The sequence below is a fragment of the Micromonospora sp. URMC 103 genome (assembly GCF_051386435.1).
In the GTDB taxonomy this organism is placed as follows: Bacteria; Actinomycetota; Actinomycetes; order Mycobacteriales; family Micromonosporaceae; genus Micromonospora.
The window spans coordinates 401,491-516,833 of sequence record NZ_JBPQTR010000005.1 but is presented as its reverse complement, the minus strand read 5'-3'; the positions used below and the strand labels follow the sequence as shown (position 1 = coordinate 516,833).

Annotated in this window: 91 protein-coding genes and 1 pseudogene (2 of these 92 only partly in view); 40 read left to right on the top strand and 52 right to left on the bottom strand. The window is 71.4% G+C overall.

The window, feature by feature from the left end; genetic code table 11:
* The 3 genes from ACSNOA_RS15540 to ACSNOA_RS15530 all read left to right on the top strand — a co-directional run.
* Nucleotides 1-258, top strand: partial view of a TMEM175 family protein gene (locus ACSNOA_RS15540; protein ID WP_436659031.1) — the final stretch only. 357 nt of this gene lie to the left of the window's left edge; 258 of the gene's 615 nt are visible here — the last part of the coding sequence; the start codon falls outside the window, past its left edge; it ends in the stop codon at nt 256-258.
* Nucleotides 259-347: 89 nt separating this feature from the next.
* Nucleotides 348-1,103, top strand: coding sequence for an SDR family oxidoreductase (locus tag ACSNOA_RS15535; RefSeq protein ID WP_436659029.1), 756 nt, complete (start codon nt 348-350; stop codon nt 1,101-1,103).
* 8 nt (nt 1,104-1,111) lie between these two features.
* Nucleotides 1,112-1,348: a hypothetical protein gene (locus tag ACSNOA_RS15530; RefSeq protein WP_436659028.1), complete on the top strand. Its 237-nt coding sequence runs from the start codon at nt 1,112-1,114 to the stop codon at nt 1,346-1,348.
* 259 nt (nt 1,349-1,607) lie between these two features.
* Here ACSNOA_RS15530 and ACSNOA_RS15525 read toward each other — a convergent pair whose 3' ends face one another.
* Both ACSNOA_RS15525 and aceE read right to left on the bottom strand, forming a co-directional pair.
* On the bottom strand, nt 1,608-3,338 hold the full coding sequence (locus ACSNOA_RS15525; RefSeq protein ID WP_436659026.1) for an L-aspartate oxidase: 1,731 nt from the start codon (nt 3,336-3,338) through the stop codon (nt 1,608-1,610).
* A gap of 188 nt (nt 3,339-3,526) precedes the next feature.
* Nucleotides 3,527-6,220, bottom strand: coding sequence for a pyruvate dehydrogenase (acetyl-transferring), homodimeric type (gene aceE, locus ACSNOA_RS15520; RefSeq protein WP_436659025.1), 2,694 nt, complete (start codon nt 6,218-6,220; stop codon nt 3,527-3,529).
* Between the two features lie 102 nt (nt 6,221-6,322).
* Here aceE and ACSNOA_RS15515 point away from each other — a divergent pair, with 102 nt between their 5' ends.
* The 4 genes and pseudogenes from ACSNOA_RS15515 (at nt 6,323) to ACSNOA_RS15500 (ending at nt 9,339) form a co-directional block, all read left to right on the top strand.
* Nucleotides 6,323-8,137 (top strand): glycoside hydrolase family 15 protein, encoded by a 1,815-nt coding sequence (locus ACSNOA_RS15515; protein WP_436659023.1) that lies wholly within the window; start codon nt 6,323-6,325, stop codon nt 8,135-8,137.
* A gap of 21 nt (nt 8,138-8,158) precedes the next feature.
* Entirely contained in the window at nt 8,159-8,467 is a 309-nt protein-coding gene (gene bamE, locus ACSNOA_RS15510) for an outer membrane protein assembly factor BamE domain-containing protein (protein WP_436662310.1), read from the top strand.
* Nucleotides 8,439-8,903, top strand: a pseudogene (locus ACSNOA_RS15505) (VOC family protein); the annotation flags it as partial. The gene bamE and the pseudogene ACSNOA_RS15505, both read left to right, overlap by 29 nt.
* A 115-nt stretch (nt 8,904-9,018) precedes the next feature.
* Nucleotides 9,019-9,339: a VOC family protein gene (locus ACSNOA_RS15500; RefSeq protein ID WP_436662308.1), complete on the top strand. Its 321-nt coding sequence runs from the start codon at nt 9,019-9,021 to the stop codon at nt 9,337-9,339.
* 26 nt (nt 9,340-9,365) lie between these two features.
* On the opposite strand, the gene ACSNOA_RS15495 is transcribed toward ACSNOA_RS15500, so the two are convergent.
* The 3 genes from ACSNOA_RS15495 to ACSNOA_RS15485 form a co-directional block, all read right to left on the bottom strand.
* Nucleotides 9,366-9,890 carry a GNAT family N-acetyltransferase gene (locus ACSNOA_RS15495; RefSeq protein WP_436659021.1) on the bottom strand — a complete coding sequence of 175 codons (525 nt, stop codon included), beginning with the start codon at nt 9,888-9,890 and terminating at the stop codon, nt 9,366-9,368.
* Nucleotides 9,891-10,174: 284 nt separating this feature from the next.
* Nucleotides 10,175-11,149, bottom strand: coding sequence for a serine hydrolase domain-containing protein (locus ACSNOA_RS15490; RefSeq protein ID WP_436662306.1), 975 nt, complete (start codon nt 11,147-11,149; stop codon nt 10,175-10,177).
* Nucleotides 11,149-11,571, bottom strand: coding sequence for a MarR family winged helix-turn-helix transcriptional regulator (locus ACSNOA_RS15485; protein ID WP_436659019.1), 423 nt, complete (start codon nt 11,569-11,571; stop codon nt 11,149-11,151). The genes ACSNOA_RS15490 and ACSNOA_RS15485 overlap by 1 nt, the downstream gene beginning before the upstream one ends.
* Before the next feature lie 149 nt (nt 11,572-11,720).
* On the opposite strand from ACSNOA_RS15485, the gene eno reads away from it, so the two are divergent.
* Together eno and ACSNOA_RS15475 are read left to right on the top strand one after the other, a co-directional pair.
* The gene (gene eno / locus ACSNOA_RS15480; protein ID WP_436659018.1) at nt 11,721-13,028 is read left to right on the top strand and encodes a phosphopyruvate hydratase; all 1,308 of its coding nucleotides are present in this window, start codon (nt 11,721-11,723) and stop codon (nt 13,026-13,028) included.
* An 82-nt stretch (nt 13,029-13,110) separates the two neighbouring features.
* The gene (locus tag ACSNOA_RS15475; RefSeq protein WP_436659016.1) at nt 13,111-14,925 is read left to right on the top strand and encodes a hypothetical protein; all 1,815 of its coding nucleotides are present in this window, start codon (nt 13,111-13,113) and stop codon (nt 14,923-14,925) included.
* A 59-nt stretch (nt 14,926-14,984) separates the two neighbouring features.
* Here the strand turns inward: ACSNOA_RS15475 and ACSNOA_RS15470 are convergent, their stop codons facing one another.
* The 4 genes from ACSNOA_RS15470 to ACSNOA_RS15455 form a co-directional block, all read right to left on the bottom strand.
* Nucleotides 14,985-15,968, bottom strand: coding sequence for a phosphatase PAP2 family protein (locus ACSNOA_RS15470; protein WP_436659014.1), 984 nt, complete (start codon nt 15,966-15,968; stop codon nt 14,985-14,987).
* A 116-nt stretch (nt 15,969-16,084) separates the two neighbouring features.
* Nucleotides 16,085-16,705, bottom strand: a complete 621-nt coding sequence (locus tag ACSNOA_RS15465) for a TetR/AcrR family transcriptional regulator (protein WP_436659013.1) — start codon at nt 16,703-16,705, stop codon at nt 16,085-16,087.
* 91 nt (nt 16,706-16,796) lie between these two features.
* Entirely contained in the window at nt 16,797-17,792 is a 996-nt protein-coding gene (locus ACSNOA_RS15460; RefSeq protein WP_436659012.1) for a quinone oxidoreductase family protein, read from the bottom strand.
* A 126-nt stretch (nt 17,793-17,918) separates the two neighbouring features.
* Complete coding sequence (locus tag ACSNOA_RS15455; protein WP_436659011.1) at nt 17,919-18,191, bottom strand: hypothetical protein; 273 nt, start codon at nt 18,189-18,191, stop codon at nt 17,919-17,921.
* Nucleotides 18,192-18,458: 267 nt separating this feature from the next.
* On the opposite strand from ACSNOA_RS15455, the gene ACSNOA_RS15450 reads away from it, so the two are divergent.
* The 5 genes from ACSNOA_RS15450 (at nt 18,459) to ACSNOA_RS15430 (ending at nt 22,694) form a co-directional block, all read left to right on the top strand.
* Entirely contained in the window at nt 18,459-19,349 is an 891-nt protein-coding gene (locus tag ACSNOA_RS15450) for a helix-turn-helix domain-containing protein (RefSeq protein WP_436659009.1), read from the top strand.
* The gene (locus ACSNOA_RS15445; RefSeq protein WP_436659007.1) at nt 19,342-19,536 is read left to right on the top strand and encodes a DUF397 domain-containing protein; all 195 of its coding nucleotides are present in this window, start codon (nt 19,342-19,344) and stop codon (nt 19,534-19,536) included. Before ACSNOA_RS15450 ends, ACSNOA_RS15445 begins: the two co-directional genes overlap by 8 nt.
* A gap of 188 nt (nt 19,537-19,724) precedes the next feature.
* Nucleotides 19,725-19,955: a hypothetical protein gene (locus ACSNOA_RS15440; RefSeq protein WP_436659005.1), complete on the top strand. Its 231-nt coding sequence runs from the start codon at nt 19,725-19,727 to the stop codon at nt 19,953-19,955.
* Between the two features lie 104 nt (nt 19,956-20,059).
* The gene (locus tag ACSNOA_RS15435; protein ID WP_436659003.1) at nt 20,060-20,254 is read left to right on the top strand and encodes a DUF4926 domain-containing protein; all 195 of its coding nucleotides are present in this window, start codon (nt 20,060-20,062) and stop codon (nt 20,252-20,254) included.
* A 523-nt stretch (nt 20,255-20,777) separates the two neighbouring features.
* The gene (locus ACSNOA_RS15430) at nt 20,778-22,694 is read left to right on the top strand and encodes a Xaa-Pro dipeptidyl-peptidase (RefSeq protein WP_436659002.1); all 1,917 of its coding nucleotides are present in this window, start codon (nt 20,778-20,780) and stop codon (nt 22,692-22,694) included.
* Between the two features lie 105 nt (nt 22,695-22,799).
* Here the strand turns inward: ACSNOA_RS15430 and ACSNOA_RS15425 are convergent, their stop codons facing one another.
* Both ACSNOA_RS15425 and ACSNOA_RS15420 read right to left on the bottom strand, forming a co-directional pair.
* On the bottom strand, nt 22,800-23,369 hold the full coding sequence (locus ACSNOA_RS15425; RefSeq protein WP_436659001.1) for a dihydrofolate reductase family protein: 570 nt from the start codon (nt 23,367-23,369) through the stop codon (nt 22,800-22,802).
* 186 nt (nt 23,370-23,555) lie between these two features.
* Entirely contained in the window at nt 23,556-24,578 is a 1,023-nt protein-coding gene (locus ACSNOA_RS15420) for a serine hydrolase (RefSeq protein ID WP_436658999.1), read from the bottom strand.
* Nucleotides 24,579-24,923: 345 nt separating this feature from the next.
* Between ACSNOA_RS15420 and ACSNOA_RS15415 the strand changes: the two genes are divergently transcribed.
* The 4 genes from ACSNOA_RS15415 (at nt 24,924) to ACSNOA_RS15400 (ending at nt 30,134) form a co-directional block, all read left to right on the top strand.
* On the top strand, nt 24,924-27,257 hold the full coding sequence (locus tag ACSNOA_RS15415) for a tetratricopeptide repeat protein (protein ID WP_436658997.1): 2,334 nt from the start codon (nt 24,924-24,926) through the stop codon (nt 27,255-27,257).
* Between the two features lie 212 nt (nt 27,258-27,469).
* On the top strand, nt 27,470-28,366 hold the full coding sequence (locus ACSNOA_RS15410) for an alpha/beta hydrolase (protein WP_436658996.1): 897 nt from the start codon (nt 27,470-27,472) through the stop codon (nt 28,364-28,366).
* A gap of 62 nt (nt 28,367-28,428) precedes the next feature.
* A complete protein-coding gene (locus tag ACSNOA_RS15405) occupies nt 28,429-29,664 on the top strand; it encodes a serine hydrolase domain-containing protein (protein ID WP_436658994.1) in 1,236 nt (411 codons plus the stop codon).
* A gap of 104 nt (nt 29,665-29,768) precedes the next feature.
* A complete protein-coding gene (locus tag ACSNOA_RS15400) occupies nt 29,769-30,134 on the top strand; it encodes an antibiotic biosynthesis monooxygenase family protein (RefSeq protein ID WP_436658992.1) in 366 nt (121 codons plus the stop codon).
* Here the strand turns inward: ACSNOA_RS15400 and ACSNOA_RS15395 are convergent.
* Nucleotides 30,120-31,154, bottom strand: a complete 1,035-nt coding sequence (locus ACSNOA_RS15395; RefSeq protein WP_436658991.1) for a PucR family transcriptional regulator — start codon at nt 31,152-31,154, stop codon at nt 30,120-30,122. The two genes, ACSNOA_RS15400 and ACSNOA_RS15395, sit on opposite strands and share 15 nt — an antisense overlap.
* A gap of 128 nt (nt 31,155-31,282) precedes the next feature.
* Between ACSNOA_RS15395 and ACSNOA_RS15390 the strand changes: the two genes are divergently transcribed.
* From ACSNOA_RS15390 to ACSNOA_RS15370, 5 genes are all read left to right on the top strand, one after another.
* Nucleotides 31,283-31,723, top strand: coding sequence for a MarR family winged helix-turn-helix transcriptional regulator (locus ACSNOA_RS15390; RefSeq protein ID WP_436658989.1), 441 nt, complete (start codon nt 31,283-31,285; stop codon nt 31,721-31,723).
* Nucleotides 31,724-31,869: 146 nt separating this feature from the next.
* Nucleotides 31,870-32,253 carry a hypothetical protein gene (locus ACSNOA_RS15385; protein WP_436658988.1) on the top strand — a complete coding sequence of 128 codons (384 nt, stop codon included), beginning with the start codon at nt 31,870-31,872 and terminating at the stop codon, nt 32,251-32,253.
* Nucleotides 32,254-32,554: 301 nt separating this feature from the next.
* Nucleotides 32,555-34,249 carry a hypothetical protein gene (locus ACSNOA_RS15380; RefSeq protein WP_436658986.1) on the top strand — a complete coding sequence of 565 codons (1,695 nt, stop codon included), beginning with the start codon at nt 32,555-32,557 and terminating at the stop codon, nt 34,247-34,249.
* A gap of 234 nt (nt 34,250-34,483) precedes the next feature.
* Nucleotides 34,484-36,400: a glycerophosphodiester phosphodiesterase family protein gene (locus ACSNOA_RS15375; protein WP_436658984.1), complete on the top strand. Its 1,917-nt coding sequence runs from the start codon at nt 34,484-34,486 to the stop codon at nt 36,398-36,400.
* A gap of 597 nt (nt 36,401-36,997) precedes the next feature.
* Nucleotides 36,998-37,300 (top strand): DUF4193 domain-containing protein, encoded by a 303-nt coding sequence (locus ACSNOA_RS15370; protein ID WP_436658982.1) that lies wholly within the window; start codon nt 36,998-37,000, stop codon nt 37,298-37,300.
* An 8-nt stretch (nt 37,301-37,308) separates the two neighbouring features.
* Here ACSNOA_RS15370 and ACSNOA_RS15365 read toward each other — a convergent pair whose 3' ends face one another.
* On the bottom strand, nt 37,309-37,527 hold the full coding sequence (locus ACSNOA_RS15365) for a hypothetical protein (protein WP_436658981.1): 219 nt from the start codon (nt 37,525-37,527) through the stop codon (nt 37,309-37,311).
* Nucleotides 37,528-37,865: 338 nt separating this feature from the next.
* Between ACSNOA_RS15365 and ACSNOA_RS15360 the strand changes: the two genes are divergently transcribed.
* From ACSNOA_RS15360 to ACSNOA_RS15350, 3 genes are all read left to right on the top strand, one after another.
* Nucleotides 37,866-39,296 carry a DEAD/DEAH box helicase gene (locus ACSNOA_RS15360; RefSeq protein WP_436658979.1) on the top strand — a complete coding sequence of 477 codons (1,431 nt, stop codon included), beginning with the start codon at nt 37,866-37,868 and terminating at the stop codon, nt 39,294-39,296.
* Between the two features lie 181 nt (nt 39,297-39,477).
* Nucleotides 39,478-39,681, top strand: a complete 204-nt coding sequence (locus ACSNOA_RS15355; RefSeq protein WP_073838002.1) for a cold-shock protein — start codon at nt 39,478-39,480, stop codon at nt 39,679-39,681.
* A gap of 170 nt (nt 39,682-39,851) precedes the next feature.
* Nucleotides 39,852-40,544, top strand: coding sequence for a class I SAM-dependent methyltransferase (locus tag ACSNOA_RS15350; protein WP_436662305.1), 693 nt, complete (start codon nt 39,852-39,854; stop codon nt 40,542-40,544).
* Nucleotides 40,545-40,642: 98 nt separating this feature from the next.
* Here ACSNOA_RS15350 and ACSNOA_RS15345 read toward each other — a convergent pair whose 3' ends face one another.
* Genes ACSNOA_RS15345 through ACSNOA_RS15335 form a run of 3 tightly spaced genes read right to left on the bottom strand, consistent with a single transcriptional unit; the run spans nt 40,643 to nt 43,125 of the window.
* Nucleotides 40,643-41,254, bottom strand: coding sequence for a hypothetical protein (locus ACSNOA_RS15345; RefSeq protein WP_436658977.1), 612 nt, complete (start codon nt 41,252-41,254; stop codon nt 40,643-40,645).
* Nucleotides 41,255-41,311: 57 nt separating this feature from the next.
* Entirely contained in the window at nt 41,312-41,968 is a 657-nt protein-coding gene (locus tag ACSNOA_RS15340; RefSeq protein WP_436658975.1) for a response regulator transcription factor, read from the bottom strand.
* Entirely contained in the window at nt 41,965-43,125 is a 1,161-nt protein-coding gene (locus tag ACSNOA_RS15335) for a sensor histidine kinase (protein ID WP_436658973.1), read from the bottom strand. Before ACSNOA_RS15335 ends, ACSNOA_RS15340 begins: the two co-directional genes overlap by 4 nt.
* Nucleotides 43,126-43,281: 156 nt before the next feature.
* Between ACSNOA_RS15335 and ACSNOA_RS15330 the strand changes: the two genes are divergently transcribed.
* Together ACSNOA_RS15330 and ACSNOA_RS15325 are read left to right on the top strand one after the other, a co-directional pair.
* Nucleotides 43,282-44,565: a Clp protease N-terminal domain-containing protein gene (locus ACSNOA_RS15330; RefSeq protein ID WP_436658971.1), complete on the top strand. Its 1,284-nt coding sequence runs from the start codon at nt 43,282-43,284 to the stop codon at nt 44,563-44,565.
* Nucleotides 44,566-44,580: 15 nt separating this feature from the next.
* Nucleotides 44,581-45,039 (top strand): hypothetical protein, encoded by a 459-nt coding sequence (locus ACSNOA_RS15325; RefSeq protein ID WP_436658970.1) that lies wholly within the window; start codon nt 44,581-44,583, stop codon nt 45,037-45,039.
* A gap of 426 nt (nt 45,040-45,465) precedes the next feature.
* Here ACSNOA_RS15325 and ACSNOA_RS15320 read toward each other — a convergent pair whose 3' ends face one another.
* The 9 genes from ACSNOA_RS15320 to ACSNOA_RS15280 form a co-directional block, all read right to left on the bottom strand.
* Entirely contained in the window at nt 45,466-51,468 is a 6,003-nt protein-coding gene (locus ACSNOA_RS15320; protein WP_436658968.1) for a ThuA domain-containing protein, read from the bottom strand.
* 91 nt (nt 51,469-51,559) lie between these two features.
* The gene (locus tag ACSNOA_RS15315; RefSeq protein WP_436658966.1) at nt 51,560-52,411 is read right to left on the bottom strand and encodes a sugar phosphate isomerase/epimerase family protein; all 852 of its coding nucleotides are present in this window, start codon (nt 52,409-52,411) and stop codon (nt 51,560-51,562) included.
* Nucleotides 52,408-53,583 carry a substrate-binding domain-containing protein gene (locus ACSNOA_RS15310; protein WP_436658964.1) on the bottom strand — a complete coding sequence of 392 codons (1,176 nt, stop codon included), beginning with the start codon at nt 53,581-53,583 and terminating at the stop codon, nt 52,408-52,410. The genes ACSNOA_RS15315 and ACSNOA_RS15310 overlap by 4 nt, the downstream gene beginning before the upstream one ends.
* Nucleotides 53,584-53,615: 32 nt before the next feature.
* The gene (locus ACSNOA_RS15305) at nt 53,616-54,617 is read right to left on the bottom strand and encodes an ABC transporter permease (protein ID WP_436658962.1); all 1,002 of its coding nucleotides are present in this window, start codon (nt 54,615-54,617) and stop codon (nt 53,616-53,618) included.
* Nucleotides 54,614-55,639, bottom strand: a complete 1,026-nt coding sequence (locus ACSNOA_RS15300) for an ABC transporter permease (protein ID WP_436658960.1) — start codon at nt 55,637-55,639, stop codon at nt 54,614-54,616. The genes ACSNOA_RS15305 and ACSNOA_RS15300 overlap by 4 nt, the downstream gene beginning before the upstream one ends.
* Nucleotides 55,636-57,168 carry a sugar ABC transporter ATP-binding protein gene (locus ACSNOA_RS15295; RefSeq protein ID WP_436658958.1) on the bottom strand — a complete coding sequence of 511 codons (1,533 nt, stop codon included), beginning with the start codon at nt 57,166-57,168 and terminating at the stop codon, nt 55,636-55,638. Before ACSNOA_RS15295 ends, ACSNOA_RS15300 begins: the two co-directional genes overlap by 4 nt.
* Nucleotides 57,169-57,467: 299 nt before the next feature.
* On the bottom strand, nt 57,468-59,207 hold the full coding sequence (locus tag ACSNOA_RS15290) for an amidohydrolase (protein WP_436658956.1): 1,740 nt from the start codon (nt 59,205-59,207) through the stop codon (nt 57,468-57,470).
* A 180-nt stretch (nt 59,208-59,387) separates the two neighbouring features.
* Nucleotides 59,388-62,231 carry a M48 family metalloprotease gene (locus tag ACSNOA_RS15285; protein WP_436658955.1) on the bottom strand — a complete coding sequence of 948 codons (2,844 nt, stop codon included), beginning with the start codon at nt 62,229-62,231 and terminating at the stop codon, nt 59,388-59,390.
* Nucleotides 62,232-62,238: 7 nt separating this feature from the next.
* A complete protein-coding gene (locus tag ACSNOA_RS15280) occupies nt 62,239-62,925 on the bottom strand; it encodes a hypothetical protein (protein WP_436658954.1) in 687 nt (228 codons plus the stop codon).
* 276 nt (nt 62,926-63,201) lie between these two features.
* Here ACSNOA_RS15280 and ACSNOA_RS15275 point away from each other — a divergent pair, with 276 nt between their 5' ends.
* From ACSNOA_RS15275 to ACSNOA_RS15265, 3 genes are all read left to right on the top strand, one after another.
* Nucleotides 63,202-66,648 carry a ThuA domain-containing protein gene (locus ACSNOA_RS15275; RefSeq protein ID WP_436658952.1) on the top strand — a complete coding sequence of 1,149 codons (3,447 nt, stop codon included), beginning with the start codon at nt 63,202-63,204 and terminating at the stop codon, nt 66,646-66,648.
* Nucleotides 66,649-66,737: 89 nt separating this feature from the next.
* Complete coding sequence (locus tag ACSNOA_RS15270) at nt 66,738-67,907, top strand: sugar phosphate isomerase/epimerase family protein (RefSeq protein WP_436658950.1); 1,170 nt, start codon at nt 66,738-66,740, stop codon at nt 67,905-67,907.
* A 378-nt stretch (nt 67,908-68,285) separates the two neighbouring features.
* The gene (locus ACSNOA_RS15265) at nt 68,286-69,044 is read left to right on the top strand and encodes a hypothetical protein (protein WP_436658948.1); all 759 of its coding nucleotides are present in this window, start codon (nt 68,286-68,288) and stop codon (nt 69,042-69,044) included.
* Nucleotides 69,045-69,124: 80 nt separating this feature from the next.
* Here ACSNOA_RS15265 and ACSNOA_RS15260 read toward each other — a convergent pair whose 3' ends face one another.
* The gene (locus tag ACSNOA_RS15260; protein ID WP_436658946.1) at nt 69,125-70,024 is read right to left on the bottom strand and encodes an alpha/beta hydrolase; all 900 of its coding nucleotides are present in this window, start codon (nt 70,022-70,024) and stop codon (nt 69,125-69,127) included.
* Between the two features lie 83 nt (nt 70,025-70,107).
* Between ACSNOA_RS15260 and ACSNOA_RS15255 the strand changes: the two genes are divergently transcribed.
* A complete protein-coding gene (locus ACSNOA_RS15255; protein ID WP_436658945.1) occupies nt 70,108-70,863 on the top strand; it encodes a PIG-L deacetylase family protein in 756 nt (251 codons plus the stop codon).
* 665 nt (nt 70,864-71,528) lie between these two features.
* Here the strand turns inward: ACSNOA_RS15255 and ACSNOA_RS15250 are convergent.
* The 3 genes from ACSNOA_RS15250 to ACSNOA_RS15240 form a co-directional block, all read right to left on the bottom strand.
* Nucleotides 71,529-72,971 carry a glycoside hydrolase family 28 protein gene (locus tag ACSNOA_RS15250; protein ID WP_436658944.1) on the bottom strand — a complete coding sequence of 481 codons (1,443 nt, stop codon included), beginning with the start codon at nt 72,969-72,971 and terminating at the stop codon, nt 71,529-71,531.
* 75 nt (nt 72,972-73,046) lie between these two features.
* Nucleotides 73,047-74,717 carry a glycosyl hydrolase family 79 C-terminal domain-containing protein gene (locus ACSNOA_RS15245; protein ID WP_436658942.1) on the bottom strand — a complete coding sequence of 557 codons (1,671 nt, stop codon included), beginning with the start codon at nt 74,715-74,717 and terminating at the stop codon, nt 73,047-73,049.
* Between the two features lie 62 nt (nt 74,718-74,779).
* The gene (locus ACSNOA_RS15240) at nt 74,780-76,480 is read right to left on the bottom strand and encodes a glycosyl hydrolase family 28-related protein (protein ID WP_436658940.1); all 1,701 of its coding nucleotides are present in this window, start codon (nt 76,478-76,480) and stop codon (nt 74,780-74,782) included.
* Between the two features lie 365 nt (nt 76,481-76,845).
* Here ACSNOA_RS15240 and ACSNOA_RS15235 point away from each other — a divergent pair, with 365 nt between their 5' ends.
* The 3 genes from ACSNOA_RS15235 to ACSNOA_RS15225 all read left to right on the top strand — a co-directional run bounded on the left by ACSNOA_RS15235 (nt 76,846) and on the right by ACSNOA_RS15225 (nt 83,849).
* Entirely contained in the window at nt 76,846-80,595 is a 3,750-nt protein-coding gene (locus ACSNOA_RS15235) for a glycoside hydrolase family 2 TIM barrel-domain containing protein (protein ID WP_436658938.1), read from the top strand.
* A 26-nt stretch (nt 80,596-80,621) separates the two neighbouring features.
* Complete coding sequence (locus tag ACSNOA_RS15230) at nt 80,622-82,262, top strand: hypothetical protein (RefSeq protein WP_436658936.1); 1,641 nt, start codon at nt 80,622-80,624, stop codon at nt 82,260-82,262.
* A gap of 159 nt (nt 82,263-82,421) precedes the next feature.
* A complete protein-coding gene (locus tag ACSNOA_RS15225; RefSeq protein ID WP_436658934.1) occupies nt 82,422-83,849 on the top strand; it encodes a glycoside hydrolase family 28 protein in 1,428 nt (475 codons plus the stop codon).
* A gap of 64 nt (nt 83,850-83,913) precedes the next feature.
* Here the strand turns inward: ACSNOA_RS15225 and ACSNOA_RS15220 are convergent, their stop codons facing one another.
* The 7 genes from ACSNOA_RS15220 to ACSNOA_RS15190 all read right to left on the bottom strand — a co-directional run bounded on the left by ACSNOA_RS15220 (nt 83,914) and on the right by ACSNOA_RS15190 (nt 92,134).
* Entirely contained in the window at nt 83,914-85,404 is a 1,491-nt protein-coding gene (locus ACSNOA_RS15220) for a mannitol dehydrogenase family protein (RefSeq protein ID WP_436658932.1), read from the bottom strand.
* On the bottom strand, nt 85,380-86,900 hold the full coding sequence (locus ACSNOA_RS15215; RefSeq protein ID WP_436658931.1) for a UxaA family hydrolase: 1,521 nt from the start codon (nt 86,898-86,900) through the stop codon (nt 85,380-85,382). Before ACSNOA_RS15215 ends, ACSNOA_RS15220 begins: the two co-directional genes overlap by 25 nt.
* 24 nt (nt 86,901-86,924) lie before the next feature.
* Nucleotides 86,925-87,803: an ABC transporter permease gene (locus ACSNOA_RS15210; RefSeq protein ID WP_436658929.1), complete on the bottom strand. Its 879-nt coding sequence runs from the start codon at nt 87,801-87,803 to the stop codon at nt 86,925-86,927.
* Nucleotides 87,803-88,732, bottom strand: coding sequence for an ABC transporter permease (locus ACSNOA_RS15205; protein ID WP_436658927.1), 930 nt, complete (start codon nt 88,730-88,732; stop codon nt 87,803-87,805). The genes ACSNOA_RS15210 and ACSNOA_RS15205 overlap by 1 nt, the downstream gene beginning before the upstream one ends.
* The gene (locus ACSNOA_RS15200; RefSeq protein ID WP_436658925.1) at nt 88,729-89,868 is read right to left on the bottom strand and encodes an ABC transporter ATP-binding protein; all 1,140 of its coding nucleotides are present in this window, start codon (nt 89,866-89,868) and stop codon (nt 88,729-88,731) included. Before ACSNOA_RS15200 ends, ACSNOA_RS15205 begins: the two co-directional genes overlap by 4 nt.
* Nucleotides 89,865-91,082 (bottom strand): extracellular solute-binding protein, encoded by a 1,218-nt coding sequence (locus tag ACSNOA_RS15195; protein WP_436658924.1) that lies wholly within the window; start codon nt 91,080-91,082, stop codon nt 89,865-89,867. The genes ACSNOA_RS15200 and ACSNOA_RS15195 overlap by 4 nt, the downstream gene beginning before the upstream one ends.
* 68 nt (nt 91,083-91,150) lie before the next feature.
* Nucleotides 91,151-92,134 (bottom strand): LacI family DNA-binding transcriptional regulator, encoded by a 984-nt coding sequence (locus tag ACSNOA_RS15190; RefSeq protein ID WP_436658922.1) that lies wholly within the window; start codon nt 92,132-92,134, stop codon nt 91,151-91,153.
* A 186-nt stretch (nt 92,135-92,320) separates the two neighbouring features.
* Here ACSNOA_RS15190 and uxaC point away from each other — a divergent pair, with 186 nt between their 5' ends.
* Together uxaC and ACSNOA_RS15180 are read left to right on the top strand one after the other, a co-directional pair.
* Nucleotides 92,321-93,742, top strand: a complete 1,422-nt coding sequence (gene uxaC / locus ACSNOA_RS15185; protein ID WP_436658921.1) for a glucuronate isomerase — start codon at nt 92,321-92,323, stop codon at nt 93,740-93,742.
* Between the two features lie 68 nt (nt 93,743-93,810).
* Nucleotides 93,811-94,407: a hypothetical protein gene (locus ACSNOA_RS15180; RefSeq protein ID WP_436658919.1), complete on the top strand. Its 597-nt coding sequence runs from the start codon at nt 93,811-93,813 to the stop codon at nt 94,405-94,407.
* Between the two features lie 438 nt (nt 94,408-94,845).
* Here the strand turns inward: ACSNOA_RS15180 and ACSNOA_RS15175 are convergent, their stop codons facing one another.
* From ACSNOA_RS15175 to ACSNOA_RS15145, 7 genes are all read right to left on the bottom strand, one after another.
* Complete coding sequence (locus tag ACSNOA_RS15175; protein ID WP_436658917.1) at nt 94,846-97,806, bottom strand: FAD-binding and (Fe-S)-binding domain-containing protein; 2,961 nt, start codon at nt 97,804-97,806, stop codon at nt 94,846-94,848.
* 106 nt (nt 97,807-97,912) lie between these two features.
* A complete protein-coding gene (locus ACSNOA_RS15170) occupies nt 97,913-98,977 on the bottom strand; it encodes an ABC transporter substrate-binding protein (protein ID WP_436658916.1) in 1,065 nt (354 codons plus the stop codon).
* Nucleotides 98,978-99,032: 55 nt separating this feature from the next.
* Nucleotides 99,033-99,890, bottom strand: coding sequence for an ABC transporter permease (locus ACSNOA_RS15165; RefSeq protein WP_436658915.1), 858 nt, complete (start codon nt 99,888-99,890; stop codon nt 99,033-99,035).
* The gene (locus tag ACSNOA_RS15160; RefSeq protein WP_436658913.1) at nt 99,887-100,654 is read right to left on the bottom strand and encodes an ABC transporter ATP-binding protein; all 768 of its coding nucleotides are present in this window, start codon (nt 100,652-100,654) and stop codon (nt 99,887-99,889) included. The genes ACSNOA_RS15165 and ACSNOA_RS15160 overlap by 4 nt, the downstream gene beginning before the upstream one ends.
* A complete protein-coding gene (locus ACSNOA_RS15155) occupies nt 100,651-101,586 on the bottom strand; it encodes a DUF6282 family protein (protein ID WP_436658911.1) in 936 nt (311 codons plus the stop codon). Before ACSNOA_RS15155 ends, ACSNOA_RS15160 begins: the two co-directional genes overlap by 4 nt.
* A gap of 83 nt (nt 101,587-101,669) precedes the next feature.
* Nucleotides 101,670-102,392 carry a GntR family transcriptional regulator gene (locus tag ACSNOA_RS15150; RefSeq protein WP_436658909.1) on the bottom strand — a complete coding sequence of 241 codons (723 nt, stop codon included), beginning with the start codon at nt 102,390-102,392 and terminating at the stop codon, nt 101,670-101,672.
* A 47-nt stretch (nt 102,393-102,439) separates the two neighbouring features.
* Complete coding sequence (locus ACSNOA_RS15145; RefSeq protein WP_436658907.1) at nt 102,440-103,459, bottom strand: amidohydrolase family protein; 1,020 nt, start codon at nt 103,457-103,459, stop codon at nt 102,440-102,442.
* Between the two features lie 236 nt (nt 103,460-103,695).
* Here ACSNOA_RS15145 and ACSNOA_RS15140 point away from each other — a divergent pair, with 236 nt between their 5' ends.
* Nucleotides 103,696-104,352, top strand: a complete 657-nt coding sequence (locus ACSNOA_RS15140) for a GntR family transcriptional regulator (protein ID WP_436658906.1) — start codon at nt 103,696-103,698, stop codon at nt 104,350-104,352.
* Nucleotides 104,353-104,398: 46 nt separating this feature from the next.
* On the opposite strand, the gene ACSNOA_RS15135 is transcribed toward ACSNOA_RS15140, so the two are convergent.
* From ACSNOA_RS15135 to ACSNOA_RS15125, 3 genes are read right to left on the bottom strand one after another with little or no spacing between them, the layout of a single operon-like run.
* The gene (locus ACSNOA_RS15135) at nt 104,399-105,211 is read right to left on the bottom strand and encodes a DUF1932 domain-containing protein (protein WP_436658904.1); all 813 of its coding nucleotides are present in this window, start codon (nt 105,209-105,211) and stop codon (nt 104,399-104,401) included.
* A gap of 47 nt (nt 105,212-105,258) precedes the next feature.
* Nucleotides 105,259-106,335, bottom strand: coding sequence for a 4-oxalomesaconate tautomerase (locus tag ACSNOA_RS15130; protein WP_436658902.1), 1,077 nt, complete (start codon nt 106,333-106,335; stop codon nt 105,259-105,261).
* Nucleotides 106,332-107,036 carry a 4-carboxy-4-hydroxy-2-oxoadipate aldolase/oxaloacetate decarboxylase gene (locus tag ACSNOA_RS15125; protein WP_436658900.1) on the bottom strand — a complete coding sequence of 235 codons (705 nt, stop codon included), beginning with the start codon at nt 107,034-107,036 and terminating at the stop codon, nt 106,332-106,334. Before ACSNOA_RS15125 ends, ACSNOA_RS15130 begins: the two co-directional genes overlap by 4 nt.
* Before the next feature lie 623 nt (nt 107,037-107,659).
* On the opposite strand from ACSNOA_RS15125, the gene ACSNOA_RS15120 reads away from it, so the two are divergent.
* On the top strand, nt 107,660-109,648 hold the full coding sequence (locus tag ACSNOA_RS15120) for a hypothetical protein (RefSeq protein WP_436658898.1): 1,989 nt from the start codon (nt 107,660-107,662) through the stop codon (nt 109,646-109,648).
* A 190-nt stretch (nt 109,649-109,838) separates the two neighbouring features.
* Here the strand turns inward: ACSNOA_RS15120 and ACSNOA_RS15115 are convergent, their stop codons facing one another.
* Together ACSNOA_RS15115 and ACSNOA_RS15110 are read right to left on the bottom strand one after the other, a co-directional pair.
* Nucleotides 109,839-110,786: a DUF389 domain-containing protein gene (locus tag ACSNOA_RS15115; protein ID WP_436658896.1), complete on the bottom strand. Its 948-nt coding sequence runs from the start codon at nt 110,784-110,786 to the stop codon at nt 109,839-109,841.
* Nucleotides 110,787-110,878: 92 nt separating this feature from the next.
* Nucleotides 110,879-111,013, bottom strand: a complete 135-nt coding sequence (locus tag ACSNOA_RS15110; RefSeq protein WP_436658895.1) for a hypothetical protein — start codon at nt 111,011-111,013, stop codon at nt 110,879-110,881.
* A 256-nt stretch (nt 111,014-111,269) separates the two neighbouring features.
* Between ACSNOA_RS15110 and ACSNOA_RS15105 the strand changes: the two genes are divergently transcribed.
* Entirely contained in the window at nt 111,270-112,514 is a 1,245-nt protein-coding gene (locus ACSNOA_RS15105) for a low temperature requirement protein A (protein WP_436658893.1), read from the top strand.
* On the opposite strand, the gene ACSNOA_RS15100 is transcribed toward ACSNOA_RS15105, so the two are convergent.
* From ACSNOA_RS15100 to ACSNOA_RS15085, 4 genes are all read right to left on the bottom strand, one after another.
* Nucleotides 112,465-113,211 (bottom strand): SDR family NAD(P)-dependent oxidoreductase, encoded by a 747-nt coding sequence (locus ACSNOA_RS15100; RefSeq protein WP_436658891.1) that lies wholly within the window; start codon nt 113,209-113,211, stop codon nt 112,465-112,467. The two genes, ACSNOA_RS15105 and ACSNOA_RS15100, sit on opposite strands and share 50 nt — an antisense overlap.
* A gap of 292 nt (nt 113,212-113,503) precedes the next feature.
* Nucleotides 113,504-114,910, bottom strand: coding sequence for an NAD(P)(+) transhydrogenase (Re/Si-specific) subunit beta (locus tag ACSNOA_RS15095; protein ID WP_436658889.1), 1,407 nt, complete (start codon nt 114,908-114,910; stop codon nt 113,504-113,506).
* Complete coding sequence (locus tag ACSNOA_RS15090; RefSeq protein ID WP_436658887.1) at nt 114,903-115,229, bottom strand: NAD(P) transhydrogenase subunit alpha; 327 nt, start codon at nt 115,227-115,229, stop codon at nt 114,903-114,905. The genes ACSNOA_RS15095 and ACSNOA_RS15090 overlap by 8 nt, the downstream gene beginning before the upstream one ends.
* Nucleotides 115,230-115,231: 2 nt before the next feature.
* Nucleotides 115,232-115,343: the 3' end of a Re/Si-specific NAD(P)(+) transhydrogenase subunit alpha gene (locus tag ACSNOA_RS15085; protein ID WP_436658885.1), read on the bottom strand. Its footprint extends 1,064 nt past the window's final position; the window shows 112 of its 1,176 coding nt (coding positions 1,065-1,176); its start codon lies beyond the right edge, outside the window; it ends in the stop codon at nt 115,232-115,234.

Here is a 115,343-nt window from a genome sequence, read left to right as displayed (position 1 = left end):
TACCTCGTGCTCCAGTCGGTGATCATCCGGCAGGAGGGGCCGGAGTCGTCGCTGGGCCGGGCCGTCGGCAGGGACCTCAAGGGCAAGATGTCCGTGACCTTCGACGTCGTCGGGGTGCTCAGCGCCCTGACGATCGACCGGAGCGGGCGGGTCGGGGTGTGGATCGCCCTGGCGTGCTTCGTCCTCATCGTGATCACGTGGGTCGTGCCCGATCGCCGCATCGCCCGGGCGGTCCGCGAGTACGGGACTGCGGCCTGACGGGCCCGGGGTGTCACAGGTCGGGGTGCTTGCCGGTCGTAACGACAGCCGGACGGCAACCGCTGCCCCGGCCAGGAGAAAGGTCAGTCATGAAAATCGTTGTGATCGGCGGGACCGGCCTCATCGGGTCGAAGCTCGTGAGGAAGCTCGGCGAGCAGGGCCACGAGGCGGTGCCGGCGTCGCCGAACACCGGCGTCGACACCCTCACCGGCGAGGGCCTGGCCGAGGTGCTGGTCGGGGCGGACGTGGTGGTCGACGTCTCGAACTCTCCCTCCTGGGAGGACGACGCCGTCATGGAGTTCTTCGGGACCTCCACGCGCAACCTGCTCGCGGCGGAGGCCGAGGCGGGCGTGGGTCACCACGTGGCGCTGTCGATCGTGGGGACCGAGCGGCTGCCCGAGAACGGCTACTTCCGGGCGAAGATCGCGCAGGAGGGGCTGATCGAGGCGTCGTCGATCCCGTTCTCGCTCGTACACGCGACGCAGTTCTTCGAATTCGTCAAGGGCATCGCCGACTCCGCCGCGGACGGTGACACCGTCCGGATCGCACCGGTGCTCTTCCAGCCCATCGCGGGCGACGAGGTGGCCCAGGCCCTCGCTCGGGTGGCCACGGGGGCGCCGCTCAACGGGCGTGTCGAGGTCGCTGGGCCGGAGCGGCTCCGGATGGACGACTTCTTCCGCAGCGCACTCACCGCCCTGGGCGACCCGCGCGAGGTGGTCACCGACCCGCACGCGCACTACTTCGGGTCCGAGTTGTGCCAGCGGAGCCTGGTGCCGGACGACGGGGCGGTCCTCGGCAAGGTCGGGTACGCCGACTGGCTGCGCGCGACCGGATCCGGCAGGTAGGGGAGACGATGGCCGCTCCGCTGGGCGACGACGCACTGCACAGGCTCGAGACCGAGGTCGAGGCGGAACTCGCCATGGCCGCGTCGAGCCGCCCCGAGGAGGCCGCCGAGGTACCGGTGGCCGAGTGGCTCTTCGATCCGGCCGACGCCCCGCGCGAGGCCGTCGAGATGCGCAGTCTTCTGGGCGCCGTCGAGGCGCTGGAAGGCGATCCCCGTTTCACCCACCCGACGGATGGGCTCGCCTGAGCCACACTCGGCGGTCCCTGCACCGGCACCCCTCAGCGCGCGGCCGCGGCCCGATGCTGAGGGGTGCACCCCTTGACCGTCCGGTCAGGACGGTCCGATCCGGCGCCGAAAGCAGCGTGTCGGTCAGCCGGGACAGCTCCATCAGCCGGGTCAGGTCGGCGTTGGAACGGCCAGCCGGGACAGATGCTAGCTGGTGATCTTCGCGGCCGGGTTCATCGGCGGCGCACCCGCCGTCGCCTGGTTCGCCGCCGACCGGCGGCTATTCGACGAGCTTTCCGACGGTCGACACGTCCTCCATCAGCTCGGCGATCTCGGCGGGGACCGGCGGGATCTCCTCGCGGACGATGCCCGCGGTCGGCGACCAGACGAGGTTGACCTGGAGGGCGGGATCGAGGTCCGGGTAGTCGCTGCGGTTGTGGCAGCCGCGGGTCTCGCGCCGCTCCAGCGCGGCCTCCATGGTGGCCCGCGCCGCGAGCGCCGACGCCTTGAGGTCGAAGGCGTGCGCGAGGTCCTGGTAACCGGCGATGTCGGGGTGGATGCCCGTGTCGCCCATGCGGCCCTCGATGGCGTCCAGCTCGGCCAGCCCGGTGCGCAGCCCCTGCTCGTCGCGGACCACGCCGGCGTACTCGGTCATCGTGTCGCGGATCGCGCGCTGCAAGGCGCGCACGTTCTCGCGGCCGTCCGCGGCGAGCAGCCCGTCGACCTCGGCACGGGCCTCGGCGACCGCGTCCGGCGAGCGCCGCTGGGCGTCCAGCCCGGCGGCGTACTCCGCGGCGGCAGCGCCGACGAGGCGGCCGTAGACGAGTAGCTCGATGAGCGAGTTGCCGCCCAGGCGATTGGCGCCGTGCAGACCGCTGGCGGCCTCGCCGATCGCGTACAGGCCGGCGACGTCGGTGCCGTGGTCCTCGGGGCGGACCCAGACCCCGCCCATGGAGTAGTGCGCCGTCGGCGCGATCTCGATCGGGCTGCTCGTGATGTCGCGCATCTGCAGCTCGAGCATCATCTGGTAGACGCGCGGGAGCCGGTTCATGATGGTCTCGCGCGGCAGGTGCGACACGTCGAGCCAGACACCGCCCTTGGGCGTCCCCCGGCCCTCCTTGATCTCGGTGTACGCGGCGAGCGCTACCCGGTCGCGGGTCGACAGCTCCATCCGCTCGGGGTCGTAGCGCTCCATGAAGCGCTCCCCCAGCGCGTTGCGGAGAATGCCGCCCTCGCCGCGCGCGGCCTCGGAGACGAGGGTTCCGGCCGCGTTCTCGGGTTCGAGGATGCCGGACGGGTGGAACTGGACCAGTTCGGGGTCGCGCAGGCGGGCGCCGGCGAGGACCGCGAGGCGGAAGGAGTCGCCGGTGTTCTCGTCGCGCCGGGAGGACGTCCGTCGCCAGATCCGGGTGTGCCCGCCCGCGGCGAGGATCACCGCGTCGGCGTGCACGAGGTAGCGGGTGCCGTCGTTGAGGTCGAAGCCGTACGCGCCGAACACGGTGTTGTCGCGGACGAGGATCCGGGTGACGTAGACGGTGTCGAGGACGGGGATGGCGAGTTCGGTGGCGCGCCGGACGAGGGTGCGTTGGATCTCCAGGCCGGTGTAGTCGCCCGCGAACGCGGTCCGGCGGTACTTGTGGGCGCCGAAGAACCGCTGCGAGATGCGGCCGTCCGCCTCGCGCGCGAACGACATCCCGTAGCGTTCGAGGTCGTGGATGCCGCGGGCGGCGCCCTGGGTCACGATCTGCACGGTGTGCGGGTTGGCGAGCAGGTAGCTCTCCTTGATGGTGTCCGCGGCATGCTGCTGCCAACTGTCGTCGGCGTCCATCGTGCCGAGCGCCGCGTTGATCCCGCCCGCCGCCAGCGACGTGTGGGCGTCCTGCCGGGGCCGCTTGCCGACCACGAGGACGTCGACGCCCCGCTCGGCGAGTTCGATGGCCGCCCGTAGACCGGACCCGCCGGTGCCGATCACGAGTACCGAGGTCGACAGGCGCCGTTCAAAGTTGCTCATGGTGCTTCCGTTCTGCGGTGAGGTGCGGCCGCCCCCCTGTGCGGTCAGGGGGGCGGCCCGGTGAGGTCACGACCACTGCGGACTGCCCGCCGTGTCGTGACCTCCTCGCGCCCGCGCCAGGGGTTTCGCGGGCTCACCAGCTCGACCGGAGCGCGCCTTCATTCGTGACAACGCTGCCGGTCGGCTGCTCAGTGGTCGTCGGCGATCCCGTAGCGCCGGCGGGCCTCGCGTACCGTCTCTGGTTTGACCTCGCCGCGGCGGGCCAGGGCGGCGAGCGCCGCGACCACGACCGACTGCGGGTCGACCCCGAAGTGGCGGCGGACGGCCTCCCGGGTGTCGGAGAGACCGAAGCCGTCCGTGCCGATCGAGTGCCAGTCCTGCGGCACCCACTGGCTGATCTGGTCCGGGACCGCGCGCATCCAGTCGCTGACGGCGAGCACCGGGCCGGGGGCGCCGTCGAGGGCCCGGGTGACGTACGGGACGCGGTCCTCGCCCCGCAGGTGCGCGGCGTCGCACGCCAGCGCGTCGCGGCGCAGTTCGCTCCAGGAGGTGGCGGACCACACGTCGGCCGCCACGCCCCAGTCGCCGGCGAGGAGCCGCTGCGCCTCCAGGGCCCAGTGGATGGCGGTGCCGGAGGCGAGGAGTTGCAGCCGCGGCGCGTCCGTCGGCAGCTCCCGGGTGTCGGCCTCGCGGAACCGGTAGAGGCCCCGGCGGATGCCCTCCTCGACGTCGGTGCCCGGCGGCATGGGCGGCTGGACCTTCGGCTCGTTGTAGACCGTCAGGTAGTAGAAGACGTTCTCGGCGTCCGGCCCGTACATCCGCCGCAGGCCGTCCCGGACGATCACGGCGATCTCGTAGGCGAAGGCCGGGTCGTACGCGATCGCCGCGGGGTTGGTGGAGGCGATCAGGTGGGAGTGACCGTCGGCGTGTTGCAGGCCCTCGCCCGTCATGGTCGTGCGACCGGCGGTGGCGCCGATGAGGAACCCGCGGCCGAGTTGGTCGGCGAGGGCCCACATCTGGTCGGCCGTCCGCTGCCAGCCGAACATGGCGTAGAAGATGTAGAACGGGATCATCGGTTCGCCGTGGGTGGCGTACGAGGTGGCGGCCGCCGTGAAGTCGGCCATCGACCCGGCCTCGGTGATGCCCTCGTGGAGGATCTGGCCGTTGGTGGCTTCCTTGTAGAACAGGAGCGTGTCGCGGTCGACGGGATCGTAGGTCTGGCCGTGCGGCGAGTAGATCCCCGCGGTGGGGAACAGCGACTCCATGCCGAAGGTGCGCGCCTCGTCGGGGACGATGGGCACCCACCGCCTGCCGGTCGTCGGGTCCCGCATGAGGTCCTTGACCAGGCGGACGAAGGCCGTCGTCGTCGCGATCTCCTGGTTGCCGGACCCCTTGGCGACGGCCTCGAAGGGCTTGCCGGGCGGTTCGGGCAGCACCACGGGGTGGACCCGGCGCGCCGGGGCGGGACCGCCCAGCGCGGCCCGGCGCTCGTGCAGGTAGCGGACCTCGGGCGAGTCGGGGCCCGGGTGGGCGTACGGCATCAGCTCGTCGGTCAGGTGGCTGTCCGGGATCGGGAGGTCGAGCAGGTCGCGCAGCGCGCGGAACTCGGCGCCGGTGAGCTTCTTCATCTGGTGGTTGGCGTTGCGTGAGGCGAAGGCGGGACCGAGCGTGTGGCCCTTGACCGTCTGGGCGAGGATCACGGTCGGCGCGCCCCGGTGCTCGACGGCGGCGCGGTAGGCGGCGTGGACCTTGCGCGGCTCGTGGCCCGCACGTGAGGAGTGGAAGCACTCGGCGATCTGCGCGTCGGTCAGCACCTTCGCCATCTCGACGAGCGCCGGGTCGGCGGCGAAGAAGTGGTCGCGGATGTAGCTGACGTCTCGCGCCGCGTACGTCTGGAACTGCCCGTCGGGCACCTCGCGTAGCCGCCGCACGAGCGCGCCGGTGGTGTCGAGCGCGAACAGGTCGTCCCAGGCCGTGCCCCACAGGGCCTTCACGACGTTCCAGCCCGCCGCGTGGAACTGGGCCTCCAGCTCCTGGACGATCTTGAGGTTGGAACGCACCGGCCCGTCGAGCCGCTGCAGGTTGCAGTTGATGACGAAGGTGAGGTTGTCGAGGTGTTCACGGCCGGCGAGGGCGAGCGCGGCGGTCGACTCGGGCTCGTCCATCTCGCCGTCGCCGAGGAACGCCCACACCCGGGAGCCGGAGGTGTCCTTGATGCCGCGGTGCTGCAGGTAGCGGTTGAACCGCGCCTGGTAGATGGCCGACAGCGGGCCCAGGCCCATCGACACGGTGGGGAACTCCCACAGCCAGGGCAGCCGCCGCGGATGCGGGTAGGAGGGCAGGCCGTCGCCGCGGGCCTCCTGCCGGAACCGGTCGAGGTGGGCCTCGGTGAGCCGTCCGTCGAGGAAGGCACGGGCGTAGATGCCCGGGGAGGCGTGGCCCTGGATGTAGAGCTGGTCGCCGGAACCGTCGGCGTCCTTACCGCGGAAGAAGTGCTGGAAGCCGATCTCGTACAGCCAGGCGGCGGAGGCGAACGTGGCGATGTGGCCGCCGAGGCCGTAGCGGCTGCCGCGGGTCACCATGGCGGCGGCGTTCCAGCGGTTCCAGGCGGTGATGCGCCGCTCCATCTCCTCGTCCCCGGGGAACTCCGGCTCCGCGGCGGTGGGGATGGTGTTGAGGTAGTCGGTCTCCAGCAGCTTCGGCAGCTCCAGGCCGGAGCGCTCGGCGTGTTCGAGCGTGCGGCGCAGGAGGTACGAGGCACGCCGCGGCCCGGCCGCCGCGGTGACGGCGTCGAGGGAGGCGGCCCACTCGGCGGTCTCCTCGGGGTCGCGGTCGGCGATCTGGTCGAGTGGGCTCGGCTGCTTTCGCCCGATGTCGGTCATGATGGCCGCCTTCCGACGGTTCTGGACTTTCCACCAGCACGACCAGATGACCCACGGATTCGTGACGCGGTGTCACGTCGTTCCGCTCGGGTAGTTCGTGACATGGGGCACGGACGGATCGCGGAGCACGGTTTCCTGGCCGACGGCCGCAGCGCGGCGCTGGTCGACCGCGACGGCTCGGTGAACTGGTGGTGCCCGGCGCGGTTCGACTCTCCGTCGGTGTTCGCCCGCCTACTCGACGACGACGCCGGGCACTGGTCGATCCGCCCCGAGGGCGAGTTCCGCACCGAACGTGCCTATCTGACCGACACGCTCGTCCTGCGTACCGTTTTCACCACCGCGACCGGCAGCGTGGCCGTGACCGACGCGCTGGCCCTCGAACCGGGGGCACGCGGCCACGATGTCGGCCTGCACTCGCCGAGGGTGCTGGCCCGGCTGGTGCGGGGGCTCTCCGGCGAGGTGCCGCTGCGGTTGCACTACCGGCCACGGTTCGAGTACGGCCGGATGGTCCCCCAGATCATGCGGCAGGACGACACGCTGGTCGCCAGTGCCGCGTCCGCCCGGCTGGACCTGCGCGCGCCCATCCCCCTGGCCACCGAGGTCGGGGAGGCGTTCGGGTCGTTCACCGTGCGGGCCGGCGAGACGCGGGGCTTCACCCTGGCGTACGCCCCGGCGTACGACGCCGGCCCGCCGGCCGTGCTCGACGCCGAGCAGGCCGTCGACAACGCCGCGGCGGGTTGGCGCTCCTGGATGGGTCTGCACGAGTACCACGGCCTCTACCCCGAGCAGGTACGACGCAGCGCGCTGGTGGTGCAGGGCATGACGTACCGGCCCAGCGGCGCCGTGGTGGCCGCTCCCACGATGGCGCTGCCAGAGGAGTTGGGTGGTGTTCGCAACTACGACTACCGGTACGCGTGGGTGCGCGACTTCAGCTTCACCCTCGAGGCGCTCTGGCGCGTGACGTGCTCCGACGAACTCGACCTGCACGTCGGGTGGTTGAGCCGGTCGATGGGCCTGAACCAGGGCATCGTGCCGATCATGTACGGGGTGGAGGGGGAACGGGACCTCACCGAGCACCACCTCGAGCACCTGGCCGGCTACGCCGACAGCCGTCCCGTGCTGGTGGGCAACGACGCCTGGCGACAGCGGCAGAACGACGTGCACGGCGAGCCGCTCAGCGCCGCCTGGCTGATGCGGGGGTTCCTCGACCCGATGCCGCCGGACATCCACCAGTTGCTCACCGGGATGACCGAGCGGGCTGCCCGGGACTGGCACCTGCCGGACGCCGGGATGTGGGAGGTACGCGGCGCCGAACGCCACTACGTGTCGTCGAAGGTGCAGTGCTGGACGGCGTTGGACCGGGCCGTACGCTTCGGGTCCCGACTGGGGTCCGACGCGGACGTCGCCCGGTGGGCGGCGGCGCGCGACGAGGTGCGCCGGGCTGTGCTGACCCGGGGCTGGAGCGACCGGCTGATGGCCTACACCGCGGCCTTCGACACCGACGAACTGGACGCGTCGGTGCTGCTGATGCCGCTGGTCGGCTTCCTTCCCGCCGACGACCCGAGGATGCGCTCGACCATCCGTACGATCGAGGACCGGTTGTCCCACAACGGCCTGCTGCGCCGCTGGGACGGCGACCCCGCCGGCTTCCTGATCTGCTCCTTCTGGCTGGTGAGCTGCCTGGCGCTCGCCGGCGAGCGGGAGCGGGCCGGGCAGCTCTTCGAGGGTCTCGCCGCCCGGGTCAACGACCTGGGCCTGTTCGCCGAGCAGATCGACCCGTACAGCGGGGAGGCCCTGGGCAACTTTCCCCAGGCGTTCTCGCACGTCGGCCTCATCAACGCCGCCGGAGACCTCACCGACCTGGACGCGGGGCGCCGCGCCGTCCCACCGGCGCCGGAGCGGCGCTTTCCCGGTTAGGACGCCTCGTCCGGGCAGTACATCGACGCCGGTCTTGCGGTAACGTCGAAGGCCGTGGCCGTCGTGGAACTGGGGATGACCCGCAGGCAGGTCCGACGCCTCCTCGGCAACCCGAACCAGTTGATGAACGACCGGCGGTACCGGCGCCTGTATTCCCGCAGCGGTCTGGTGCTCGGCGGGTGGCGACGCGGCCGATCGGAGGCATGGTTGTACGTCGACGTGCCGCAGGCGGGGCGGCTGACCTTCGTCCACTTCGACCGGGGACGGGTCGCCAAGGTGTTCACTCAGCGGTCGGCGGAGGGTGACAGCGGTGACCGCGAACGGGCGTGACCGGACGACGAGGACGTCTGGCAGGCCCGTCCGGTGTGCGGGCCGCCGCGATACTCGGCTGCGGCTGACACCGCTCGGTCCTAGGCTCCCGGTCGAGACGGCGCTCCGCGCTCGGGCGGCGGGCCGGCGGATCGGGGATGGGCAGAGCCATGACGTGTCAGCTGTTCGCGGTGAGCTTCGACGCGACCCAGCCTCTGGGTCTCGCACGATTCTGGTCCGGGCTCCTGGGCTGGGGATCGCCGAGGACCCGCACGACGGTGTCGTGCTGCTGCCCCACGACGACACCGGGTTCCGCCTGCGCTTCCTTCCCACGCAGCGGCCGAAGGTCGACCAGAACCGGATCCACTTCGACCTGACGAGCGAGTCCCTGGAGCACCAGCGGCAGACCGTGGCCAGGGCCCTGGAACTCGGCGGACGTCACATCGACGTGGGCCAACGCCCGGACGAGGGTCACATGGTGCTCGCCGACCCCGACGGCAACGAGTTCTGCGTCGTCGAGGCCGGCAACAACTTCCTCGCCGACTGCGGGTTCCTGGGCGCGCTGTCCTGCGATGGTTCACAGGAGGTCGGATACTTCTGGAGCGAGGCGCTCGCGTGGCCGCTGGTGTGGGACCAGGACCAGGAGACCGCCATCCGCTCGCCCCACGGCGGCCCCAAGATCGCGTGGGGGGGGTCCGCCGCTGATGCCCGGGAGGGGCAGGCAACGGCTGCACTTCGACGTCGCTCCCCCTGCCCACGGCGATCAGCAGGCCGAGGTCGACCGCCTGCTCTCCCTCGGGGCGACCCGGATCGACATGGGCCCGGGCGACGCCGACCGGGTGGTGCTGGCCGACCCGGACGGCAACGAGTTCTGTGTGCTGACGCCGAGGTAGCGGCTGCCGACCCCGGACGCGGCGCGTCACGACGACAGGCGCGCCGCGTACACGACAACCGGATCCCCGGTCTGTGAGGTGGCCTTCCGCTCGAAGCGGAGACCGATCTTCTCAGCGACCCGCTGCGACGGCGTGTTGTCCGGATGGATGATCGCGATCACGCGCTTGACTCCCAACAGGTCGCGCGCGTGGTCGCGGCAGGCGGCCGCGGCCTCCGTGGCGTATCCGTTGCCCTGCAGATCGGCCCGGACGTGGTAACCGACCTCGACGTCGACGACCCCGTCGACCTCCTGGGGCGTCAGACCGCAGTCCCCGACGAACTCGCCGGTGTCGCGCAACCTGATGATCCACAGGCCGAAACCCTCCTGCCGGTACAGGCCCTGGTTCCACCTGATCCAGCTCATCGCCTCGCCGCGATCCTTCGTACGCGGGTAGTAGCGCATGACGTCCGGGTCGCCCAGAACCGCGGCCATGTCGTCCAGGTCGTCGACGGTCATCTCGGCGAAGGTCAGCCGCTCGGTGTCCGCGGGCGGACGGCGACGCGGATCCACAACGCCTCCTCGGTCCCGTGACAGGCCCAGTCGGCCGTCGCGTTACACAACGTACGTCACCTCGGCTGGCACCGCCGGCCACGGCCCGAGTCGCCGCGCTTGTCGGCTGGTCCGCGTGATCTTCCTGCCAGGTACACGTACACCGTCCGATCCGGACAGGGTGCCTCGACGCGGATCGGCTCGTCCCCGTGATGCCTCACCGTCATAAATATGCCTCTGAGGCATCACGCTCGTTCGGGATCACGCCCGAGCCGCGCGGCCCGCGCCGACCGGCACGGCGTCCGTCATTCCGTCGTGGGCAGGATGACCCGCTCCAGCACCGTGAGCGGAGTCCGCCACTGGTCGGGGTCGTCGTAGTTGCCGGCGGTGACAGCCACGGTGAGGTCCAGGTCGGGCAGGACGAACAGGCGCTGACCGCCGTTGCCCATCCCGGCCACCAGCCGATGGCCCTCGATGGATTCGATGTACCACTGGTAGCCGTACCGGGCGCCCCAGCCGGTCTTCAGGCGAGGCTGGAGCGTCGCACGGACCCAGTCAGCGGGAACGATCCGCTGACCGTTCCAGGCGCCCTCGCCGAGCACCAGCTCGCCGAGCCTGGCCAGGTCGCGAGGCGCGAGTCGCAGCCCGGACGCGGCGGATGGCACCCCGTCCGCGCCGGTCATCCACTCGAAGCGGCCGATGCCCAGCGGCGCGAACAGGACGTCCTGCCCGTACTGCGGCAGCGACTGCCCGGTGCCGTCGGCGATCAGTCGGCCGAGCAGAGCCGTGGCACCGCCGCAGTAGGCCCATCGGGTGCCGGGCGGATCGAGGATCGGCCGCTCCAGGATGTACCGGTACCGGTCCGGCGCCATCTCCATCGCGATCTCGGCGTTGGCGGGACTGTTGTACGGGAGATCTTCGCGCCATTCCACCCCCAGCGACATCGTCAGCGCGTGCTCGACGGTGAGCCGGGCACGCTGGGGGTCGGTCGCCAGGTCGGGATACTGCGGAAACTGCCGCAGCAGCGGCTCCGCAGGCGGCGGGACCAGCCCGTCACCGAGGGCGATGCCGTACAGGAGCGCGGTCACACTCTTGGTGACTGATCGGATGTCGTGCAGCGTCTCGGGCCCGAACTCGACGACGCCCAGCGAGTCGCCCCAGGCAAAGTCCTCGCCGGCCCCGTAGTACTCCAGCAGGCTCTGGCCACCGCGAACCGCTGCGACGGCATGCAGGCCGTCGACCTGGCCAGCTCGGAGCAGTTCGTCCAGACGGTCGCGCACTAGCACGTGGCGAGCCTCTCCAGCAGGGCGGTGCTCCGGGCCAGCAACGTCCGCTCCTCATCCGTGAGCTCGGCCTCGATGGCCTGCGCGAGCCAACCGGCCCTGCGGCCGCGCTCCGCTTCGAGCGCGGCCCGGCCCGCGTCCGACAGCTCGACCAGCGACTTGCGGCGGTCCGTGGGGTGCGCCCGGCGGGTGACCAGGTTCTGTTCCAGGAGCAGTCCCACGGCCCGGGCCATCGACTGGGGACGTACGCGCTGATCGGCGGCGAGGTCGCTGGTGGTCATGGCGCCGTCGCGGTCGAGGGCACCGAGCACGGCGACCTGGCCCAGCGGGATGCGGTCCGCGTGTTTGACGCGTCGGGTGAGCTTGCCCATGGCGGTGCGCAGGTCGGCGGCGATGGCGGCGGCTTCGGGGGTGGGCATAGGACACTCTACCCCATTGGGCAGCAAAACTGTGCACCTGACCTGCACAGCAAGACTGAGCAGCATTGCTGTAGGGTTTGCCGCTGTCGGGCTCAGCGCCAGCGTTGTCGCAGCCGGGGCCCCGGCCACGACAACGGGGAGGAACTCCCATGCCCGCAAAGGCAGTCGGAACAGTCGACACTGCCATCGAGACCGTCGCCGCCCGCCGGATCATCGACAGCCGGGGCAACCCCACGGTCGAGGTCGACGTCGTCCTGACGGACGGATCCCTGGGGCGCGCGGCTGTCCCCTCCGGCGCCTCCACCGGTGCCCGCGAGGCCGTGGAACTGCGCGACGGGGACCCCGCGCGCTGGCACGGCAAGGGCGTCGACCGTGCGGTCGCCCACGTCAACGGGGAGATCGCGGCGTCCGTGCGTGGTCGGGACGCGGCGGACCAGGCGGGTCTCGACGCCGCGCTGGTCACCCTCGACGGCACCGCCACGAAGTCCCGGCTCGGCGCCAACGCGATCCTCGGCGTCTCCCTCGCCGCCGCCAAGGCCGCCGCGGCGGCCCACCGCCAGCCCCTCTACTGCTACCTCGGCGGCGCCGACGCCCACCTCCTGCCGCTGCCGATGATGAACATCGTCAACGGCGGCGCCCACGCCGACAATCCGCTGGATTTCCAGGAGTTCATGATCGCGCCCGTGGGCGCGGACACCTTCGCCGACGCCGTCCGCATGGGCAGCGAGGTCTTCCACACGCTGCGCCGCGACCTGCTGGCCGCCGGGCACTCCACGGGCGTCGGCGACGAGGGTGGCTTCGCGCCCGCCCTGCGTACGGCTGAGGAGGCGCTCGACTTCGTGATGAACGCCATCGAGCGCACCGGCTACCGCCCCGGCACGGACATCGGCCTGGTCATGGACCCGGCGTCGTCGGAGTTCTTCCGCGACGGGATGTACGACTACGCGGGCGAGGGTGTGCGCCGCACCCCCTCCGAGCACGCCGACTACCTGGTCAAGCTCATCGACGCCTACCCGGTCGTCTCCATCGAGGACCCGATGGCGGAGAACGACCTGGACGGCTGGCGCGAGCTGACCACCCGCGTCGGCGACCGCTGTCAGCTCACCGGCGACGACGTGTTCTGCACCAACGAGACCTTGCTGCGCGAAGGCATCCGCACCGGCGTCGGCAACTCTGTCCTGGTCAAGGTCAATCAGATCGGAACCCTGACCGAGGCGCTGGCCGCGGTGGCAACGGCCCATCAGGCGGGCTGGACGGTTGTCATGTCGCACCGGTCGGGCGAGACGGAGGACACCACCATCGCGGATCTGGCGGTGGCAACCGGCTGCGGTCAGATCAAGACCGGCTCGCTGTCCCGCTCCGACCGCACGGCGAAGTACAACCAACTGATCCGGATCGAGGAGGAGTTGGGCGACTCGGCGCGTTTCGCGGGCGGTTCCGGACTGCGTCGGGCGTGAACGGCAGGTACAGGTAGCGACCACGCGGGCCCCCCATCACGACCGGGGGGCCCGCTCGCGCCGCATCGTCGATGATGGGTGGATGACGTCGGTGGGCGGCCAGCGTACGAGGAATGCGGACGGTCTGTCGCACTGTCCCGCCGAGCGGCGACTCATCGAGTCCGTGGCCCGCGGCGAGGTGCTCGATCTGGCCGGGGACGGCCCGGTCGGCGCACAGGCGATGCGCTCCTGGGGCGATGACCGGACGATCGCGGCGTCGGTCATCCGTGACCTCGTCCGCGCCCGACTGGTCGACGACCCCGACCCGCACGGCCTTCGGCTGCGCGGAGCCCGGATCGCCGGCCGGCTCGACCTGGAGAACATCACCAGTGACCTGGCGCTGGAGTTGCACGACTGCTTCCTGCCCGACGGCGTGAATCTCCGCAACGCCCAGCTGTTGACGCTGGCCGTGACCGGATGCCGGATCGAGCAGGCGCCGGGTTCGGCGGACGCGCCACTCGACGCTGCACGCTTCGCCGCGCGGGTGTTCTCGCTCCAGCGGAGCACGGTCACGGCCAATGCCGCCGCCGGCGCCGTACGCCTCGCGGCCTCCCGCGTCGGCACACTGGACTGCCGGGGTGCGCGGTTGGAGAGCTCAAGTGGGCCGGCGCTGGACGCCGACGGCCTCCAGGCCGAGCAGAGCGTGTTCCTGCACGACGGATTCACCGCCACCAGCACCAGCGCGCGAGGCACCGTCCGGCTGCTCGGTGCCCGCATCGGGGGGCAGCTCAACTGCGGCGGGGCACGACTGGCGAACACGGCCGGACCGGCGCTCAACGGTGACAATCTCCAGGTCAGCCAAGGCGTGCTCCTGTGGAGGGGGTTCACCGCCACCAGCGCGGGCGAGCAGGGCACGATCCGGCTGCTCAACGCCCACGTCGGCTCCCTGGACTGCGGCGGCGCGCGCCTCACGAACACCGTCGGCCCGGCTTTCGAGGCCGACGGCTCCACCGTCGACGGGGACGCGGCCCTGAACGACGGGTTCACCGCCACGAGCGCCAGCGAGCTGGGCACGGTGGGGTTGGCCGGCGCCCGCATCGCCGGACTCCTGGCGTGTGACGGGGCGCGGCTGGAGAACGTCACCGGCCCCGCCCTCGACGTCAACGGCGTCCAGGTCGCCCAGGACGTGCTCCTCGACGACGGGTTCACCGCCACCAGCGCCGGCGACCAGGTGGTGCTCGTGTTGGCCGGAGCGAGGATAGGAGGGACGCTTCGTCTGGACACCGGTTCGGTCACCCGGGCGGCGCCGGGCGAGGCATCGCTCGTCGAGTTGCAGGGGCTCACCTACAGCGGGCTGCCCCGGCCCGCGTCGCTGCCACGCTGGCTGGCCCTGCTGGGTGAGCACACCCCCCGGTACAGCGCCCAGCCGTACCAGCACCTCGCGGGCGCCTACCGCGCCGCCGGCCACGACCGCGACGCCCGCACCGTCCTCATGGCCCAACGTCGTGACCAGATCCGGCGCGCCGGGTTGACCGCCTCCGAACGCCTCTGGGGTCGGCTCACCGGCATCACCCTGGGCTACGGCTACCAACCCTGGCGGGCCCTGCTCCTGCTCCTCGTCACGCTCGGGGCGGCGGTCGCGCTGAGCGTCACGGGCGGCCACCACGGCGGCCTCGCCCAGAAGCCGGCGACCGGTGGCACCGTCGCCGCCACCGGCTGCGCCACGATCGACCAGATCGGGGTCGGCCTCGACCTCGGCACCCCACTGATCAGGACGGGCGCTGGCGACCGCTGCCAACCCACCGACACGAGCGTCGGCCAGACCCTCACGATCGCCGGCTGGATCCTGCAACTGCTCGCCTGGACCTTCGCCACTCTCTTCATCGCGGGCTTCACGAGCGCGGTCCGCAGGACCTGAGCGCCGCCGAGACCGTAGGGCGGGGCTGGGCGCCGCGTGCCAGGTGCCCGAAGCGCTGCCTACCCGAGGTGCTGTCGGTGCTCGTGCTCACCGGCGACGACTTTCTGGTCGTCGGATCCCGCGGTTCGCTCATTCACCAGCACGCCCGCAACCAGGTCCCCGCTCCCCTGCCAGGGAGCGAAACGCCGCGCGGGGGTCGCCGAGCGACGGGCGCGCCATCCGTCCACGCCCCGGATCAGCAACCGCCGTCGCATCTCACCATCGGCGGCGGTGACGGCGGCCAGCGCCGCCGCCGGGTTGGTCGCCCCGGCATCGGACCGTGCCGCGACGGGCGGGCGGAGAAGCGCCGCCCGGGGTCGGCGGGCCAGCAGCACGATCGAGCCGAGCAGGGCCAGGGCGGCCACGGCGTCGAGCCAGTAGTGGTTGCCCGTGACCACCACGACGGTGAGGGTGAGCACCGGGTGCAGCAGCCAGAGCCAGCGCCACCGGGTGCGGCCCGCCGCGATGAGGACGATGGCGACCACCGTGGCCCAGCCGACGTGCAGCGAGGGCATCGCGGCGTACTGGTTGGAGAGGGTGTCGGTGGCGGGGTCGCCGTAGGCTCTCGGTCCCACCATCTGTCCGGTGTCCAGCACGCCGGTCGCGGACAGCAGCCGCGGTGGCGCCATGGGCAGGAGCGCCTGAATGGCGAACCCCACCCCGGACAGCGCCGCGAGGAGCGTGCGCCCCCACCGGTACAGGTCGGGACGGAAGAGGTACGTGAACAGCAGCAGCGCCCCGGTGGCCGGGAAGTGGACCGAGGCGTAGTACGTGTTCGCGAGCCGGACCAGGCCGTGGTGCGACAGGACGCTCTGCTGCAGCGACGCCTCGTCGGGCAGCCCCAACGCGCGTTCGACGGACCAGACGTGGGTGGCGCTGGCGTACGCCGTGGACAGGTCCCCCACCGTGAGCAGCCGCCCGGCCTTGTACGCGAGGAACAGCGCGGCGACGATCAGCAGTTCCCGGATGGGGTGGGGTCGGGTCCTGCGGTGGTCGGCGCCCACGGCGTTCCTTTCGGTGACAGGGTCGGGCAGGGTGGTGCGGCCGTCGGGTGCGGCGGCGAACCTGGACAGGGCCGTCCCGGGCCGGGGCGCTCCGCGGCGCCGCGGCGGGGACCGGCCTACGTCTCGGGCGCGGCGCGGCCGAGGGGAAGGCCCTCCCGCAGCTGGGCGATGCTTCTCCGGACGAGGTCGGGGAGGCTGGCGTCGGTGGCGCCGTCGGCCCAGAACGTGAGGACCGCCCGCATCGTGGCTCCGGGGACGGCGGCCAGCAGGTGCGGGGCGAGGTCACGGTCGAGGTCGGCGCCGGTCCGCTCGGCGATGACCTCGGCGAGGAGCCGTTCGACGCGGGCGAACGCCGTCAGTTGCCGTGCCAGCATCTCCGGGTTCTCGGCGGAGACGCGGACCAGGGCGGCGATGTCGGTTTCCCGCTCGCCGAGCACCTTCATGATCGCGCCGGGCAGGACGTGGGCGAGGGAGTCCCACACCGGCTCGCCGGCGGGCCGGGCGCGCAGCGCGTCCACGAGCCCGCTCGCGCGCTGCACGATCCCGTCGAGGACCGCCTCTTCCCGGCTCGCGAAGTAGTTGCGGAAGGTGCGGGGTGAGACGTCCACCGTCGCGGCGACCGACTCGGCGGTCACGGCGTCGATCCCGCGTTCGACCATGAGTGACCACGCCGCGTGGCTCAACGCCGCGCGGGTCGCCCGCTTCTTGCGCTCGCGCAGGCCAACGTCCGAGGTCACGGCACAACTATCCGCGCGGCCTTCCCACCCGGCAAAATTTCCATGTCGGAAAAGTCGTGGAATGAGTCACACGATCCAGCCACGGCGATGTTCAGGCAGTCGCCACCCGGACCACGGTCTTGCCGGCGCCCGGGGACGTCTGGTTGGCGACCATCCGCGGCACGTCCTCGAAGTCGTACACCCTGCCCACCGGCGTCGTGATCGCGCCACGGGCCGCCAGGTCGGCGAGGCGCTCCCAGACGGCGGCCTCGGCCTGCGGGTCGTCCTGCGGAATCGAGAGCACGCCGACCGCAGTCTGGTTGCGCAGCATCAGGTCCATGGAGTTCAGCGCCACGGGAGCGCCGGCGGCCAGCCCGATGAGGGCGATGCGGCCGTTGCGGGCCAGGCTGTTCATGGCCGTGGCCGCCGTCTCGCCGCCGACCGGGTCGTAGATGACGTCCACGCCCCGCCCGTTCGTGATCTCGACGACCCGGGCGGGAAGATCATCGGTGCGGTAGTTGATGCCGTGATCCGCGCCGTAGCGAGCACAGAACTCCAACTTCTCCGCACTGCCCGCCACGGCGATCACCGTCGCGCCGAGCGCCTTGCCCAGCTGGATGGCGGTCGCCCCGCTGCTGCCGGCCGCGCCCAGGATCAGCAGCGTCTGCCCGGCCTCCACCGGGGCGCGCTCGACGAGGCCCGCGTACGCCGTGCGGAACCCGATGGGGAAGCCGCCGGCCTGCTCGTCGGTCATGTCCGCCGGGATGCGGATGGTGGACACCTCCCCCAGGTACGCGTACTCGGCGTACCCGCCCCAGCCCTCCAGGAAGGCGGTGATGCCCGTGACCTGGTCGCCCACCGCGAACCGGGAGCCCGGCGGCACGGCCACCACCTCCCCCGCGGCCTCCTCCCCCAGGCCGAACGGAGGCTCGCCGAGCAGCGGGAACTGCCCCGCCGTCATCATGGCGTCCGGGTATCCGGCGCCGGCGGTCCGCACCTTGACGAGCACCTGGCCCGGGGCCGGGTCGGGCCAGGTGATCTCTTGCAGCTCGATGGCGGTCTCGGGGGCCCCGAAACGCGCCACGCGCCACGCACGACCAGAGACCATCGCGCCCTTCCTCGATCGCTCGTCGCCGGCCGGGGCGCCGCTGCGACGGACACGCCGATTCTTCCGGCCGGGCAGGGCGACCGCCGTGACTCCGGTCGAACGTCCACCAACGGGTACGGCCCCGGGTCACCGGCGCAGGCGACGCGCGCACTCCCCGTCGTGGTCGGCGCGGAGCAGGCAGCGCCGGCCGCCAGGCAGCAGCAGGTCGCAGAAGACGCGATGGCGCAGGAACTGCTGGTCCTCCTCGGAGACGGTCATCTCCCCCGGGTCCATCATCGGCAGGACCGTCATCCACCGGCCGACCACGCGGGCCAGGCGCTGTGCGGACGGCAGGTCCGCGGCGACCACCGGCAGGTGGATGACGTACCGCTCACCTGTGTGGGCTGCTGGCTGACCCATCCGGTGACCGCCTCTCCTCGTCCGTTGGATGGGGTGGCGCCGGCCGCTCTCCCCGCGCGACCGGCCCCACCCCGCCGTGCCACCGCAGCCTTCTTTCAGCGGTACGGCGGCACAGCTCCTGGTGCTCAGCTTGGGACAGCGAACAGGCTGAATGCAACATTCCACCGCGGATTTTCGCCGTTGTGTATTGACTTTCTTTACTGCAACCTGTACGAGTTGCAGAGCGACGTCAGCCAATGTTGCAGGACGGAACCAGGGAGTGCGCGAATGGCCGAGGACATCGGGTCGACAGTGCCGCGCCGGCAGCTCGGCCGACTGCTGCGCCAGTACCGCACCGAGGCCGGCGTCACCCTCGACGCCGCCGCCGAAGCCCTCGAATACAGCCGCCAGAAGATCTGGCGCATCGAGTGCGGTCTGGGCGCCGTCCGGGTGCTCGACGTCAAGGCGATGTGCGAACTGTACGGCGTCTCGGACGAGATGACCGACGCCATGAAGGGCCTGGCCGCCGAGACGAAATCCAAGGGCTGGTGGCACGCGTACGGGGACGCCGTCCCGAGCTGGTTCGAGCTGTACGTGGGCCTGGAGTCCGCCGCCGCTCACTTGCGACGGTACGACGAGTCCCTGATTCCAGGCCTGTTTCAGACCCGGCAATACGCGCAGGCCATCTATCGGCTCGATCGCCCGCAGGCTGGCGAGGAGGATCGGGAGCGAGCGGTCGAAGTGCGGCTGCAGCGGCAGGCTCTGCTGACGCGTCGGCTCCCGGAGGCCCCACGGGTGGTGCAGGTGCTGTCCGAGGTTGTTCTCAGACGCACCGTCGGCGGCGCGGGGGCGATGCAGGCCCAGCTCGACCACCTCATCAGGCTGTCCGACCTGCCGAACGTCACCATCAAAGTGCTTCCGTTGGCTGCGGGCCCGCAGCCCGGCGCGGTGGCCGGATCGTTCGTGATTTTGGACTTCCCGCCGACCAAGGGCGGCCGCGCAGCGCCCGAACCCTCGATCGTGTACAGCGAGTCGCTAACGGGCGCGCTCTACCTCGACAAGGCCGACGAACTGACGGCGTATGAGCGCGTCTGGAAGGGACTGGATGCGCTCGCCCTGAGCGAGGCAGAATCGAGCGACATGATCAAGAGGATCCTCGGGGAGACGCGGCATGACTGACCTGACCGGCGCCGTCTGGCGCAAGAGCTCCCGCAGCGGCGGCAACGGCGGAGACTGTGTCGAAGTCGCCAACAACCTTCCTGGCATCGTGGCCGTCCGCGACTCAAAGGACCCAGAAGGCCCCGTCCTGAAATTCGATCCCGCCACCTGGCGTCGGTTCGTCACGCACACCTGGTACGACTCGTAGGATCCCCACAACCGCCAATGGCCGTCGACGGACGCTGTCGGCGAGTAGGGTCCGCTGACGCCAGCGGGCGATGGTCCACCCGATGGATGACTACGCAGGCGGGGATCATCCATCAGCGCCACGATCCGAGCTCGAGAATCGATCGCTGATCCAACCTATGAGGACTACTCGACCTTGGAGGCTAGGCCATGGGAATGATGGTGGCCGCCCGGCGGATCGGAAGCGCAGCAGACGCGGTGCGGTACGAGTTCGGTTTCGAGGACCGGTTCGACAGGGTCTTGTCGATCAATCCAACGACTCTCGAGGCGCAGGTCGAAGACGGCGATTTCAACACCGCCGCTAGCGCAATCGCGGCGAAGATCGTCAACGCTTGGCGATCGAGCGGCGGGTTCCCCATGAGAATCGTGTTCGCCAGTTGAGCGAGCGGTGGTGATATCTCCCGCTCCGCCGAACAGGTCGGCAGGATCGAGGCGTCTGCGCCTCGCGTAGTGACCGTTTGATGCTCTCCCAAGATGGATGACAGGTGGAGTTGTACGACGTGCTTGAGCTCAGGGAAGACATCCCGAGCGAACGACTGCCTGCCGGTGCAGCGGGAACCGTCGTGCACATCTTCAGTGGCCCCTCTGCGGCGTACGAGGTCGAGTTCGCCGATGACGATGGCCGTACCGTCACAATCGTCACGCTCCGGGCGGACCAGGTGCGCCACCACGAGGAATAGACCATCGCGACACCCACACCAGCCACTTACCAGGCGCTTCGGCCAGCGAAACTCGCTGAAGCCCGTTGCCTGGGGTGGTGCGGCTGAGTTGGCGACCCCGTCAGCCGAGGGTGAGGCCTCCACGGTGAAGTCGGATAGGCCGCGCGACGTGCGGACCTCGTGGCCGCGGTCACGCAACGCCGAGGCCACCTTGTCGCGGATGCGGCTGGAAGTCGGACCGGGCGTTCCTCACAGAATGGTCTCTGCGCCTGCCGTCCCTTGTAGATCGTCGACTTCAGGCCGGCGACTCGTACTCATATCAAGGTGGTCGCCTGGCCGGAGGGCATCGATGGAGGTCTTGCAGGAGCCTTCGTATACAACATACGCTCCCCAGAGTCGCCAACTCGAGGAGCTGGGCACCTTGGTTCGTCACCGGCTTCGGGTTCTTCGGCGCTGGCTGCCCCGCCGGAAAGCCGCCTGCTTCAGCGACGGTCGGTGGCCCCGGCACGTCACGCCCATGCCCTACTCACCCAAGGAGCTGATCATGCAGAACCACCTGGATCGACAGCGACGATCACGACCACGAAGCTGGCTGCCCGGCGCCGCGGCGCTCGCGCTCGTGGCCTCCCTCGGGTTCGCCGGCCCGGCCGCCGCCGCCGAGGAGCAGCCGACCGGGCAGCGTCCGGTGTTCGAGAACGGCCGGGCCCAGCCGGTGTACGCCGGTGAAGAAATCATCACCCAGAACGTCTGGGTCGAGGTCGACGGCATGGACACCGACCGGGACGGCGCCAACGACCGCATCCGGGTGCAGATCCGGCGGCCGGCGTCGACCGACAAGGGCGTCCAACTGCCGATCATCATGCAGGCGAGCCCCTACTGGGGCACCGGCGGGGAGTTCCTGAACAACGAGGTCCACGTCCCGCTCTACGCCCCGGAGCGGCCGGGCTACGCGCCGCCGCCAGATCCCGGCCCGTTCCCGTACTTCCCGCTGCCGGACAAGCCGTACGACGGCACCGAGCCGCCGCACCAGACGATCAACGGCGGGACGTACCAGAACGAGTTCCTGCAACGCGGCTTCATCTTCGCCCACGCGCAGATGCTCGGCACGGGCAGCTCGACCGGGTGCACCACCGGGGGCGGTCCCGAGGAGCACGAGTCGCTCAAGGCGGTCATCGACTGGTTCAACGGCCGGGCCGACGCCTACGACATCGACGGCAAGCCGGTCGAGGCCAACTGGACCACCGGTCTGGTCGGGATGATCGGCACCTCCTACGACGGCACGCTGCCGATCGGGGTGGCCACGACCGGTGTGAAGGAGCTGCGGGCGATCGTGCCCATCTCGGCGATCTCCAGCTACTACGACTACCGCCGGATGAATGGCACGCCGATCTCGACCAACACCAACCTCGGGGGCGACCAGAACTCCAACCACAACTCCAACATCTCGCGGAAGTACCCCGAGGTGTGTGACTACACCAAGGAAGAGGTCCGGCGGGGTCAGGACCGGCTCACCGGTGAGTACAACGACTGGTGGCACGAGCGCAACTACCTGCCGAACGTCGGCAAGATCGCCGGCGGCGTCCTGGTGCAGCACGGCCTGAACGACCAGAACGTGAAGCTTCGGAACGCCGCCCAGCTCATCGACGCGCTCGAGGAGAACGGCATCCCCCACAAGGTGTGGCTGCACCAGGGCGGCCACGGGGACCGGGCGCTCTCGAACAACCGGGCAGCCTGGCTGGACCTGCTCAACCGCTGGTGGACGTACTGGCTGCACGGGGTGGACAACGACGTGCTGGACGAGCCCGCAGCGGTGGTCGAGCGCGAGGACGGCACCTGGACGCCGTACGACAGCTGGCCGGCGCCCGGCTCCGCCGCCACACCTCTCTTCCTGGGAGCGAGTGGCGACAACACCACCGGCACGCTCACGCTGACCCGCAACGCCAAGGACCGGCCGGTCACCGAGACCTTCGTGGACGACATGAGGATCGACGCGACGTCCTTCGCCCGCGCGGAACAGTCGCCGAACCGCCTCGCCTACCGCACCGCGCCGCTCACCAAGCCCGTGCACCTCAGCGGGACGGTGCACCTGTCGACCCGGATGTCGATCGACGCCCGGGCCGCGATCGTGAGCGCGATGCTGGTCGAGTACCCGAAGTCGGGTGAGCCAAAGATTATCGCGCGGGGCTGGTCGGACCCACTGAAGCGGTTCGGCTTGGATCGCAGCTTCGGCATCCAGCCGGGAGCCCCGTTCAGTCACGACTTCGACCTGCAGCCGCACGACTACGTGTTCGACGAAGGTAGCCAGATCGGGCTCGTCGTGTACTCCAGCGACCGGGTCTTCACCCTCCGGCCGCCGCCCGGCACGGAGCTGAGCCTGTACACGCACCACAGCCACACCAGAGTCGACCTCCCGATCGTCGGGGGCGCGTCCGCACTCGCGTCCGCCCTCGGCCGCGAGTAGGAGCACCCGGCCGCGAGTAGGACCACCTGGCCGCGAGTAGGACCAGTTGCTTCGGCCCGGTCCCTGGAAGGGGACCGGGCCTGCTCGCTGCCACCGGCTCGCGGCCTACTTCGGCACGTAGATGTGGACGACGATCCCGGAGTCGAACCGTTCCACGTCGGCCAGCTTCAGGTGAGTGGTGTCGAAGCCGGCGCCCTCGAACAGGTGCTTGCCGGCGCCGACGATGACCGGGAAGTACCAGAAGTGGAACTCGTCGACCAGACCGTGCTGCACGAGCGTGCGATCCAGCTCGCCGGTGCCCCACTTCAGGATGGTCTCGCCCGGCTGCTCCTTCAGCTTCGCGACCTCCTCGGCCACGTCGCCCTCGATGAGGGTCGCGTTCCACGTGGTCTCGGTGAGGGTCCGCGACGCCACGTACTTGGGCATGCTGTTCATCCGGTCGGCCTCCGGGTCGCCGGCCCGGGCCGACCATGCCGGCGCGAACCCCTCGTACGTCACCCGTCCCAGCAGCAGGGCGTCCGCCGAGTTCATCAGCTTCCCGGCGTAGCCGGCGTGGCTCTCGTCCCAGTACGGGTGGCCCCAGTGCTGCGGCTCCGCCCGGGACGCCGTGGAGGGGCGGGTGTCGTCGATGATCCCGTCCAGCGACACGAACGTCGACTCGATGAGCTTTCGCATCGTTACTCCCTTCAATCGTGCTGGCGCAGCGGCCTCGTACCGCCTGCCCGATGGTCACAACCTGCCGAGCGTCCTCACGACTTGCGAGGTCCGCCCGTCCCGCGGGCCCGCGCCCCTTGCGCACGGGCCCGCACGGAACTGGAGCCGCCGACCCCCGTTTCGTGCCCCGCCGGCGGCCGGTCGGTGTCAGCCGCCGTTGGTCGGCCGGTACACGCGCGGTCGGTGGACACGTGCCGCGGCGCCGGTCACCCCACTCACCGCCGACAGGAACGCCGGGCCCATGGCCGCCCGGGCCTGCACGGCCGGATGGGTGGCGCCGAAGTTGTCGGGGTCGGCCTGGCCGGCGGCGAACAGGGCGTACGTCAGCACCGGGGCGCCGGCCGGGTTGAAGATGATCCCGGCCTCGTGCCGCGCGTCGGCGAACCATCCCGCCTTGGTCGCGACCCGGGCCCGGTCGGTCGACGACATGGTGCGGCGGATTCCGTCGTTGAACGCGATCGGAGCGCGCAGCAGGTTGATCAGGAAGGTGGTCGAGGCGGGTGCGAGCAGGGCGCCGCCGGCCAGCGCCCGCAGCAGGTCGTGGGTCTCCCGGGGGGTGCTGGTGCCGAGGAAGAAGCGGTTCGGGTTGGCGACCGGCTCGACCTGGGTGTTCGGGAAGCCCTTGTCGACCAGGATCTGGTTGATCTCGGCCGCCGGGCAGACCAGCCCGCAGAGGCGGACGGCCGTGTCGTCCGAGATGGTCAGCAGCGCGGCGAGCGCGTGCCCCAGCGTCACCGAGCTGGGGTAGGCGTTGTCGAGGCTGAAGATCCCGTCACCGCCGGGCACCACGATCGCCGCGGTCACGTCCAGCCGCTGATCCAGGGTGAGCAGGCCCCGGTCGACCTTGTCCAGCACGGCGGTGGCCACCGCGATCTTGTTCACGCTGTACGCCTCGACCACCGTGTCGGCGTTCTCCGCCACCGCGACCTGCGGTGCACCGCCGGAGCCGGCCACGCTGGCGTACGAGTACCAGCTTCCGCCGGCCGTCGTCCGCTCCCGCCGGTACGCCACGGCCACCCTGTCCCGAGGCGATCCCACCGGCTCGTCCGGATCGTCCGGAGGCCCGGCATGCGGTGCCGCGGTGGCGGGACCGGCCATCCCGAGCACCGCACCCGCCGCCGTCACCGTGCCGATGCCCAGCACGGTCCTGCGATTCGCCCTGCTCGCCACGTCGCAACTCTCCCGTCGAAGGATCGGTCCACGGATCGCGTCCGCGGCGGCACTTCGCCTGCCAGACGAATTCGCGGACCAGGGGTTGGCAGTACGGTGCCGTCGATCGGCCGGCCGGACAAGAGGTCTGAACGAGGCCGAACGAACTCGAACACCTGCGTCGTCTCGGAGTCGGATGGGCCGTTCTTCGGCGGCGCCGCGCCGCCGTGTCCCGTTTGAGCGGTCACGTCGACCGCGGGCGAAGGGCTACCATCGTTCGACGCGGTGCCTGATCGCGCCGGCACGTGCCTCGAGGCCGGGCACGCGGACCGAAGCTCGCCTGGGCGACGAGTGGGGGGTTGGACCGTGACCGTGCCGCGGCCTGAGCAGGCGCGTACGCCAGCCGAGTTCGTGGCGAGTCTTCGGGCGCTCAAGGAGTGGTCGGGACTCTCCTACCGGGTCATCGAACGGCGGGCCCGCGAAGCCGGGGACCACCTGCCCGCCAGCACCGTGGCCACCATGCTCGGCCGGAAGTCGCTCCCGAGGCTGGACCTGCTGTCGGCGTTGGTCAGAGCCTGCGGCACCGACCCGGAGGACGTACGGAGGTGGATCGAGGCCCGCCGGCGGTTGGCTCAGCAACACGAGGCGACGCCGGCCGCCGGGGCGGGGCCCGGGTCGGGCGGCACGGCGCATCTGCCCGCTCCTCGTCAACTTCCGTTGGACGTGCCGACCTTCGTCGGCCGCAGGTCGGACCTCGCGGAGTTGGTCGGGGTGCTCGCTGCGCCCGGCCCCGATCGCCCAGGCCCGGTCGTCGTCCTGCACGGCATCCCGGGCGTCGGCAAGTCCGCGTTGGCGGTCCGGGTGGCCCATCTGACGCGGCGTGCCTTTCCGGACGGTCAGCTCTACGTCAACCTGCGCGGGGCGACTCCGGCGGTCACACCGGTGACGCCCGTCGAGGCGCTGAGTCGGTTCCTGCGTGCACTGGGCCTGGATCCCGCGGTCATGCCACACGAGTTGGAGGAACGTGCGGCGCTGTACCGCTCGATGGTGGCCGACCGGCGGATGCTGATCCTGCTCGACGACGCGGCCTCCGAGGCGCAGTTGCGCCCGCTGTTGCCCGGCGGCCACGGGATCGCGACAGTGGTCACCAGCCGGAGTCGACTGGCCGGTCTGGAGGGTGCCGTACACCGCAACGTCGGGCCCCTGGATCGCCGGGACGTGCACTCGATGTTCAGGGCCACCATCGGCGAAGAGCGCACGAACGCCGATCCCGCTGCCGTCGGCCGGCTCGCCGAGCTCTGTGGTCACCTGCCGCTGGGGCTGCACGTGGCCGCGTCCCGGCTCAAGACACGGCCCACCTGGCGCGTGGCCGATCTCGTGGACCGACTGTCGGACGAGCGGCGCCGGCTCGGCGAGCTGAGGGCCGGGGACGTGGCGGTGCAGAGCAGCATCGGCGTGAGCATCGCGGCGTTGGCCAACAGCGACGAGCCGATCGACCGGTCGGCGGCGGAAGCATTTGCGCTGTTCGGGGCGCTGCCCGTGGCCGAGATCGATCCCGGGCTGAGCAGCGTCCTGCTCGACACGTCCCGGGCTGAGGCAGATCGCGTCGCGGAGCGGCTGGGCGACGCGCACCTGCTGGAGACGATGGCCCCGGGTCACTACCGCATGCACGACCTGGTCCGGCTCGTGGCGCGGGAGCACGCCGAACGGACGGCGCCGGCAAGAATGGCCGCGGCGCTGACCCGGGTGCTCGGCTACTACCTGGCGACTGTCCGCCACGCCAGCCGCCTGGCGTACCCACACCGCGTCCCCTACCCGACACCGGACCCGCCGCCGAGCGGCAACGCCGAGCACGAGCCGTTGCGCGATCCGGGACAGGCCCGGCGATGGCTGGAGGAGAACCGCAGCAACATCCTGCTCGTCGCCGGTCACGCGCTCGACGGCTCCGACGAGCACGCCCGGCTGGGCCTTGGACTCGCCCTCGCGCTGCACTGGTCCCTGGTTCACGCCTTCTACCCGTACGACGCGATCCGGCTCGCCGAGCGGGCGGTCCGCGTGGCGGAGCGGCTCGGGGACGAGGCGGCCGCCGGGTACGCCCACGGAATGCTGGGCTGTCATCTGAGCACCGTTGAACGACTGGACGAGGCGCACCGAGCCCTCACGGCGGAACTCGCCATCTTCGAGCGGCTCGGCGACCGGTTCGCGCAACAGCGCGCGCTCGGCAATCTCGGAAGGCTCGAGACCATGCGCGGCCGGCCCGCGGCAGCCGTGCCGATGCTCGAACGGCAGCGTTACCTCGCCCGTAGCATCGGCGCCGAGATCGGCGAGATCTTCGCCGCCAACCAGCTCGGCCTGGCGTACGTTCGGCTGGGCCGCCACGCCGAGGCGGCCGAACTGCTGGGCGTGGCCCTGGAGTGGGCTGAGCGGCGTGGGGACGGCTACCATGCCGCCCACTCCCTCCAGTGGCTCGCAAAGGTCCACGTCGAACTGGGCGAGCTGGATGAGGCCGCGATGGCACTGGAACGCTCGATCGAGCACGCCCGCCGGGTCGGCAACTCGAACGACATGGCGCTGCTGCTGACCGAGCTGGCTGCGGTCTGGCGTCTGATGGGCGCTCCAGACCGGGCGGCGGACTGCGTCCGGGCCGCCCTCGCGCTCACCGCCACGAACAACGATGCCGGCGTGCTCTCGAAGCCGTAGCAGTTGCCCGCCCCTGCCCACGGGGGCTCCGAGTTCCGCTCGACCCGTGCGGAACCGCCGCACCTCCTTCCAGAGCCGCAGCCTGTAGGACGCCCGCCGTCGCCGTTGCGGTACTGGGCCGGGCTGGTAGGCGACGGTCGGTGCGTGATTTCAGCATGATGCCCGACGGGTGGCGGATGATGTCAGGGGCGACGCCCGGGACGATGGTCGTCATGGATCCTGAGCTGGAAGCATTCATTCCGTTGTTTCCCCGGGCGGATCTGACCGACCCGGTCGCCAACCGTAAGAGTCTGGCCGAGTTGGCCGCCGGGGTCCCGGCGCCCGACATCGTGGACATGAAAATCGAGGACCGCACGGTGCCCGCTGCCGTCGAGGTGCGGGTGCGGATCTATCGCCCCCACCAGGCGCAGGGCACCATCGTCTGGCTGCACGGCGGCGGATGGGTCATGGGCGACCTGGACACCGAGCACCCATGGGCGACCCGGCTCGCGGACGGCTCCGGCGCGGTGGTGATCTCGGTGGCCTACCGCCTGGCTCCCGAACATCGGTTCCCGGCCGCCCTTGACGACGCCTACGCCGTGCTGACCTGGACGGCCGAGCACGCGGCCGACCTTGAGATCGATCCGGAACGGATCGCGGTCGGCGGACACAGTTCCGGCGCAGGGCTCGCGGCCGCGGTGGCGCTGCGGGCGCGCGACCAGCAGGGGCCGCCGATCTGTTTCCAGCTGCTCAACCAGCCCAGCCTCGATGACCGGCAGGAGACGTGGTCGGCGCGCCACTTCACCGATACGCCCTGGCTGACTCGAGACAAGCTCGCCGCCGCGTGGCGGCACTACCTGGGCTCCGCGCCTGCCACGCCGTACGCCGCCCCCGCCCGGGCCGCCGATCTGTCCGGCCTGCCACCCGCCTACATCGCCACGGCGGAGTTCGATCCGAACCGCGACGAGTGCATCGGCTACGCGCTTCGCCTGCTGCAGGCGGGCGTCTCCGTCGAGCTGCACCAATGGCCCGGCACCTTTCACGGATCGCAGGCGATCCTCTCCGCCGAGGTGTCACAACGGCAGATCGCCGAACTCGGCGCGGCGCTGCGCCGCGCGCTGGCCGACTGAGGCCGGCACTCCGCGCACGGAAGGTCTTCGTCGCGCCTATCGATGATGGAAGGACCGATGTCGTGAAGATTCGACTGGTGGCAGGGGTGGGTGTCGCCGTACTGAGTATCAGTGCGGGCATGGCGATCGCACGTCCCGCATCCAACGCGCCCGCAGCCGTGCTGGCTGCCCACACATCGCCGTCGACCAGCCTCGACCCTACGGCGCTGAGAAAAGCACTTGACGATGTCCACCGCGCGGGGATGCCGGGCGTCTACGCCGAGGTACGCGACGCCAGCCAGGTATGGCGCGGTGCCTCCGGCGTCGCCGACATCCAGACCGGCCGTCCCGTGAGGCCCGACCTGCGGCAGCGCGTCGGCAGCATCACCAAGACCTTCACCGCCGCCGCGATCCTTCAGCAGGTCGAGAAGGGCCGAATCGAGCTCGATGCGCCGATCGGCCGCTACCTGCCGCGGTTGGTGCCGGGAGAGCGCGGCAGGAAGATCACGGTTCGGATGCTGCTCAACCACACCAGCGGCATTCCCGAGTATCTCCCCTACGCGTTTCCGTCGCTCAAGGAGTGGCCATCGCTGCGGGACATGTCGCCGGAGAGCCTGGACGACAACCGGTTCAGGCAGTTCCGCACGACTGAGCTGATCGAGATGGGACTGGCAGCCCCCGCCGCCGGCGAGCCGGGTGCCACCCCGGGCGTGTACTCCAACACCAACTACCTGCTCCTCGGCGAGCTCCTGGAGCGGGTAACCGGCACCACGGCGGAGAATTACATCACCCGGAACGTCATCGATCGTGCCGGGCTCCGGCACACCGAGTTCCCGGCCGGGCCACGTATCAACGGGCCGCACTCGCGGATGTACGAGGCGCTGTTCGGCCTGATCGACCCACCGCGCGACTACAGCGTCTACAACATGTCCTGGGTGATGACCGGGGCGGGCCTGGTCTCGACGATGGAAGATCTCAACCGCTTCTACGACAGGCTGCTCGGCGGCAAGATCGTCAGCCGGTCGTCGCTGGCACAGATGCAGCGCACGGTTTCGGTCATCAGCCACGAAGGGCAGCAGATCGAGTACGGCCTCGGTCTGCACAAGCTCACGGTTCCCGGATGCGGCACCTTCTGGGGCCACGACGGCACGGCCTGGGGAGCGATGACGACGTCCTGGACCCGCGCCGACGGCAAGCGGCAGACATCCATCGCGTTGAACCTCACCCGGTGGAACAAGGCCGACTCGTCGGGGAACCCGCAACCCCACCCCATCGACGACGCGCTGGCGGCTCTCCACCGGCAAGCGATGTGCGGGTAACAAAGACGCACGGGCATCGGTGGGAGGAATGACCATACCGACCTTGTTCAGGCAAGGTCGGTATGGGAGTGCCTGAAGCAAGGCCATCACGGAAAGGGCCAGGCGTGATCGCACGGACATGGCGAGGATGGGCCTCGCCAGCAGCAGCGGACGAGTACCAGCGCCACTACGAGACCGAGGTAGCGGCGCATCTCCAGCAGGTTCCGGGCTTCCGCGGCGCCCGCCTGCTACGACGCAACGACGGCGACGAGGTGGCGTTCACCTCAATCACGTTTTTCAGCAGCATGGACGATGTTCGCGCATTCGCCGGCGACGATCCCGAACAGGCCGTGATCGAGGAGAATGCCCGGCGCGCTCTCAGTCGGTGGGACGAGCGCGTCACCCACCACCACGTCGCCGCCGATCTCGCACCAGGACCAGCTGCGATCCCCAGGTCGTGCCGGGGCGGATCTTCCTCAGTCGTCGAGTAGTCGCCATGCGGTGAGGGCGAGCCTTGCCCGTATCAGTCCAGTGGGCTCGGCGAGGTCGATGCCCAGGGCTTTTCCGAGCTGTTCGAGTCGGCGGGAGACGCTGCTGTGGTGGAGGTGGAGAAGGTCCGCGGCCCGGCGCTGTGAGCCGGTGGCGCAGTACACCTCCAACGTGTCCAGATTCGCTGGGTCATCGGCCACACGAGCGATCGCGGCCACGTCGGCGTTGTGTCGCGCGACGTCGTGGGGTACCTGTGCGAGCAGCGCCAACGCTCCCAGGTCGCTGTAGTGGACGATCGGCTTGCGTGAGGTGGTGAAGCGGAGCGCCGTGCGGGCTTCCCCCCAGGAACGGTCGGGGCTCCCCGCGGCGCCCATGCCTGCGCGTACACCTGCCGGAAACCGAGCCGGGTCCACGGTGGTGGCCAGGATGACGCCGACGTCGGCGAGCGACGCCGCCTTCGCCGGACGGGCCGGGCAGACCACGGCGGCGACTCGGTCGAGGGAGAGCTGCGAGCGTACGGCGATGACGCGGACCGGCAGGTCGGTGGCGAAACCCAGGAGCCGTAGCGCCCGGTTCCTTGCCGCGTCATCGCTGTCGGAGCTGATCGCGAGTTCTACGAGGGCGGGGTCGGCCATGGTGGTGCGGGCCGGGCCGTATCTCTCGACCACCGCCGCTGCGGCGATGGCGAGCCGGTCCAGCAACAGTTCGTCGAGCGGGCCGGGCGTGGCGAGACGCTCCAGCCACACCGTGCCGATTTCTTCGTCATCGAGGGTGATCGGCGCCGTTGTGGACGCGGGCGGCGGCGGAACGCTCGCTTCTCTGCCCTCGGGCGACATGCGGGTCACCCGCCCCGTGCCGTGAAGCCGAATCCCGGCCACGCACTCGGCGAGGCTCGCCGAGGCTCGGGCGAGCGCGGGGAGATCCACCCGTCGGCGCATCAACGTGTCATAGAACATGACGACGCGGATCGCACCTTCGGCGTGTGCATCCAGGTGCGACAGCCGCAGGGCCAGTGCCTCCATGACAGGAGGATAGGTCGCCGATCGGGCGTCACGTAGGCCCGCGCCGGGCGCCGCTTCCGATGTCGACCGACCAAGCCGCGCATCCAAAGTGGTTGTATGGCCGAACCATCAGGTTGTAACGTCGAACCATGGTCGACGGCGATGACGTAGGTACGGCGCAGGACGCCCTTATGCGGTTCATCCGCAACTTCGGCCTCCACCAGCCCGATCGCACCCCGTGCGGGCAGCCGCTGCCCGTCTCGGAGGCGCATGCCTTGGCAGAAATCGCTCGGGACGGCCACCTGCGGCAGGCCGAACTGACCCGGCGCCTACGGCTCGAGAAGAGCACGATCAGCCGCCTGGTCACCAACCTCGAACGACGCGGCTGGATAACCCGCCAGGCCGCCAGCGAGGACGGACGAGGAGTCCTGCTCCAACTCACAGAAGCCGGAGTCACCGCCGCGGCACGACAAGCCGAGGCGCGCCGAACGAAATTCACCACTCTCCTGGCCCGTATACCTGACGAACAGCGCGCGTCCGTCGTACATGCGCTGCAGACCCTGGCGGAGGCCGCCGATGAGAAGCTCTGACCGTTCCCGCAGCCGCCGCTACGCCCTCGCCGTGAGCGTCGCCCTGGCGACACTGAGCGGCGCCTGCCGACGGCAACCGCGAACCGACGACGTCCGCAACGAGGCCCGATCGGCAGGCGCAAGTCGCCGAGCGGGGCGAATCGGTCATGCCCTTCGACCTCGACCGCACCACCCACCACTTCACGAAGACCGACAGCGGGGGCGTTCAGACCGTCGTCGCCGACGATCCCCGGGACGTCAACCAGGTGGCCCTCATCCGACACCACCTGCAGCAGGAGGTCGAACGGTTCCGCCGGGGCGACTTCACCGACCCCGCCGCCATTCACGGCAACGGCATGCCCGGGCTCGCCGTGTTACGCGACAGCGCCGGCAAGATCGAGATCGGATACGAGACGACGGCTGACGGCGCGCGCATCACCTACGCCAGCAGTGCCGTCGAGATCGTCTCGGCCCTGCACGCCTGGTTCGACGCACAGGTGCGGGATCACGGCACGCACGCCACTCACGGTGCACCCCCGTCGGCAAAGTGACCCTGCGCCCATCGGCGCCACTTGCGCCGTTACCGAGATCCAGGCGCCAGCAGCCGTCGACCGTGGCTTTCCGCGGCGCCGGACGGCGACCTGATGTATCCGGCGGTTGGTGGAGATGTCCAGGTCCGCTGGCGACCTTGTAGCATCCGGCGGACGACGGGCGGCACCGGAGCGCGGCTCTGATACGTACGACTCGGCGGGCGACCCTGCCGGGTCGGGTGGCCGCGGCGCGCCGGCCCGGCCGGGGCCGAAGTGAGAGAGGAACCTGCTCAGCGTGTTCCAGGAACCGGATCGGACCCGGATGGTTGGCAGAAACGACATCGGCGGGCAGGGCGCCACCGGCCCGGCGCCGGGCGCCGACCCGGCGGCGTCGGACGCGGAGTTGGCCAAGGCGGTACGGCAGGTCGCCGTGCTGCGCACCGGGTTCTACGTCGTCGTGCTGCTGATCGCGCTCGGCGGCCAGGTGTCCGGGGCGATGGAGCGGCTCGGCATGCCCTGGTACGTGGCCCTTCCCGCCGTCGGTGCGCTGGAGCTGGGTGGCGTCGTGGTGCTGGCGAACGCCGACGTACGCCGTCGACTGGGCGAACCGGCGCTCCTGTCCCGCGTGCTGTCGGCGGGCATCGCGGCCGCCGCCGTCGCCTTCAACTGGCTGGCGCACGGCAACCACCTCGAAGGCGGCTTCTACGCCGGCATGTCTCTGCTCGGTTATCTGGTGTGGCTCATGAGCACCGAGAACCAGCGGCGGGACCGGTTGCGCGCCCGGCGGCAGTTGCCGCCCACGACGCCGGCGTACGAACCGGTCGGGCACTGGCTGCGGCACCCGTGGCTCACTCGCCGTGCCCGCTCCCTGGCCAAGGGCGAGCCCGGTCTCGGGCTCTACGGCTCGCTCGACGCGGCCCGCGCGCAGATCCGGGCCGAGCGCCGACAGGCGGCGCTCACCAAGGTGTTGCACCGCAAGATCCGCAGAGCGCTCGACGGCACGACCGCGGACATCGCCGTGGCGGTGTACGACCTCGACGAGATCGCCCGGAGGCTGGCCGCGCAGGCGGACTACGACGGGCTCACCGCGCTGATCGCCGCCGACCTCGCACCTGCGCGCGTGCTGGCCGGGAACCTGCCGGCGGGCGGCCGCGGCCGGCGGTGGCGTCGGTCCGGTCGACCGGATCCCGTGGCACTGGCCTCGGCCGCGCGGCTGCTCGCCGACACCCCGGAGCGGCTGCTCGCTGACGCTCCCGAGCCGCCCACGGTCACCGCCCCCGCGCCCCAGGCAGCCGCCGCGGCAGACGCGCCCGCGGTAGCCCCCGCGGCCGACGCGGCCTCCGGCGGCTCGGAGCGGCCAGGGTCGGCCGGGGACGACGTACGGCAGGCCGACACCACCGAGCGGACGGGAGACGGTCCGGAGCGTCCGGGGCCGGAAGGGTCCCGTTCGGCCACGCCGGAACGCACCAGCCGCCAGTCGGAACGCTCGGCAAGCGCCGACCCGGCCACCCCGGCCACGGATCAACCCGACCCGAGCCGCGCCTCCGGCTGGGCAGCGCTGCACGCGGAACTCGCCCCGCTCCTGCCCGCAGCCGCACCGCGCCGGACAGCGCGCACCACATCGGACCGGTCGGCCAACAGCCGGGCGGAGGCGATGTCGGCGAAGGAGGCACCCGGCTCCCCCGCGGAGCCGGCCGACACCGCACCGCCTGCGACGACCCGCGCCACGGCACCGGCGCCGCGAGCGGCGACGGGACGGGCACGCGTGTCCCGAGTTGCCGATCCCACGCGAGAGCTGCCACTTGTGGTCGGGCGGGACCTGCCGGACCTGGTCGATGCCGCTGCTAGCCGTGTCACACCGCCGGCCGCGGTCGCCGACGCCACCGAGGAGTCCGCCGAGCAACGATCGGCGTCGCGCCCTCGGCAGCGCCGGCGGGACGACGCGGACGGACGGCCGAGCTCGGAGACCACCCGGCGGCGGTCGAACACGCAGTCGGCCGAAGCCGGTCGGCCCTGACCAGAAGAGCCCGACGAGGACCTGCTCTTCGAAGAAGGCCTCGACGGCATCCTCCTGGCAGCGGCACGGACGGCCGCGTCGAGCAGCTGATGCCGCGCGGCCGGCTCGGTCCGGGCGCCGCAGAAGCCGCGCCGTCCTATCGGTCCGCTCCGCGCCGTCCCGTACAGACAGCGTTCCGGCGCCGGCCACGCCTGGTTGATCGCGTGGTCGGCTCCGCTTCGTACGGTCCCGGCCATGACTGTCCTTTCCCCATCCTCGCTACCCGGCCGCGCCACGACGGGGCTCGTCGCCACGCGGGCCCGGGCGGCCGCCGTCGTGGCCGCGCTCGCCGTCACCGGTGCCGCCGCCGCGGTGGCCGTCGCGACCTCGTCGCCGGCCGCCGCCAAGCCGGGTGACGTCGTCGTCTCGGAGAGCTTCTCCTCCGGGTCGCTGCCCGCGGGCTGGAACGCGGTCGACGGCACCTGGAAGGTCCAGAACGGGCGGCTGTACGGGACGTCGGCCAGCTCCAGCGCGAACAACAAGATCACTTTCGGGCGGCACCTCAACGACTTCCGGTTCGAGGCGACCATGCGGTTCGAGTCGGTGTCCGCGGCGACCCGCTGGGCCTCGCTCGGTGTCGACGTGCCGGCCGACGGCGCCACCCCCTGGTGGATCGCCACCATGCGCAGCGGCACCACCGCGGCGAACGGTCTCGAGTTCGCCCAGCGCACCACCGGAAACGCGTGGGTCGTGACGAACACCGCCGCGGCGCCGTACGCCGCGGGCACGGGCCGGGACATCCGCGTCGCCGTCGAAGTGCACGGCAGCCAGGCCCGCTGGATCTTCGACGGACGCGAGATGATGCGTACGACCAGCCTCCAGCGTTCCGCCAACGGCGTCCAGGCGCTCTTCGTCAACGGCGCCACCATCTCCTACGACGACGTCGTCGTCACCGAGCTGCCGCCGAACGGCTACATCCGCCCCTCGGGGAGCCCGCTCACCGTGATCGCGCACCGCGGCGCGTCCGCCGCCGCGCCGGAGAACACCCTGGTGGCGCAGGAGATCGCCCGCAGGGGCGGCGCCGACTGGATCGAGAACGACGTCCAGCCGAGCAAGGACGGCATCCCGTTCGTGTTGCACGACAGCACCGTCGACCGGACCACCGACGGGACCGGCGCCGTCCGGAACCTGACCGCCGCGCAGATCAAGGCACTCGATGCCGGCTCGTGGTTCGCCCCGCAGTACGTCGGCGAGCGGGTGCCGACGCTGGCCGAGCAGCTCGCCGACCTGCGGACCCGGGGCGGCAAGTTGCTGCTGGAGATCAAGGGCAGGCACACCAGGGACGAGGTCGCCCGGATCATCCAGGTGATCCGGGACGAGCAGATGATGGGCCGCGTCTTCGTCCAGAGCTTCGAGGTCGACGCGCTCCGCTACACCTACGAGCTCGCCCCCGAGCTGCCGCTCGGCCTGCTCCGCAGCAGCCTCGACGCCGATCCGGTGGCGATCTCCCGGGACCTGCACCTCACCGCGTACAACCCGGACGGCAACGCCCTGCTGGCCAAGCCGGAGATCGTCGCCCCGCTGCACGCGGCCGGTGTCGCGGTGATGGCGTGGACGATGGACTCGGCCAGCCTCTGGCAGCGGCTGGAACGGATCGGCACCGACGGGGTCATCACCAACCGCCCCTCCGAGCTGGTCGGCTGGAACTCCGCGTTCACGCAGCGACCGACCGCCGAGCCGACGGTGGCGATCACGTCGCCGGTCGACGGCGCACGGCTCGACCGTGCCCAGTCCCCCGTCGTCGCGGTCGCCGCGACCGACGCGGACACCGTCACCGTCACGCTCGACGGCGAGAAGGTCGAGACCGGGCACGCGCTCGACCTGCGCGCGCTGGCCGCGGGCACGCACACCGTCCGCGCCGACGTGACCGGTCCCGAGGGCACCGCCACCGCCACCAGCACCTTCACGCTGACGGCGAGCCAGGCCGGGCTCGGCTACCTGGTCCTCACCTCCGGCGCCCGCCAGTCCGCGATCAACACCATGACGGTCAAGCTGGCACACGCCGACTACGCCCAGCTCGCCACGTACGTGGACCAGCAGGCCGGCAAGCTGGTGCCGGCCCGGGCCGCCGGCCTCATCGCCACCGACGCCCGGGCCCTCGTCACGGAGTAGCCCGCCGCACCGCGCGTCCCCGCCGTCGCCCGCGACGGCGGGGACTTTCGTTTCCCGCGAAAGACCTCGATGTGCCGCCGCCATATGTCGGCGCCCTCCGAGGACATCTCACGCACGTGTTACGGCTCCCGAGCCGATGCGATCCCCCGGGAACTGCTAGCGTTGCTGCTCACCCGTGGCTGCCGCTGGTGGTACTTCCCCCTCCAAGAAAGCCCCACCAATCCAGGGAGATACCGATGCCGGAGCCCGAGCCCGTCGACGAGGCCCACACCGAGGACGCGGACACGCCACCCACGGCCGAGACCGAGACGGACGAGCCTGCCGTCTACGCAAATCGTGCTGCCCGACGGGGGAAGGGCAAGGCCGCCTCGCCTCAGCCGTACGCAAAGGGTCAGCGCCTCGGCGGTCGGGGCTCGGTGCAGAGCCCGCGTCAGTGGGGTAACCGCCGAAGCGGTTGATCCGTTGGTGGAGCGCCGCCTTGGCTGTGGCGGCCGTCGCGCCCGTTGGCGAGCTACCCTTCCACCGCTCGCTTGAGCGCATGACAGGGGCCGCGGTCCACCGCCGGGGCACCGGTGCAGAGTCGGAGAGGCCATCACGATGAGCAAGCCCATCGATTACGACGCACCGCGCCGACCCGCAGTCGACGTGGAAGACGACAGCCTTGAGGAGCTCAAGGCCCGCAGCGCGGCGCCGCAGTCGGCAACAGTCGACGTCGACGAGGCCGAGGCTGCCGAGAATTTCGAGCTGCCCGGCGCGGACCTGTCCGGCGAGGAACTGACCGTGGCGGTCGTGCCGATGCAGCCGGACGAGTTTCGATGCGCGCGCTGCTACCTGGTGCACCACCGCAGCCAGCTCGCCGCGCAGCTCGACGGCCGGGAGATCTGCCGGGAGTGCTCCTGACCTCCGGGTCAGGCCCCCATTTCCCGCCACCCCGAACGACCACCCAGCCACGCGCCGGCGAGGATCTCCGCGGACGCCCGACTCGGACAGGGGTGCAGCTTCGACCGACCCGAGATGCCGCCGGTCTGCGCCTCCACCTCCCATCGCTGGCCGTCGGTGCGGATGTAGACGTCGCGGCGCCCCCGCGGGCTCCGGTCCCCGTTCCACCAGTGACGCTCGATTCTCACCTGCTGACCCTATAGCACCAGCCGGAAAGACGAACAATATTGATCTTGGGGAGACGGTCGGCGTGATCCGGAAACCCACGAATGGTGGACGAAAGGGGGGATCCGGCCGGGCCGGCACCGAACGTCGGTTCTGCGACGTCTCCGGATTCGTCTCGCTCGGCCCCCAGGGACCCTGACCCAGAAGAGCCAATCGTGTACGGCCTGGAAGGGGTGCGGGTAGACTGATCAACCAGTCCGTCGGTTTCCGGCCGCGGCCTGCGTCTGTTGTCGACCACCACGCGCCGCGACCGCCCGGTCAGCGCCGTGCAGGGCGACCCCTTCCACGTTCGGAGACACCCATGGCGGCACGCCGCCCCCACAAGACACCCCTTGTCACACCCACCTCCTTCGCCGATCTTGGCGTGCCCGGCCGCCTGGTCGCCGCGCTCGAGCAGGCGGGCATCAGCACACCGTTCCCGATCCAGGCGGCGACGCTCCCGGATTCACTCGCCGGACGCGACGTGCTCGGTCGCGGCAGGACGGGATCCGGCAAGACCTACGCCTTCGCGCTGCCGGTCCTCGCCCGGCTCTCGGCCGCCGCGTCTCCGCGGCTGCCCGGCCGCCCGCGCTCGCTCATCCTGGCGCCCACTCGCGAGCTGGCGACCCAGATCGAAGCGACGGTCGCACCGCTGGCCACCGCGCTGTCGCTGCGGACCCTCACGATCTTCGGTGGGGTGGGCGTGCGACCACAGGTCGACGCCCTGCGCGCCGGGGTCGACATCCTCATCGCCTGCCCCGGCCGGCTCGCCGACCACGTCTCGAACGGCCACGCGAGCCTCGACGCCGTCGAGGTCACCGTGCTCGACGAGGCGGACCACATGGCCGACCTGGGCTTTCTGCCGGTCGTACGGCGACTTCTCGACAAGACACCGCCCCGCTCCCAGCGGCTGCTGTTCTCGGCGACGCTCGATGCGGGCGTCGACGTCCTCGTGCGGCGGTATCTCTCCAACCCCGTCACCCACAGCGTCGACTCGGCGACGTCCCCGGTCGCCGCGATGACCCACCACGTGCTGCGGGTGCGTCACGACGACCGGCTCCCCGTCCTGGTCGACCTGACGGCCGCGCCGGGACGGACGCTCGTGTTCACCCGCACGAAGCGGGGCGCCAAGAAACTGACCAGTCAACTGGTCGCTTCGGGGGTGCCCGCCGTGGAGCTGCACGGCAACCTGGCGCAGAACGCCCGTACCCGCAATCTGGCGGCGTTCTCTGCCGGCGACGCCCGCACGCTCGTCGCGACCGACATCGCGGCGCGCGGTATCCACGTCGATGATGTGACTCTCGTGATCCACGCCGACCCGCCCGCGGAGCACAAGGCATACCTGCACCGTTCGGGACGGACCGCGCGTGCCGGAGCGAGCGGCACCGTGGTCACCCTGATGACCGACGACCAGGTGGCCGACGTACGCGACCTCACGCGGCAGGCCGGCATCAAACCGACGGTCACCCGGCTCGGGCCCGGTGACTCGCTGCTCAGCGAACTCGCCCCCGGCGAGCGCCGCTTCGTGACGCCTCCCGTGGCGACGACGCCGCCGCCACGTCACGGACGGGGCCACAGCGCCACGCGCGGCACGAGTGCGCGCACCGCGACGAGCGGATCGACCGCCAGCGCCACGCGCGGGCGAGGGTCGGAAAGCCGTCGGACGAGTGCGGCGGAGACCACGTCCACGCCACGGGGCGCGGCGGCGTTTTCCGCCGGCACGCGGGTCGGCAGTCGGCGCGGTCGGCGCTGACAGCGAAGACACCGCTAGGCGACGTGCTAGCCTCAGCGGGTTGCAACCTTTGGTTCGCCGCATACTTTGCCAGCGCCTGGTGGGTATTTCATCCACCAGGCGCTTTTTGTTCTGCCGGTTCTTCCCGACCAGCAGTGTCAGCAACCGAAGGCTCTACGCATCCGCTACTCAAGGAGAAGACATGGCATTCGGCACAGTCAAGTGGTTCAACGCGGACAAGGGCTTCGGCTTCATCGCGCAGGATGGTGGGGGCGCTGACGTCTTCGCCCATTTCTCGGCCATCTCGTCGAGCGGGTTCCGCAGCCTGGAGGAGAACCAGCGGGTCGAGTTCGACGTCGAGCAGGGCCAGAAGGGCCTTCAGGCTGCCAACATCCGTCTGGTCTGACGTTGGCTCCGCCAAGCCGTGGCGACGAGGCACTGGCCGTCGCCACGGCGGTGGGTGAGACCACGGATCGGCGAATGCCGGCCGGTTCGGACACCGCAGTTCTTCCCGGCCTCGCACCGCTGGTGTTGCACGCGCTGTCCGCCCCCGAGAGCGCGGCCGGGACGGACAGCATGGACCGGCTCCGGGTGGCACCGGTCCCGCTGGTGCCGGAGGTGCGACTGCTCATGGCCGAGGACGCGATCGTCCTCTGGGCACGCCTCGAAGCCGAGGCTGGGCACGCCCTCCCGCCGCCGTTCTGGGCGTCGGCCTGGACCGGCGGGCAGGGTCTCGCGCGTTACATCCTCGATCACCCGGGCACCGTGGCCGGTCGCCACGTCCTCGACGTCGCATCCGGTTCCGGGCTGGTCGCGATCGCCGCGGCGATCGCCGGCGCCGCTACGGTCACCGCCAACGACATCGACCCGTACTCGATCGCGGCAATCGACGCCAACGCTCACGTCAACGGCGTCGAGGTGACCCTGTCGTCGAGTGACCTGCTCGACGGCGACGTCGACGGCGTGGACGTGGTGTTGGCCGGTGACGCGCTCTACCACCCGGCTGTGGCGGCCCGGATGCTGCCGTTCCTCACCCGCGCCGTGGCGAGGGGCGCTCGGGTGCTTGTCGGCGATCCGGATCGGGGCCACCTGGCCCACGACTGGCTGGAGCGGCTCGCGACGTACGAGGTGCCGGCGAGCGGCGCTCCGGAGGACGCGCAGCTTCACCTGACGAGCGTGCTCGCGCCACGACGCGACACCGTGGACGACCGGCGGGGCCGCGCCACACGGGTGCGGAGTGAATCCCACCATTGCCGCACCCGCGAGTAAGCCGGAGGCTGGTGCCGGCGTCGGCGGTGCCGGTCATTCATCGTCGGCCGGCGTCGGCCACGCCACGGTCAGTTCGACGTGGCCGACGCGGGCGGGTGTCAGGCGTCGGGCCTGCCGCCGACCGGCGTCGCGGACGGTACGCGGCCGGCGTCGGACGGCACGGAACCTCCCGACCGGCCCCACAACCCCAACTCACGTGCACCGAGGTAGAGGAACGGCAGCAACAGCACGATGTCGGCGATGTGCGCGATCGACACCTCACGGGTGATCCGGCTCAACGGGAAGGCGATCGCACCCAGGCAGAGCAGTACGCCGACCGGCAGCGGCGCGGTGCGGGTCCAGCAGAGCACGACGCCCAGCGCGAACAGCGTGAGCGGGAACAGCGGACCGGCGATCCAGAAGAGGGTCGTGGCGAAGGGGTACTCGTTGAGCAGCTCGATCGTCCGGGCATGTGAGACGTCGAAGAGGCCCTCGTGGATGCTCTGTACGCCGAACGCCACCCCGCCGACGACCGCGAAGACCGTCACGGGCAGTGCGACGGCCACGTACCGCGGGGCCGTGGCGCGTAGCCGGTCGTACAGCCCGATCAGACCGACCAGCCAGCAGAAGCAGGAGAGCGCGACGAGCGTACCGGCGGTCACGCCCTGCGAGTCGGGCCCCCAGAAGAAGGAGGCGAGCAGGTTCAGGGTTGATCCCAGGATGAGAAACATGGACCAGACGCTATGGACGACGGACCGGCGCTGGATCCACTCCGCGTGGGCGGCGCACTACCGCGGGCGTCGTATCCCGGCCAGCCCGCCGCGGTAGGCGAAGACCACGAGTTGGGCCCGGTCCCGGGCACCGAGCTTGGCCATCGCCCGGTTGGCATGGGTCTTCGCGGTGGCGGTGCTCATGCCGAGCCGTACCCCGATCTCCGCGTTGGAGAGCCCGTCCGCGACCAGCGTCACCACCTCGCGCTCGCGCGCGGTCAACGTGTGCAGGCCGGGCACCTCCGGCCCCCTGGCGTACGCCGCGATCAGGCGACGGGTCACCTCCGGCGCCAACAACGCGTCTCCGGCAGCGACCACCCGGACCGCCCGGCGCAGCTCGTCCGGTTCCAGGTTCTTGAGCAGGAAACCGCTCGCGCCGGCATGCAGCGCCGCGTAGACGTACTCGTCGAGTTCGAAGGTAGTCAGCACGACCACCCGTACCCCGGGCAGCCGGTCGTCGGCGAGGATCCGCCGGGTCGCGGTCAACCCGTCGGCGCCGGGCATCCGGATGTCCATCAGCACGACGTCGGGCCGGTGCGCGCGGGTCAGCCCGATCGCCTCGTCCCCGTCGGCGGCCTCGGCGACGACCTCGATGTCCGGTGCCCGCTCCAGCAGCACCCGGAAACCGGCCCGGACCAGCGTCTGGTCGTCGGCCAGCAGTACCCGGATCGTCATCCTGGCAGCCACCCCCGCACCTGGAAGCCTCCGCCCTCGGCCGGGCCCGCCCGGAGCCAACCGCCCAGGCCGGTCGCCCGTTCTGCCATGCCCCGCAGGCCGTTGCCCGGCGGTCCGCTGGCGCCGCGCCCGTCGTCCTGGATGGTCAGCGTCAGTCCGTCCGGACGGTAGCCGAGCCGTACCTCGATCCGGCGGGCGTCGGCGTGCCGCACCGCGTTCGCCACCGCTTCCTGGACGATCCGGTACGCCGTCGCCTCCACGGCCCGGGGCATGGGCCGGGGCTCGCCGTCGTGGAGCAGCACGGCACCGGTCCCGGCGGCCAGTGCGGGGAGCCGATCGAGCGCGGGTGCCGGCGGCGCAGGGCTGGGTTCGTCCGTCGGGTCGCGGAGACTGCCCAGCCTCCCGTCGAGGCCGGTTGGTCGGTCCCGGCCTCCCGGCTCCCGGTCGCGGCGGCCGTCTCGGAGCACGCCGACGGCGGCGCGTAGCTCCACCATCGCCTCCCGGCTCGCCTGCCGTACCACGTCGAGCGCGGCGCGTGCCTGGCCCGGGTCGTCCTCCAGCACCTCCGCGGCGACGCCGGCCTGCACACCGACCACCGCCAGGGTGTGCGCCGTGACGTCGTGCAACTCCCGGGCGATCCGGATCCGCTCCTCGACGACCCGCTGCTCCGCCACGCGGTCCCGCTCGGCGGCCATCAACGTCAGCCGGATCCGCCGGCCTCGGACCGCCTCGCCGAGCAGCAGCGCCGCCCCGAACACCACCGTCGAGCTGTCCAGGGTCGCGTCCAGCGGCTCCACACCCTCCACCATCATCCGCCCGTGCAGGTCCAGCAGCATGAAGACGCCCGCCACGACCAGACCGGACCGACGCCGGGACGCGACCGCCACCGAGTACATCGCCACCCAGAGCGGCGCGGCGGGGGCGCCGCCGGGATACCGGGACATGTGGTACGCCAGGAACAGGGCGCCCACCGTGGCCAGCGTCGCGGCCGGCCAGCGTCGTCGGGTCAGCAGGGCCAGCGCCATCGCCAGCCCGAGGCCGTACGCCCAGGCGTCCGGCGCGCGGTCGGCGGGCTCCACCGCCGCCATCCCGATCCGGTACACCGTCACCGCGCCGGCAACCGCCACGATGCCGGCCTCGGTCATCCATCGCCGCACAGTGCAACAGTACGTATCCGACCGGCCGCTCACATACCACGAATGCGGTAGCCGGTGGCCGCAGCAACGGCCGTCTCGCCTGCTCAGCGACCTGCGCTCGCGGTGCGACGCGGTAGCGCCCCGCGCGACCGGCCGCGATCGGCTACGGTCAGCCGAATGCAGATCATGCGGAACAGGGTTGTTCGCCTGGGGGCACGGTCTGATGCTCACGGTCGGCAGGAGACGCCGATGTGGCCACATGAGACGGAGCCGTTCGTCGCACTCGGCGCGCCGCCCATGATGCTGCTTCAAATGGCGTACGAGGCGGCGGTGCGCCGCCGCGCCGACAGCGTCGGCACCCTCGACGTGCTGGCCCACCTGGCGACCGGCGACAAGCCGAGACCGCAGTGGCTGTTCGCGGATTCGCGGGCCGGGCTCGCGCGCATGGTCGCCGAGCCGCACCGGATGCCGACGAGACGAGCGGCCGGAGAACTCAGGCCCGGGCCAGGCACCGATCTCGACTCCGAGGTGCAGGCCGTTGCGCGTGAGGTCGAGTGGCGGGCACGCCGCATGGCGGGACGCCCGATGATGCTCCGACAATCAGACGTGGAGCACTGGGAGGCACGGCCCCGCTGGAGCGCTGGCGTTCAGGCAATGCTCGCCGGGACGCTGACGGCCGCTCGCGAGCACGCTGTACCGTTCGCCGACCGGAACCACCTGTTACTCGGCATGCTGCGCCTGCCGGACTGCGACGGAACCCGCTACGCCTTCCCCTACGAACACGCGCGGATGGCTGCACTGGAGCGCCTGAGCCGGGAACCGGATCTGCGGCGGCCCGCCGCGCCCCATCCCACCCTCGACCTCGCAACGATGGAGGCGAACCAGGCGTCCCTGCCCAATCGCCTCGCGAAGTGGCTCTTCACACCGTTCTTCCGGCTTGCCCGTGTCGGCCCGCTGCTCGGGGACATCCGAGGGGAGGCGAGACGGCAGGCGGTTCGCTCGGGCCACAATCTGATCGATCCGGCGCACGTCCTGCTCGCGATGCTCACGGCCGATGCCACGTTGGAGGCGACCGGAACGCGGATGCCTGCCGAGCACACGCGCCACAACCGGGGCGGGGCCATCCTGCGAGCCCACCGTGTCGATGCCAGTCGGCTGCGCGAGGTGATCGCGTCCCGCGGCCAACCGCACGAGCCGCCGGCCGAGGTGCTCGCCGAGCAGCTGAACCATGTACGCCCGGGTGACCCGTTCGAGGGGACAGAGGTCACTGCCGCCTGGCATCGAGCCATGAAGATCTCACTCGCCTACCGGCACCGCGACACGGGCACGAGCCATCTCCTGCTCGCGCTCGTCGAGGACGGCGCCGGCGAGGCCGCCTCGATCCTGCGCGCCGTCGGCGCCGACGTGACCACGGTCCGCGAGCGGGTCCAGCAGGACCTGACTTCCGGCGCCGCCGCCTGAGCGCCGCGTACTTGGGTGGCTGGGAAGTTGTCGCTGGAGCCGGTGACCGCCGTCGGCATGCTGCTGCGGGCTTTGGCACGGCGTGACAATCCTGAGTTCGAGTACTGGCGCAGGCAGATGAACCACGACGAGCGGGAGAAGGAACGCCTCTTTCCGTTGCTCTACGAAGTGTTCCGCGGGGCCGTGGAGTTGCGGTTCGCGATCGAGGGCAATCCTGCGCAGATCAAACCGTTCCTCGAGCAACCTCGGCTGTTGCTCTGGCCTGACCACGGTTTCGCCGTCGACAAGGCTGAGGCGCTGATGAGGTCGGCGCTCGGCGAACCTGCGTCGGTGGCTGGGTTCGAGACCGGTGACGTGGTGGTGATCCGGATGCAGATCCTGACCTATCTTGTCGAGGACCTGGAATTGAACGACCGGGACCTGAACACGCTGATAATTCAATCCGAGCGATGGGTGGCCGAGAACGGCCCCTAGGTGCTTGTCCTGACAAGGGTCAAGCGGGCACGGCGGGAGCGCACAACGGCTCACCCGTGGCGGGGTCCTCGCACAGGTAACGGTCGCCTTCGTGCATCCATCCCCACAACCCCTCGTGAAACAGGGGCTGCCCACAGTTCCGGCAGGTGGCGGTTCGCCGTTCCTCCGGCGCCGGCGACGGGACCTCGGCGTCCTTCTTGGCAACAGTGTCCGTCATGATCTCCCCTTGGTCGACGGCTCCGGCGCATGACCGGCGGTCGAGCATGGCGACGGCCGACCTCTATGAAGAGGCGTCGAGGACCGTCGTGCTGTTACAGGGATCCGCACTCGTCACCGAGGACGTGGCGGAAAGACCAGGTGCCGGAGCACGCGTGGCGTGCCCCGGCACCGGTCGGGAGCCGGCCGGCACCGGCTCGCCGTCTTCCCTTACAGGTGGGTTCGCAGGTAGGCGCCGGCGGCCACCAACTGGGTGCGGGCCTGCTCGTCGGCGACGGTGCGGGCGGTGGCCGTGAACACGTCCAGCGCCGCCCTGGCCTGCACCGTCCGGCCGGCGTCCGCAAGGTGCCGAGCCGCCTCGAGCTGGGCCTTGAGGACGGCCGCGCGGGCGGTCGGGAGCACCCGCTCCGCGCGGTACCGGTCGACGAGCGCCCGGGTGGTCGCGAACGTCGCGACCACCTCGAACGATGCCGTCGACTCGGTCACGTTGCCGGCCTTGTCGGTGGCCACCGCGGTCACCCTGTGGGTGCCCGCCGTCGGCGCGACCGCCCCCGTGACCGGCGCGCCGTCGAGCCGTACGACGACCGACGCCACGCCGGACGCCGGATCCTTCGCCGACGCGGTGATCGGCAACGCCTTGCCCAGCTCGTAGGAGCCGCCCTCGGCGACGCCGCCGAACGTCACCACGGGTTTCGTCGAGTCGACCGACACCGACACGGCCTGTTCCGGTGCGGTGTTGCCGGCCGCGTCGACCACCCGGAACCGCAGGTCGTGCCTGCCGTCCCCGGTCAGCCGCACCGGTTCCCGGTAGTCGACCCACGCACCGTCGCCGAGGGCGTAGGAGATGCGCACCGGGTCGGTGCGGTCGTCCGTCGCCGTGGCCGACACGGTGACCGGTGCGACGTACCAGCCGTTGGCACCGTTCGGCGTGGCCGGGTCGACGGCCACCGACATGGTCGGCGGCGTCGTGTCGACCAGCCGGAAGTAGTCGAACGCCACCGTCACCGGGGACACCTGCTCGGGGCCGATCGCCATGAGACCGAACGACGTCATGGCGGCGTCGTTGGTCACCGGGTCACCCAGCGGCGTCCAGGTGACCCCGCCGTCGCTGATCTCGGCCGAGTAGGTGTTGCCGGTCCGCTTGAGCCGCAGGTCGTACCAGCCGCTCTCGGTCGCCTCCGCGACGTCGATCGACCGGTTGCCGCCGTTGCCGAACTCCCCGTTCCGCTCGGACACCAGTTCCGCCCGCAGGTCGGTCGGTGATCCGCTGGCGTTGGTGGCCACCACGTCGAACTTCACGTAGTTGTCGTCGTCGCCGTAGACCAGCAACCCGGCGAGCTGCCAGCGGTGCAGCATCGTCGGCGTCAGCCGGGTCTGGATCGTCCAGTCCCCGTCGGGCAGGTCCTGGAGCAGGAAGTTGCGCGGCGCGACCGGGTTGCCGCCGTTGATGTCGCCCGGCTGCGTCTGCACCCGCAGCTGGCCGTCGGTCACGGCGACCTTCGACGAGTCGTAGCGCACCACGGCGTCCCACCGGCAGCCGTCGAGCGCGTCGCCGTCGAACTCGTCGCCCGGGGCGCGCACGCCGTCGTCCGTGGAGTCCGGCGTGACGGTGAAGTGGTCGAACACGGCGTCGACCTGGTGAGCCGCCGTGTCGCCGGCGGCCATCAACCCGACGGTGGCGCCCGGGATCACCGTGGCCTCGCCGGCCAGCGCCGTCCAGGCGGTGCCGTCGACGGAGTACGCGGCCGTCAGCGTCGACCCGTCGCTCACCAGCCGCAGGTGGACGGCCGACGGGAAGTCCGCCGGCAGCTCCACGGTGGCGTGCCACCTCCGCGTGCCGTCCGCCTCCGTCTGGAACTCGAGGATCCGGCCGCCTGTGAAGTTGCGGGTGAACGCCAGCTTCACGTAGTCGTCGTCGCTGCCGTGCACGAGCAACCCGGCGTGCTGCCACTCCCGGCTGTGCGGGATCGACACGCTCGTCTCGGCCGTCCACGCGCCGGAGCGCGCACGTTGGCCGACGTAGCTGATCGGGCCGGTCGCGGTCTCGTTGATGTCGCCGTTGGTCACCGGCAGCGCCAGCGCGCCGCCGGCTACCCGCACCGGCAGGTCCGGCGCGTGGCGCACCACCGTCCAGCGGGTCGTGTCGAGCGCAGCGCCGTCGAAGGTGTCCGAGCCCTTGACGACGCAGCCCGGGCCCGGCTCGGGCTCGGGATCCGGCCCGGGATGGATGACCTCATCCACGAGACTGAACCCGGAGAACTCCGCCTCGCTCGTGGCCGACGTGCTGTGCGCGGTCACCGCGAGCCCGATGTCCTGCGGGGTCACCGCGCCGGGCAGCGTCACCGGGTCACCGACCCGCGTGAAGGTCACCCCGTCCTTGCTCCAGTAGCCGAAGTACTGGTCGCCGTCGCGCACGATCCGCACCCAGGCGGGGTAGCTCGTCGTGCTGGCGCCGGTGCTCGCGTCGAGCTGCCCGTTGCCGTCGGTGTCGCGCAGCCACTCGAAGCCGAGCCCTGCCCGCATGGTCATGGCCGCGTAACCGGGCGAGGTGCCGGGCTGGGTGATGTCGTTGCGGACGATCAGGCCGGCCTTCGCGGACGGGTTCGAGTTGCTCTGCCGTTCGATCTTCACGGTGGCGGTCCACCGGTCGCCCGCGGCGGCCGGACGGTAGACCGCGCCGTACTGGTCGGTGCCCTGCCACATGTTCGCGCCGCCGGAGTTGACCACCCAGGTGTCGGTGTCCGGCCGGTCGACGGTGGCGTCGGTGATGCTGAACGTCTGCCAGTCGCCGTACAGGTCGCCGACCTCCACCTCGACGATGCGCGAGGTGGTGCTCGCGCCCTTGTCGTTGGTGGCGACGGCGGTCAGCCGGTAGCGCTGCTCGGTCGTGGCGTTCCAGGTCACGGCGTACGGCGCCGTGGTGTCGACGCCGATCGAGGTGTCGCCCACGAAGAACTCGACCTTGCTGATCGTGTTCTCCGCGTCGCTGGCGTCGGCGGTGACCTGGATCGCGCCGGGCTGAAGGTCGTCATCGGGGGTCGGGGCGGTCACCGCGACCCTCGGCTTGCTCGTGGGCGAGACGCCCTTGCCGTCGGCCTCGACGAAGTTGAGCCGCCGCTCCCCCGCGCCGGGGAACACCGCGTACAGGGTGAACGTCTGGCCCGGGTCGGTGACGTCGACCGGTACGTCCACGTAGCGGTTGGCGCCCGTGGCCGGGACCTGCGCGGTGCCCAGCAGTGCGCCGTCCGGCGCCCCGCGGCGCAACTCGATGGTGCCCGCTCCGGCGGCGCTGACACGCAGGACCAGCCGGTCCACGCCGCGCAGATTCACCGGGTCGTACGACGCCCAGGCGCCGTTCTGCCCGGTGATGGCGTTGTTGTGACCCTCGACGTCCCGCGCGGGACCGACGGTGACGCCCTGCGAGGCGTCGAAGAACTCCGCCTCCCGCTGCTTGGGGAACAGCAGCGTGGTGTCCGACCCGGTGAGCGGCGGGATGCCGCCGGGGCCGCCGGAGTCGGTGTAGCGGCCGTCGAGGGCGTAGAAGACGTTCATGTCGTCGCTGTGCCCGCCACCCAATGAGGTGGTCACCGTGCCGGTGCGCCCGTGCAGCGGCTCGGCCGGGTGGGCGTGCTCGTCGTGGCCGAGCGCCGGTTGGATCACCACGTCGGCGTCGTCGATTTGGGTGTCCTCGGCGTCGGTGACCGACAGGTTCCAGCTGATCTGGTCGCCGAAGTCGAAGAACGCCCCGGTCGGCGGCAGGTCGAAGCGCACCTGCGGCCGGGAGTTGCCGACCGTGACGGGCACGGTCGTGGTGCCGGTCTTGCCGTGCGGGTCGGTCACCGTGAGGCGCGGGTTGTAGACGCCGTTGGCGGTGTACGTGTGGGTCGGCGCCCGCTCGGTCGAGTCGACCGTGCCGTTGCCGTCGAAGTCCCACGCGTACGTCAGCGGCTCGCCCTCCGGGTCCGACGACGGCGCGCCGTCGAAGCGGACCTCGAGCGGCGCGTGCCCCGAGTCGGGTGTGGCGGTGGCCTTCGCCTCCGGGGAGCGCGAGCCGGAGATGTAGTCGATGCGGTACAGGCCCGAGTTGGGGTTGTCGCGGCCGAAGCCGCCACCCCAGTCGAGCACGTACAGGGAGCCCTCGGGGCCGAATGTTGAGTCGATCGGGGCGAGGAACTGTTCCTGCGGCAGGAACGGGTTGACCTTCTCCACGTTCCCGTCGGCGGCCGGAATGATCGAGTACATCTTGTTGCGGGACCACTCGTAGAAGAACGGCTTGCCGTCGTAGTACGCCGGGAACTTCGTGTCCGACTCCAGGTCGGGGTCGTACTGGTAGAACGGGCCGCCCATCGGCGCGAGGCCGCCGCCCTGCGGGATGACCGACGGCACCGAGGACCGCTTGTAGCCGTACCACATCTTCGCGGGCTTGGCGGCCGGCAGGTCGGTGAGGCCGGTGTTGCGGATCGAGTCGTTGACCGGGTTGGCGCAGTCGAAGTACGCGCCGACGGTCACCGGGTTGGTGCGGTAGTCGACGTCGCGGAACGGCTCGTTGTTGCCCATGCACAGCGGCCAGCCGTAGAAGCCGGGTTCGGTGATGAGGTTCCACTCGGCGATGCCCGCGGGGCCGCGGTCGGGGTTGTCGTTGCCGTTGTCCGGCGAGTAGTCGGCCATGCCCAAGGCGCCGGTCTTCGGGTCGACGGAGAACCGGAACGGGTTGCGGAAGCCCATGGCGTAGATCTCCGGGCGGGTCTTCGCGGTGCCCGGCGGGAACATGTTGCCCTCGGGGATGGTGTACGTGCCGTCGGCTTCCGGGTGGATGCGCAGGATCTTGCCGCGCAGGTCGTTGGTGTTGGCCGAGGTGGCCCGCGCGTCGTGGAACGTGCCGTCCCGCTCGGACAGGGGCGCGTAGCCGCCGGACGGCTCGGAGTGCGGGTTCACGTCGTCGCCGACGCCGAGGTAGAGGTTGCCGTCGAGGCCGAAGGTCAGGCCGCCGCCGGTGTGCCCGGGCTCGTCGGGCAGCCGCCGCGCGGGCACCTCCAGCAGCACCTTCTCACTGGCCCGGTCGATCTGGGAGCCCTCGCCGACGGTCAGCCGGGACAGCCGGTTGACGAAGGTGGCCGGGTCGGTGTCGTCGCCGCTCGCCGGCGAGTAGTAGACGTACAGGTGGCCGTTGCTCGCGAAGTCGGGGTCGAGGGCGATGCCGAGCAGGCCGTCCTCGCCGCCGGAGTACACGGGGATGGTGACGGCCGTGGACGTGGTGCGGGTGCGCGGGTCGTACACGCGGATCTCACCACGCACGAGTTCGGTGTAGAACACGCGGCCGTCGGGGGCGACGTCCATGGCGTACGGCGCGCTGGTGTTCTGGTCCAGTGGCACGCGCTCGAACTTGTCCCAGGTGGTGCCGCCGCAGTCGCCCTCGACCAGGCCGGCGGCCCACTTCACGCCGCCGACGATGTGCTGCACGAGCTGCGGCTCGCCGGTGTAGTGCGCGCCGAAGTGGCCCATGCCGGTCATCCAGGCGCGGCCGCCGTCGTACGGCTTGCACCAGGAGATCGGGTGGTCGTAGCCCATGGCGTTGCCGCCCGGGTCGTAGGTCGTCTCGTCCATCGTGGCGAGCACGTGGGCGTTGCCGCGGACGTTGAGCGCGTAGTTGTACCACTCGTCGGCGCGCTGCCACCGCTGTGGCAGGTGGCTGGTCGACGGGTGGGTGCGGTCCTCGACGCGGACGGTGCCCGGCAGGCCGGGGCTGCTGCCGGTGGCGGCGTGGCCGGGCATCAGCGTGCCGATCATGTTGTCCCACCATGCGTAGTTGCCGCGCATGTCGGTGGCGTTGTGGATGGCCACGATGCCGTGGCCGGCCTCCATGTACCGCTCCATGGCCGCCTTCTGGTCGGCGGTCCACGGGTCGCCGGAGGCCTGGAACATGACGAGCGCGTCGAAGTGGGCGAGGTCCTCGTCGTTGAAGACCGACGAGTCCTCGGTGTGCTCGGAGGTGATGCCGGCGTCGGCGAAGGCGGCCTGGAGCACGGGGACGCCCTGCTCGATCGCCTCGGTGTGCCGGAACTGGGTGGTCTTCGTGAAGATGAGGACGTGGGCGTCGCCGTGCGCGCCGGGGTGGGCGGCGGCCGGCGCTGGGCTGATCATGGACATCGCGAGTGCGGCGGCGACCGGCATCGCGAGCAGCCGTCCCCACCGGGGACGCCGGGTCACGTTCATGGGTGCGGAACCTCCTGGGCGCGAGGAACTGGTGCTGTCGTGACCGTGCGGCGTGCCGGCGCCGTCGGACGAGTGTGCGGTTGTGCTGGGGTCAGGGCATCACCGTCCTCAGGAATTTCAGGCCGTCGACGGCGATCGCGTCCTGGGTCTCGGCGAGTGGACGCCAGATGGAGGCGGCGGTGGCGATCGTCGCGTTCGCCGCCGTGAACGACTCGATGCACAGCGGGCCCGTGTAGCCCGTCTCGTCGACCGCGGCGAGGATGGCCGGCCAGTCCAGGTGGTCGGCGCCGGGCGTGCCCCGGTCGTTGCCGCAGACCTGGACGTGCGCCACCCGGCCGGCGGCCGCGCGGATCGCCGCCGGGATGTCGGTCTCCTCGATGTTCTGGTGGTAGAGGTCGAGCGCGACCCCGCAGTGCGGCAGGTCGCCGATCGCCTCGAGGGTCTGGCCGACGGTGTTGAGCAGGCTCGTCTCGTAGCGGTTGAGCGGCTCGACGGCGACCGTGACACCGGCCGCGCTCGCGTGCGCGACGACGGGCGCGAGGTTCTCCCGCAGCTGCGCGTACGCCGCGGCCCGCTCGGCCGGTGACAGCCGCCAGGTGCGGCCCACCGAGGCGTACGCGGGGCCCGCGATCACGGCGGAGCCGACCGTCTGGGCCGCGTCGACCACGGTACGCAGGTAGTCCTGCGTGGATCGGACGGTGGCCGCGTCGGCCGCGACGAGTTCGCGGCCGGGTGGCATCACGAGGCACACGGTGGCGCCGAGGCCGTGGTCGGCGAGCACCCGGGCGGCCCGGCCCGGGTCCCAGTCGCCCGGTGTCTCGACGGGGAGTTCGAGCACGTCGAAGCCCCACCCGGCGGCCCTGGCCGCGAGGGCGGCCAGGGTCGCGTCGGTCAGCGGCGAGGTCCACACCCAGGTGTTGACCCCGATCGCGTGTCGGGTCACTTCCACGGCCCCGGGTAGCCCGGCATGTTCTCGCAGCCGCACATGGCGTAGTGCAGCGGCGGCATGTCCTGCTTCACGTACTCCCGGACGGTGTCGCTGGTGATCCGCGGCTGCGGCAGCACCCACTCCTTCGGGACCGGCTCGCCCTTGAGGATCTTCACGGCGGCGATGACGGGGGTGCGCCACTGGTAGGTGGGGTAGGTCGGCGCCACGGCGTTGAGGCCCTCGTCGACCCAGAGCCGCAGGAAGTCCTGCTGGTCCTCGCCGACGATGGCGGGCACGTCGACGCCGGCGTCCTGGAACGCCTCGACCGCGGCGACGGCGGTGGCGCCCGCGTCCATCCAGACGCCGTCGATCGTGCCCTCGCGCTGGATGTAGTCGGCCACGATGCTCTTGGTCTTGGCCGCGTCGCCGTCGGTGAACTCCACGCCGACGACGTCGAGTTCGCTGCCGCCGAAGATCTCGTTGGCCGCCGCCCACCGCTGCTCCAGCACGTCCACGCCGGGCAGGATGCGCAGGGCGAGGACCTTGCCGCCCGGCTTGACCTTCTCCTTGAGGAACTCGGCGCCGTTGGCGCCGAACGCGAAGCCGCCGATGGGGTGGATGAAGGTGACGGGGCAGGTGGTGTTGACGCCCCGGTCGAACACGATCACCGGTACGCCGGTGGCGCAGGCCTGCTCGACGGCCGGCGTGAGCGTGGCCGTGGTGTTCGGTGAGATGACGATGGCGGAGCAGTCGCGCCCGGCCAGCGACTGGATGTCGCTGATCTGCTTGTCGTCCTTGGCCTCGGCGTCCAGGACGACGAAGTCGGTGATCTCGGGGTGCAGCTTCACCTCCTGCTGCATGGTCTTGAAGCCCACCTGCCGCCACGGGTTGTCGACGGCGGCGTTGGAGAAGCAGAGCCGGTACTTCCCGCCCGGCTTGGCGAACTTCGAGGTGTCGAACATCTGCGGCTCGAGCATCTGCTCCCACGGCTTGTCGGCCGGGCCCTGGGGGGTGGCGTTGCGGAACGCGAGCTGGCGGTCGTACTGGGCCTGGTCGAAGAACTCGGACTTGCGGCTGTCGGAGCCGGGCGACCCGGTGCCCGAGGGCTCGTCGGCGGGCAGATCACTGGAACATCCGGCGAGGGCGAGCGCGCCCGCCACGGCCATCACGGCCCATCTTCTCGTCATATCGGTGTCTCCTTAACTGGCCGAGGGGGACGTCAGGAGGGAGCGGGTTGCACGCTGTTGCGCTTCGGCCGCAGCCGCAGCCGTTGTCGCAGACCGCCGCCGAGGGACGCGTAGGCGACGGCCGCGATGATGATCACGCCCTGGACGGCCGATTCGAGGGCGCCGCTCACGCCGAGCAGGTTCAGCAGCGTGAACAGGGCCTCCAGGGACAGCGCGCCCGCGGCGGCCGCCACGACCGATCCCCGCCCGCCGCCGAGGAGCACGCCGCCGAGCACCACGGCGGTGATCGCGCGGAACTCCAGGCCGTTGCCGACCTGCGCGGAGACGCCGGCGAACCCGCCGAGCAGGATCGCGGCGACCGCGGCGAGCAGCCCGGACAGCACGAACGCGAGCAGCCGGAGCCGGTCGACCTGCCCGCCGGAGAGCCGTACGGCGGATTCGTTGTCGCCGACCGCCACGAGTGCCCGGCCGGTGCCGCTGCGCATGAACAGCGCCGCGGCGACGAGGATCGCCAGCAGGATGAGCACCGACCACGGGAGCGCGCCGAGCACCGGGACGTCGAGGGCGCCACGCCCGAACGTCCGGAACCCGGGCGACAGCGCGCCGCGGGGCGCGCCGTCGGTCCACAGGAAGGTCGCGCCGTCGAGCACGAGGAGCATGCCGAGCGTGACGATGAACGACGGGACCAGCAGCTTCGTCGTGACCAGCCCGTTGACCAGGCCGACGAGCAGGCCGAACCCGAGCACGACGAGGATCACCCACGTCGTGGCGGACTCGTTGCCGTCGATGAGCCGGGCCGCGATGACCACGCCGGCGGTGACCAGGGCGCCCACGGACAGGTCGAACCCGCCCGAGACGATGACGAAGTACTGCCCGATCGCGAGGATCATCAGCGGCGCGGCGCGTTTGAGCAGCGCCAGGTAGCCGGACGGCTCGTCGTAGGCGGGGCCGGCGATCGCGAGGCCGACGAGCAGCAGGAGCAGGACGACGAGCACCGGCGCGGTGCCCTCGGCGAGGCGTGGCCGCCAGGTCATGCCACCCTCCCCCGGGCGCGGTCGGTCATCATGCGGCGGGCGTAGAGCGCGACCGCGGTCACGAGGACGACACCGCGCACCACGTCCTTGAAGAACGGGTCGACCTCGAGGTCGTCGAAGATCGTGTCCAGGGTGGCCAGGATGAGGACGCCGCCGAGGGTGCCCACGACGCCGCCGCGACCGCCGGCGAGCAGCGTCCCGCCGAGGACGACGGCCGCGATCGACTCCAGGTCGTAGCCGGCGTCGGTGCCGACGTACGGGGCGCCGGACCCGAGCCGGCTCGCGAGGTAGATGCCGGTGAGGCCGGCGGCGACCGAACACAGGACGTGCGCGGTGACGACGACGCGTCGGGTCGGCACCCCGGACAGCCGAGCCACCTCGAGGTCGCCGCCCACCGCGTACATGTGGTAGCCGGGTCGGGTGCGCGTGAGGTACCACCAGGCCAGTGCGGCGACGGCCAGCAGGAGCAGCGCCGCGACGGGCACCGGGCCGATCCGGTCGTAGCCGAGGTGCTGGAAGCCGCGCGGGACGGCGCCGGCCGGCCCGGTGTAGGTGTTCTCGAGGTAGCCGCGCAGGATGAGCGCGACGCCGAGCGTGGCGATGAACGCGTTGGCCCGCAGGACGGTGATGACGAGCCCGTTGACCAGGCCGACGCCGGCGGCGACGGCGAGCGCGAGCAGCACGCCGGGCAGCACCATGCCCTCCCGGCCGGCCATGGTCTCGGCGGCGACCAGCGAGGTGAGGCCGATGAGGTACGCCACCGACAGGTCGAGGGACCCGGTGAGGATCACCATCGTCTGGCCCACGGCGACGAGGCCGAGCGCCGTGGCGCGGGTGAGGATGTTGAGGATGCCGGCCTGGTCGAGCAGGACCTCGCCGCGCAGCCCGACGAGCACGCTGCCGACCACGAGCAGGGCGACGAGCGCCAGGTAGACGATGACGACGGGGGTGAGCCGCCGGCGCACCGCCGGCCGGGGGGCGGGCCGCCGGGCCGGTGCGAGCTTCTCCTGCAGGGTGCTCATGCGGCCTCCCCCGACCGGTGGCCCGTGGCGAGCGCCATGACGGCGCTCTCGCTCGCCCCGGCGGGCAGCTCGCCGGCGAGCGCGCCGTCGTGCATGACGAGGATCCGGTCGCTCATGCCGATCAGCTCGGGAAGCTCCGAGGAGATCATCAGCACGGCCACGCCCCGCCGCGCGAGGTCGCGCAGCAGCTCGTGCACGGCCCGTTTGGCGCCGACGTCGATGCCGCGCGTCGGCTCGTCGACGACCAGCACCCGCGGCGCGACCGCCAGCCACTTGGCGAGGACGACCTTCTGCTGGTTGCCCCCGGACAGGAAGCGCACCTCCTGGTGCTCGCCCCGGGCCACGACGGTCACCATCTGAAGCAGCGCCGGCAGGTCCGACCGGGCGCGGGAGCGCGCGCCCCGCAGCGCGGCGCGGCGCACCAGCAGGGCGTTGTCGCGTACGGACTGGCGCAGCGCCAGCCCGTCGCCCTTGCGGTCCTCGGTGACCAGCGCGATCCCGAAGCGGACGGCGGTGCGGGGGCGGGTGACCCGCCGCGGCGTGCCGTCGACCTCCACCGTGCCGCGGGTGAACGGTTCGACCCCGAACACCGCGCGCGCGACCGCCGAACGACCGGAGCCCTGCAACCCGGCCAGCCCCACGATCTCCCCGGCGCGCACGTCGAGGGTCAGGTCGCGTACGCGGGCGTTCCCGGCGCCGCGCAACGCGAGGCGGACCGGCCCGAGGTCGTCGGGGGCCGCCCGGTCCGGGTAGTACTCGCCGAGATCGCGGCCGACCATGTGCCGGACGAGGTCCTCCGGGGTCAGCTCGCCGGTCGGGGCGCAGGTGACGAACCGGCCGTCCTTGAGCACGGTGATCCGGTCGGAGAGGTCGAACACCTCCCGCATGCGGTGCGAGACGTAGAGGATGGCGATGCCGCGCTCGCGCAGCCGGCGCACGAGGTCGTAGAGCAGCTCGACCTCGTGGTCGGCGAGCGCGGCGGTCGGCTCGTCCATGCCGAGCACGCGGGCGTTCGTCGACAGCGCCTTGACGATCTCGACGACCTGCCGCTGGGCGACCGACAGCGAGGAGACGGTGTCGGTGGGGTCGATGCCGTCCTCGCCGAGCCAGTCGAGCAACTCGCGGGTGTCGGCCACCATGCGCCGCCGGTCGACCTGCATCCGCCGGACGGGCTCGCGGCCGAGGTAGACGTTCTCGGCGACGCTGCGGTGCGGCAGCAGCGTGAACTCCTGGTGGATGATCGCGATGCCGGCGCGCTGCGCGTCGGTGGGGCCGGCGAAGGACACCGGGGCCCCGTCGACCTCGATGGTGCCGCCGTCGGGCCGGTGCACGCCGGCCAGCACCTTGAGCAGTGTGGACTTGCCCGCGCCGTTCTCGCCCATCACGGCGTGCACCTCGCCGCCGCGCAGCTCCAGGTCCACCCCGTGCAGCACCGGCACGCCGAGGAACGACTTGGTGATGCCGGTCAGCCGTACCGTCGTCGTGGTGTCGGGCTTCGCGGCGTCGGGCGTGGCGGTGTCGGCCGTCATGCCGGCGCCTCGGGTCGCGCGCCGTCCGCGCGAGCCGTTTGAGGGGATCCGAGCCTACCGGGCGTCACTGCCAGATCGGCCATAGACATGCGTCGACCGTAGCGGCGACTTCTGTCTTGGTCAACGAAAAGTCATGCTGCTATCGCGAATAGTTAGATAGGTGGTGGCAAAAGTCTGGCCTTCCCGGGCGTAATTCACGCCGTTACGGCGATGTGGCGGGATCCCGAGGCGCGGGATACCGCCACATCGCCGACGTGGTGTGGATCAAGCCCGAGCGCGGCGCTTGCCGCGGAAGGGGCTCAGAGGTCGCCGTACGCGCCGACCTGCCGCCCGCCGACCCACGTCTGAAGGACGCCGGTCTGCCACATCGCCCGGCTCGCGGGCAGGTGGAACGGGTCCAGGTCGGTGATGACGAAGTCGGCCCACTTGCCCGGTTCGAGGCTGCCGATGACCCGCTCCTGGTGCCCCGCGTACGCGGCGTCCAGGGTGAACGACCGCAGCGCCTCGACCGGTGTCATGGCCTCCTCGGAGTACCAGCCACCGGCCGGCCGGCCCTCGCGGTCGGTGCGGGTCACGGCGGCGTGCATGCCCTCGAAGGGCAGGGCGGAGGACACCGGGAAGTCCGAGCCGGAGGCGACGACCGTGCCCTGGTCGAGCATCTTGCGCCAGGCGTACGCGCCCTTGATGCGCTCCGGCCCCACCCGGTCCTCGGCCATGTTCATGTCGTCGGTGGCGTGCACCGGCTGCATCGACGCGATGAGGTCCAGCTTCCGGAACCGGGGGATGTCGTCGAGCGCCACGACCTGGGCGTGCTCGACGCGGTGCCGCAGGCCCTGGTCGCCGACCCGGCGGAAGGCCCGTTCGTACGTGTCGAGGACGGCGCGGTTGCCCCGGTCGCCGATGGCGTGGACTGCGGCCTGGTAGCCCCCGCGCAGGATGGCCGTGACGCGCCGGGACAGCTCGTCGAGCTCGATGCGCAGCAGCCCGGTGTTGCCCGGGTCGTCGCTGTACGGCTCGAGCAGCGCCGCGCCCCTGCTGCCCAGCGCACCGTCGACGTAGAGCTTCACGGTGCGTACGCGCAGCATGTCGGCCGCGAACGAGTCGGTGCGGACGTCGGCGCCGATCTCGGCGAACGCGTCCCAGCTCAGGAACGCGTTCACGCGCATGGTCAGGGTGCCCGCGGCGGCCAGTTCGCGCAGGACGACGTAGCCGGCGGCGTCGGTGCCGGCGTCGGAGACGGAGGTGATGCCGACGGCGTTGAGCTTCTCCTGTGCGGTCAGCGCGCGCCGCCGGACGTCCTCCATGGTCGGCGCGGGAAGCTTGGACGAGACGAGCCCCATCGCGTTGTCGATCAGCGTCCCGGTCGGGTTGCCGTCGGCGTCACGGATGATCTGCCCGCCCGCGGGGTCCGGAGTGTCCCGCGTGACGCCGGCGAGAGCCAGCGCGGCGGTGTTGGCCACGCCCGCGTGGCCGTCCACCCGCACCAGCCACACGGGACGGTCGCTCACGACCGCGTCGAGGTCGGCCGCCGTCGGGAACCGCCCCAGCCCCCAGATGACCTGGTTCCATCCCCGGCCGGTGAGCCAGGCCAGGCCGGGGTTGGCCGTGGCGTACGCGGCGAGGGCCGCCTGCGCCTCGGCGAGGGACCGGGTGCCGCTGAGGTCGAGTTCCGAGGCCAGCGCGCCGTAGCTCCAGAGGTGGCCGTGGGCGTCGTGCATGCCGGGAAGGAGGACGCGGCCCCTGCCGTCGACGCGTCGTACGCCCCGACCGGCGTGGGCGTCGAGCCCGGCGACCTTGCCGTTGGAGGCGATAAGGATGCTGGAGAACCGGTGCAACCGGCCCTTGCGGGTGAGCGTGTAGCCGCGGACGTTGTCCACGAGCACCGGCCCTCGGCCCGTGCCGTGCGGCGTGGCGGCCTGGGCGGCGGTGCCGGCGAGGGTCGGGAGCACGGCGGCGCCGACGCCGACGCCGAGCAGCTTCAGGACCTGGGCGCGGGTGAGCATCGGAGCGGCGGGCGGGGTGGCGCAGGCCTCACACACGGGGACTCCTCGGCGATCGTGAGCGGCGTGGTCGTCCACGCGACGGGCGGGCGACGCGGGCCCGGCGAAAGGTGCGTCCCGTCGACGGGCTCCTTACCGGCGACGCTATCAGCGGCCCGAATCAACGGTCAAGATCGATGTAAGGCGCTGGGCCGCCCAGGAGGCCGGACCGGGCGCCGGTCAGCCCGCGATGGCCTTGGCCATGGCTGTCAGATCCTCGCCGAGCGGTCCGAGGCGGCGCAGGGCGGCGAGGTAGCGGGCCCGGTTCCGCTGCCCGATGGCGAGGTCGCACTCCGCGCCGATCTCGTTCGCTCGCGTCAGCAGCGCCTCCCAGGCCGCCTGCCCCTCCGGCTTCGGATGGGTGAAGTACCGACGGGCGGAGGCGACGCGCTCGGTGACCGCCACGCAGCGCGGGCGCATCTCCCTGTCGATGACCGTCCAGTCGGTCAGCACGCGTCCCGAGGACTCGGGGTCGGGGTCGTTGAGCGGCTCGGCCAGCTCCGCCAGGCTCTCGGCGATCCGCACGGTCAGGTCGCTCCCACCGAGGACGAGCCAGGCGTTCACCTGCGCCGCACGCACGGTGGGCGACGTCACGAGGCCGGAAAAGACGGGGCTGAGCTCGCCGGCGGCGCCGCGGGCCGCGGCCTGCGATCGGAGGTGCACGACGGTCGTGGCCGCGGTGACGCCGGTCGCCGCCAGACACAGCCCGATCGCCGCCACGGTGGTCCGCCACGCCGGGCGCCCCGTCACCCGCTGGCCATCGTCGGCCCGCACGCCCGCGGCCGCGCGCCCGGGACGGAAGCGGCGCAGACCCGCGCGCGCCACGACGCCGACGGCGGCCGCGGCGACGCCGAGGAACAGCCCCAGGCCGAGCACGGTGGGTGCCAGCAGCCGGACGAGCCGCTCCCCTTCCGGGAAGTTCGGGTGACAGGACGACCGCAGGATCGCGAGCGGAGGGACACACCCGTCGACGGCGAGCAGCACCCCCGCCGTGGCGAGCCCGGCCAGCCCGGCGGTGGCCGCCACGACGAGGGCGCGCAGCAGCGGAAGGTTCCGGGCGACCGCCGCGGTGACGCCGGCCGCCAACCACATGACCGCGGACACGACGGCCATGACACACATCAGGTACGAGATGAGGTGCGTCTGGCCCCGGCCGTCGACCACCGGGGACCACACCCGCAGCGACACGGTGAGCGCCACGACCACCACCACCGCGCCCAGACCGCCCACGCCTGCCCCGTACAGCATCGGCCGGTCCGGTCCGGCTGCGACCCTCGAACGCCGGAGGCCGGTCAGGAGCGGGAGGAGCCAGAGCGCTCCGGCCGTCCACAGCAGCTCCGGACGGCCGGTCAGCGCGAGCAGAACCGCCAGGCCGGGGGCGAGGTCCCGCAGCGGACCCTCGTAACCCTGGCCGTTCGTGAGGGCCTGCTCGTGCTGCCCGGCCACGGCGTCGGCGAAGAAGCCCAGCATCCCGCCCGCCTCGATGAAGCCCTCGGCCTCCCACCAGTGCCACCACAGCGCGAGGACGAGGCAGCCGATGCCGAATCCCAGCCACGGGGACCACCGCGCCCGCGCCCCGGAGGGCGTGACGGCCGACAGCCGGGCGTACTCGGCCATCCACCAGGTGACCGTGAACGCGGTCAGCGCGTGCAGCAGCAGGAAGGCGGGCTGCTCCGGGAGCAGGTCCCAGACGCTGCCGGCGCGGCCGACCGCCATCTCGCCGAGGACCAGGCCGACGCCGAGCCACCCGCCGGCGCGCAGCCCGGACGGACCGTAGGCGAGCGCGGCGTTCGTCGCCGCCGGCCACAGGAGCAAGCCGGCGATGGACGTGACCAGCACCGCCACGGTCACCGCGACGACCCAGTTCTGCCAGCTCGGCGGGACGTCGAGCACCGACAGCAGCGTCGGAAGGCGACTGGCGGTGATCTCGGCGGTGGCGCCGGTCAGGAAGAACGGCAGTGCCCCGGCCGCGAACAACGCCCCCGGGTCGGCGAGCGACCGTAGCCGCTGCCGCCAGGTCGGGTGGGTGTGCCAGAGCGACGTCGCCCACACCACGAGCCGCCCCACCGGGCGGCCCCGCGTGGGGGGTTGGCCGGCGGCGGCCTCCCAGAGACGGACGTCCGCACCCCACCGTCTCGCCGTCAGGTCGGCGTGGAACTCGCGGGTGCGCAGGATGTCCGCTCGCACGAGGTAGACCAGGACGACGGTGACGGCCAGCATCGCCAGGTGGTGCGCGACGCGGGACTGCTCCCGCGTCGCCATGTAGCTGCCGGCCGTGCCGGGCAGGCTCACGGCGGCGATGTACGCCAGGTCGAGCGGAAGCACGACGCAGAGCAGGATCCGCCACAGGGCCACGGTGGCGTACGTGATGTCGACGTCGCCGTTGCGCAGGTGCGCCAGCTCGTGCAGCACCACGGCGCGGAAGCCCTCCTCGTCGGTGCGCCGGCGGGCGAGGAGACCGCCGTCGAGGCGGACGGTGTACCGGCGGAACCGGCCGAAGACGACCGCCCCGCCGGTCGGGGTGGCGGGGGCGAGAACGAACCGGGGCGGACGGCGCAGGCCGGCGACGGCCACCAACTCGGCGAGGCTCTCGCGCAGCGCCGCGTGCCCCGCCACCTCCTCGACCGGCACCACACGGCTTCGCCGGCCCTTCCACAGCGGCAGGACCCAGTACAGCGCCGCGGCGGCGAGCAGCACGAGGAGCAGCGCGCCCGGCTTCCACCACCACGGCTGCGCCGGGACGAAACGGTCCACGCAGTCGTCGTACGCGGACGCCTGGTGGGCTATCCGGACGACCACGTCGAGATCGCTGAGACCCGGGTCGCCACCGGCGGCCAACCCGCAACCCACGCGCATGCCGTTCGGGTCGGCCCGCGCGTCGAGCACGCTCACGGTGACCGTCGCCGCGACGCCGACGAAGAGGGCCAGCAGGAGGACGAAGCGCGGAAGGGAACCCGCCCGCAGCGCGCGCCGGTAGTCGGGGGACGTGGCCGGCGGGGTGGCCGCCTCGGTCGTGACCGACACCCCGGCGCTACCGCTGGTCGTCGTGCGAGCCGGACGGCGCCGACCCCTCGACGCTGTCCGGGTGGGACCGTGCCGGTCCATCGGCTCTGTCCGAACCGGACGGCATCGGACCGTCGGCCCCGCCCCGGCCGGACGGCGCCGGCTCGTCGGCTCTCCCCCGGCCGGACGGCGCCGGCTCGTCGGTCCTCCCCCGGCCGGACGGCGCCGGCTCGTCGGCCGTGGCCAGCGCCAGCCGGGCCACCACCCGATCCGCCAGCAGGGCCGCCGCCTCCGGCGTGAGGTCGGCCGCCACGCCAAGCTCGCGCACCCGGTCCTGGACGGCACGCAACTGCTCGGCGGTGAGCGCCGGCATCGGTCGGGGCGGCGCCGGGCGGCCGAGTCGGGCGCGCAACCAGCCGCGCAGCCCCGTGCCGGCCTTCGCCATCCCGGCGCCGACGGCGGTGCGGACGACCTCGTCGAGGGCGATCCACACCAGGGCGGTGACGAGGACCGTGGCCTCGCCCAGCCCGAAGCCGAGCAGGTCGCGGGAGCGGCGCGCGCGGGAGAGGCGGCGCACGGCGGTGTCGTCGTCGTGACGCCGGAGCGCGTCGACGAGAACCAGCTCGTCGGGGGCCACCTCACCGACGACGTCCCGCACGGCGTCGCGTACCAGCCGGGGCGCGTCCTCGGCCCGCCCGCTCTCGTGTCGCGTCATCGGCTCCACGCCCGACCCCCGTACCGTCGCCTGCCCGCCGAGGCGATGCTATCGACAAACGCCACGGCGATGCGCCGCCGAAAACGTGCGCCGTGGACGGTGCCGCGGGCGCCGGAGAACCGGCCCCGACGGGCGGTTCCCCTCCGAGGCCGGCCGGCGATCAGCCGGAATCGGCGGAACACCACGCGCAACGTATTGACCGACAGAAATGGTTTTCGTAGGGTGAGGAGCTGGAAAGCGCTTTCCTACTCCCGTCCCCCTTTGAGGAGCGCGTGTATGAGACGCCGCCGCCCGCTACTTCTCGCCCTGCTCACGGCCGTCGCCCTCGTGTTCACGGGCACGCCGGCCACCGCGTCGACCGCCGCCCCGACCTTCCGGGTGCTGGTGTTCTCCAAGGTCACGAACTACTCCCACGACTCCATCCGCGCGGGCGTGGCCGCCGTCCAGCGACTGGGCGGAAAGCACGGCTTCGCCGTCGAGGCGACCACCGACGCGGCCGCGTTCACCGACGCGAACCTGGCCCGCTTCGACGCCCTCGTGTTCAACAACACCAACTCGACTCCGGCCTCCGGCGACCTCCTCGACGCGGCGCAACGGGCCGCCCTGCAGAAGTTCATCCGCGACGGCGGTGGCTGGGTCGGGCTGCACGCGGCGTCGGCGAGCGAGCGCGACTGGGCCTGGTACGAGGGCCTCGTGGGGGCCATCTTCGACAACCACCCGGACTTCTCCGCCACCGGCGGCACCTTCCCGGGCCGGATCAAGGTCCTCGACCACGCCCACCCCTCCACGAAGAACCTGCCGGAGCTGTGGGAACGCAGCGAGGAGTGGTACAACTGGCGGACCAACCCCACGGGCAAGGTGCACACGCTCGCCCAGATCAAGGTCGGCGACGGCATCCCGGGGCTCGACGAGGGCGTCGACCACCCGTACTCGTGGTGCCAGAACTACGACGGCGGCCGCTCCTGGTACACCGCGGGCGGGCACAGCGCCTCGTCGTTCCGGGAGCCCGCGTTCCTCCAGCACCTGCTCGGTGGCATCCGGTGGGCGGCGGGCGCCGTCCCCGGTGACTGCGGCGCCACCAGGACCACCAACTTCGAGCGGATCCCCCTGGTCGACCAGGACCTCTCCGACCCGTTCGAACTGGCGGTGGCGCCGGACCGCCGGGTGTTCTACATCGAGCGCACGGGCGCGCTGAAGGTCATCAACCAGGACACCCTCGCCGTCACCACCCTGCTGGACTTCGACTACACGCCGGAGCAGACCAGCCAGTCCGACGGGCTGCTCGGCATGACGCTGGACCGGCAGTTCGACCGGAACAACTGGATCTACCTGCTCTGGTCCGACCGGGTCGAGAAACGGCTGAACCTGTCCCGGTTCACCGTCGCCGGCGACAGCGTCAGCCTCGACTCCGAGAAGCGCCTGCTCACCATCCCGACGTGGCGCGGTGAGGCCCGCGCCAACTCGCACATGGGCGGCTCGCTGACGATGGACCGGCAGGGCAACCTGTACGCGGCCATCGGCGACAACACCGACCCGTTCGAGTCCAGCGGCTTCACCCCCATCGACGAGCGGCCCGGCCGCCGCGCGTACGACGCGCAGGGCACCGCCGGCAACACCAACGACCTGCGGGGCAAGATCCTGCGGATCAAGCCCCGCGCCGACGGGACGTACGCCATCCCGCCGGGCAACCTGTTCGCCCCGGGCACGCCGAAGACGAAGCCGGAGATCTACGCGATGGGTCTGCGGAACCCGTTCCGCATCACCGTCGACTCGAAGACCCACGCGCTGCTGCTGGCCGACTACGGTCCCGACGCCCGCTCCGCCAACCCGTCGCGCGGCCCGGAGGGCACCGTCGAGTTCAACCGGATCACCCGCGCCGGCAACTACGGTTGGCCGTACTGCATCGGCAACAACACCCCGTTCAACGACTACGACTTCGCCACCTCGACGTCGGGGCCGACGTTCGACTGCGCCGCGCCGGTCAACGACTCCCCCAACAACACGGGCCTGACCAACCTGCCCCCGACCCGGCCGGCCCTGGTCTGGTACGCCTACTCGGCCTCCCCGCAGTTCCCCGAACTCGGCACGGGCGGCGGCGGCCCCATGAGCGGCCCGGTCTACGACTACGACCCGGCCAACAAGCGGCTCACCAAGTTTCCCCAGTACTACGAGGACAAGTGGATCGTCTACGAGCTGACCCGCCGCTGGTTCAAGACGCTGTCGATCCACGAGACCAACCAGACCTACGCGGACCCGCGCTTCGCGCCCACCCAGCCCGGTGACCTGCAGTCCATCAACGGGATCCTCGGCGACATGTCGTGGATCCAGCCGTTCGACGCGGAGTTCGGCCCCGACGGCTCCCTCTACGTCATCGACTTCGGCGAGGGCAGCGGCAGTGGTCGCGGCGGCAGCAACGAGGGCGCCGGCATCTACCGCATCGACTACGTCGCCAACAGCCGTCCCCCGGTGGCCCGGCTCACCGTCGACAAGGACAGCGGGCCCGCGCCGCTGACCGTCGCCTTCTCCAGCGCCGGCTCCGCCGGACCGGACGGCACGGCCATCCAGTACGCGTGGGACTTCGACGGCAACGGCAGCGTCGACTCCACCGACGCCAACCCGACCCACACGTACGCCACGGCAGGCCGCTTCACCGCCCGGCTCACCGTGACCGCCACCAACGGGCAGACCGCCGTGGCCGTACACGAGATCACCGCCGGCAACACGCGTCCCACGGTGACCCTCAGCGTCCCCGACGGCGCGTTCTTCGACTTCGGTGACCGCATCCCGTACACGGTGACGGTCAGCGATCCCGAGGAGGGCGCCATCGACTGCTCCAAGGTGGTCGTGCAGACGCAGCTCGGCCACGACTCGCACACCCATCCGCTGGACAACTACATCGGGTGCAGCGGGGTGGCCATCACCGAGAGCGGCGGCGGTGACGGGCACGGCCCCGGCCAGAACCTCTACACCGTGCTCACCGCCCAGTACACCGACGGCGGGGCGGCCGGCGCGCCGGAGCTGGTCGGTTCGACCCGCGCGGAGCTGCAGACCAGGAGCAAGGAAGCCGAACACTTCGACGGTCAGAGCGGCATCCAGGTCCTCGACCGGCCCACGGCCAGCGCGGGCAAGCGCATCGGTGACATCGACGACGGCGAGTGGATCAGCTTCGGGCCCGTCAACCTCCGCAACATCGACTCGGTCACCTTCGGTGTCGCGTCGGGCAGCACCGGCGGCGACATCGAGCTGCGCGCCGACTCCCCCACCGGTGAGCTGCTCGGCCGGGCCACCATCGGCGGCACGGGCGGCTGGGACAACGTCGTCTCACCGACCGTGGACGTCACCGATCCGGGCCGGACGTGCACGCTCTACCTGGTCTTCGTGAACCCGAACCAGACCGGCGGCACCCCGGACCTCATGGCGCTGGACTGGCTGCGCTTCGACGGCCCCGGCGTGCGGGAACAGACCGACGCCACGGTGTCGGCCACCGCTACGCCCACCACCGGCACCGCGCCGCTGCCGGTGGCGTTCACCGCGACGGCGTCCCCGGCGAGCGGACGCACCATCACCGACCACGTGTGGGACTTCGGGGACAACACGCCGGTCGCGCACGGGGCGGAGGCCGCTCACACGTACGCCCGCAGGGGCACCTACACGGCGCGGCTGACCGTCACCGACAACCTCGGGGCCACGCTGTCCTCGATCGTCGTCGTCACGGTGAGCTGACCTTCCCCGGTGGTGGCGAGGCGAAACCACCGCCCCGCCACCACCGGCCCCCGCTCCACCACCTGTCCACGTCCACCCTGGGAGAGATCATGGAGCTGACCTCCGCCCGCCCGTCCGGCCGCCGGTCGAGACGGACACGTCATCTGCTCGCCGCGTCGCTAGCCGCCGCGCTCCTGCCGCTGGCACCGGCTCCGGCGTCGGCCGCCACCGCCGGCACCGACGCCTGCCCGTGGGGTTACACCACGTCGTCCACGGTCTTCTTCGGGCAGGGACGCGCCGACTCCGGCATACCGAACTACGACCTCGGCGACGGCTGCACGCTCATGGACACGATCTGGGCCGAGGCGCCGTTCCTCGACCACGGCAGCTTCGTTCGTACGGTCAGCGGGATCGTCACCACGCTCAAGCGCGACGGCGTCCTCACCGGCTACGAGAGCCGCACCATCGTCCGGGCTGCGGCACGCTCCTCGGTGGGCGAGCCGCAGCCGACGCCCGGCACCCGCGCGGTGCCCGACGGGCGGATCGGTCTCGTCCTCTACACGGTGCGGGCCACCATGCCCTCCGCGCCGGAGGCCACCCTGGCCGCCCTGGCCGGCTGCGGCTACCGCAACGCGGAACCGTCCGGCGGGGTGGACAACTTCTACGGCAAGACGGCGACGGCGCTGGCGCCGGTGGTGGCCGGCGCGGGCCTGTCGGTGCCGTCCATCGGGATCGGGCTCGGCGACCTGGAGAACAACATCGACGGGGTCATCGCCAACGCCCGCGCGTTCGGCGCCCGGTACGTCCGCATCTCCGGCTCCGGCTCGTGGGGGCTCGACGACTACTCCGAGGTGGCCGCGACCCTCAACACCGCCGGCGCCGAACTCAAGAAGGCGGGCATCACCGTCGCCTACCACAACCACGGCTTCGAGTTCACACCCCAAAACGGCGTACGCGGCTACGACGTGCTGCTGCGCGAGACCGACCCGAACCTGGTGGCGATGGAGCTGGACCTGTACTGGGCCTCCAGCGTGGGCGCGGACCCGGTCGAGCTCATCAAGCAGTACCCGGGCCGGTTCCCGCTGTTCCACGTCAAGGACATGGCCGCCGACGGGTCGTTCGCCGACGTCGGCGAGGGCACCATCGACTTCGCACGGATCTTCGCCTACAGCGCGATGGCGGGCGTGCGGTACTACCTGACCGAGAACGACAGCCCACGCCCGGACGGCGTCTCGTCGGCCTGCGACAGCTACGCCAACCTCCGCGCGCTGCGCTACTGACCGGTCTCGCCGGCCCGCGACACCCGCGGGCCGGCGAGATCCGTCCGCCGACCCTGGCCGTACGACGACGCATGGTCGGCCTGGTCGGTGTCCGGAACGGACACGAAGCCCTCGGTCCACTCGTCCCGATCCAGCGTGTACCGGCTGACGTAGGAAGACGTCCGGTCGGACGTTACGCGTCACGCTCGTCGCCGTAGTGCCGGACGATCCCGCGCCAGAAGGCGACGTGTTCGGTTCCGGGACCGGTGAGGTTTACGTAGAATATTGCCAGACTTATCGTCTTGGATGTAACTTGCCGCCAAGGCCGATTGAGGAGTGGCGATGGTTTGGCGGCGTGGTGCGATCCGGTCCGTTCTTGCGTTGGCTGTGGTGATGGCCGTGGCCGTCCTGAGCGCGCCGACGCCGGCCAGGGCGTGGGGGTACGGCGTCAACCGGGTGCAAACCGCGGCTGAGGACTCGTGGGCACAGACCGGCATGGGCCCCGGGTGGGTGCTGCTCAGCTACAAGGCCAACGGGCCGATGGTGGGCTACCTGTTCGCCCGTGACTTCGTCTTCGCCGACGGCGTCGCCAAGTCCAGCTTCGACCACATGGACATCCGCGACACCGGCGACGCCAGCGCCGGCAACACCGAGGGCATCACCCGGTGGCCCTGGGGCTATGCCGGCGGCAGCTTCGACGGCTGCGCCTACGCCTACGGCACCCGGAAGTTCGCCATCGAGCGCACCGGCTTCAGTTCCTCAAGCTGCGCCGGAGGCCCCAGCGTGGTCGGCTCCAGCAACGCGGACGGGTCTCCCGACCAGCTGCGCTGGTGGCATTCCGAGCGGGTCTTCTGCACCGCCAACGACGTCGACCCACTGTGTAGCCCGTACGGCGTCTGGAGCGAGAACAAGGGTGGTGGGCTCAAGACCACCACTGCCCGCTCGACCTGCCCCGCCTACGGCAACATCGGTGCCGCGGGGGCGTACGGGTCCGGACCGGCGGTTGCGGTCCATCCGCTCGGCGCCGCGCCGGCTGGAGCGCGCATCGACATCCGTTATGTCACCAAGGACCGTCAGTGGATCATGGCGAAGTGGAACGGGAACCGCTTCGTCGCCGGGATCGCGTGGGCCTTCATGCCTCGGTCCTGCGTCGGATAACTCGCTGCGCGGCAGGGCGGGATGGCAGCAGGTGAACAGCAGCCGTAGCCGGTCGTCCGGGGCGGGCTGGGTGCGCCCTCTCACCAGGCGCGGAGTGCGGCAGCCAGCTGCGCCAAGGCGACGTGGGCGGCGTCGAACAGGGCCAGCTTCCGCGGGAAGTTGTGGATGAGCCCCTGGTACCGCGCCGCGGTGACCGGTACGCCGGCCGCCAGCAGCGCGGCCCCGTACCGTTCCCCCTCGGCGGACAGCAGGTCCAGCTCGGCGGTGATGATCACGGCGGGTGGCAGGCCGGTGAGATCGGCCCGCAGCGGGTCCAGGTCCGGCTGGGTGCGGTCCACTGCCGGCGGGGCGAACGCGTCCCAGAAGAACCGCATCTCGTCCCGGTCGAGGCCGTAGTCGTCGAGGGCCGGGTAGTCGGCCGCGGGGTCGACGACCGGGCAGACGAGGAGCTGTCCCGCGAGCCGGATCCCCTCGTCGCGGGCCCGCCGAGCCGTCACGGCCGCGAGGTGCCCTCCCGCAGAGTCACCGGCCACCGCGATCCGGCCCGGGTCGAGGCCGTGCTGCGCCGCGCCGGGCCCGCGCAGCCAGGCGAGCGCGTGCGCCATGTCGTCCAGCGCGGCCGGGTACGGGTGCTCGGGGGCGAGCCGGTAGTCCACGGAGAGCACGGCCCACCCGGACGCGGCCGCCAGTTGCCGGCACAGGCCGTCGTGGGTGTCGACGCTGCCCATCACCCAGCCGCCGCCGTGGGCGTAGAGGACCACCGGCGCGGCGTCGTGATCGCCGTCGCGATAGAGGCGGGCGGGCACACCGCCGGCGTCGACCGCGGTCACCGACCGGATCGCCGGGCCGCTGCCCACCTCGTCCCGGGTCGCCCGGACCATGCTGAGCCGCGCCGCGGGCAGGGTCGCCCGGGTGAGCGGGACGCGCTGCTGGACCTGCATCGCCGCCCGGGCCTGCGGGTGCAGCCGGCTCCGATCCACCCGCCCAGTATCGCCCGCACGGCGAGCGTCCACATGCCCGCTCGGCGGTGCCGGCTCGGCGGAGGGGCGATTACCGTGTGGACGTGGACGAGCTTCTGCCGGCGCTGCCGGAGGACTGGGAGCGCTGCCTCGCGGTGGCCGCGCACCCGGACGACATCGAGTACGGCGCGGCCTCGGCGATCGCCCGCTGGACCGGACAGGGCAAGCAGGTCACCTACCTGCTCGTCACCCGGGGCGAAGCCGGGATCGACGCCATGCACCCGGATCAGGTCGCGCCGTTGCGCGAGGAGGAGGAGCGCGCCGGGGCCCGCGAGGTCGGCGTGGACGTCGTCGAGTTCCTCGACCACCGCGACGGGGTCGTCGAGTACGGTCGTGACCTGCGCCGCGACATCGTACGGTCGATCCGCCGGCACCGGCCGCAGGTCATCGTCTCGGGCGCCTTCACGGTCCGCATGGCGGGAGGACTGACCAACCAGGCCGACCACCGGGCGGTGGGGCTGGCCACGTTGGACGCCGCCCGGGACGCGGGCAACCGGTGGATCTTCCCGGAGCTGGTGGACGAGGGGTTCCCGCCCTGGGGTGGGGTGCGCTATGTCTGCTTCGCGGGCGCCGAGCACCCCACCCACGGAGTGGACGTCACCGGCGAGCCGCTGCAGCGCGGCATCGCCTCGCTGGCCGCGCACGCCGAGTACACCAGGGGGCTGGGCATGGACGGCCCCGAACCGGGGCCGTTCCTCACGTGGGCCGCCCGCCAGGGCGGACCGGCGCTCGGCGTGGAGGCGGCGGTCCTGTTCGACGTGCACGCCCTGACCTTCGAGGGCCCACCACCCTGGCTCTGAGCCAGGTCGAAACCCGCTGCGCCTGGGACTACCCGCAGGGGCGGTGCCGGCCGCGAACCGCCGGTCCACGTCGCGAGTCGACCGCACGCTCGCCGCCGCCATCGGGGCAGCCGCCAGCAGGGGCGGGTCGTCATCTGTGATCAAGGCCGCCGCCAAACGGATCGAGCATCCGCGAAACCGAGTCTCCTGCTGTGCACAGCACGATAATTTCGCGATATGGGCATCACCGGGGGGATAGCATGCTTCTTTTTGATCGTCGTCCTTGTGGCGATCATCGTGTTCTGGCTGGTGCGTTACGGGTTCAGCCCGAGGCAACCACCACCGCCACCACCGGACGATGCCACGCCGCCGCAGCACCCGCGCGACCATCACTGACGGGCGACCGACCGGTCGTGGCGCGCCAGGTCAGGAAACGGGCCGATGGGGCAGCGCGAGCGCGAGGACGGCGGCGACCAGGAAGCGCGGCCGGGTCAAGCCCCACGGACCACACCCGCCTGGTCGACACCGGCTCGACGCCTCGCTGAGCGTGGAGACCCCATGCGCCGTCCCAGGGACGCGCCCAGCGCGCTCCCGTGAGCGATGTCCCCCGCGAGGGCGGGCAAGGGCCGGGGCGTCCGGGCACACAACCGGGCGTCTGCTCGGTCAGCCGCTGCCCGGTTGCCTGTTCACGCCGGGGCGAGCTCAAGCGGCACGCCGTTCTCCCGTACGTTGCGTAGCACGAGGTCGTCCACGTACTCCACCACGTCGGGCTGGCTGGTCGTGCCGAAGTCGACGTCGGTGAGGGTCACTCCGTGGATGTGCGCATCCGGATAGCCGCGGAGGTTGAGCGCCCGGCCGGCCGAGCGCACCGTGAGGTCCCGGACGTCGATGTCGCCGACGAACGGGTTGAACCCGTAGCCGGGGCCCTCCTCGTAGTAGAAGTTGATGTCGATCACCGCGCCGGCGACCTCGCCGATGCGGATGTCGCGGGCGTGGAAGCCGGTGATGAACCCGCCGCGAACCGAGTTCGTCTTGAACCGCAGTGCGATGTCCAGGTTGGGGCTGGACATCTCGCAGTCGTCGACGAAGACGTTGCGGACGCCGCCGGACATCTCGCTGCCGATGGTCACGCCGCCGTGGCCGTCGCGCATCAGGCACCCTTCGACGAGGATGTCCTCGCTGGGCACGGCGACCCGGCGCCCGTCGGCGTTGCGCCCGGACTTGATCGCGATGCAGTCGTCCCCGGTGTCGAAGGTGCAGTCCCGGATGACGACCAGCCGGCTGGACTCCGGGTCGCAGCCGTCGTTGTTCGGGCCGTGCGAGTCGACCGTGACGCCCTGGACGAGGACGTTCGTCGACAGTGTCGGGTGGATCTCCCACATCGGGGAGCGGACGATCGTGACGCCCTCGATGAGCACGTTGCGGCACCGGTACGGCTCGATGAACGACGACCGCAGGTAGTCACCCTCACCGAAGACCCGCTGAGCGACCGGCACCCCCTGTTCGGCCATCGCGAACAGCCGAGCCCGGGCGTCGTCCTGCTTGGGGTCGCCGGGCTTCCAGCCGTACTCCGGCTTGCCCTTCCACGGCCACCAGTGCGCGTTGTCCGCCTGGCCGTCCAGCACCCCGGCGCCGGTGACGCCGATGTTCTCCTGGCCGTAGGCGTAGATCAGCGGCGAGTAGTTGTAGAGCTCGACGCCCTCGAACCGGGTCAGCACGGCGGGTAGGTAGTCGGCCGGGTTCTGGCTGAACAGCACCACGGCGTCGGAGGTGACGTGCAGGTCGACGTTGCTGAGCAGGTGGATGGGGCCGGTCACGAAGCGGCCGGCCGGCACCAGCACGTGGCCGCCCCCGGCGGCGTGGCAGGCCGCGACGGCCCGCCGGATGGCCGCCGTGCAGTCGGTGGCGCCGTCACCCACCGCACCGTACCGCGTGACGTTGAACCAGCGGTCCGGGAAGTGCGGGCGCCGCACCTTGGCGCTGATGTACCGGGCCCGGGCCCAGGGGTTGCCGCCAGGCGTCGGAGCGGCCTGCGCGGCGGGGCTGCCGATCATCGGCGTCAGGGCGGCGGCGGTCCCCGTCGCCGCCGCCCAGCGGAGAACGTTGCGCCTGCTGTGTTCCGTGGTCATTGCACTCTCCCGAGCGTCGGCTGGCACAGGATCCGTACGGGGGGCCGGTCCCGCCGGGGCGGGACCGGCCGTTGCTCAGTGCGAGAAGGTGACGATCTGCGCCGTGCCTGGCGCCACGGTCACCGTGGCCGACCGGTGGTCGACCGGAACGGCGACCGCCTGCGGCGTGCCGCTGGCGACGCCCGTGGGCGCCACGGTCTGGTTACCCAGAGAGATCCGACCGGCGTCCAGCGAGGCGAGCCCCTCCGGCGCCGCGCTGCGCAGCGTCACCTGGCTCCCGGTGCGGTATGCGGCGGGCAGGTTCAGCGTCACCGCGTCCTGCGTGCTCTCCGCCCGGGCCGGGTCCTGGACGTTGATGAGCACCACGGTCAGCGCCCCGCCCTTCCCCTTGACGGCGTAGGCGCGGAGCTTGTCCAGGTGCTCGTCGGCGACGTCGAGGTCGACGAACCGGCCCTGCGGCACCTGCCGGAACGCCCAGATGCCGTAGTAGAGCGGGTTCGCGGAGAGCTCGTCCGCGTCGAGTGCCGCCTGGTCGGCGGCGCAGAACGCGCCGTAGTACCGGTAGGAGATCGGGTAGTCGGCGGAGTCACGCGGCTTGAAGTCGCCGCAGACGCCGGTGGTGTTGGTGTGGAACTGCAACCGGTCGACGCCGCTCTGCGCCGCCTGGAGCAGGTAGTCCAGCGACCACAGTGCGGTCGCGTACGAGTTGCTGACCTCCGGCATGCCGCTGCACGAGGCGCTGTTCGACTCGTTGACGGTCACCGGGACCGTGCCGCCCAGCTGGTCGTCCACCGCCATGATGCCGGCCAGCTTGCTGCGGGTGTTGGTGTACGTGAGCGGGGACATCAGCTGCTCGATGGTCACCCGGGACGAGCCGCAGTGGCTCCACGGATACCAGTGCGAGGCCAGCTCGGCCAGCACCTGCTTCGGCTCGGTGGAGGTGTCGGCGAGCGCGGCGGAGACGAACCCCTCCAGCCGCGAGTTGGTCTTCGCGGTGTTCGCCGACGGACCGATCACCTTCAGGTTCGCGTGCGGGAGCGCCTGGTCGATGGCGGCCCGGTACTGCTTCGCCGTCTCCCACAGCTCCGCTTCGGTGAGGGTGGTGACGTTGTCGTACTCGTTGCCCAGCTCGACCCCGAGCAGGTCGTCGCCCAGGGTTTCGTGCGCGGCCTTCACTTCCGCGACCACCTGTTCCAGGCTGACGTCGGGCGACGGGTCCCGGGTCGGGTTTTTGATCTTGGACGGGTCGATGACCGTCTTGAGCGGCGCGCCGAGCGTCACCTTCCAGCCCGTGGCGTCGAGCAGCTCCTTGAGGTGGTCCAGGTCGCTCTGGTCGACCGTGCCGCCGATCGCCTCGGGCGGGGCCGGGATGTCGGTCCACTCGCCGAACGCGGGCCACACCAGGTCCATCGAGTAGCCCCCGAGCCGGATGACGCCCTGAGGGCCGAGCGTCCGCAGCCGCTCGGCCATCCGTTCCCGGGTCAGGTAGCCGTGGGCGAAGTCCGCCGACTCGACCGAGAAGCCCTGGAACTCGCCGCTGAGCACGGCGTTGCGTCCGTCCACGGTGGCGGTGAGGGTGAGGCTCGTCGCGGCGGCGGTGTCGGCCGTGGCGGGCAGGGCACCGGCCGCCACGAGCCCGGTCGCCAGCGCGCCGGCGAGCAGTGACCGGCACAGGAAGCGGGGCCGTACGCGATCGGATGTCGTGGCGCGCGGCGACCGTTTTTTCACGTTGTTGTGCGGATTCATCGACTCTCCTTGCGGTGGTGGCCGGTCTGCCGCGTCACGGGGCCAGACCAGATCCAGCGAGCTCAGGCGCCCGGAAGCTGGTGCCGCCCGCGTTGGGCGAGGTAGAGGTCCTCGACGGACGGTGCCGACCCAAGGTCGGCGAGCAGTGATTCCAGGTCGCCGGAGAAGTCGCGGGGCAGGCCGCTGCGGGTGTCCTCGACGCCCTGCACGCCGACCGTCACGCTCCGTGGTGCTACGTCGGCGATCGTGATCGCGTACGGCCGGCCGTTGGTGATGCGCACGTTCCAGTGCGCCATCCGCGCGCCGAACAGCGGGCCGGACGCGGCGGATCCGCCCACCCGCCCGTTGTTCTCCAGCGTGATGTCGGTCCGGACGTTCTCGAACGGCAGCGCCCGGTGGGTGTCGAACGTGCCTTCCGCCATGCGCCCGCCGCGGTAGACGTTGCCGGCCGAGAGTCCCTCCACGTTGAGGCCGTGGTGGATCGCGTCGGAGGGAACCGGAACGGTGAACGGTTCGATCTCGAAGTCCTCCACCAGGTTGTCGTTCGACTGCATCCGACAGGCGAAGCTGTGGTGGGCGGCCCGCCCGCCGACGGTCACCCCGGTGATGGTGACCGCCTTTGCGGTGGTGAGCCCGAACCCGAGGTCGCAGTTCTCCACGCGGACGTCCCGCGCCCAGCAGTCGTGGACCGCCTGGAAGCACACCCCGTTCGAGCCCGGGTGCCGGTTGTGCGCGGTTTGCGGGACGAGTTCGTTCCGGACGGTGAGGTGCTCGACGCCGGCGTCGTGGACGGTGGGGCCGATCGCGCGAAGCCGGGCCGGCCAGCCGGGCCGGAGGTCGTACTTGAGGGGCTGCGCCAGACGGACCGTCCGGTCGCCGAGCACCGCCGCCACCCGCACCGGCCACTGCAGGGTCGCGTACTGCACGTACTGCCCGCCGGAGCCGGTGACGAGTTGCGGCGCGGAGCGCGGCCAGTCGTAGTCCCGGGTGCCGGGCACGTCACCGGCGAGGTGGCGGAGCAGGCTCGCGTCCGACGGGTTCTGGCACTCGAGCACGACCATGTCGCCGGGGGTCAGCCGGCCGGTGCCGGAGACCACCAGGGTCCGCTGGCCGCGGGAGGCGCTGCCGACCTCGGCGAGCACGTCACCGAGCAGCCACCCCTCGGTGCCCGCGTAATCCTCGGCCTCGGAGCGGGCACGCCGCTCGGGCGCGACGAACCAGATCTGGCCCCCGGTCCACGACCAGCGGCTGTTGCCGTTGGACTGGCGGTTCGGCCGGTATCCGTCGTCGAGGGTGCGCGTGCAGTGAAGCACGGTGGCGTCCCGGCCGGCCCCGCGCAGCACCACCCCCGACCAGTGCATCCAGACCGGCCCGGAGAGCGTCCAGGTCCCGGGCGGCACCAGCACCACTCCCCCGCCGTGCTCGCCGGCGTGGCGGACGGCCGCGTTGAACGCCGCGGTGCAGTCCGTTCCGTCCGGCCGGGCGCCGAAGTCGGTGACCTTCGTGGTGACCGGAGGCCGCGGCGGCCGCTGGCCGAGCCGGTATCCGGCGGTCGAGACGTCCGGCAGCAGCGGGTGGCTGCTCGGCGCCTCCCGCCACTGGCGCAGGAGTTCCGCGGCGGCGTCGCCGGGCGGGGCGTGGTCATCCGGCACCGCCGCCCGCGCGGGGTCGGCGACGCCGGCGAGCGTCGTGGCGGCGGTGGCGGCGGCCCCCAGACCGAACAGCCCGCGTCGGGTGATGGCGGGATCCGTCATCGGCGCCATGGCCTCTCCTCCGAACCTCGTCGGGGACCGCGCGGACCTGAAATCGTTTGCGGTCCGACGTTCACGACACCAAACAGTTGGCCACTGGTCAATGCGTCACGAGCCTGAAACTTGTTTCAGAATCGATCTTCGTCCTCGGCGATCGCTGTCGGGCGGGTGAGTGAAGCGCCCGGTGAGCCGCGAACCGGCTGGACCACGATGGCGTCTGAAACTTGTTTCATCCCCTCGGGCGCATTGACGAGCGCCCCCGCCGTTTGTTGCCATCAGGTGACCGCAAACGGTTTCAGAATGCTGCGGCGCCCGGCGGCCACGCACCTGGCCGGGCCGCGAGACCGCCCGTCCGTCACACCCGCGAGGACGATGTCATGAGGATCCGTCTTCCCAGACCGATGGTGGCCTGCCTGTCCGCCAGCCTCGTCGCGCTGGCGTCGGTGCTGGTCGCACCCGCCGGCGGCGCCCGCGCTGCCGAACCGGCTCTCCGATTCACCGCACCGGTCGGCCGCCAGCTCAGCGGCACCGTGGACCTCGAGGTCGAAGCGCCGCCGGGGACCACCGCCGTACGGTTCTACCTGGACGACGTGCAGCTCTCCGAGCTGACCGACGTCTACGCCAGACAGACGAAGACTCCGCCGGTCTGGGCCACCGCGACGGACGCCACCTGGTTCCCGAACGGCGCGCACGACCTGCGCGCCGAGGCGGACACCCCGCAGGGCACCCGCACCGTGACCAAGCCGGTTGTCACCGTATCGCCGCCGCCCGGGCCCGGCATCCAGCGTCTGACCGGCGGATGGCGGTTCACCGCCGCCGCCGACCTGCCCGCCGGGGCGCTGGACGGTGCCGTCCCCCCGGCGGTCCGCCCCGAACACGCCTCCGGCGACTGGCCGCTCATCGTCGTGCCGGACTCGTTCGGCGCCGTGCGGGCGCAGTGGAACGACGACAACGGCGTACTCGGGGTCTACCGCCGGACGGTCGACCTCGACGCGCCCGAGCCCGGCGAGCAGACCGCCCTGGTCTTCGAATCCTGCTTCTGGACCTGCCGGTACTTCGTCAACGGTGTCGACGTCGGCACCAGCACCGGGGGCTACCTTCCCACCCGGCTCGACGTGACCGGGGCGGTTCGACCCGGCACGAACACCATCGCCGTCGTGGTGGACAACCGGGTCGCCACCATGGGCGAGTACGCGCGCCCGGTCCAGGGCCTGTACTGGAACTGGGGCGGCCTGCTCCAGGACGTCCGTCTCGAACGCACCCCCGCGGTCGCGTTGACCGAGACCCGGGCCGAGGGCACCGCAGCCGGCCGGCTGACCGTACGCCCGACCGGAGTGAACGCGACGGCGTCGCCGCACCAGGTGGCGGCGACGCTGACAGTCGACGGACCCGACGGCCGGCGCGTGCTCGGCCCGACGACCGTGACCACCACCGTGCCCGCCGGCGGAGGCGCCGCCACGCCGGTCACACTCGACGTCCCCGCTCCCGCACTCTGGGACCTGGACCACCCGAACCTCTACACCGTGCACCTGCGCCCGCTCGGCGACGCCGCGTGGCGGGAACTCGTCGAGCGGACCGGCTTCCGCACCGTCTCCGTCGACGGCCTCGACCTGCTGCTCAACGGCGAGCCGATCCAGGACCTGCCCGGCTTCAACCGGCACGCGGACTACCCCGGCCTGGGCCGTACCCAGCCGGACGGGCTGGCCGACCGCGAGATCAAGAAGCTGCGCGACAAGGGCTTCCGCCTCTTCCGGCCGGCGCACTACCCGACCACGCCGGCCGAACTGGACGCCGCCGACCGGTACGGCCTGCTGGTCATCGAGGAGATCAACAACATCAGCTCGCAGCCGGGGACCTTCCTCGGCCGCTCCGACGTGCAGGAGTTCGGCAAACGGACGCTGGGCCGGATGATCGCCCGCGATCGCAGTCACCCCAGCCTCTTCGCCTGGTCGGTGGGGAACGAGAACGCGACCGAGACGGACGGCGCGGTGGACTACGTGCGCAACGTCATCGCCCACGGGCGCGGCCTCGACCCGAACCGGCTCTACACCCAGGTCTCCCACCGGCACGGCCGCGACCGGGCCTACCCCTACCAGGACTTCTTCGCCACCAACTACTACGCCGGCTGGTACTCCACGCTGGAGAGCCTGACCTCGCATCTCGACGCCCTGCAGCAGATGACCGGCCAGCCCATCCTGCTCAGCGAGTACGGCGCGGAGGCCGTCCACCAGCGCCCCGGCCTGGACCGCGGAACCGAGTACTACCAGGCTCTCGTCGTCGACGAGCACAACCGGCTGCTGAACAACCGCCCGCACCTCATCGGCAAGATGTACTGGACCTCCACCGAGTTCTGGTGCACCCCCACCTGGGGTTCCGGCCAGAACCCGGAACCCGTCCCGCCCTTCCACACCAAAGGGCTCGACACCTACTTCCGGGACCACAAGCTCGGCTGGCGGGTGATGTTCTCACCGGTGCGGATCGCGCGGGCCAGCGTGCTCGCGGCGCCCCTGGACCGGCCGGCGTCGCTGCGCCAGCGGGTGACGATCGTGGACGCGCTCGGCCACGGCGGCCGGGGCACACTGGTGGTCGAGCCGCCGCCGGGCTTCACCGCCGAGCCCGTGCCGTTCACCGTGCCCACCGGTGGCGAGACCACCGTCGAGGTCACGCTCACCGGCACGCTCACCGCCGACCACGTCTCCTCGACCGGATTCGTGCGGGCCGTCGTCGATGCCGACACCGAGGCTCTGCCGGTGCCCTTCACCATCCGCAGCAGCGACAGCGTCACCAGCCCGGCCGCGGACGACTTCGACTCCGGCGCCCTGGACCCGGGCTGGCAGATCGTCCGTCCCGACGACTCCGGGTGGAGCCTGCAGGACCGGCCGGGCGCCCTACGGCTGTCGACGCTGGCCGGTGGCGAGACGGGAGCCGGCGGCGACGGGCGGAACGTGTTCGTGCGTACCGACACGCCGCAGTCCGACTTCACCGCCGCCGCCACGTTCGAGGCACCTGACCTCGCCGCCGACTTTCAACAGGTCGGGCTCTACGCGTACCTCGACGACGACAACTACGTAAAGGCCGACCTCGGCTGGGTCGACGGGCGCCGGGCGCTGGAGTTCCTCGCCGAGTCGGGCGGGAAGGTCGGCGCCCGGTCGTCGGTGCCGTACGACGGCCGGTCGGCGCAGCTGCGCCTGGTGCGTCGGGACACCGACGTCGCCGCGGAGTACTCCAGCGACGGCCGGTACTGGTATCCGCTCGGCACGGCGAGCCTCGCCGGATCGCCAAAGGTGGCGGTGCAGGCTGTCGGCGGCGGCAACGCTCCGCCCGTCGTCCCGACGTACGTCGACGATCTGACCGTGCTCGCCTCCGGCCACGTCTCGGTGCGGGACCTGACCGTCCCCGGCCAGCCGCTGTTCACCGGCGAGGCGGGGCAGGCCGTGATGACCGTGGCCAACGGCACCGACCGAGCGGTGTCCGTCGACGCGCGGCTGGCCGTACCAGAGGGCTGGACCTCGGAGACGACCGCGCGCGAGGTGCCGGCGTTCGCCACGGTCAGCATCCCCGTTCCCGTGACCCCGGCGGCATCGCCACAGGTGGCCACGCTCGCCGCGGTGGTGACGGCACCGGGCACGCCGCTCCACGGCCGGCCGCAGGCGACGGTGGTGACCGCGCCACGCGGCGACGCCGTCCGGCTCGCGCTCGACGCCGGCACCGCCACCAGCCGGCTCCTGCCGACCTACCGCCGGTTGTCGCCCGCCGAAACCTGGGATCCGGCCCGGGGGTACGGCTGGATCGGCACCGCGCCGCAGTCCCGCGATCGGGGTGGCCCGGACGACCTGCGCCGCGACATCGTGACCGGACAGGCCCCCGCCACACTCCGGCTCGACGTACCGGCCGGCACACACGAGGTCGCCCTGCTCGTGGGCGACGCCAGCTTCGCCACCGACGCGATGACCGTGTCCGTTCAGGGGCGCACGCTCGCCCACCTGGCCAGCCCGGCGCCCACCGGGCAGTTCGCGTGGCTGACCTTCCCGGTCGACGGAGGCGCGGACGGGCGCGCCGTCGACCTCGACTTCACCGCCGACAACACCGGCCAGTACTGGCGTTTCGCCGCGCTCGTCCTGTCCTGAATCCCGACCGGAAGGGGCAACTTTTCATGAAGAGACATCCCGCCCGCGGCGCCGCCGCGGTCGTCGCCCTGGCCCTACTCGCCTACCCCGGCGTGAGCGCCGCCGCCACCGCCGAACCCGCCGAGTCCCACGCCTCGGTGCGGCTGGACCCGCGGCGCATGGTGGGCGGTGGATCCGTCCCCGCACACTTCGTCGGGTTCAGCGTCGAGTGGTCGCTGATCGAGCGGTACATGGGCCCGAACGCCCGGCCCGCCTTCGTCAACCTGCTGCGCAACCTGGACACCGGTGTGCTGCGTATCGGCGGCTCGTCGCAGGACGTGATGCGGTTCGACGCGAGCGCGGCGAACACCAACGAAGTGATCACGCCCGAGGATCTCGCGGACATCCGGGCCACCCTCGACGCCGCGAACGCCGGCGGCGGCGCCACCCCGCGCTGGGCGGTGACCCTGGGCACCGCCATGGCGCCGGCCACCGCCGGACGGTCCTGGCGCGGCCCGGAGCACGCCAAGACCTTCGTCACGCAGGGGGTCCAGCCGGCGTTCGCGGGTGCCGACGAGTACGTCGCGGCGGTGTCACTCGGCAACGAGCCGGACCTCTCCTACGGCTACGACCTACCGGAGTACCTGGGCGACGTGGCCGCCTACACGGGCGCGGACGTCACCGGGCCCTACCCGCTCGTCACGCCGAACACCAGCGAGCCCATCGCGCCCTGGCAGAGCATCGCCGACCGCAGCGTGGCCACGCGCTTCTTCTGGGACTGGCCGGCCATCCTCGACGCCACCGCCGGTGCGACGAAGACGAAGGCGGGCGGCTTCGGCCCGTGGGCCGCCGACCACTTCTACCCGCTGGCCCGCACCTGTGCCAGCGATCCGTACCGCTGCCCGACCATCCCGGCGCTGCTCTCCGACGAACGGCTGGACAACTTCACCTACCAGGTCCACACCCACGCCGCCGAGGCGGCCCGCCACGGCCTCGCCTACCGGGTCGAGGAGCTCAACACCGCCGCCGGACGCGGCGCCCCCGGCGTCAGCGACGTCGCGGCCAGCGCCCTCTGGGCGCTCGACGCGATGTTCAACGCGGCCTGCCCCCAGCCGCCGCACGCCCCGTCGGTCAACGCCGAGTGCGGCACCGGCGCGATCGGGGTGAACTTCCACAACGCCGAGGTACGGGCCTTCTTCCACCCCGAGGAGGGCAACGGGTACTACAACGCGATCGACTTCGACCCGTCCCCGGCCATGGGATCGCCGACCCCGGCCCCGGAGTACTACGCGCTGCTGCTGTTCTCCCGGTTCGCGCAGGGCACCACCGGGCTGCGGCCGGTGACCGTCAACGCCGCCCAGGGCGGGCAGGTCAAGGCCTGGCGCGTCGACGGCGCGGCGTCGGAGCGACGGCTGTTCCTGATCAACAAGGGTGACCAGCAGGTATCGGTCGACGTGGCGGCACCCGGCAAGACGTACGAGCTCGACCGGATGACCCCCGACGACCGGAGCGGCGCGGGCCGCACCCTCGACGCGCCGGGCGTACGCATCGACGGCCGGGCCGTCGCCCCGGACGGCAGCTGGCCCGGATTCCAGCCGACCGTGGGCACCACCACCGCCGGACACGCCCGGATCACGCTGGGCGCCGGCGAGGCCGTCGTCCTCACGATGCACGGCCACGACGCCTGACCGTCCGTCGACGGGACGGTGTCATGCGGCTACGGCGCGAACGAAAGGCACCTCGATCACCGTCGAAGCCGGCGGCCAGGCTCCGTGATCAATGGCGACGGCACTTCCGCACGGAAGTAGTCCGGGCACAGAGTCCCGCCGTCAGGGAGGCAAGAAGTGATGCTCCAGAAATTCCGACGCCGTGACCTGCTCGCCGCGGCCGGTCTCGTGCTCGCCGCCGGTGCGGCGGACGTCGTGCGCCCCCACCCGGCCTCGGCCGCCCCGGCGGCGGCCGAGGCCGACCGGGCCTGGGACGGGGCCGCCGCGATCCTGCAGCGAGTGAAACCACCGACGTTCCCCGACCGGGACGTCGACATCACCGCCTTCGGGGCCGTCGGCGACGGCCTGACCGACTGCACGGCCGCGATCCGCGCCGCGATCGTCGCGTGCCACGACACGGGCGGCGGCCGGGTGGTGGTCCCCGCCGGCCGGTTCGCCACGGGCGCGGTCCACCTGCTCAGCGACGTCAACCTGCACCTCACCGCCGACGCCACGCTCGAGTTCAGCCGGGACCCGTCCGCCTACCTGCCCGTCGTGCACACCCGCTACGAGGGTGTGGAGCTGCTGAACTACTCACCCTTTCTCTACGCCTACGGGCAGCGCAACGTCGCCGTGACCGGTGCCGGCGTGATCGACGGCCGCGCCGACGCCGCCCACTGGTGGGACTGGACCGGCGGCCCGCCGCCGAACGAGGCGCCGGACAAGACGCTGCTCACCCAGCTGGCCGAGGCCGGCGTGCCGGTCGCGGAGCGGGTCTTCGGGTCCGGTCACTTCCTGCGGCCCAACCTGCTCCAGCTCTACTCGTGCGAGAACGTGCTGATCGAGGGCGTCACCGTCCGCGACTCACCGATGTGGAACATCCACCCCGTGCTGTGCCGCAACGTGACCATCCGGTCGGTCACCGTGGACAGCCCGCACGGCCCGAACAACGACGGCATCGACCCCGAGTCCTGCACCGACGTGGTGATCGAGAACTGTCGGATCAGCACCGGGGACGACTGCGTCGCACTGAAGGCGGGGAAGGACGCCGACGGGCGGCGGGTCGACGTGCCCTGCCAGAACGTCGTGATCCTGGACTGCGAGATGGCCGACGGCAACGGTGGCGTGACCATCGGCAGCGAGACCAGTGGCGGTATCCGCAACGTCTTCGTCCGTGACTGCCGGATGAGCAGTCCCCGGCTGGAGCGGGCGATCCGGATCAAGAGCAACCCCCAGCGTGGCGGATTCATCGAGAACGTCTACGTCCATCGCGTCGAGGTCGGAACGGCCGCCGACGCCGTCGTGGAGATGGTGCTCAACTACGCGAACGTCACGACCGGTGACCACCACCCCGACGTGCACGGGATCGTGTTGAGCCAGCTCCACGCCGCCGTGGCGCCGCGCGCGCTCAACCTGATCGGCAACGACGGTCACCCGATCCGCGACATCCGACTGCACGCCTGCCGCTTCGACCAGGTCGAGGAGGCGGACGTGATCCGCAACGTCGAGGGCCTGACGCTCGACCAGGTCTGGATCAACGGCATACGCGCGGACCACCCCACAGGCTGAAGGGGTCAACACCGCACGTGTCGGCTGGCTCACCTCGACGAGGGGGTGAGCCAGCCGGTTCGTTTCAGGCGGTGAGCCGGGCCACGTGGTCGACCAGGACGCCCCGGAACCCCTCGTGCTCGGGAAGGTCCGTACCGAAGACCGCCTCAACGTGCAACAACGAGTCGACCAGCCCCTTCGGGTCGCCCGCACCGACGGCCGCGGCCGCGCGCAGCCGGTCGGCCAGCGGGTCGTCGAGCGGAAGTTCCCGTCCCCGGGCGTCCCGGCCCTTCGCCACGTACACCATCCAGGCCGCGACGGCGAGCGCGGCCTGCCGCGGCACGGCCCCGGCGGCCAGGCGGTCCCGGACCGTGCCGAGCAGCCGTACGGGCAGCTTCTGCGACCCGTCCATGGCGACCTGCACGGTCCGGTGCCGCAGCGCCGGGTTGGCGAACCGTTCCAGCACCTGCCGCCGGTAGCCGGTTAGGTCCAGGCCGTCCGGTACCCGCAGGGTCGGCGCCACGTCCTCGACCATCAGCGCCTCCGCGGCGGCGGCGAGCGCGTCGTCGGCGAGCGCGGCCGCGATCGTGTCGTGACCGCGCAGGGCCCCCAGGTACGCGAGCAGCGAATGGGTGGCGTTGAGCATGCGCAGCTTCACCGACTCCCAGGCGGCGACGTCGTCGGTGAGCACCGCGCCGGCGCGGTCCCAGGCGGGCCGGTCGGCGGCGAAGTCGTCTTCGATCACCCACTGGCGGAACGGTTCGGCCACCACGACGCCCTGGTCCTCCAGCCCCAGCACCGCCCGGACGTTCGCGCGGTCGTCGTCGCTCGTGGCCGGCACGATGCGGTCGACCATGCAGGACGGGAAGCGCGCGGACGTCGCGATCCAGTCCGCGACCTGGCCCGCCTCGGCGTCCGGTAACGCGTCCAGGAAGTCGTGCACCAGCCCGCGCAGGACCTCGCCGTTGCCCACGAGGTTGTCGCAGGAGAGGACGGTGACCGGCCCGGCGGCGCCGGCCGCACGTCGCTGCAACCCGCGGACGAGCTGCCCGACGACCGTCCGCGGGGACCGTCCCGCGAGGTCGGCGGCCACCTCCGGATCCGACCGGTCCAGCCGGCCGGCGCCGTCGCGGCGGTAGCCCTTCTCGGTCACGGTGAGCGTGACGAGGCGTACGGCGGGGTCCGCGATGCGGTCGACGACGGCTGCCGGGTCGCCCGCCCCGAAGAGCACCTCGCGGACGCTGCCGACGACGCGCAGGGGCGCCGCGCCGCGGCCCCTCTCCAGCACCGTGTAGAGCCCGTCCTGCGGCGTCAGCTGGTCGCGTACGGTCGCCGACCGCTGGGTGACCCCCGCTATGCCCCAGTCGTCGCGGCCGGCCGCCGCCGCCGCCATTTCGGTGAAGACGGCCTGGTGCGCCCGGTGGAACGCGCCGATGCCGAGGTGCACGACGCCGACCCGCAGCGCGCGCGGATCCACCGCCGGTGGGTTGAACGTTCCGCCGGGCCCGAGCCGGGCCAGCGTGTCGAGGTTCAGCCGGGACAGCGCCTGGCTCACAGCACGGCCCCGAGCTGCCACGGGACGATCTCCTCACCGCCGAGGCCGAGTTCCTCGCTCGCGCTGCGGCGGCCCGACGCCACGTCCAGCAGCAGGTCGTAGACCCGCCGGCCCATCTCCTCGAGGGGGACGCCCTGCTCGACGACCGGCGAGCAGTCCAGGTCGATGTCGCCGGTCATCCGGCTGGCCAGTTCGGCGTTCGTGCCGAGCTTGACGGTCGGGACCGGGCGGCTGCCGAAGACCGAGCCGCGCCCGGTGGTGAAGCAGATGAGGTTCGCCCCGCCCGCGACCATCCCGGTCACCGACACGGGGTCGTAGCCGGGTGTGTCCATGAAGACCAGCCCGGGCCGCGGAATCGGCTCCGCGTAGTGGCGCACCGCGACGAGCGGGCTCCGCCCGGCCTTCGCCACCGCGCCCAGCGACTTCTCCAGGATGGTGGTGATACCGCCCGCCTTGTTGCCCGGGGACGGGTTGGCGTCCATCGTCGTGCCCTGCCGTCCGGTGTACTCCTCCCACCACCGGATCCGCTCCATCAACGCCTCGGCCGTCGCCGGGCTCGTCGCCCGGGCCGCCAGCAGGTGTTCGGCGCCGTAGACTTCCGGCGTCTCGCCGAGCACGGACGTCGCGCCAGCCGCCACCAGCAGGTCCGAGGCGACGCCGAGGGCCGGGTTCGCGGTCAGTCCGGACCAGCCGTCGGACCCGCCGCACTGCAGGCCGAGCACGAGTTCCTCGACCCCCACCTCGGTGCGTGTCGCGCCGGCGAGGTCCCGCATCATGCCTCGGACCTGCTCGACGCCGCGGGCCACCGCGGCGGAGGTGCCACCCAGCTCCTGGATGGTGTACGAGGACACCGGCACGTGCTCGGCCACCCCGAGGTCGGCCATGAGCCCGGCCACCGCGTTCACCTCGCAGCCGAGCCCGACCACGACCAGGCCACCGATGTTCGGGTTGCGGGCGTAGCCGGCGAGGGTACGGCGCAGCACGTCCCACCCTTCGCCCCGGTCGGCCATTCCGCACCCCGTGCCGTGGGTCAGCGCGACGACGCCGTCGACGCCGTCCAGCCCCTCCGCGTCGTCCTCGGTGACCCGGGCGATCTTCCGGGCGACCGTGGCCGAGCAGTTGACGCTGGTCAGGACGCCGACGTAGTTGCGGGTGGCGACCCGACCGTCCGGGCGGCGGTAGCCGTGGAAGGTGCGGCGCAGGTCGGCGGGGAGCTGCGGGGCGGGCCCGCCGTCCCCACCGGCCACCCGGGCGGCCGCGTCCCGCGGCATCCCCAGATTGTGCACGTGAACGTGCTCACCCGCGCGGATGTCGGCCAGCGCCTGCCCGATCACCTGGCCGTACTTGCGTACCGGCGACCCGGCGGGAAGGTCGCGCAGGGCGACCTTGTGCCCGGCGGGCACGTCGTCGCGCAGCGTCACGCCCGGCACCTCTGGCAGTGCCAACGGCTCCCCCGCTGTCATCGGCGTCGTCGCCACCGCGACGTCGTCGCTGTCGTACAGGACCACCACGCTCATTGGTTCGCCTCCCTCACCACGTCCTCACGGCTCCGGTTCCTCCTTGACCCGGGCGACGAGCTGGGTCGGGTTGACGTACCGGAGGGCGATGACGAGCAGCACCAGCATCATCGCGGTGTACATGACCGCCATCGCGTCCACCGACTGCTGGGCGCGGATGCCGGCCGCGGACATCGAGTAGTAGAGCGCGACGACGAGGGTCTGCGAGTCCGGGCCGGCGGTGAGGAAGGTGAGCTCGAACATGCCGACGGTCCGGACCAGGACGAGGATCGCCGAGGCGAGCATCCCGGGCAGCAGCAGGGGCGCCAGCACGTGCAGGAAGACCGACCGCGTGCCGGCCCCGCACATCCGGGCCGCGCTCTCGATCCGCGGGTCGATCTGCTCGATGAACGGCGTCATGGTCAGGATCACGAACGGCACCGACGGGACGAGGTTCGCCAGCACGACGCCGGAGAGGTGGCCGGCGAGGCCGAACTTGTAGAGCACGGTCGCCAGGGGGATGCCGTAGGTGATCGGCGGCATCAGGATCGGGAGCAGGAAGAGCAGGTAGATGGCCCGCTTCCCGGGGAAGCTCCGGCGCGCCAGCACGTACGCCGCCGGGACGCCGATCACCAGCGACAGTCCCACGACGAGCAGGGAGACCTCCAGGGTCACCTTGACCACCTGGAGCAGTGCGAACTCGGTCCACGCGTCGCCGTACCACCGGAGGGTGTAGCCGTCCGGGAGCCAGGTGTTGAACCAGCGCTGGCCGAACGAGCTGACCAGCACGGATCCGACGACGCCCAGCAGGTTGAGGAAGAAGAAGATGACCGCGCCCCAGACCAGCCAGGCGGCGGGACGGGCGACGATCCGCCGTCGCGCGCCGACGGGGGCCGCGCCGGTTTCCGCGGTGGTGGTGACCATCAGCCCTTACCTCCCGTGGAACCGGTGTAGAAGCGCGTCCGGGCGAGCAGCACCACCGCGATGACCACCAGCTCGATCAGGCCCATGATCATCGCGATTGCCGACGCGTACGGGTAGTCGTACTGCTCGTACGCCGCCTGGTAGGCGGCGATCGAGATGACCCGCGTCTCGCCCGCCGGGTTGCCGACCAGGACCGCCGACGGGAACACGCTGAACGCGAGGACGAACGTGAGACAGAACGTGGTGGCCAGCCCGGGCATGAGCAGCGGCAGAGTGACCATGCGGAACCGCTGCCACCAGCCCGCGCCAAGGGTCGCCGCGGCGCGCTCGAGCGTCGGGTCGATGCCGGACAGGTATGACAGGACGAGCAGGAACGCGAAGGGGAACCCGGTGATGATGAGCGAGAAGAAGACGCCCCAGTAGTTGTGGACGAGCCGGATCGGCTCGTCGGTGAGGTGCAGCGCGGTCAGTACCCGGTTGAACCATCCGGTGGGGCCGAGGAAGTTCAACAGGCCCTGGGCCGTGAGCACGGTGCCGAGGGTGATGGGCACCACCAGCAGGATCGTGACGAGCCGCTTGCCGCGAAAACGGCCCCGCATCCGGTAGGCGATCGGCACCGAGGCGATCACGTTGAGCAGCGCGGCCGGCAGCGACAGGCCGAGGGTGGTCCAGATCGTCCCGCGCTGGTAGGCGTCGCTGAAGAAGCGCGCGTAGTCGCTGAACGGGCCCCCGTCGGTGGGCTGGAACGACAGGCCCAGCCCGTAGAAGAAGGGGTAGAGGAAGAGCAGCACGACGAAGAGCAGCGCCGGGGTGAGCAGCCACAGTTGACGGTCGACGCCGCGCTCGGCGAGGCGGTGCTGCCAGTGGGCCCGCGCGGGCGGCGGCGGCCCGGCGGACTTCGCCGTGGGGGTGGGGGTCGTGACGCTCATCCGACCAGCCCTGGTTCCTCGACCACGGCTGCCGCCCCGTCGGCGGGCCGCGTGGCGGCCGCGTCGCCGGGGAACACGAGCAGCCGCTGCGGGTCGATGCTCAGGGTGACCCGGTCGCCGGGCGCCACCCGCTGGTCGGTACGCACATGGACCCGGGGACCGGCGGCGGTGACCGCCTCCGCCGCCAGTTCCCGGCCCTGGTACTCGACCACCTCGATCTCCGCCGGCACCGCGTTGATCGTCGCGTCGGCCCGATCGACCCGGACGTCCTCGGGGCGCACCGCGACGATCACCTCGTCGCCCGGCCCCACCGCGCCGACCGGGTCGCCGACAAGCCGCAGGCCGTCCAGCTCGACGGCGACCGTGTCGTCCACCGCCTCCCGCACCCGCATCGTCCAGAGGTTGCGGTAGCCCATGAAGTCGGCGACGTGCCAGTTGCGCGGGCGGGTGTGCAGCTCCTCCGGAGACCCGATCTGCTGCACGCGGCCCTCCCGCAGGACGACGAGCCGGTCGGCGAGCGAGAGTGCTTCTTCCTGGTCGTGCGTGACGTAGACCGTCGTCAGCCCCAGCGACTGGTGCAGCCGGCGAATCTCCGTACGCATCTCGAGGCGCAGTTTGGCGTCGAGGTTGCTCAGCGGCTCGTCCATGAGCACCAGCGACGGCTCCAGGACGACCGCACGGGCGATGGCCACCCGTTGCTGCTGGCCGCCGGAGAGCTGGCCGGGCAGCTTGTCCGCGTGTTGCTCGAGGCGTACCAGGCGGATCGCCTCGTCGGTGCGGCGGCGGATCTCGTCCCTGGGCAGCCGCCGCATCCGCAGGCCGAACGCGATGTTGGCGCGTACGGACATGTGCGGGAACAGCGCGTAGTTCTGGAAGACCATCCCGAAGCCGCGGCGTTCCGGAGGCAGGGTGTCGATGCGCCGCTCGTCCTGCCAGACGCTGCCAGCGGTCAGGGGCAGCAGGCCGGCGAGGCAGTTCAGGGCGGTGGACTTGCCGCAACCCGAGGGGCCGAGGAGAGCGACGAACTCGCCGGCCTCGATCGTCAGGTCGAGGTCGCGCAGCGCGTCGTGTCCGCCGAAGCGGCGCGACACGCCCTCGAGTCGCAGCTGGGAGAAGGCTTGGGTGCCGGACGTCATCCCTTGACCTTCCCGCTACCGATCTCGCGGTCCCACCGGTCGAACGCCGCCACAAGCGCCTTCGCGTCCAGCGGCACCTCCGTCGGGTTGTTCGCGATGAGCGACTCGTACTCCGGCCGACCGTAGTCCCGGATGGCGTCCTGGCTCTTCTGCGGCGCGTCCGAGAGTTGGACGCCCTGCACCGCCGGGCCGGGGTAGAAGTAGCCGTCGTCGTACGCCTTGGCCTGCTGCTGCGGCGTGAGCATGAACGCCAGCAGGGCCAGCACCGCGGCCTGGGTGTCCGTCGACACCCCCTTCGGAACCACCGCGTAGTGCGCGTCGGTCACCCAGTGGAACCCTTGCAGCGAGGCGACCTTGGCCTCCTTCGGCACGGTGCCGAGCACGCGGGGGTTGATGTCCCAGCCGGTCGTCGAGGCGATGATGTGCGCCGATCCGTTGGCCAGGTTCTTCATCGTCTCGGCGGTGCCGGACGGGTAGTAGTCGACGTACTGGTTGAGCTCCTTGAGGTAGGCCCAGGTCTTCTCCCACCCGTTCACCGGGTCCTTCGGGTCCTTGTCGCCGAGGATGTAGGGCAACCCCATGAGGAAGGTCCGCCCCGGACCCGAGTTCGACGGGCGGGCGTACTGGACCTTGCCGGGATGGGCCTTGGCATACGAGAGAAGTTGGTCCGCGCTGGTCGGCGGGGTCCCCACGGTCCCCGGCAGGTACTCCAGCAGCGGACCGGACGGGTAGTAGGTGACGGTGACGCCCGCGTTGCCGGCGAGCTTCTGCATGGCGGCGGCCGGCGCGAGATAGCTGTTCATGCCGGTCAGCCGGCTCTGAAACTTCGGCAGCAGGTCGAGCCACAGGCCCTGGTCGATGCCCGCCGCGAGCCCGTCGACACCGGTGAGCACCAGGCCGATGTCCACCCGGTTGGCGTTCTGCTGCGCCTTGATCTTGCCAGCCAGCTCTGGCGCGGGCGACTTGGAGTAGGTCACCCGGGAGATGACGTCCGAGTTGTTCTTGACGAACTCGTCGATCATTCCCTGGGTCAGTTGCAGGTTGCCCGCCACGTCGAGGACGTTCAGCGTCACGGCCTTCTTCGGCTTGTCGGGAACCTCGCCGTCGCTGTTGCCACCGGAGCCGCCGGAATTGTCCGGGGCGCCACAGGCGGCGGTAGCGGTCAGCAGGGACGATGCTGCGGCGATCAGGGCGCTCCGCCGGGTGATGCCCATGAAATTTCCCTCTCTCGGTCGTCAGTCACGGTGGTGATGGCTTGGGACACGGCCTTCCGGCCGAGATGTCAGTCGGTCGGCGCGACCCCGGTCGAGCCGCGAACCAGCAGCTGGGTGGGAAGCTCGCGGCGGGGCTTGCGCACGCCGTCGGGCTGCTCCAGCAGCGACAGCAGCAGGTCGACGGCGGCACGGCCGGCCTGCTCCTTGGTGAGCGAAACGGTGGTGAGCGAGGGCGACGACATCGACGACATCTGGATGTCGTCGATGCCGATCACGCTGATGTCCTGCGGTACGCGCAATCCCCGGTCCCGGAGCCGGCCGAGCAGGCCGAGCGCCATGACGTCGTTGTAGGCGATGACGGACGTGACGCCGGAGGCGATGATGAGATCCGCCGCGGCGATCCCGCCCTCGAACTGGGGCGGGAAGTGACCCGCCACGTACAGGTCCATCCCGGCCGCGTCGGTCGCGGCGCGCAGCGCCCGGATCCGGTCGCGGTTGGACCAGGAGGTACGCGGCCCACCGACCCAGGCCACCCGATGGTGGCCGAGCGCCTGCAGGTGCGCGACGGCCTGCCGGATCCCGTCCGAGTTGTCGAAGACGACGGACGGCACCCGACCGAAGCGCCGGTTGACCATGACCAGGGTCGTGGTCGCGGCGAGCGTGAGGATGTCCTCCTCACGCCCGCGCGGAGAGCAGAGGATGAGTCCGTCGACCTGCTTGGCGAGGACCCGTACCAGATCGCTCTCGGCGGCCGGGTCCTCGTCGGAGTCGGCCAGGAAGACGGCGTAGTCCGCCTCCCGGGCCCTGGCCTGCACGCCCTTCACCAGGCTGGGGAAGAACGGGTTGGCCAGGTCCGGCACGATCAACCCCAGGTTGCCGGTGCGGCCCGTGATGAGACCGCGCGCGGCCCGGTTGGGCTCGTAACCCAACCGCTGGGCCGCGCGCAGCACCCGTTCCCGGGTCACGGCGTTGACCAGCCCGGGCATCGACAGGGCTCGGGACACGGTGGACGGTGAGACGCCGGCCTCCCGGGCCACCTCGCGGATCGTCACGCGCAACGGTTCACCTCCTCGACCGTGGAACCGTCACGTCCGAAGTCTGAAAGCGATTGCAGAAGTCTGTCAATACCGTCGCCCACGAATGTTCTCTTGCTCTGCTGAGGCCCGCCCTTGTGGCGTAAGCCCGTCGATGCAATCCTTTGCAGAGCCAGTTCCATCAAAGCCGCAGAGGAGAAGTTGGTGGCACAGCTGCGTCCGCATCCCGACCGCGCGCTACCGGCCGGCGACGACATCCGCGCCGTCGCCCGGCGGATCTACCACTCCACGCGGGAGCTGCCGCTGCTCTGCATGCACGGGCACGTGGACGCCGCCGTCCTCGCCGACGACGAGCGGTTCTCCGACCCGGCTCACCTGCTGGTCGTGCCGGACCACTACGTGACCCGCATGCTCGTCTCGCAGGGCGTCACGCCCGACCAGCTCGGCGTCCCCCGCCTCGACGGGACGACGGTGGAGACCGACCCCCGCGCCATCTGGCGGCTCTTCTGTTCTCACTGGCACCTGTTTCGCGGCACCCCCAGCCGCTACTGGTTGGAGCACGAGATCGCCGAGGTGCTCAAGCTCGACCTCACGCCCGGGCCCGACACCGCGGACGAGCTCTACGACCTCATCGACGCACGGCTGTCCGAGCCGGGCTTCCGGCCGCGTACCCTGCTCGACGCGTTCAACATCGAGCTGATGGCCACCACGGACTCCGCGACCTCGCCACTGCACGACCACGCCCGGCTCCGCGGGGCGGGGCTCGGCGAACGGGTGGTGCCGACCTTCCGGCCGGACGCCCTGACCCATGTCGGCCACCCCAGCTGGACCCGCCACATCGAGCGGCTTCAGGAGCTGACCGGCGTCGACACCGGCGACTACGACGGTTACCTCGCGGCCCTGCGCGTCCGGCGGGCGGCATTCGTCGCGGCCGGCGCCCGAGCCACCGACCACGGGCACCTCACCGCCGCCGCCGAGCCCCTGGGCCCCGCCGAGGCCCGGCGGATCTACAGCGAGGCGCGCCACGGCACGGTCAGCCCCGACGCGACGGAGGCGTTCGCCGGTCACATGCTCTACGAGATGGCCCGGATGTCCTGCGACGACGACCTGGTCATGCAGATCCATCCCGGCGTGCTCCGCGACCACGATCCCGAGATCCACGCCGCTTTCGGCTCCGACCGCGGCTTCGACATCCCGGTCGCGGCCGAGTTCACCCGCTCGCTCCGGCCGATGCTCAACGCCTTCGGCCGCGACCCGAGGTTCCGGGTGGTGCTCTTCACGGTCGACGAGACGGTCTACTCCCGAGAGCTCGCCCCGCTCGCCGGCGTCTATCCCGCCGTACGCCTCGGTGCGCCGTGGTGGTTCCTGGACAGCCCCGACGGGATGCGCCGCTTCCGCGAGCTGGTGACCGAGACGGCCGGCTTCTACAACACGAGCGGCTTCGTCGACGACACACGGGCGTTCCTGTCGATCCCGGCCCGGCACGACCTCGCCCGGCGCATCGACGCCGGCTACCTGGCCCGCCTCGTCGTGGAACACCGACTGACCGAGGACGAGGCGATCGAGACGGCTGGTGACCTGGCCTACCGCCTTCCCCGAGAGGCTTACGCCCGGCGGAGCGGGTGAGGGCGTCCGGACGAAGCATCGGATCACCGCCTGACCTCGCTGTCACACCCCTAAGGCACCGTCCAGGCATGGGTCAGAACGAGACAAGACCGCTGCGCGGCCAGGCAGAGCTGCGGAAGATCCTGTCCACGGTCCTCGACCTGATCGATCCGGACGCCACAGGACTCGACTACCGGCTGGTCGGCACCAGCGCCGCCCTGTTACAGGGCGTCGAACTTCCCGCAGGTGACATCGACATCCTGGTCGCCCGACGAGCCGACGTCGACAGCATCGCAGCCGCACTGTCCCGATTCCCCTGCCTGCATCCGCCGGTTTGGCTCCGGGACGCGCGGCAGTACTTCGCGGACTATCGGGTCGATGACATCGGTGTCGGAGCAAGCACCGTCGAGCGGCCGGCCGACACCGACGCGCACGAGTGCATCGGGACCGGCCCGTGGCAGCACTACGTCCACGTCCACTGCGGCACGTACCTGGTTCCCGCAGTCCGGCTGGAGTTGCGGTTGGTCTCCGAGCTCCATCGGGACCGCCCGGACCGCTACATGCCGCTGATCGATCACATGCGGGTCCACGGCGCTGATCTTCAACTCGTGCAGAGAGGAATGGGCGAACGCGGGGTGCAACCCACGCTGCAGGCCCGAGTGCTTGATCTGCTTCGCCAACCTTGACAGACCATCAAGACATCCGGACTCGGCTCGACGGGGGCTGAGGGCGGCACCGAGAGGCTGGAACTGAGCCCTGAGGCCAGGTTGCCGGCAGCCCGCCGTCGCCGTCTGCCGAGCGTCCGCCGGGGGCAGGGCGGGTAGACGCGGTACGACGTACCCGACGGCGATTCGAGCCGAGGTGATCACATGTGGCGTGCCCACGGTGCCGGCCGCGCCGGACCTGATCCTGTCGGCGCCGGGGCTGGCCAGCCTGACGAACGAAGTGCTGACCGTGACGCTCTTCGCGCTCCTCACCGGGCGGCGGCCACCGCTGCCGGTGGCGGCGGCACTGGTCGGGGCCGGGGGCATACTGGTCGCCGACGCCCCGATGGCGGCGCTCGGGGTGGCCAGCCCGCGCCGCTGGGGTAGGCAGGGCTGGTTCGAGGACGGCCCGCCCGTCGCCTACGGCCTGGGCGCGGTCGCCGCGCTGGACTGGCTGGAGCGGGGCTCCGGGCGGCCTGCCGTTGGGGCGTCGTTGTCGCGAGTGAGGAGTTCGGCGAGGTGGACGCCCCGGCGGCCGGCGAGATGCTCGGCCTGGGTACGGCAGGAGAAACCGTCCGCGAGATAGACGGTGTCCGGCCCGCCATCGCGCAGCGCGGGCAGCAGGGCGTTCTCGGCGACCGCGACGGACGTGTCGTAGTGGCCGGCCTCCATGCCGAAGTTGCCGGCCAGACCGCAGCAGCCGGCCAGCCGTGTCACGGACGCGCCCGCCCGGGCGAGGAGGCCGGCGTCGGCTTCCCAGCCCATCACCGAGTGGTGGTGGCAGTGCGGCTGCGCGACGACGTCGACGCCCGCCAGCGACGGCGGGGTCCAGCCGGGACCGGGGCCCAGCGGCGCGGGGGCGGTGAGCAGCTCGGCGAGGGTGTAGGTGCCGGCTGCGAGTGTCGAGGCGCGGGGGTCGTCCGGGAGGAGGTCGACCATGTCTGCCCGCAGCACGGCGGTGCACGAGGGCTCGACGCCCACGACGGGGATCCCGTCGGTGGCGTAGGGCGCCAGGACGGAGAGCAGGTGGGTCAGGCGCTTCTTCGCCCCGTCGAGCTGGCCGGTGGAGATCCAGGTCAGTCCGCAGCAGGCGGACCCCTCGGGCACGATCACGGTGTACCCGGCCTCCTGCAGCACGGCGGCCGTGGCCCGCGCCGCAGTCGGGTCCATCGTGTCGGAGAACGTGTCCGCCCACAGCACGACGGGCCGCGGCCGCGAGGACGACGCGGGCCGGACGCTCTCGGGCACGGTGGTCCCGCCGCGCTTTCTGAACCACGCGGAGAAGCGTTCCTCGGCGAAGCTGACCATCTGCCGGCGAGGGTCCATCCCGCCGGCGGCGAGCACCGCCCTCGCGATGGGGCGGATCCTGAGCACCCTGTTGGCCAACCTGGCCAGGGTCGGGATCTTGGTGACCAGGGAGGACCAGCGGGGCAGCTGGCCGAGTACGTAGTGGTTGCGCGGGCGCAGTCTGCCCGCGTAGGCGCGGTGGAGGACCTCGGACTTGTAGCGGGCCATGTCGGTGCCGGTGGGGCAGTCCGTCGCGCACGCCTTGCACGACAGGCACAGGTCGAGGGACTCGAGCACCGCCGGGGAGCCCCAGTCGGTGACCAACGAGCCGTTGGTCAGCTCCTGCAGCACCCGCGCACGTCCGCGGGTGACGTCCTTCTCGTCCCGGGTGGCCTGGTAGCTCGGGCACATGAACCCACCCGCGCCGGAGTTGTCGGCCCGACACTTGCCCACCCCCGTGCAGCGGTGGACCGCGGTGGTGAAGTCCCCGCCGTCCTCGGCGAAGGCGAACCCGTGCCGGGACGAGGTCGGGCGCGCGGCGGGTCGGCGCAGGTCCGCGTCCAGCGGACGCGGGTCCACCACGACGCCCGGGTTCAGCGTGTTCTCCGGGTCGAACAGCGCTTTCACCTGGCCGAACAGGCTGATCACCTCGGGGGCGTACATGCGGGTCAGCAGCTCCGAACGGGCCCGCCCGTCGCCGTGCTCGCCGGAGAGCGACCCGCCGTAGGAGGCGACGAGGTCCGCGGACGCTTCGAGGAAGGCCCGGGAAGGCCCTACCCCCGCGGGCGTCTCCAGGGGTAGGTCCAGGCGAACGTGCACGCAGCCATCCCCGAAATGCCCGTACAGCAGCCCGTCCACGCCACGGTCCGCCATGAGGGCGGTGAAGTCGCGCAGGTAGTCCCCCAGCCGATCAGGCGGGACGGCAGCGTCCTCCCAGCCCGGCCACGCCGGTGCCCCGCTCGGGGTCCGCCCGCCCAGACCGGCGCCGTCGGCCCTGATGCGCCACAGCGCCGTCGCCTCGGCGCCCGCGGGGACCACCCGCACCGCGTCGGTGCCGGCGTCGGCGGCCAGCGCGTACGCCCGGGTCAGCACGTCGTCGACGCCCTCACCAGCCTCGGCGCCGACTTCGACGAGCAGCCATCCGCCACCGGCGGGCAGCTGTGGCACCGCACCCGCTCCGCGGTGGCGGCGCACGACCTCGACGAGGCGGGCGTCCATGCCCTCGATCGCCAGGGGCCGGTGGGCCAGAAGCGCGGGGACGGCGTCGGCGGCCGTTGGCATGTCCGGGTATCCCAGTGCGACGACGACCGGGGCGGCCGGCACGGGCACGAGGTTCACCGTGGCCTGTAGGACCGTGACCAGGGTGCCCTCGGTACCCACGAGCATCTTGGCCAGGTCGCGGCCGTTCTCGGGAAGCAGGTGCTCGAGAGAGTAGCCGGAGACCTGCCGGCCGAAGCGGCCCAGCTCGGTGCGGATCGTCGCCAGGTTCGCGCGCACCAGGGCGTCCAGGCCCGTGACCGCGTCCAGCGCGCCGACGCCGGCGCCGGCGTCGAATCGCCGCCCGGCACCATCGACGACATCGAGCGAGACGACGTTGTCGGCCGTGCGCCCGTAGGCGACAGCATGCGGGCCGCACGCGTTGTTCCCGATCATCCCGCCCAGCGTCGCCCGGCTCTGCGTCGATGGGTCCGGGCCGAAGCGAAGCCCGTGGGGAGCGGCCGCGGCCTGCAGGGAGGACATCACCACACCCGGCTGGACCACGGCGACGCGGGCATCGGGCTCGAGCGCGACGATCCGGTTCATGTACCGCGAGAAGTCCAGCACCATCCCGGTGCCGACCGCGTTGCCCGCCACCGACGTCCCCGCGCCGCGGGCCGTGACCGGCACTCCGAGGCGGCGGGCCACGTCCAGGGCCGCCAGCACGTCGTCGTTGTCGCGCGGGGCGACCACCACCCGCGGGGGCACCCGGTAGTTCGACGCGTCCGTGGAGTACTCGGCCCGGCGGCGTTCGGAGTCGTCGACATCCCCGTCGACCGCTTCCCGAAGGGCCGCAACGAGGTCATCGCCGCGCCCCGGTGCACGCACCGGTTTCATTGCTGCCTCCCTCGTTGACCTGCGGGCGGTGCGGCACCAGTCGTTGCGCTGTACCGACCGGACCCGTCGCACGGGGTCCGGTCGACACGAAGGCCTGTGCTGCTTCTCAGCCCTTGATCGCGGTCGCGATCCACTCCGACGGAACGATGTCGGCGAACGGGGGCGTGGTGGGCACCAGGCCGGTCTGCCGGTGGAAGTCCGCCGAGACGTTGTAGGCGGCCTCGCTGGGTGTCGGAGCGTCCGGGATCTCCGCCTGCAGGACCGGCACGAGCGCCTGCACCGTCTGGGCGTTCATCGTCTTCTGGTACTGCTGCAGCAGTTCGGTGGCCTTTGCCGGGTCGCCGGTGATGGTCTGCTCAGCCTTGGCGATGGCGCGCAGGAACGCGCCGACCGCCTTGCCCTTGCGGTCGATGACGTTCTGGGTGGTGAAGACGACACCGTGGATGGCGTCCTTGAGAGCAGGGACGTCACCGCGAGCGGGCGAGATGTAGATGCGGCCGACTCCGGTGGCCACGGCCTGCTGCCCGATCGGCTGGAAGAACGACAGGGCGTCGACCCGGCCGGCCTTCAGCGCACCGATCGCGGCGGACGCGTCGGCGCCGAGGTTGACCAGCGTCGCATCCTTCTTGGGGTCCAGGTTCGCCTGCTTGAACAGGTAGTTCACCAGCGCCTCGGTGCCGCTCCCCGGCCCGGTCATGCCGATCTTCTTGCCGCGCAGGGCCTGGATCCGCTCGGCCAGCGGCGCGGAGTCACCGGCGCTCGGGATCTTCGATCCGGCGATGATGTCGACGTAGTAGGCATCGACGAGGGAGCCGACCACACGCGCCTTGTCGTTGGTCTTGTACAGGTTGAACGCGTCGGTCATCACACCGCCGGCGACGTCGATGCTGCCGGACTGGACCGCCGCGGCGAGCTTGGCGCCGGTACCGAGCCGGGGCCGCTCCCCCAGGGTGAGCCCTTCGGCCTTGAAGTAGCCCTCGTGTTCGGCGACGAACAGCGGGAAGAACGCGACGGAGTCGCTGATCTGCCCGACGTTGAGGCGCATGGCGTCGGCGCCGGTGGCCGGCTCGCTGCTGCCGCCCTTGTTGGCACAGCCGGCGGCGAGCAGCGCTGCCGAGACGGCGACGATGGCTCCGAGGCGGCGCAGTACGGATGTTCTAGTACGGGACATGGTGGACTCTTTCGGCTAGTGGACGGGTGAGGAGCTGCTGACCGGGCACCGACTGTCAGACCTCGGCGTCCAGGGGCTTCCAGCGGTTGGCCCGCTTGCCCAGGAGATTGACGATGGCGTTCAGGACGGCCGCGATGGCGCTGAGCACGACGAGGGTGGCGAACACGCCGTCGGTGTCGAACTTCGCGGACGAATCGCTGATCAGATACCCGAGGCCGCGGTTGGATGCCACGAGCTCACCGATGACCGCGCCGATCAGCGCGTACGGGATGGAGACCCGCAGTCCGGTCAGCAGACCGGTCATCGAGGCGGGCAGGACGACCTTGAAGGCGATGTCCCGGCGGGTGCCGTTCATCAGCCGTACGGCGTCGACCAGCGCGCGGTCCACTTCGTGTACGCCGGCTGCCGTGTTCAGGAAGACCAGGAAGAACACGGTGACGGCGGCGAGCAGCACCTTCATGTCGGTGCCGATGCCGAACCACACGATGAACAGCGGCGCGAGGGCGACCTTCGGGATGGCGTAGAGCGCCATCAGGAACGGGTCCAGGATGTCCCAGACCACTCGGACGGAGGCGATCAGGTAGGCCAGGACGGCGCCGGACAGCGCGCCGACCAGGAAACCGAGCACGATCTCCTGCACGGTGATCCAGGTGTTCGACCACAGCGTGCCGTCGGCGACCCAGTCGCCGAGCCGGGTGGCGATGCCCTTCGGGCTGCTGACGAACTGCGGGTCGAGGACGGGACCGGACAGCGCCTGCCAGACCACCAGCAGGACGACGAGCAGACCGATGCGCCAACCCCAGATCAGAGTCTTGCGGCCGTGCCGCTGGCGCCAGGTGCGCCGGGACGTCTCCCGCAGGGGGCCCGCAGGCCTGGTGGCCGAGCCCACGTGCGGGGTCGTGGTAGCGCTCATCGCGCTCCCTCCTTCAGCGCCGTAGACAGGCTCCGGTGCAGTTCGACGAAGTGTGGATCGACCCGGATGTCGTCGGGGTCGCGCGGCCGGGGCAGGTCCACCGGCTGGTCGAGCAGGATCGTTCCGACCGGCCCGAGCACCACGACGCGGTCGGCGAGGATGAGCGCCTCCTCGATGTCGTGGGTGACGAAGACGACGGTGCGTCCGCTGCCGGACCACAGCCGCAGCAGTTCGCCCTGCAGTTCGGTGCGCAGTTGCGCGTCGAGCGCGCCGAACGGCTCGTCGAGCAGCAGCGTCTCCGGGTCGGCGCAGAGCATCCGGGCCAGGCTGGCCCGTCGGCGCATGCCACCGGACAGCTCGCGTGGGTAGTGCCGCTCGAAGCCGTCCAGGCCGACGAGCTTGATCAGCTCGGCGGCTGCCGCAGCCCGTTCCTTCTTGCTCTCGCCCCGCAGCTCGCGGGGCATCTGCACGTTGCGGGCGACGTCACGCCACGGCATCAGCGTGTCGTGTTGGGTCAGGTAGCCGACCTGCGTGTTGGGTCCGCGCATCGGCTTGCCGTCGTACGTGATGTGTCCGCTGGTCGGCGGGGTCAGCCCGGCGAGGAGGTTGAGCAGGGTCGACTTGCCGCAGCCGCTGCGCCCCAGCAGCACCAGGAACGACCCCTGTTCGACGGTCAGGTCGACGCCGCGGAGCGCGATCAGTTCCTCGTCGTCCTTGCGGAAGTGCTTGGACAGTCCCCGCACCTCGATGACGGCGGCGCTCATGCCGTCACCGCCGACGGCGCCGCCGCGACGCGGCGCGTGTTCGTCACTGCCATCACGTGTACCTCGTCCTCGGTGAACCCGGCCTCCAGCAGACGGTCGGCCAGCAGCGCGAGGCCGTCCTCGACGGGTGGGTTGAACGGCTGGCCGAGGTCGGAGGAGAGCAGCGAGTGTTCGGGGCCGACCTGGCGGATGTGGTCGAACAGCGTGTCCCAGCTGACCTTGCCGGTGTACGGGGTGGTGAAGCAGCGTTCCAGCAGCGCGCCCCGCTCGGCCAGGTGCCGCTGCACCTGGACCGACAGTCGCTGGGAGGTGAACTCCGGGTGGGTGACGACGATGCGCCGCACCCCGAGGTCGGCGGCCGCGTCGACGACGGTGGTGATCTCGTCACCGGACAGGTGCCCGGTCGCCAACACCATGTCGTGCTTCGCGATGAGGCTCAGCACCTCTCGTAGCGCCGGAACGATCGCGCCGTCGGAGTCGACGACGTCGATCGCCGGGGCCATGATGCCCTGCTCGGCCAGGTCGGCCTGCAGTTGCGCCCACATCGGCGGGGTGGCCCCCTCCGGCTCGCAGGCCTGGCACTCGCGCTGGTTGGCGCAGTCGACGGTGGGCAGCCAGACGATCCGCGCGCCCTGCCGGCCCGCGATCTCCACGGCGACCGGGTTGAGGCCGCCGACCGAGCCGTTGAGCGTGATGGCGCCGAGCACGTCCACGCCGGGTACGGCGTTGCGCACCACTTCGGCCCGCTCGGCGGTGGGCACGTAGTGGGATTTCAGGACGAAGCCCGCCAGGCCGACCTCGGCGAACCGGCGCGCCAGCGAGACGTCGTCGATGCGCCGGCGCATCACGTCCGGCGCGACGTGGATGTGCGTGTCGTACGCCCCGGCGACGAGTTCGCGAGCTCGGGCCGAGGGGGTGGGGTGGTCACTCACGGAGCCTCCAAGGGGAATCGGGACAGCGCCCCGCGACGTGGCACCGCGGTGGCCGGTCGAGCTGTGTGTGGTGGATTCACGATTCAGAAGTGGACGAGGTCGGACGGAGAGGCGCGGGGGGACGTCATCTCGCGGAGGGTGTCGGCGACGTGGGAGAGGTGGTAGCGCATCGCGGCCTCGGCGGCGGCCGGGTCAGCCGCCTGGATGGCGTCGACGATCCGGGTGTGCTCGACGAGGGACCGGGCGGACCGTCCGGGCACGAGCACGGTGCGGTACTGGAAGCGCACCATCTGTGCCTTGAGCCCGGCGATGAGCCGAGTGGCCGTCTGGTGCCGGGACGCCTCGATGATTTTCGCGTGCATCCGAGCGTTGCCGTCCGAGTACGCCAGCAGGTCGCCCGCCTTCAGGCAGGCCGACATCTGCGCGAGCGTCTCGCGCAGGAACGCGACCTCCGCCGGCGTGGCGTGCAGGGCGGCCTCGCGGGCCGCGAGTGCCTCGAGCGCGCCGCGCGCCTGGGTGATCTCCAGAGCCTCGGCCTCGGTCACCATCCGCACCCGGGCCCCGCGGTTCGGCTCGTGGACCACGAGCCCTTCCTGTTCGAGTCGGGCGAGCACGGTGCGGACCGCGGTGCGGCCCACCCCGAGCGTGAGGGACAGGTCGACCTCGACCAGGCGCTGGTTGGGCATCAGCCGTCCCCTGACGATGTCCTCGCGCAGTCTCGTGTACGCCTCGTCGGCGGCCATCCGCCCGCGGACGTTGCGGCCGGCGGTCGTCCGCACCGACTGCTGCGGTGGCACGGCGTCCACGACGGCTCCTTCCGTGAGCTTCGGGATCGAGTTGAAATCCAAGGCTATCAATGGTTTCTGGCCTTCAGTGCCGCGTCCAGTCGCGGGTAGACCCGGCGGGCGTTGCGCTCGTAGACCTTGTCGCGGTCGTCCGGCGTCAGGCGCAGCGCGTCGACGTACCGCAGGGTGTCGTCGAAGTGGTGGCCGGTCTGCGGATCGATGCCCCGGACCGCGCCGACCATCTCGGAGCCGAACAGGATGTTGTCGACGCCGATGACGCGGAAGAGCAGGTCGATGCCGGGCTGGTGGTACACGCAGGTGTCGAAGAAGACGTTGTCCATGACCGACTCGTCGAGCGCGGGACGGCCGAGCATGTCCGCGAGCCCGCGGAAGCGGCCCCAGTGGTAGGGCACCGCTCCCCCGCCGTGCGGAATGACGAAGCGCAGGTCCGGGAAGTCCTTGAACAGGTCCGACTGCAGGAACTGCATGAACGCGCTGGTGTCGGCGTTGAGGTAGTGCGATCCGGTCGCGTGGAAGTTCGGGTTGGTCACCGCCGACACGTGCACCATCGCCGGCACCTGCAGCTCCACCATCGCCTCGTAGAAGGGATACCAGCTGCGGTCGGTCAGCGGCGGGGAGGTCCAGTGGCCACCGCTGGGATCGGGGTTTAGGTTGCATCCCACGAACCCGAGCTCCAGCACGCAGCGTCGCAGCTCCGCGACCGAGTGCGAGATGGGGACTCCGGGTGACTGCGGGAGCTGGCAGACTCCGATGAAGTTGTCCGGATACAGGGCGACCACGCGTGCGACGAGGTCGTTGGAGACCTCCGCCCAGCGGCTGCTGACCGCCTCGTCACCGATGTGGTGGCCCATGGCCGAGGCGCGCGGCGAGAAGATGGTCAGGTCGATCCCGCGCTCGGCCATCAGCCGTAGCTGGCTTCCCTCGATCGTCTCGCGGATCTCGTCGTCCGAGATGGCGGGGTAGGCCGGCGGTTCTTCGCCGGCCCTGAAGGCCGCCTGCTGCGCCTCTCGCCACGACGTGTGCGCCTGCGGCGCAGTCGTGTAGTGGCCGTGGCAGTCGATGATCACGTGTTCCAGGGCTCCTCGGGATCGGCTGATCGGCAGAACCAGCTCCGTTCACCGGCAGGCGATGCGATGCGGAGCCTCATGGCCTCCCGCGTCACGGCTCGCGTATGCCGCTCGGCAACTGTGACCGTAACCACCACGCAACATTGTCGCAATAGATGTCGAGCGGATTGTCGACAATTTTTTCACCATGGCCTCCACTGAGGCCATATACTCATCCGCGACTGAGGAGGTCCGGTTTGGCCAAGACGCCCCGTGAGGGTGCCGCCGCCACGAGGCTGGCGGCCGACGCACTACGCGCCGCGCTGATGAACGGCGATCTCGCGCCCGGACAGCGGCTGGTGGAGGCAGAGCTCGCCGAGTCGTTCAGCGTCAGCCGCGCCAGTCTCCGCACGGCGCTCTTCGATCTGGCCGCCGAGGGACTGGTCGAGCGCATCCCGAACCGCGGCGCCCGCGTGCGGGTCGTGTCCGTGGCCGAGGCGGTGGCGATCACCGAGTGCCGCATGGTCCTCGAGGGCCTGTGTGCCGCCAAGGCAGCGGAACGGGTCACCGACGAGCAGATCACCGTACTGACCGATCTCGGCGACCGGATGCAGCGTGCGGTCGCCGACGGCGATCCGATGAAGTACTCAGCGCTCAACCGGGAACTCCACCGCCTCGTACGCGAGTACGCGGCGCAACCGGTGGCCTCGGGGCTGCTCGACCGGCTCAACGGTCAGTTGGTTCGCCACCAGTTCCGGCTCGCGCTGCGCGCCGGTCGCCCGCAGGTATCCCTCCGCGAGCACCTTGCGATCATCGATGGGATCGCACGCCGCGAGCCCGCCGACGCCGAGATCGCCACGCGCGCGCACCTGAGCAGCGTCATCACGGCGCTGCAGGAGGCCGACGCCGAGTAGCGCCGGGCGGGCCCCGGCCAGTGTTCGCCTGGCCGGCGCCGGCGGGCTATCGGCCACCGTTGTCGCGCAGGTCGATGAGCAGATCGCGCGTCGCCGCACTGATCCGCGGCGGGACCCCCAGTTCCTCGAGCTGCTCGGCGGCAGCGGTCATCTCGTCCGCGCGCCTGCGGGCGTGCCGGTGGGTCCCGTCGATCAGCCTGTCGAGGGTGCGCTGGTCGAAGCCGACCAACTCGGTGCTGATGTTGTCTCGCAGCCAGTCGGCGCAGCCTGCCGCCTCCGCGGCGGCCATCGCTTCCACCACCGCCGCGGCCAGCCCCTTGTAGAAGACGCTGCGGAGCAGCTTGCGGGAGATGGCCGCGCCCGCCGGCCCCGGCTGAATCGCCACCTCGGCGCCGAAGCCGGACAGGATGGCGGCGTACCGGTCGGCGGCCGCGCCGGACACCAACATGGGAGTACGCAGCCCCTTTCCCGGTACCGGCGCCATGAGCGCGACGTCGACGACCGGGATGGGAGCTCCGGCCGCCTCCGCGAGCGCCGCCTTGAGTCCCGGCGAAGCGGTGTTGAGGTCGGCCCAGATCGTGCCCGGCCGGACGGAGGGCAACGCGTTACGCAGCGCATCCATCGCGTCGTGGGAGCTGTTGACGCTGAGCACCAGATGGGCGTCGCGCACGGCGTCGGCCTCGTCGCTCCGCGGGGCGACGCCGTCGGCGGCCGGCACCCTCGGGTCGTAGCCCCGGACGTCGGCGCCGGCCGCTACCAGGTCGCGGGCGATTTCCGAGCCGGCCTCCCCGAGCCCGAGGACGGCGACGCGGACGGCCGTGCGGGCCTCGGGGCGATCGGTCTTCTGCAGCGGGGGCATGCTGTCTCCACATCGTCGATGAACGCACGGATCACTGGTGGGCACCGTCAGCGGGGGAAGGCGATGCCCTCGAAGAGCTTGCGGGCAGTGCGTACGACACCCGAGCGGACGACTCGCGGTGGCGAGACCGCGGCGTCGACGGTCACGTCCACCAGCAGGTGGCCGGTCGGGTGCTCCACGTCGACCTGCGAGCGGTCGGCCGGCCAGTCCGCGGTGAGGTCGTGACCCACGGCGCCCGGCAGCAGCATGCCGGTGACCACGCTGACCGCGGCCAGCACCCCGATCGAGGTGTGCGGCTGGACGGGGATGAACGACCGGGTGCAGACCTGGCCGCCGTCGCGTGCGGCGGCGACCAGCGCCGTCTTCGGTACCGAGGACCGGCTCACGTCCCCGAGACCCATGAGGGCACCGGCCTTGACACGGGTGGCGTCGATGCGCTCGAGCAGCGCGGCGTCGGCCGCCAACTGCTCGTGCGTCTCGTAGCCGGTCAGGCCGAACGACTCCGCCCGCGCCACGACCACCGGCATGCCGTTGTCGACGCAGGTCACGTCGACGCCGTCGATCGAGTCCCGGACCCTGCCGGTCGGCAGCAGGCTGCCCGTCGCGGAGCCCGCCGTGTCGCTGAAGGCGAGAACGATCGGCGCGGCGGTGCCGGGAACCCCGGCGATGGCAACGTCGCCGCGGTACTCCGGACGGCCGTCCGGGGTCGGGAAGGTGGCCACCGCGACGCTGTCGGAGTTGACCATCCGGATCCGTACGCTGGTCTCGCGCGGCCCGGCCGGAACCAGTCCGCGTTCGACGGCGAAGGGCCCCACGCCGGCCAGGATGTTGCCGCAGTTCTGGCGGTCGCTGACCGTCGCGGTATCGACGCCGAGCTGGAGGAACAGGTAGTCGACGTCCACGTCCGGGTCAGCCGATCGGCTCACGACGGCGACCTTGCTGGTGAGCGAGGTGCTGCCGCCGAGGCCGTCGATCTGGCGCGGATCGGGGCTGCCCATCAGCCGCAGCAGCAGGTCGTCCCGCTCGGCCGCGTCGCTCGGCAGATCGGCAGCCTCGAAGTACAGACCACGGGAGGTGCCGCCGCGCATCATGGCGCAGCGGACCCCGGTGTCGTCGTAGCTCACCGCTCACCCTTGACGTACTCGTCGTAGGAGACGTACTCGATGCCGAACTCGTGGAGCTTGTCGCGGAGCCCGTAGCGGTCCAGGCCCAGCTGGCCCTGCTCGAAAGCGGCGCGGCTGGCGGTCTCCTTGTCCGTCCGGGCCTGCGCGGCCGTCAGCGCCCGGGGCACGTCGGCCCTGGGTACGACCATGACGCCGTCGTCGTCGGCGACGATCACGTCACCGGGGTGCACGGTCTGTCCGCCGAGGACGATCGGTACGTTCACCGACCCGGCCGTGGCCTTGACCGAGCCCTGCGCGCTGACCGCCCGCGACCACGCCGGGAACCCCATCTCGCGCAACTCGGCGACGTCGCGTACCCCGCTGGCGAGCACCACGCCACGGACACCGCGCTTGGTCAGGGCGGTGGCGAACAGCTCACCGAACAGTCCGTCGGTGGAGGGCGAGTTGGTCGCGACCACCAGGACGTCACCGGGCCGGCACTGCTCCACCGCGACGTGGATCATCAGGTTGTCCCCGGGCCAGCACAAGGCGGTGACGGCGGTGCCGCCGATGCGCGCGCCCGGCCACGCGGGCCGGAACTCGGGGCCCAGGTAGCCGACGCGGCCGAGCGCCTCGTGCACGGTGGCGACACCGTATCCGCCGAGACGCTCCGCATCGCCGACGTCGGCGCGCGGTGGATCGGTGACGACGACAGTCCTCATGCGGGGAGTCTCCTTCTAGTAGGAAGGTCAGGCGCGCGCCGCGATCAGACCGTCAAGCGCCGTACGGCCACCGCGGGTGATCGCTTCGCGCGACCACACCTGGTCTGCCGGCCGGCCACCTCGCCGCTGGCGGTCCTCTCCATGGCTCTCTCCCAACAGATCTTGCGCCGACGCTAGGTCGCTGGCGACAAGATTGTCAACACTTCTGTTGAAAAACGCTGGGGCCGGCATCAACGCCACGCCGCCGAACGGAACCCGGATCGGCTGGCCAGAACCGATGAGCATCCGTCGGCGTCAGCGGCCCGCGGAGGCCGTTCGTACGGCCGCGCGTAGGCCTCCGGGCCGCACTGCCCGCGACCACGACCCGCGGGCGAAGAGGGGACGGCCGTACTGGTGGTGGTGATCCGCAGCGCGAAGAACGTGGTGCAGACCGTTGACGGCACCCGCACCGACGACGAGCCGGCCAACCGGCGTCTGCCGCGACCCGGGCACCGTCCACATGCTCACCAACATGGGCAGCACCACGTACACGGCGCCTCGTCCATAACCGCCGACACGGCGGTCCGACGTGGAATTCAGCATTCTGGTGCAAATCGGAACAGTCAGTGCGTAACGTGCCGGACATGGTCTTTCGCACGTGGCGTAACCTTCTGCTCACAGCGCTCGGGATGGGCGTGCTCGCCGGTGCCGGTCAGCTCGGCATCGCGTTCGCCTTCGGCATCGTCCAGCTCACCGGCACCTCCACCGGCGCCACCGTCAACCAGTGGCCCGCCCAACTCGTCTGGGTGGGTTGGTTCGCGGCACACGCCGCCGTACTCGGCACCGTCGTCACGACACGCCTGGCCCGCCGCTACGCGGTGCTGGGGACGGGCAGAATGGTGGCCGTCGCCGCTGCCGCCGCGTTGGGCGCCATCGTCGTGGCGCCGCTCTGCGTCCGGCCGGCCCAGGCCGCCGAGCGCTTCTCTGTGGACCCGATCTGGGCCGTCGGCATCTACGCGACCCTCGGCGCGCTGGTCGGCGCGGGTGCCGCGATCGCCGCACTGGTGAAGCCGCCGCTGGGCTGGAACATGGCGGCGGTGGGCGGCGTGGTCTGGCTGCTGGCGCTCCTCTCGGTCGTCCCGTCGCTCGCCAACGCCGGGCCGTTGCCCGCCGTACGGCTCGGCGTGCTGGAGCCGACCTGGCTCGGCGCCGACGCGGCACATCGGCAGGCGATCCTGATTCTGCCGGCGGTGGCCCTGCTCATCGGCGCGGTGACCGGCGGGCTGGCTCGCTGGCGCGGGCACCCGCCGCTGGTCAACGGCGTGACCGGCACGGCCGGCATGCTGCTGGTCGCGTTCGCCTACCTGACCGCCGGCCCCGGTAACGCCGTCGACCGGTACCAGATCACGCCGTACTACAGCGCGCTGCTCGCCGTCGCCGCCGGTGTGCTCGGTTCCGCGGCGGTCGCGTCGTTCCGCTGGCCGCTCCTGCGGCGCACCGACGACGCGCCGGTCGTCGAGGCGACCGACGTCCTCGGGTCGCCGTCCGCCGATCCGGCCGTCACACAGGCCGTGATGCCGGTCGCTGGTGACACGACCGACGAGCCGGAGCCCGTCGCCCTGGTCGGCACCGGGTCGGCCGCCGGCCCTCCCGCAGCCGGGCCGCGGGACTTCGGTGCATCGGCTGGCGACCGGGACGCCGGCGCCGTATCGGCCGACGCCGTGACGCCGACCGCCGTACCGGCCGACGCCGTGCGGACCGCCGTACCGGCCGACGCCGCGACGCGGACCGCCCTACCGGCCGACGCCGTGACGCCGACCGCCGTACCGGCCGACGCCGTGACGCGGACCGCCGTACCGACCATTCCCGCCGCACCGGCCGCCACGGCCGACCTCCCCGCGCCGGCCGACCTGGACGACACCCGGGTGACATCGGAACCGGCCCCCGTGACGGCGGGCCACCTTGGCGCGGGACGCGACGGGGACCGCTCCGGGGCGGCGGAGGCGGGAGCGGACGACACCGAACCCGACGGGATGCCATCCGACGGGGTGCGCGCCGCCCCCGGCACCCGACGGATGTACCAGCCGCCCAAGATCGACCGGACGCCGGTTCAGGCGACCTGGCCGCTCGTGCCGGCGCGACGGGTGCCGCCCTCGGTCGAGCCCGCTCCGGGTGGCGAGGCGACCCACCCGGTCACCCCGCCAGAGGGGCCCGAAGCGCCGCGCCCACCGCGGCACCGGCCGCCCCTGCCCGATCTGAACCGCGCCGCGAGCTGGGACGCCCTCGCGACCGCCCGGCGCGCCGTGCCGCCGCCCACGACCGCCCCCGCGCCGGCCGGTCCCGCTGCGACCGATCCGGTCGCCGCGGTCCCCGCGCCGGCCGCCCCGGCAGCCGCCGTCGAGGCGGGACAGGCCGGCGGACGGGCCGGCGGCCGGCTCGGCCTGTTCCGGCGCAACAAGTCCCGGGCGGACGGGAGCGGCGCGGGCAGCCCGGACGGCGAGCCGCTGCCGAGGCAGGACGAGGAGTTCGTCGACTGGGTCACCCGGCTGGGCAAGCCGGTGGCGAGCAACGCGCCGGATCCGGAGGGCGGTCGCCAGTCGATCCGCTCCACCGGCCGCCACCCCGGCCCCTGAGCCACCGTCCGGCGCGCCGCCGCACCAGAGGCCCGATCGCGCTCGGTCCGGAATTGACCGGACGCGGGCCGCGGGTGTCACACGGTCTGCGTGATGGGGCTCCGGCTCGGCACCGAGCCGGAGCCCGATCCACCACCGCTGATCGCGGCGGGCGCGGCGCGACGGCCAGTGGATCCGGTGCCGATCCGGTTCAGGCGGCGACTCGTCGCCGGGAACGACGACCCACGTACCACCACCAGAGCTGCTGCACGGCGAGGGTGAGCAGCCCGGCCACCACGATCGCGCACACGTTGATGACCAGTTGCAGCGCGGAGCCGCCCGCCTCGTCCCAGACGCCGTACGCCCCGGCGACCGCGACGTTCGCGGCCGCCGGCACCGTCGTGACGGAGATCAGCACCCCGACGAGGCTGCCGGACTTCTTCGAGGTGAGCGAAAGCATGCCGGCGACCCCGGCCAGCAGCCCGACCACCCAGGAGAGCGCGTCCGGGCGCCAGATGAAATCGGTCAGCGGACGCTCGGCCAGCAGCATCCCCCGGTCGACCAGACCCACGGCGTCCAGCGCCCAGGTGCTCAGGACCGTGGCCACCATGGCGGCGAGGAAACCCACCACGAGGGCCTGAAGGGACCGCCACACGGTGTCGAACCGGCGGCGGAACAGCCCCACGCAGATCGCCGCGAGCGGCCCGAACTCGGGGCCGACCACCATCGCGCCGACGATGAGGATCGGCTGGTCGAGCAGCACACCGATCCCGGCGATCATGGTGGCCACGATGATCAGGACCAGGTACGTACCGCTAAGTTCCGTCTGCTCCCCGGTCTTCGCCGCGATCTCGTCCCAGACCACCGCGTCGGCCCCACTGCCGGGCGCGTCCCGCGCCGCCCGGTCGGCCGACGCCGATATGGCCAGCTCGACGTCGTCGGCCGCGATGCCGCCCTGCGCCTCCACGCCCAGCCGTCGCAGGCCCTGCAACACGCCGTCCGCGCTCTCCCGCACCACGTCGCAGGTGATGAGGTCACCGGCGGGCTGACGGGCGGCGCCCGGAAGCACCACCAGATGCGTCACGCCGCGTTCGGCGGCCAGCAGATCGGCGACCGCCGCCGACTGATCCGGCGTCGCGATCACCCTCAGGTGCAGCACACTCTCCCCCTCGACCGACTGGCCGGTCCTCCCACGCCCGTCCAAGCCGTCGCGACTCTACCGCCGGTCGGAGGAGACGGCGTTCGCCGGAATCAGAGGGTGATGGGGATGCCGATCCTGTGGTCGCGTCGTCCGGAGAGCAGGTCGAGCCAGAACACCAGCCGGGCGATGGGGTGTGCTACGGCAACCTCGGCGGTCTCGGCCGTGCCCGTGATCATCTCGAGCATGCGCAGGACCTGAACCGCGCGCGGCGACGGTGGGAAGGAACACGCCGACGTCTATCGCCGGCCGGCGGGGTGGACGAAGCCGTTCCAACCGGAAGCACTGCCGCGCATCCGCGCTCGACGACGCCGCCGTGTGGTACGAACTACCGAAAGTTGAACAAAACAGCGGACGGGCGAGCAAATGAGGAGTGGGGCAGCCGGGCTCCTGCGGCGACCCGAGGAACCACGAGCGACGTACCTGGAACTGTTCTTCGACCTGGTGCTCGTCTTCGCGCTCGCACGGCTCTCGCAGGATTTGCTGGAGCATCTGAACTGGGGCGGCGCGTTCCGGACGCTGGTGTTGATGCTCGCCCTGTGGGCGGTCTGGGCCAACACGGCGAGGCTCACGGACAGGCTGAGCCCGCACCAGCCGCTGATCCAGCTGCTGGTGATCGCGACCATGCTCGGCACGCTACTGATGGCCGCCGCAGCGCCAGAGGCGTTCGGCGAGCAAGGCCTGGCCTTCGCAGGCCTGTACGTCGCCACCCAGATCGGTCGCAACGCCGGTGCGGTGCTCCTGCTGCGGGGGCACAAGGTGCAGCGGGCCTTCGCCCGGCAACTCTTCTGGTTCGGCGTGTCCGCATCACCGTGGATCGCGGGTGCTGTCACGCACGGCACGGCCCGTGCGGTCCTGTGGGCGCTGGCGGTGGCCGTGGAGTACGTGTCCGTCTCACTCGGTTTGCCCACACCGCGGCTGGGTCGCGCATCCCCGCGTAGCGCCGAACTCGGGATCTACGGCGAGCACGCCGCCGAACGCTTTCGACTGCTCTTCATCATTGGGCTCGGCGAGCTCATCCTGGTCACCGGGCTGACTTTCAGCCGCGGCGGGTTCGAGCCTGACCGGATTGCGGCGGTCGTGGTCGCGTTCGCTACCACGGTGTTGATGTGGCGGATCTACATCTACCGCGCCGGGGGCCTGCTGGGGGAGGTCATCGCCGCCAACCCCGACCCACACCGCGCGGTCATCCCGGCGATATACGCCCACCTGTTCATGGTCGCCGGCATCGTCGTCATCGCAGTCGGCGACGAGCTCGTCATCGAGCATCCGCTCGGGGACACACCACCGGCCTGGATCATCATCATCCTCGGCGGACCCGCGCTGTTCCTCGCCGGGCGGGGCATGTTCGAGTACGAGGTGTTCGCCCGCGTCTCCCGATCCCGACCGATCGGCGTCGGCGTACTCGCCGCCATATCCGCCGGCGGCGTTCTTCCTGCCGCCACTGCTGGTCGCCCTGGCACCTACCCTCGTCCTGGCCGGAATAGCCGTATCCGACGCAGCCCGCGCCCGCGGACACCCACCCGAGCCTCCCTCACCACCCGGCTAGAACGTGCCCTGTCCATCCGCCTCGCCGTCGACCGGGCGCAGAAGCCTGTTGTCGATCCAGCTCACCAGGAATTCGCTCTCCGGTCGCCGGTCAGACGGCGACGCGTCCGCCGTCGACCGGCAGGACCGCGCCGTGGATGAAACTCGCCCGGTCGCTGACCAGGAAGATGATCGCTTCGGTGATCTCCTCGACGGAGCCGGGACGTCCGGCAGGGCCGCCCCTGGCCAGCTGATCGAGGGCATCACCCATGGACGCGGTGCCCTCGGTTCGGGTCGGTCCAGGACTGACGGCGTTGACCCGCACGCCGCTCGGGCCGTACTCGGCCGCCCAGGACTTGGTCAAGAGCACCATCGCGGCCTTGCTCGACCCGTACAGGGAGAACCCCGCAGCGCCGAACTCGGCAACCATCGTGGTCACGTTGACGATCGCGCCCCGGCCACGCATGGCCATTTCCGGCGCGAGCTCCGCCACGAGGAAGTACGGCGCCTTGACGTTGAGGGAGTACACCGCGTCGAACTGTTCCTCGGCGATCTGCTCGGTGGGACCGAACGGGTAGATGCCCGCGGTGTTGACCAGCACATCCACCTGTCCGAGCTGCTCCTTCGCGGCCCGGGCCAGCGCGCGCGCAGTGGCCGCGTCATGAAGATCGGTGGCCACGAACCACGCCTGGCCACCAGCCGATCGGATTTCCTCCACAACCTGGTTGCCCCGGTTCTCGTCGCGGCCGGACACGACCACGTGCGCACCGAGCCCGGCCAGCTCCATGGCGGTGGCTCTCCCGATGCCGCTGGTTGCACCAGTCACCAGAGCCTTGGTGCCCGCAAGCTCTGACGTCATGATCTGCTCACCGCCCCGGATGTCGATTGGGCTGGAAGGGGTCTTGCAGAACGGCTTGGTGTGGTTGGTGTACGCGACGAGTGACCTGCGTTCGTCCCGGCCGTCAGGCCTCTCGTGGCGGTGACGCTATCCACGACTCTGCCTCAGCCGAGGTCGGCGGAGGTGGGAATCGCCGGATGACACGTATCCCCGTGGCGTCTCTGCTGCACCGCTAGGATTCCGGCCGCGTCCAGCACGCCGAGCCGAAGGCGCTGGCCCGGGGCCCATCTCTCCCCGGGGCCAGCGCATGAGTTCAGACCCTCTGGCCCTGTTGGGCGTCCTCGAGTTCGCGGGCGAGGCTTGTCGCGACGTCCTTGGCGTCGCCGAAGAGCATGAGCGTCTTCTCAAGGTGGTACAGCTCGTTCTCCACTCCGGCGAAGCCGGCGTTCATGCCACGCTTGACGACCATGACCGTACGAGCGGCAGCAACGTCGAGGATGGGCATGCCGTAGATGGGGCTGTCGGGCTGGGTGCGTGCGGCGGGGTTGGTGACGTCGTTGGCTCCCACCACCAGCGCGACATCTGCCTGTGCGAAGTCGCTGTTGATGTCGTCCATGTCGAGGATGCGGTCGTACGGTACGTCCGCTTCGGCCAGGAGGACGTTCATGTGACCTGGCATGCGACCGGCGACAGGGTGAATGGCATAGCGAACGCGGGTCCCGTTTCGCTCGAGGATTTCGCCGACCTCTCTGATCCGGTGCTGAGCCTGAGCGACGGCGAGTCCGTAGCCGGGTACCACGATCACATCCCGTGCGGCGGCGAGCAGCATGGCTGCCTCGTCGATGGACGCGCTGCGGACAGGGCGTTCCTCCGCCGATCTTCCGTCCTGCACGGCGGTGGCGTCGACCTGCCCGAAGGCACCGAAGAGCACGTTGCGGAAGGACCGGTTCATGGCGCGGCTCATGATGAGCGAAAGCAGGAAACCGGATGCGCCGTCGAGGGCGCCGGCGATGATGAGGGCCTTGTTGTCCAGGACGAGTCCCATAGCGGCGCCGGAGAGCCCGGCGTAGGAGTTGAGAAGCGAGATCACGGTGGGCATGTCGGCGCCGCCGATGGGCACGACGAGGAGAATTCCGAACAGGGCAGCCAGCGTGACGAGGACGGGGAACAGAGCCGCTGTCGATGGTGCGGCCACCAGCCAGACTGCGACGGCGACAGTCGCGGTGAACAGGACGGCGTTCAGGAGCTGTTGGCCGGGGAACACGGTGGGACGGCCGGGCAGGATTCCCTTGAGCTTGCCGAACGCCATCAGGCTGCCGGTGAAGGTGACGAATCCCAGTACGACCTCGAACATCAGTGCCGCGGCGAGGAAGGCGTTGAGGGATTCGAAGTGCTCGTAGTATTCGGCGGCGCCGACCAGGCCCGCAGCCAGAGCGCCGAACGCGTGGGACAGTGCGATGCGTTCCGGCATCGCCGTCATCGGCATGTACTTGGCCATGGCGCCGCCGACGAGGGATCCGACGACAGCGGCGATGAGGATCCACCGGTAGGTGACGACGTCCTGGTGGATCAGGGTGCCGACGATCGCGGCAGCCATGCCGAGCACGGCGGCCAGCAAGCCCCGGCGGGCGGTGCGGGGGTGGGTGATGCCTCGTAGGCCGACGATGAACAGGGTGCCGGCGGCCAGGTAGAGCAGAGGCATGGCGATCGTGTCACGCATTCGTCTGGGTCTTTCCGGGGTTGGTGCGGCGCCGGCCGTCGCTGGTGCGGAACATGCGGAGCATCCGATTGGTGATCATGAAGCCGCCGACGACGTTGATGCTCGAGGCGGCTACCGCGACCGCGCCGAGAGTCGTGATGAACGGTCCCCGATCGGATCCGGCGAGCAGGATGCTCCCGACCAGCGAGATGCCGGCGACGGCGTTGGTGAGGGACATCAGAGGGGTGTGGAGGAGCGTCGGCACTCGGCGGATCACCTCGATGCCGATGACGGACCCGAGTACCAGGACGTACAGTCCGGCTTCGATGCTGGGAGACATGGTCACTTCCCTTCCGGCGTGGCGGCCAGGAGCAGCTCCCGTACCTGCGGGTGGACGACGTCGCCGTCCCGTGTGAGGAGCGTGTCGCGAATGATCGGGTCGTCGGCGTCGAGT

Bases quoted from the DNA above. Each gene is read 5' to 3' on its own strand.
- ACSNOA_RS15385 (WP_436658988.1), top strand. From the start codon at position 31,870: ATGCCCTTCGACCTCGACCGCACCACCCACCACTTCACGAAGACCGAC.
- ACSNOA_RS15245 (WP_436658942.1), bottom strand. From the start codon at position 74,717: ATGAATCCGCACAACAACGTGAAAAAACGGTCGCCGCGCGCCACGACA.
- ACSNOA_RS15350 (WP_436662305.1), top strand. From the start codon at position 39,852: ATGGACCGGCTCCGGGTGGCACCGGTCCCGCTGGTGCCGGAGGTGCGA.
- ACSNOA_RS15410 (WP_436658996.1), top strand. From the start codon at position 27,470: ATGGATCCTGAGCTGGAAGCATTCATTCCGTTGTTTCCCCGGGCGGAT.
- ACSNOA_RS15090 (WP_436658887.1), bottom strand. From the start codon at position 115,229: ATGTCTCCCAGCATCGAAGCCGGACTGTACGTCCTGGTACTCGGGTCC.
- ACSNOA_RS15310 (WP_436658964.1), bottom strand. From the start codon at position 53,583: ATGACGAGAAGATGGGCCGTGATGGCCGTGGCGGGCGCGCTCGCCCTC.
- ACSNOA_RS15165 (WP_436658915.1), bottom strand. From the start codon at position 99,890: ATGAGCGCTACCACGACCCCGCACGTGGGCTCGGCCACCAGGCCTGCG.
- eno (WP_436659018.1), top strand. From the start codon at position 11,721: ATGCCCGCAAAGGCAGTCGGAACAGTCGACACTGCCATCGAGACCGTC.
- ACSNOA_RS15100 (WP_436658891.1), bottom strand. From the start codon at position 113,211: ATGACGTCAGAGCTTGCGGGCACCAAGGCTCTGGTGACTGGTGCAACC.
- ACSNOA_RS15455 (WP_436659011.1), bottom strand. From the start codon at position 18,191: ATGGGTCAGCCAGCAGCCCACACAGGTGAGCGGTACGTCATCCACCTG.
- ACSNOA_RS15160 (WP_436658913.1), bottom strand. From the start codon at position 100,654: ATGAGCGCCGCCGTCATCGAGGTGCGGGGACTGTCCAAGCACTTCCGC.
- ACSNOA_RS15200 (WP_436658925.1), bottom strand. From the start codon at position 89,868: ATGACGTCCGGCACCCAAGCCTTCTCCCAGCTGCGACTCGAGGGCGTG.
- ACSNOA_RS15440 (WP_436659005.1), top strand. From the start codon at position 19,725: ATGGGAATGATGGTGGCCGCCCGGCGGATCGGAAGCGCAGCAGACGCG.
- ACSNOA_RS15120 (WP_436658898.1), top strand. From the start codon at position 107,660: ATGGTCTTTCGCACGTGGCGTAACCTTCTGCTCACAGCGCTCGGGATG.
- ACSNOA_RS15095 (WP_436658889.1), bottom strand. From the start codon at position 114,910: ATGCGTGACACGATCGCCATGCCTCTGCTCTACCTGGCCGCCGGCACC.
- ACSNOA_RS15500 (WP_436662308.1), top strand. From the start codon at position 9,019: ATGGTTCACAGGAGGTCGGATACTTCTGGAGCGAGGCGCTCGCGTGGC.
- ACSNOA_RS15515 (WP_436659023.1), top strand. From the start codon at position 6,323: ATGGGGCACGGACGGATCGCGGAGCACGGTTTCCTGGCCGACGGCCGC.
- ACSNOA_RS15300 (WP_436658960.1), bottom strand. From the start codon at position 55,639: ATGAGCACCCTGCAGGAGAAGCTCGCACCGGCCCGGCGGCCCGCCCCC.
- ACSNOA_RS15430 (WP_436659002.1), top strand. From the start codon at position 20,778: ATGCAGAACCACCTGGATCGACAGCGACGATCACGACCACGAAGCTGG.
- ACSNOA_RS15210 (WP_436658929.1), bottom strand. From the start codon at position 87,803: ATGGTCACCACCACCGCGGAAACCGGCGCGGCCCCCGTCGGCGCGCGA.
- ACSNOA_RS15270 (WP_436658950.1), top strand. From the start codon at position 66,738: ATGGAGCTGACCTCCGCCCGCCCGTCCGGCCGCCGGTCGAGACGGACA.
- ACSNOA_RS15425 (WP_436659001.1), bottom strand. From the start codon at position 23,369: ATGCGAAAGCTCATCGAGTCGACGTTCGTGTCGCTGGACGGGATCATC.
- ACSNOA_RS15275 (WP_436658952.1), top strand. From the start codon at position 63,202: ATGAGACGCCGCCGCCCGCTACTTCTCGCCCTGCTCACGGCCGTCGCC.
- ACSNOA_RS15395 (WP_436658991.1), bottom strand. From the start codon at position 31,154: ATGGAGGCACTGGCCCTGCGGCTGTCGCACCTGGATGCACACGCCGAA.
- ACSNOA_RS15215 (WP_436658931.1), bottom strand. From the start codon at position 86,900: ATGAGCGTGGTGGTCCTGTACGACAGCGACGACGTCGCGGTGGCGACG.
- ACSNOA_RS15375 (WP_436658984.1), top strand. From the start codon at position 34,484: ATGACTGTCCTTTCCCCATCCTCGCTACCCGGCCGCGCCACGACGGGG.
- ACSNOA_RS15125 (WP_436658900.1), bottom strand. From the start codon at position 107,036: ATGAGGACTGTCGTCGTCACCGATCCACCGCGCGCCGACGTCGGCGAT.
- ACSNOA_RS15525 (WP_436659026.1), bottom strand. From the start codon at position 3,338: ATGAGCAACTTTGAACGGCGCCTGTCGACCTCGGTACTCGTGATCGGC.
- ACSNOA_RS15530 (WP_436659028.1), top strand. From the start codon at position 1,112: ATGGCCGCTCCGCTGGGCGACGACGCACTGCACAGGCTCGAGACCGAG.
- ACSNOA_RS15180 (WP_436658919.1), top strand. From the start codon at position 93,811: ATGGGTCAGAACGAGACAAGACCGCTGCGCGGCCAGGCAGAGCTGCGG.
- ACSNOA_RS15460 (WP_436659012.1), bottom strand. From the start codon at position 17,792: ATGGTCTCTGGTCGTGCGTGGCGCGTGGCGCGTTTCGGGGCCCCCGAG.
- ACSNOA_RS15535 (WP_436659029.1), top strand. From the start codon at position 348: ATGAAAATCGTTGTGATCGGCGGGACCGGCCTCATCGGGTCGAAGCTC.
- ACSNOA_RS15360 (WP_436658979.1), top strand. From the start codon at position 37,866: ATGGCGGCACGCCGCCCCCACAAGACACCCCTTGTCACACCCACCTCC.
- ACSNOA_RS15390 (WP_436658989.1), top strand. From the start codon at position 31,283: ATGGTCGACGGCGATGACGTAGGTACGGCGCAGGACGCCCTTATGCGG.
- ACSNOA_RS15485 (WP_436659019.1), bottom strand. From the start codon at position 11,571: ATGCCCACCCCCGAAGCCGCCGCCATCGCCGCCGACCTGCGCACCGCC.
- ACSNOA_RS15230 (WP_436658936.1), top strand. From the start codon at position 80,622: ATGAAGAGACATCCCGCCCGCGGCGCCGCCGCGGTCGTCGCCCTGGCC.
- ACSNOA_RS15295 (WP_436658958.1), bottom strand. From the start codon at position 57,168: ATGACGGCCGACACCGCCACGCCCGACGCCGCGAAGCCCGACACCACG.
- ACSNOA_RS15445 (WP_436659007.1), top strand. From the start codon at position 19,342: ATGACTGACCTGACCGGCGCCGTCTGGCGCAAGAGCTCCCGCAGCGGC.
- ACSNOA_RS15240 (WP_436658940.1), bottom strand. From the start codon at position 76,480: ATGGCGCCGATGACGGATCCCGCCATCACCCGACGCGGGCTGTTCGGT.
- aceE (WP_436659025.1), bottom strand. From the start codon at position 6,220: ATGACCGACATCGGGCGAAAGCAGCCGAGCCCACTCGACCAGATCGCC.
- ACSNOA_RS15280 (WP_436658954.1), bottom strand. From the start codon at position 62,925: ATGACGCGACACGAGAGCGGGCGGGCCGAGGACGCGCCCCGGCTGGTA.
- ACSNOA_RS15235 (WP_436658938.1), top strand. From the start codon at position 76,846: ATGAGGATCCGTCTTCCCAGACCGATGGTGGCCTGCCTGTCCGCCAGC.
- ACSNOA_RS15475 (WP_436659016.1), top strand. From the start codon at position 13,111: ATGACGTCGGTGGGCGGCCAGCGTACGAGGAATGCGGACGGTCTGTCG.
- ACSNOA_RS15205 (WP_436658927.1), bottom strand. From the start codon at position 88,732: ATGAGCGTCACGACCCCCACCCCCACGGCGAAGTCCGCCGGGCCGCCG.
- ACSNOA_RS15225 (WP_436658934.1), top strand. From the start codon at position 82,422: ATGCTCCAGAAATTCCGACGCCGTGACCTGCTCGCCGCGGCCGGTCTC.
- ACSNOA_RS15345 (WP_436658977.1), bottom strand. From the start codon at position 41,254: ATGTTTCTCATCCTGGGATCAACCCTGAACCTGCTCGCCTCCTTCTTC.
- ACSNOA_RS15170 (WP_436658916.1), bottom strand. From the start codon at position 98,977: ATGTCCCGTACTAGAACATCCGTACTGCGCCGCCTCGGAGCCATCGTC.
- ACSNOA_RS15135 (WP_436658904.1), bottom strand. From the start codon at position 105,211: ATGCCCCCGCTGCAGAAGACCGATCGCCCCGAGGCCCGCACGGCCGTC.
- ACSNOA_RS15250 (WP_436658944.1), bottom strand. From the start codon at position 72,971: ATGACCACGGAACACAGCAGGCGCAACGTTCTCCGCTGGGCGGCGGCG.
- ACSNOA_RS15330 (WP_436658971.1), top strand. From the start codon at position 43,282: ATGCAGATCATGCGGAACAGGGTTGTTCGCCTGGGGGCACGGTCTGAT.
- ACSNOA_RS15110 (WP_436658895.1), bottom strand. From the start codon at position 111,013: ATGCTCGAGATGATCACGGGCACGGCCGAGACCGCCGAGGTTGCCGTA.
- ACSNOA_RS15370 (WP_436658982.1), top strand. From the start codon at position 36,998: ATGAGCAAGCCCATCGATTACGACGCACCGCGCCGACCCGCAGTCGAC.
- ACSNOA_RS15175 (WP_436658917.1), bottom strand. From the start codon at position 97,806: ATGAAACCGGTGCGTGCACCGGGGCGCGGCGATGACCTCGTTGCGGCC.
- ACSNOA_RS15355 (WP_073838002.1), top strand. From the start codon at position 39,478: ATGGCATTCGGCACAGTCAAGTGGTTCAACGCGGACAAGGGCTTCGGC.
- ACSNOA_RS15195 (WP_436658924.1), bottom strand. From the start codon at position 91,082: ATGGGCATCACCCGGCGGAGCGCCCTGATCGCCGCAGCATCGTCCCTG.
- ACSNOA_RS15305 (WP_436658962.1), bottom strand. From the start codon at position 54,617: ATGACCTGGCGGCCACGCCTCGCCGAGGGCACCGCGCCGGTGCTCGTC.
- ACSNOA_RS15450 (WP_436659009.1), top strand. From the start codon at position 18,459: ATGGCCGAGGACATCGGGTCGACAGTGCCGCGCCGGCAGCTCGGCCGA.
- ACSNOA_RS15380 (WP_436658986.1), top strand. From the start codon at position 32,555: ATGGTTGGCAGAAACGACATCGGCGGGCAGGGCGCCACCGGCCCGGCG.
- ACSNOA_RS15320 (WP_436658968.1), bottom strand. From the start codon at position 51,468: ATGAACGTGACCCGGCGTCCCCGGTGGGGACGGCTGCTCGCGATGCCG.
- ACSNOA_RS15340 (WP_436658975.1), bottom strand. From the start codon at position 41,968: ATGACGATCCGGGTACTGCTGGCCGACGACCAGACGCTGGTCCGGGCC.